The organism is Planococcus halocryophilus (assembly GCF_022489025.1).
GTDB lineage: Bacteria > Bacillota > Bacilli > Bacillales_A > Planococcaceae > Planococcus > Planococcus halocryophilus_A.
Genome location: NZ_JAKVTG010000015.1, coordinates 1 through 85913 on the forward strand (window position 1 = coordinate 1; position 85913 = coordinate 85913).

Annotated in this window: 88 protein-coding genes and 2 other annotated features; of the genes, 40 read left to right on the top strand and 48 right to left on the bottom strand. The window is 38.1% G+C overall.

Annotation, left to right across the window (positions count from 1 at the left end):
* The 4 genes from MLE13_RS14290 to MLE13_RS14305 all read right to left on the bottom strand — a co-directional run.
* A partial coding sequence (locus MLE13_RS14290) for a hypothetical protein (RefSeq protein ID WP_240750349.1) occupies positions 1 to 395 on the bottom strand: 395 nt, incomplete at its 3' end.
* A gap of 322 nt (positions 396 to 717) precedes the next feature.
* On the bottom strand, positions 718 to 1941 hold the full coding sequence (locus MLE13_RS14295; protein WP_240750350.1) for an MFS transporter: 1224 nt from the start codon (positions 1939 to 1941) through the stop codon (positions 718 to 720).
* 411 nt (positions 1942 to 2352) lie between these two features.
* A complete protein-coding gene (locus tag MLE13_RS14300; RefSeq protein WP_240750351.1) occupies positions 2353 to 4101 on the bottom strand; it encodes a M3 family metallopeptidase in 1749 nt (582 codons plus the stop codon).
* A 663-nt stretch (positions 4102 to 4764) separates the two neighbouring features.
* The gene (locus tag MLE13_RS14305) at positions 4765 to 5538 is read right to left on the bottom strand and encodes a YecA family protein (protein ID WP_240750352.1); all 774 of its coding nucleotides are present in this window, start codon (positions 5536 to 5538) and stop codon (positions 4765 to 4767) included.
* A gap of 430 nt (positions 5539 to 5968) precedes the next feature.
* On the opposite strand from MLE13_RS14305, the gene MLE13_RS14310 reads away from it, so the two are divergent.
* Positions 5969 to 6772 (top strand): sugar phosphate isomerase/epimerase family protein, encoded by an 804-nt coding sequence (locus MLE13_RS14310; RefSeq protein ID WP_240750353.1) that lies wholly within the window; start codon positions 5969 to 5971, stop codon positions 6770 to 6772.
* Positions 6773 to 7113: 341 nt separating this feature from the next.
* Here the strand turns inward: MLE13_RS14310 and MLE13_RS14315 are convergent, their stop codons facing one another.
* Positions 7114 to 7587: an SMI1/KNR4 family protein gene (locus MLE13_RS14315; protein ID WP_240750354.1), complete on the bottom strand. Its 474-nt coding sequence runs from the start codon at positions 7585 to 7587 to the stop codon at positions 7114 to 7116.
* Positions 7588 to 7638: 51 nt separating this feature from the next.
* Positions 7639 to 8055: an SMI1/KNR4 family protein gene (locus tag MLE13_RS14320; protein ID WP_240750355.1), complete on the bottom strand. Its 417-nt coding sequence runs from the start codon at positions 8053 to 8055 to the stop codon at positions 7639 to 7641.
* Positions 8056 to 8391: 336 nt separating this feature from the next.
* On the opposite strand from MLE13_RS14320, the gene MLE13_RS14325 reads away from it, so the two are divergent.
* Positions 8392 to 8790, top strand: a complete 399-nt coding sequence (locus tag MLE13_RS14325) for a plasmid-related protein (RefSeq protein ID WP_240750356.1) — start codon at positions 8392 to 8394, stop codon at positions 8788 to 8790.
* A 236-nt stretch (positions 8791 to 9026) separates the two neighbouring features.
* Here the strand turns inward: MLE13_RS14325 and MLE13_RS14330 are convergent, their stop codons facing one another.
* The gene (locus MLE13_RS14330; protein WP_240750357.1) at positions 9027 to 9596 is read right to left on the bottom strand and encodes a recombinase family protein; all 570 of its coding nucleotides are present in this window, start codon (positions 9594 to 9596) and stop codon (positions 9027 to 9029) included.
* Between the two features lie 339 nt (positions 9597 to 9935).
* Here MLE13_RS14330 and MLE13_RS14335 point away from each other — a divergent pair, with 339 nt between their 5' ends.
* The 8 genes from MLE13_RS14335 to MLE13_RS14370 all read left to right on the top strand — a co-directional run bounded on the left by MLE13_RS14335 (position 9936) and on the right by MLE13_RS14370 (position 16299).
* Entirely contained in the window at positions 9936 to 10682 is a 747-nt protein-coding gene (locus tag MLE13_RS14335; RefSeq protein ID WP_240750358.1) for a class I SAM-dependent methyltransferase, read from the top strand.
* A gap of 153 nt (positions 10683 to 10835) precedes the next feature.
* On the top strand, positions 10836 to 11372 hold the full coding sequence (locus tag MLE13_RS14340) for a hypothetical protein (RefSeq protein WP_430905220.1): 537 nt from the start codon (positions 10836 to 10838) through the stop codon (positions 11370 to 11372).
* Between the two features lie 329 nt (positions 11373 to 11701).
* A complete protein-coding gene (locus MLE13_RS14345) occupies positions 11702 to 12070 on the top strand; it encodes a hypothetical protein (protein WP_240750360.1) in 369 nt (122 codons plus the stop codon).
* Positions 12071 to 12178: 108 nt separating this feature from the next.
* Positions 12179 to 13132 (top strand): restriction endonuclease, encoded by a 954-nt coding sequence (locus MLE13_RS18035; RefSeq protein WP_240750361.1) that lies wholly within the window; start codon positions 12179 to 12181, stop codon positions 13130 to 13132.
* A 71-nt stretch (positions 13133 to 13203) separates the two neighbouring features.
* Complete coding sequence (locus MLE13_RS14355; RefSeq protein WP_240750362.1) at positions 13204 to 13902, top strand: hypothetical protein; 699 nt, start codon at positions 13204 to 13206, stop codon at positions 13900 to 13902.
* A gap of 303 nt (positions 13903 to 14205) precedes the next feature.
* Positions 14206 to 14547 carry a type II toxin-antitoxin system RelE/ParE family toxin gene (locus tag MLE13_RS14360; protein ID WP_240750363.1) on the top strand — a complete coding sequence of 114 codons (342 nt, stop codon included), beginning with the start codon at positions 14206 to 14208 and terminating at the stop codon, positions 14545 to 14547.
* 333 nt (positions 14548 to 14880) lie between these two features.
* Positions 14881 to 15426 carry a YjzC family protein gene (locus MLE13_RS14365; RefSeq protein WP_240750364.1) on the top strand — a complete coding sequence of 182 codons (546 nt, stop codon included), beginning with the start codon at positions 14881 to 14883 and terminating at the stop codon, positions 15424 to 15426.
* 318 nt (positions 15427 to 15744) lie between these two features.
* The gene (locus tag MLE13_RS14370) at positions 15745 to 16299 is read left to right on the top strand and encodes a GNAT family N-acetyltransferase (protein ID WP_240750365.1); all 555 of its coding nucleotides are present in this window, start codon (positions 15745 to 15747) and stop codon (positions 16297 to 16299) included.
* A gap of 432 nt (positions 16300 to 16731) precedes the next feature.
* Here MLE13_RS14370 and MLE13_RS14375 read toward each other — a convergent pair whose 3' ends face one another.
* From MLE13_RS14375 to MLE13_RS14435, 13 genes are all read right to left on the bottom strand, one after another.
* A complete protein-coding gene (locus tag MLE13_RS14375; RefSeq protein ID WP_240750366.1) occupies positions 16732 to 17325 on the bottom strand; it encodes a PBECR4 domain-containing protein in 594 nt (197 codons plus the stop codon).
* 869 nt (positions 17326 to 18194) lie between these two features.
* Positions 18195 to 18557 (bottom strand): YolD-like family protein, encoded by a 363-nt coding sequence (locus tag MLE13_RS14380; RefSeq protein WP_240750367.1) that lies wholly within the window; start codon positions 18555 to 18557, stop codon positions 18195 to 18197.
* Positions 18558 to 18742: 185 nt separating this feature from the next.
* Positions 18743 to 18994: an AbrB/MazE/SpoVT family DNA-binding domain-containing protein gene (locus MLE13_RS14385; RefSeq protein WP_240750368.1), complete on the bottom strand. Its 252-nt coding sequence runs from the start codon at positions 18992 to 18994 to the stop codon at positions 18743 to 18745.
* 11 nt (positions 18995 to 19005) lie between these two features.
* On the bottom strand, positions 19006 to 20517 hold the full coding sequence (locus MLE13_RS14390) for a hypothetical protein (protein WP_240750369.1): 1512 nt from the start codon (positions 20515 to 20517) through the stop codon (positions 19006 to 19008).
* A gap of 24 nt (positions 20518 to 20541) precedes the next feature.
* Entirely contained in the window at positions 20542 to 21294 is a 753-nt protein-coding gene (locus MLE13_RS14395) for a hypothetical protein (RefSeq protein WP_240750370.1), read from the bottom strand.
* Between the two features lie 12 nt (positions 21295 to 21306).
* Entirely contained in the window at positions 21307 to 22329 is a 1023-nt protein-coding gene (locus MLE13_RS14400) for a conjugal transfer protein TrbL family protein (protein ID WP_240750371.1), read from the bottom strand.
* Positions 22326 to 22589, bottom strand: coding sequence for a hypothetical protein (locus tag MLE13_RS14405; RefSeq protein ID WP_240750372.1), 264 nt, complete (start codon positions 22587 to 22589; stop codon positions 22326 to 22328). The genes MLE13_RS14400 and MLE13_RS14405 overlap by 4 nt, the downstream gene beginning before the upstream one ends.
* Positions 22590 to 22603: 14 nt before the next feature.
* Positions 22604 to 23155: a hypothetical protein gene (locus MLE13_RS14410; protein WP_240750373.1), complete on the bottom strand. Its 552-nt coding sequence runs from the start codon at positions 23153 to 23155 to the stop codon at positions 22604 to 22606.
* Entirely contained in the window at positions 23152 to 23937 is a 786-nt protein-coding gene (locus tag MLE13_RS14415; protein ID WP_240750374.1) for a peptidoglycan DD-metalloendopeptidase family protein, read from the bottom strand. Before MLE13_RS14415 ends, MLE13_RS14410 begins: the two co-directional genes overlap by 4 nt.
* Positions 23938 to 24248: 311 nt before the next feature.
* Positions 24249 to 26120 carry a VirB4 family type IV secretion system protein gene (locus tag MLE13_RS14420; protein WP_240750375.1) on the bottom strand — a complete coding sequence of 624 codons (1872 nt, stop codon included), beginning with the start codon at positions 26118 to 26120 and terminating at the stop codon, positions 24249 to 24251.
* Between the two features lie 14 nt (positions 26121 to 26134).
* Entirely contained in the window at positions 26135 to 27151 is a 1017-nt protein-coding gene (locus tag MLE13_RS14425; RefSeq protein ID WP_240750376.1) for a TrsD, read from the bottom strand.
* Between the two features lie 45 nt (positions 27152 to 27196).
* Positions 27197 to 27421, bottom strand: a complete 225-nt coding sequence (locus tag MLE13_RS14430) for a hypothetical protein (RefSeq protein ID WP_240750377.1) — start codon at positions 27419 to 27421, stop codon at positions 27197 to 27199.
* 215 nt (positions 27422 to 27636) lie between these two features.
* Positions 27637 to 28578, bottom strand: coding sequence for a replication initiator protein A (locus MLE13_RS14435; protein WP_240750378.1), 942 nt, complete (start codon positions 28576 to 28578; stop codon positions 27637 to 27639).
* A gap of 293 nt (positions 28579 to 28871) precedes the next feature.
* Between MLE13_RS14435 and MLE13_RS14440 the strand changes: the two genes are divergently transcribed.
* On the top strand, positions 28872 to 29180 hold the full coding sequence (locus MLE13_RS14440; RefSeq protein ID WP_071154437.1) for a helix-turn-helix domain-containing protein: 309 nt from the start codon (positions 28872 to 28874) through the stop codon (positions 29178 to 29180).
* Between the two features lie 118 nt (positions 29181 to 29298).
* Here the strand turns inward: MLE13_RS14440 and MLE13_RS18040 are convergent, their stop codons facing one another.
* Complete coding sequence (locus MLE13_RS18040) at positions 29299 to 30810, bottom strand: primase C-terminal domain-containing protein (protein WP_240750379.1); 1512 nt, start codon at positions 30808 to 30810, stop codon at positions 29299 to 29301.
* Between the two features lie 918 nt (positions 30811 to 31728).
* Between MLE13_RS18040 and MLE13_RS14450 the strand changes: the two genes are divergently transcribed.
* From MLE13_RS14450 to MLE13_RS14460, 3 genes are all read left to right on the top strand, one after another.
* Positions 31729 to 32538, top strand: a complete 810-nt coding sequence (locus MLE13_RS14450; protein ID WP_240750380.1) for an AAA family ATPase — start codon at positions 31729 to 31731, stop codon at positions 32536 to 32538.
* Positions 32531 to 32965, top strand: coding sequence for a hypothetical protein (locus MLE13_RS14455; protein ID WP_240750381.1), 435 nt, complete (start codon positions 32531 to 32533; stop codon positions 32963 to 32965). The genes MLE13_RS14450 and MLE13_RS14455 overlap by 8 nt, the downstream gene beginning before the upstream one ends.
* A gap of 95 nt (positions 32966 to 33060) precedes the next feature.
* Positions 33061 to 33228, top strand: coding sequence for a hypothetical protein (locus MLE13_RS14460; RefSeq protein WP_240750382.1), 168 nt, complete (start codon positions 33061 to 33063; stop codon positions 33226 to 33228).
* A gap of 16 nt (positions 33229 to 33244) precedes the next feature.
* On the opposite strand, the gene MLE13_RS14465 is transcribed toward MLE13_RS14460, so the two are convergent.
* Positions 33245 to 33508: a hypothetical protein gene (locus MLE13_RS14465; RefSeq protein WP_240750383.1), complete on the bottom strand. Its 264-nt coding sequence runs from the start codon at positions 33506 to 33508 to the stop codon at positions 33245 to 33247.
* Positions 33489 to 33725: a hypothetical protein gene (locus tag MLE13_RS14470; protein WP_240750384.1), complete on the bottom strand. Its 237-nt coding sequence runs from the start codon at positions 33723 to 33725 to the stop codon at positions 33489 to 33491. Before MLE13_RS14470 ends, MLE13_RS14465 begins: the two co-directional genes overlap by 20 nt.
* Before the next feature lie 218 nt (positions 33726 to 33943).
* Between MLE13_RS14470 and mobQ the strand changes: the two genes are divergently transcribed.
* From mobQ to MLE13_RS14500, 6 genes are all read left to right on the top strand, one after another.
* Positions 33944 to 36001: a MobQ family relaxase gene (gene mobQ, locus MLE13_RS14475; protein WP_240750385.1), complete on the top strand. Its 2058-nt coding sequence runs from the start codon at positions 33944 to 33946 to the stop codon at positions 35999 to 36001.
* A 32-nt stretch (positions 36002 to 36033) separates the two neighbouring features.
* Positions 36034 to 37995 (top strand): VirD4-like conjugal transfer protein, CD1115 family, encoded by a 1962-nt coding sequence (locus MLE13_RS14480; RefSeq protein ID WP_240750386.1) that lies wholly within the window; start codon positions 36034 to 36036, stop codon positions 37993 to 37995.
* A 34-nt stretch (positions 37996 to 38029) separates the two neighbouring features.
* Positions 38030 to 38254, top strand: coding sequence for a hypothetical protein (locus MLE13_RS14485; protein WP_240750387.1), 225 nt, complete (start codon positions 38030 to 38032; stop codon positions 38252 to 38254).
* Positions 38244 to 39863 (top strand): ArdC-like ssDNA-binding domain-containing protein, encoded by a 1620-nt coding sequence (locus tag MLE13_RS14490; RefSeq protein WP_240750388.1) that lies wholly within the window; start codon positions 38244 to 38246, stop codon positions 39861 to 39863. The genes MLE13_RS14485 and MLE13_RS14490 overlap by 11 nt, the downstream gene beginning before the upstream one ends.
* A 223-nt stretch (positions 39864 to 40086) precedes the next feature.
* Complete coding sequence (locus MLE13_RS14495; RefSeq protein ID WP_240750389.1) at positions 40087 to 40416, top strand: hypothetical protein; 330 nt, start codon at positions 40087 to 40089, stop codon at positions 40414 to 40416.
* A gap of 540 nt (positions 40417 to 40956) precedes the next feature.
* Positions 40957 to 41415 carry a JAB domain-containing protein gene (locus MLE13_RS14500; protein ID WP_240750390.1) on the top strand — a complete coding sequence of 153 codons (459 nt, stop codon included), beginning with the start codon at positions 40957 to 40959 and terminating at the stop codon, positions 41413 to 41415.
* Positions 41416 to 41725: 310 nt separating this feature from the next.
* Here the strand turns inward: MLE13_RS14500 and MLE13_RS14505 are convergent, their stop codons facing one another.
* Entirely contained in the window at positions 41726 to 42346 is a 621-nt protein-coding gene (locus MLE13_RS14505; protein ID WP_240750391.1) for a TetR/AcrR family transcriptional regulator, read from the bottom strand.
* A gap of 190 nt (positions 42347 to 42536) precedes the next feature.
* Between MLE13_RS14505 and MLE13_RS14510 the strand changes: the two genes are divergently transcribed.
* From MLE13_RS14510 to MLE13_RS14570, 13 genes are all read left to right on the top strand, one after another.
* Positions 42537 to 43787 carry a 3-isopropylmalate dehydratase large subunit gene (locus tag MLE13_RS14510; protein ID WP_240750392.1) on the top strand — a complete coding sequence of 417 codons (1251 nt, stop codon included), beginning with the start codon at positions 42537 to 42539 and terminating at the stop codon, positions 43785 to 43787.
* Positions 43788 to 43803: 16 nt separating this feature from the next.
* A complete protein-coding gene (locus MLE13_RS14515) occupies positions 43804 to 44313 on the top strand; it encodes a 3-isopropylmalate dehydratase (RefSeq protein WP_240750393.1) in 510 nt (169 codons plus the stop codon).
* A gap of 72 nt (positions 44314 to 44385) precedes the next feature.
* Positions 44386 to 45501, top strand: coding sequence for a TRAP transporter substrate-binding protein DctP (locus tag MLE13_RS14520; protein WP_240750394.1), 1116 nt, complete (start codon positions 44386 to 44388; stop codon positions 45499 to 45501).
* Positions 45502 to 45546: 45 nt separating this feature from the next.
* Complete coding sequence (locus tag MLE13_RS14525) at positions 45547 to 46851, top strand: TRAP transporter large permease (RefSeq protein ID WP_240750395.1); 1305 nt, start codon at positions 45547 to 45549, stop codon at positions 46849 to 46851.
* Positions 46852 to 46940: 89 nt separating this feature from the next.
* A complete protein-coding gene (locus MLE13_RS14530) occupies positions 46941 to 47507 on the top strand; it encodes a TRAP transporter small permease (protein ID WP_240750396.1) in 567 nt (188 codons plus the stop codon).
* A 17-nt stretch (positions 47508 to 47524) separates the two neighbouring features.
* Positions 47525 to 48418: an isocitrate lyase/PEP mutase family protein gene (locus tag MLE13_RS14535; protein WP_240750397.1), complete on the top strand. Its 894-nt coding sequence runs from the start codon at positions 47525 to 47527 to the stop codon at positions 48416 to 48418.
* 259 nt (positions 48419 to 48677) lie between these two features.
* Entirely contained in the window at positions 48678 to 49619 is a 942-nt protein-coding gene (locus tag MLE13_RS14540) for a phosphoglycerate dehydrogenase (protein WP_240750398.1), read from the top strand.
* Positions 49620 to 49660: 41 nt separating this feature from the next.
* Positions 49661 to 49834, top strand: coding sequence for a nitroreductase family protein (locus MLE13_RS14545; protein ID WP_240750399.1), 174 nt, complete (start codon positions 49661 to 49663; stop codon positions 49832 to 49834).
* 201 nt (positions 49835 to 50035) lie between these two features.
* Entirely contained in the window at positions 50036 to 51244 is a 1209-nt protein-coding gene (locus MLE13_RS14550) for an acyl-CoA dehydrogenase family protein (RefSeq protein ID WP_240750400.1), read from the top strand.
* A gap of 14 nt (positions 51245 to 51258) precedes the next feature.
* Entirely contained in the window at positions 51259 to 52029 is a 771-nt protein-coding gene (locus MLE13_RS14555) for an SDR family oxidoreductase (RefSeq protein ID WP_240750401.1), read from the top strand.
* A gap of 98 nt (positions 52030 to 52127) precedes the next feature.
* A complete protein-coding gene (locus MLE13_RS14560; protein ID WP_240750402.1) occupies positions 52128 to 53192 on the top strand; it encodes a phosphotransferase family protein in 1065 nt (354 codons plus the stop codon).
* Positions 53189 to 53911 (top strand): 2-phosphosulfolactate phosphatase, encoded by a 723-nt coding sequence (locus MLE13_RS14565; protein ID WP_240750403.1) that lies wholly within the window; start codon positions 53189 to 53191, stop codon positions 53909 to 53911. The genes MLE13_RS14560 and MLE13_RS14565 overlap by 4 nt, the downstream gene beginning before the upstream one ends.
* Positions 53912 to 53969: 58 nt before the next feature.
* On the top strand, positions 53970 to 55619 hold the full coding sequence (locus MLE13_RS14570) for a long-chain-fatty-acid--CoA ligase (RefSeq protein ID WP_240750404.1): 1650 nt from the start codon (positions 53970 to 53972) through the stop codon (positions 55617 to 55619).
* Between the two features lie 343 nt (positions 55620 to 55962).
* On the opposite strand, the gene xerS is transcribed toward MLE13_RS14570, so the two are convergent.
* From xerS to MLE13_RS14615, 9 genes are all read right to left on the bottom strand, one after another.
* Complete coding sequence (xerS, locus tag MLE13_RS14575) at positions 55963 to 57090, bottom strand: tyrosine recombinase XerS (protein ID WP_240750405.1); 1128 nt, start codon at positions 57088 to 57090, stop codon at positions 55963 to 55965.
* 115 nt (positions 57091 to 57205) lie between these two features.
* Positions 57206 to 57949, bottom strand: coding sequence for a Fic family protein (locus MLE13_RS14580; protein WP_240750406.1), 744 nt, complete (start codon positions 57947 to 57949; stop codon positions 57206 to 57208).
* Positions 57950 to 58126: 177 nt separating this feature from the next.
* A complete protein-coding gene (locus MLE13_RS14585; protein WP_240750407.1) occupies positions 58127 to 58699 on the bottom strand; it encodes a hypothetical protein in 573 nt (190 codons plus the stop codon).
* 327 nt (positions 58700 to 59026) lie between these two features.
* Positions 59027 to 59827 (bottom strand): hypothetical protein, encoded by an 801-nt coding sequence (locus tag MLE13_RS14590; RefSeq protein WP_240750408.1) that lies wholly within the window; start codon positions 59825 to 59827, stop codon positions 59027 to 59029.
* Between the two features lie 420 nt (positions 59828 to 60247).
* The gene (locus tag MLE13_RS14595; RefSeq protein ID WP_240750409.1) at positions 60248 to 61915 is read right to left on the bottom strand and encodes a diguanylate cyclase domain-containing protein; all 1668 of its coding nucleotides are present in this window, start codon (positions 61913 to 61915) and stop codon (positions 60248 to 60250) included.
* A 207-nt stretch (positions 61916 to 62122) separates the two neighbouring features.
* Complete coding sequence (locus MLE13_RS14600) at positions 62123 to 64501, bottom strand: bifunctional diguanylate cyclase/phosphodiesterase (protein ID WP_240750435.1); 2379 nt, start codon at positions 64499 to 64501, stop codon at positions 62123 to 62125.
* Between the two features lie 434 nt (positions 64502 to 64935).
* Positions 64936 to 65676, bottom strand: coding sequence for a class F sortase (locus tag MLE13_RS14605; RefSeq protein ID WP_240750410.1), 741 nt, complete (start codon positions 65674 to 65676; stop codon positions 64936 to 64938).
* Between the two features lie 61 nt (positions 65677 to 65737).
* Positions 65738 to 67141: a hypothetical protein gene (locus MLE13_RS14610; RefSeq protein WP_240750411.1), complete on the bottom strand. Its 1404-nt coding sequence runs from the start codon at positions 67139 to 67141 to the stop codon at positions 65738 to 65740.
* Between the two features lie 661 nt (positions 67142 to 67802).
* On the bottom strand, positions 67803 to 67997 hold the full coding sequence (locus MLE13_RS14615; protein ID WP_240750412.1) for a hypothetical protein: 195 nt from the start codon (positions 67995 to 67997) through the stop codon (positions 67803 to 67805).
* A gap of 700 nt (positions 67998 to 68697) precedes the next feature.
* On the opposite strand from MLE13_RS14615, the gene MLE13_RS14620 reads away from it, so the two are divergent.
* Genes MLE13_RS14620 through MLE13_RS14630 form a run of 3 tightly spaced genes read left to right on the top strand, consistent with a single transcriptional unit; the run spans position 68698 to position 69815 of the window.
* Positions 68698 to 68976 carry a hypothetical protein gene (locus tag MLE13_RS14620; protein ID WP_240750413.1) on the top strand — a complete coding sequence of 93 codons (279 nt, stop codon included), beginning with the start codon at positions 68698 to 68700 and terminating at the stop codon, positions 68974 to 68976.
* A gap of 39 nt (positions 68977 to 69015) precedes the next feature.
* Positions 69016 to 69375, top strand: coding sequence for a DUF7662 domain-containing protein (locus MLE13_RS14625; RefSeq protein WP_240750414.1), 360 nt, complete (start codon positions 69016 to 69018; stop codon positions 69373 to 69375).
* A gap of 20 nt (positions 69376 to 69395) precedes the next feature.
* On the top strand, positions 69396 to 69815 hold the full coding sequence (locus tag MLE13_RS14630) for a GNAT family N-acetyltransferase (RefSeq protein ID WP_240750415.1): 420 nt from the start codon (positions 69396 to 69398) through the stop codon (positions 69813 to 69815).
* A 218-nt stretch (positions 69816 to 70033) separates the two neighbouring features.
* On the opposite strand, the gene MLE13_RS14635 is transcribed toward MLE13_RS14630, so the two are convergent.
* A complete protein-coding gene (locus MLE13_RS14635) occupies positions 70034 to 70594 on the bottom strand; it encodes an isochorismatase family protein (protein ID WP_240750416.1) in 561 nt (186 codons plus the stop codon).
* 579 nt (positions 70595 to 71173) lie between these two features.
* Here MLE13_RS14635 and MLE13_RS14640 point away from each other — a divergent pair.
* Both MLE13_RS14640 and MLE13_RS14645 read left to right on the top strand, forming a co-directional pair.
* Positions 71174 to 71491, top strand: coding sequence for a TIGR04104 family putative zinc finger protein (locus MLE13_RS14640; RefSeq protein WP_240750417.1), 318 nt, complete (start codon positions 71174 to 71176; stop codon positions 71489 to 71491).
* Positions 71492 to 71748: 257 nt separating this feature from the next.
* Positions 71749 to 72177 carry a DUF4181 domain-containing protein gene (locus MLE13_RS14645; protein ID WP_240750418.1) on the top strand — a complete coding sequence of 143 codons (429 nt, stop codon included), beginning with the start codon at positions 71749 to 71751 and terminating at the stop codon, positions 72175 to 72177.
* 165 nt (positions 72178 to 72342) lie between these two features.
* Here MLE13_RS14645 and MLE13_RS14650 read toward each other — a convergent pair whose 3' ends face one another.
* From MLE13_RS14650 to MLE13_RS14665, 4 genes are all read right to left on the bottom strand, one after another.
* A complete protein-coding gene (locus MLE13_RS14650; RefSeq protein ID WP_346429176.1) occupies positions 72343 to 72498 on the bottom strand; it encodes a DUF3953 domain-containing protein in 156 nt (51 codons plus the stop codon).
* A 214-nt stretch (positions 72499 to 72712) separates the two neighbouring features.
* On the bottom strand, positions 72713 to 73015 hold the full coding sequence (locus MLE13_RS14655) for a hypothetical protein (RefSeq protein WP_240750419.1): 303 nt from the start codon (positions 73013 to 73015) through the stop codon (positions 72713 to 72715).
* 466 nt (positions 73016 to 73481) lie between these two features.
* Complete coding sequence (locus tag MLE13_RS14660) at positions 73482 to 73706, bottom strand: hypothetical protein (RefSeq protein ID WP_240750420.1); 225 nt, start codon at positions 73704 to 73706, stop codon at positions 73482 to 73484.
* Between the two features lie 273 nt (positions 73707 to 73979).
* On the bottom strand, positions 73980 to 74729 hold the full coding sequence (locus tag MLE13_RS14665) for a class I SAM-dependent methyltransferase (protein WP_240750421.1): 750 nt from the start codon (positions 74727 to 74729) through the stop codon (positions 73980 to 73982).
* Between the two features lie 306 nt (positions 74730 to 75035).
* Here MLE13_RS14665 and MLE13_RS14670 point away from each other — a divergent pair, with 306 nt between their 5' ends.
* A complete protein-coding gene (locus MLE13_RS14670; RefSeq protein WP_346429177.1) occupies positions 75036 to 75182 on the top strand; it encodes an IS3 family transposase in 147 nt (48 codons plus the stop codon).
* Between the two features lie 51 nt (positions 75183 to 75233).
* Here MLE13_RS14670 and MLE13_RS14675 read toward each other — a convergent pair whose 3' ends face one another.
* From MLE13_RS14675 to MLE13_RS14705, 7 genes are all read right to left on the bottom strand, one after another.
* Positions 75234 to 75710: a GNAT family N-acetyltransferase gene (locus MLE13_RS14675; RefSeq protein ID WP_240750422.1), complete on the bottom strand. Its 477-nt coding sequence runs from the start codon at positions 75708 to 75710 to the stop codon at positions 75234 to 75236.
* Positions 75711 to 75851: 141 nt separating this feature from the next.
* Positions 75852 to 76127, bottom strand: coding sequence for a CD3324 family protein (locus tag MLE13_RS14680; RefSeq protein ID WP_240750423.1), 276 nt, complete (start codon positions 76125 to 76127; stop codon positions 75852 to 75854).
* A gap of 301 nt (positions 76128 to 76428) precedes the next feature.
* Complete coding sequence (locus MLE13_RS14685) at positions 76429 to 77463, bottom strand: S66 family peptidase (protein WP_240750424.1); 1035 nt, start codon at positions 77461 to 77463, stop codon at positions 76429 to 76431.
* Positions 77464 to 77492: 29 nt separating this feature from the next.
* Complete coding sequence (locus MLE13_RS14690) at positions 77493 to 77894, bottom strand: group-specific protein (protein ID WP_240750425.1); 402 nt, start codon at positions 77892 to 77894, stop codon at positions 77493 to 77495.
* Between the two features lie 75 nt (positions 77895 to 77969).
* Positions 77970 to 78539 (bottom strand): GNAT family N-acetyltransferase, encoded by a 570-nt coding sequence (locus MLE13_RS14695; protein ID WP_240750426.1) that lies wholly within the window; start codon positions 78537 to 78539, stop codon positions 77970 to 77972.
* Between the two features lie 84 nt (positions 78540 to 78623).
* Positions 78624 to 78877: a binding site (T-box leader), on the bottom strand.
* Between the two features lie 203 nt (positions 78878 to 79080).
* Positions 79081 to 81567, bottom strand: coding sequence for an FtsX-like permease family protein (locus MLE13_RS14700; RefSeq protein WP_240750427.1), 2487 nt, complete (start codon positions 81565 to 81567; stop codon positions 79081 to 79083).
* Positions 81564 to 82322: an ABC transporter ATP-binding protein gene (locus tag MLE13_RS14705; protein ID WP_240750428.1), complete on the bottom strand. Its 759-nt coding sequence runs from the start codon at positions 82320 to 82322 to the stop codon at positions 81564 to 81566. The genes MLE13_RS14700 and MLE13_RS14705 overlap by 4 nt, the downstream gene beginning before the upstream one ends.
* A 610-nt stretch (positions 82323 to 82932) precedes the next feature.
* On the opposite strand from MLE13_RS14705, the gene MLE13_RS14710 reads away from it, so the two are divergent.
* Positions 82933 to 83148, top strand: a complete 216-nt coding sequence (locus tag MLE13_RS14710; protein WP_240750429.1) for a hypothetical protein — start codon at positions 82933 to 82935, stop codon at positions 83146 to 83148.
* A gap of 319 nt (positions 83149 to 83467) precedes the next feature.
* On the opposite strand, the gene MLE13_RS14715 is transcribed toward MLE13_RS14710, so the two are convergent.
* The 3 genes from MLE13_RS14715 to MLE13_RS14725 form a co-directional block, all read right to left on the bottom strand.
* Entirely contained in the window at positions 83468 to 84283 is an 816-nt protein-coding gene (locus MLE13_RS14715; protein ID WP_240750431.1) for a protein phosphatase 2C domain-containing protein, read from the bottom strand.
* Positions 84276 to 84734, bottom strand: a complete 459-nt coding sequence (locus tag MLE13_RS14720) for an HIT family protein (RefSeq protein WP_240750432.1) — start codon at positions 84732 to 84734, stop codon at positions 84276 to 84278. Before MLE13_RS14720 ends, MLE13_RS14715 begins: the two co-directional genes overlap by 8 nt.
* A gap of 53 nt (positions 84735 to 84787) precedes the next feature.
* Positions 84788 to 85006 (bottom strand) — a binding site (T-box leader).
* Positions 85007 to 85144: 138 nt separating this feature from the next.
* Positions 85145 to 85913 (bottom strand): hypothetical protein (locus tag MLE13_RS14725; RefSeq protein ID WP_240750433.1); only part of this gene is annotated, 769 nt, incomplete at its 5' end.

Sequence of the window (85913 nt, forward strand, 5' to 3'; positions counted from 1 at the left end):
TATTTAGGTTCTCTGCTTCTAATTCCCTCTGAAATTAGAAAGGGTTTTATTATTTTTTCCTTAATATCTTCCGGTGATATTAATTCTGCCATCTCTTTCGTAATTGTTAGATCTTTCTTTATGCTACAAGTAATATAGCTTTTGAGCGGCATAAATGTATAATTTTCTAGTTTCTGATTTTCAATATATTCATTAAGTTCACTAACCAATCCGTCTATATAAAACCCTTCACGGGGTTGCTTATCAAGATGCAAACGATACATTTGATCTGTCAAAGTTAGTATCAATTCGTATTCCTCACCATTAGAGCCATACTTAACCTTCACATGATAATCTCCAGAAGGAAGTTGTATCATAAAAGGCATTTCATTTGAAAATACAGTTTTTAATTTCATTGCTTTCCTCTCACTTATCTATAATATTTATGACTTCGTATTTTATAGCGAAGATGTGAAATTTGATAATTTGAATGTGATTACTGATTAAGCTGTTTACCTTTCTTTACAACTCATTCTTTGTAACAGCATTCCAGATTTCAGTATACTAATTTTACCATTATTTATAATAATACTTTTATAAAATTTAAAGTTATCCTATAAACAAAGCGTTCGTAAAAGTACAGTTATACAGACGAAAAGGGAGAGAAGATGCGCTTCGAACACGCTCTTCTCTCCCTTTTTGCCTAAGCAACTTCTGGTAGATACTTATAGTAAAAAATTATCTACTTTGGGATTGCACTTTTATTTTTGATTCACTTTGTATGGTCACTGGTTTTATCGGTAGTAAACTTCCCACCAACGCAACAGCTGCACATGCTAAAAACATTTTTTCAAATCCGAATGCGGCTATACCAGCTATGCTGCTGAAAATAATCAAGTCACATACGGAGTCGATAATAGATAGCAATGATATCGTTGTCGCTCTTACATGAGATGGAATGATGTCGTTAGCTAATTTTGCGTATATTGGGTAGCGAACAGTTCGCACAAATCGAAGAAATACCATGATGATTAGTAAAATCCAAAGCGTTTCTCGGAAATAAGCTACTAACAGCAAGCCAAGTACTCCTATTCCGCCCGTTACATACAGTACGGTAATACGGGAGAAGCGAGATGTAATCCATCCGATCGAACGAGAGACAAAAAAACTGAATATCGCTAGTCCGGCAAAGACAAACCCAATTAAATAAATAGGTAAATCTGCATCGCTGAGTAGTTTGTCACCAAAATTATCAAATATGGCTGCAGTCGGAATGAATACCAGCGTAATGTTTAAGAACATCCATAATACTTGGGGCGTTCTTTTTATCGCTAGCAAACCTTCTTTCACTTGATTGAAAGGCTTATCACGATAGTTGCCTTGGTTTGAAGGATTTCTAACGAAAAATAGTAAAACAATTTGAATGGACTGAAAAAAAATGCCCAATACAATCAGCAATACAAATTGATCGTTTGTTAAATCTTTTGCAAGTATGGCTCCTAAAATGAGGACAAACACCATGACGATAAATTGCGCAGATTGAATAATTCCCAGAGCTTTATCCATCATGTTTTCTTCATTTGATTCTTTCAAAGATTCATAGATCAACGCTTCATCTGCTCCGCTAAAGAAAGTGACAGCAAAGCCGCTTAAAAGACTGCTCGCAAAAAACATCCAGGGTTCGTACGCCCAGATGAGCATTCCATGACTGACTACACTTATACACGCACCAATCATAAAGGACAGTTTTGCCCCATAACGATCTGCAAACATGCCCGTTGGAATTTCCCCAAGCAAAACCCCACTGCTCCAGAAGAGCAATACCCAGAGGATATAGGTTTCATCCAATCCACGAGCAAAATAAAACAAAGCCAATACGGGTTGTATAAATCGAACGCTCCCGAATAGTTCGGCCCAAAATAAAACACGGATATTATGTGAAGCTAACGTACCTTTTAACAATTTATTTCCTCCTCTTGTTTATCAACCTTAAATAAACAAGTAGGAGCGAATCATAATGAATCTAGTTTAGCTATAATCAGAAATTTTCCACCCCTACTTGTTGGTTTAAAAGCAAAGTGAAGTTTTTTTGCATGTTAATTTCCTCCTTTTCTATCAATAGTCTCCATTATACAGAATTTCATGAAAAGTGTAATATTTATTTTATTTATGACTGGTTTGAGGGTTATTAATAATCCAGTTATCTTTTATGAAGGTTTTAAAGCGTTCGTAAAAGTACGCTTATACAGACAAAGAGGAAAAGCAACGCTATTAAGCGCTGCTTTTCCTCTTCGTATTTTGCTAGTGGAATTATGGCTACTTCTGATAATCCCTCATATGTAAACTGTTTATGGATTTTTTAAAGTCGAAGTTTCAGGAGAGCTGGTTATACTGCTTAATATCTCGGACTACATTTTGTACGGCCTGCTGCCAAAATTCTGGTTGTGAAAGATCGATTTGGAAATGGTTTTTGACTAGCTGTTCGAGTGGCATCCTTCCGGTTTCACTCAACAACCCTTGAAACTTTTGATTGAAGAGTTTATCTTCTTTCGCTTGCTCCAAAAGTCCGATGCTGAATAAAAACCCAAAAGAATAAGGGTAATTGTAAAAAGGAATCGTTGCCTGGTAGAACTGGACATATTTAGTCCATACATAAGGCTCGTACTCACGTAAACTGTTTCCATAGGCTTTTTCCTGACACCTTAACGAAAGTTCCTCTATCTGTTTAACATCCAATGGGCTCTCTTTTCGATAGTGATAAAACTCGTTTTCAAATAGGAATGCGCCCCTGATCGACATCAGGTAATTCAGGCTGCGCTCAATCTTCGGTCCCAAAATCGCTTTTTTAACTGAAGCCTTGTTGGCCTGTTGAAGCATATGGTCGATGAATACCGTCTCGAAAAAGATGGAAGATGTTTCCGCCATGGTCATTTCCAGTAGATCATCTGTAAACTGCAGTGAAGGTGTATCGTTCATCTGTTTAAAATGCCATGCATGACCCAGTTCATGGGCAAGCCTTCTGGCGCTATCAAGGGTATTGTCATAACTTAACGTAATCCGTGATTCTCCTTCTCCGATAAAAGGCGCACAGAATCCCCCAGACGATTTTGTCTTGCGCGGCTCTACATCTACCCACCCTTTGGTAAGGGCTACTTTGACAAATTCACTCATATTGCCATCAATAGGAGCGAGCGAATTGATGATTTCAGCTGCAGCTTGTGAGAACGTAATTGAAAAAGAATCATTTTGAGATGAAGTCATCAATTCATGCCAAGAGATTTTTCCAGCTCCCGCTTCTTCTTTCTTGTTAAAGTAACTTGAAAGCCCCTGCATATTGGCGTCTACTGCATTCCACATGGCATCAAGTGTTTGGTTGGTGATGCCATTAAATTTTAGGGATTCGTCAAGGTAATCTGTCTGCTTGATCTTGTTTTCATGAAGCCTGATCCCGACCATTTGGTTATAGATTGAAGCAAAGATATTCGATTGTGTTTCTAAGGTTTTATTCAGTTCAGTAAACACATGAAATCGTTCAGCTTGTTCTGGTAGGGCAAAAGCTTGTTCCATCGCTTCCGCAAAAGATACTTCCTTCTTTTCATGATCATAGCCTACTTCTACTTTCAGGTTGTTTCGGACTTGACTATAAAGGTCTGCAAGGCCGCTTAACGTTTCTCGGGAAAAGTTTGGAATCATCTTTTCCTGTTGACTGTCCTTTTCTTGATTGTTGGCTAATTCCGCAAGGAAATTGGACTGTTTCACATGATTTGTCCACTTGGTAAGTTGTGTTTCATTCATATCGTTAAGCTGTTCTTCCCAGTTTGAAACAATAGCATAAACTTGTGATTTTAAGGCTGAGATGGTTCCAATTATGGAGGTTAATTGGGATGACTCAATTTCTTCGGTGGTTAAACAATAATAAAAGGATTCAGCTGATTCAATCTGTCTGATCAGTTGCGAAAGCGTTAGGAGGTTGCTTTCATTTAAGCCAGCTAAATTTGACTCCTTCTCGATTTCAATTAATTTCCCCTTAATTATGCCTAGCTGGTCTTTGAATTTTTCTACATCACTGTCGTATGGCAGCGAATCTAAATTCCAGCGAGTCACTAAACTAGATGTTTCCATATCTCTTCCACCCCACGTATGTATGATAAGATACCTATTGTTCTATCAGATTACCATAAAATCCCGAATATATTTTCTTGAAGATTGGAAATTTCAGCAATTTATTTTCTTTTTATAAGTGATGTAGCTCTTTGACTTATATTTTTGTCTATATAAGAAAATCCCTTCAGATAAACTATCTAAAGGGAAGAGGTATAATTTCATTCGAATTAGGCATCTTTGTACAAGCTACTTCCGATAACGTCACGTTATGTTCGCAATCCAATTTTAATTTAGTGACTTGAATAAATTTATTTTATTTCTATCCCCGTAACGAAATCCTGTCAATTTAGCTGAATTACGCAGTATCATTCCATTCATTTTGTTATATAAAATAAAATCTTTCTCCGTCAAATTTGCATAGAAGGTGTACGCCATTTGTGTTTCTTCGTCCCAATTTTTCCATAGTCTTGGGCTTAATACCATGTTTTCAGAGTATAACGGCAATATAAGAGACATATAAAACTTCACTTTATCTACGGGTGAACTTTGTAATTGATTAAATAAGTCTAAGTAAATTTCTTTTTCACTGTCTAAGCAACTTAATAGGATGTAGGAATTCCCTTTCTCTGGAATTGCAGTAACAGCAAGGCGATGGATGAAACCTTTAACCTTGTTTTTTATTTACTTTCCATTCAAATCATAATCAGGTGCAATGTATGCATAGTTCGAGAAATTAATTTGCTCTGGTATTTTAATAATACAGGATGTTACACCAGTATGTTCTCCAGCAAGAATTTTCTTATCGAAATGTTCTTTTATAGAATCAAATTCTTTCATATTCAATTGTAAATTTCTGTATCTGGAAACCATATCAGATCTACTAAATACTGTTGGATACTTACCGAATTGAGTTCTGAAAATATCCATTGACATCCAAACCTTATAATATTCAAAGATAAAAGCCTTATAAGCATATATAAATTTCATTATCTCACTAGTTTCATCAAAATCAGGTGCTCCCTTTTCAATTGCTGCAAAAGCAATATTATCATGTAAATCACAAAAGCAAGTTTCAGTTGTTGCAGCATTTGCACTTGTTTTGCTCATTTCGATAATAAGTTCTTGTTCTCCGTTGTCAAGCTGAACTATTAAAGGACTTCTTTTAGTGTCCATCAAATATACATGCCTTTCATCACCTGCTAATAAAGAAATAATTTTATTATTTTGCAAAGCATGAGCTCCTTTAATGATCCCTTTACAATTTTGTTGATCTGGATGCATACAGAGCTTTTTCATTGATTTTCTCATCATTTCCCCAATCAATACTTCAGGTGGTTTCTTAGTTTCGATGGGTGGATTAAATTCTTTATTACGGCAACAGTTTGTAAAGACTTCACCACTTCCACAAGGACAACTTTCCTTTTTGCTAATCTTGATACGTTTTAATATATTCATTTTATAAGCTCCTTTTAATGAACAACAAAGTTTCTCAACTTTACCCGACTGTTCCCTTAATTATACAGTCTCTTATTTTATCATTAGAATATTATTGTCAAAGAAATACCGGCGTTCGGAAAAGTATACTTATACAGATAGAAGAGGAAGTCGGACGCTAATCAGCATCCAGCTTCCTCTTTGTGTTTTGCTATTACAGCTACCTACTGATAACTTCATGATATGTAAACTTATTATTTATTAAGCTTTAGCAAAAGCCTATACTGTAATAACAATCTTAATAAAGATGCAGTGTTTTAATTGGTTCAGACTCTACTGAACTAAAACAGAAACTAATAAAAAAGACTCGTCTTCAGGTTCTACAACTTAAGTTAATTAATCTAATACCATCCAGTATTATTAGTGTTACCAGTAAAATATGGAGGTACCTATGACGAAAATAAAAAAGGAATTTGGTTTGCTATTAAACACTAAGCATATTGACATCAAGAATGGAGTAGCACTAGCTAAAAATTTAAACATAGATACGATTCAATTATACGCCATTCATGAACAACAAAATCTAGCTACTCTTTCTAAAAACAAACAAGCTCAATTAAAGAAGTTTTTTTCAAATTCTGGTATTAAAGTTCCCTCATTAGCTATCAACTTTGGATCAAAAGGGTTGCTAAGTGCTTCAAAAGATATTTTGATAACTCAGTTCGAACAAATTTTGGAGTTAGGCTTAACTTTGGATTCAACCATTATATCAGCACATATAGGAGAAATCCCTTCTAAAGAGGATAGTGAAGTATATGAAAAAATGTTATCTATTTGTGATGAAATAGGCTCCATTTCTTATTCATCACAAAGAATTTTTGCAATTGAAACAGGCTCTGAAAAAGCAAATGTATTAGATACTTTTCTCAGAAAAATCAACTCGAAGGGCTTAGGAGTTAACTTTGATCCATCAAATATCATTAGTGGAACGAATGAAAATCCGTTGCAGAGCTTAACTGTTTTAAAAGAACATGTTGTCCAAACCCATATTAAAGACTGTAAAAAAATACATAGTGAGCAAAGTGTTTTCTATAAAGAAGTGGCTGCTGGGAAAGGAGAAGTGGATTTTAAATCTCTATTTTCATCACTGGATCAAAGTAATTATAAAGGTCTTCACATCATTGAAAATAGTAATTACTTCGATTCTGAGAATGGAATTAAGCAATCCTTCGACTTTATTAAAAATTTACTATAACAGCTATATAGACTATTTGGTGAAAAAGTTTCAGAAAGCATTTATTAGGAATAATGGTGAGATAAATATTAATGAGTAACCGTTCGTAAAAGTACACTTATACAGACAAAAGAGGAAAAGCAGTACTGATTGGGACTGCTCTTCCTCTTAGTATTTCGCTATTAGAATAACTCTTACTTTCTAATAGTTATTGGTATAGAGACCGCTAACTGCTAAAATCTGGTGTGATTCGCTGGATGCACAATTCCCAATAATGGGCTAAGGACAACCGCAATCTTTTCTTTCATAAGATTTCAGTATTGTTGCTGACTTACTGAAGCCGATTAAATGTTGAAAATTATTTACTCAAGTTCTTCCTCTACGAGTTCTAAGAGAAAATCCCCAAAATCATCCGCAATGACTTCAATTGTCTGATCATCTAGTGCATACCCCAAATCTAGAGCAACCACTTTCGGTTCGCCTGTTGCATCTGTACTTTGAAAGTCCAGACAGAAAATCTCTTCACTGCCCGTATCATAAATCGCCAGAAAGTTGGCAGGTAGATTAATGCTTTTGCGTAAATTGAGCGTGTACCAGATGGCATCCGGTACAGAAGAGTCCTCAAAGTCTTCGTCGATAATCCCGTAAACTTCTTCCGAGCCAAAATTTCCGGCGCCGAATGTCTGTAAATAATCCAGATAGGATCCACTAAACTTCAGGCCGACTGCTGCTTCTGCTTTTGTAATTAACTTTGCAGATTTTTTCCCTTCAAAATCCGCTAAGTCTTTATTCTTTAAAATGATTTTTTTGGCTTTTTGATAGGTTTTGGTGCTCATCCTGCTACTCCTCCATCTTGTATGAGTTATTTTCATTAAAACCGGACTTGGTTAGTCGGCATTTGGCTCCGTATATAGGATTTTAAGGAACTCATGAAAGGTAGATCCACATACTTCCACCTCATCGAGATCCATTCCGATGAACGGCATGGAGACAAAGGGCAGTTCCTTGCTTCGCGTATCCAAACAGTAAGCGGTATCCCCGCCATCCGATCCGATGATCCACAGTCCAGGTGCAAATTCTTCGACACTGTAGCCTTCGTTATCTTCGATTAGTTCTTCAACCTTCCATAACTGGAGAAAGTTATCTCCGATCGGACCCTCGCCTCCATTTGAATGCAACAGGAATTTGAAATACTCTTTGGGAAATTGAAAGCCCAATTGATTTTCTACGTTTCGGATGACGTTTGGATCAGCCGGATCATTTAGGTCAAGTGACTTTAGATATTGCTGAATACTAGTGTCCATCTTTTTTCTCCTTTTTACAATTAATTCTATTTATTTAAATATACTTAGACCATAGCCAAATATCCAGAGAATTCTCAGTAAATAACCGTTCGTAAAAGTACACCATTACGAACGCTCCAATCCTTTCAAAATAACAAGTAATAAACGTTCGGAAACCTATCCAAAGGCTTTACGAACGTTCGCCTATTGCTATCCACACTTTCGAACACTATATAATAGAAGGAACAGCATCAAAATATGATATAATCTTGTTAACAGAACCCACCACGCCTCTTCATAATGCGGACCACGGTGGGTCTTATGATGAGTTTGCTATTTTGCAGTGGAGGTTCCGTCATGGATATTAACCAGTTCAACGAAAATTCTTCTGGCCGATTAGTAGTCGGAAAAATAAATCGAGAAAAAATTACTAAACTAACAGGCGTTACCTTCATTGAAGAAGAGGTGTTTATCTATCCTGGTGCCATCAAGCATATTAATCGAAATCATCCACTCGTTTGGAATCAATATAAGGATGAACTTCCATCTATTCTGTTAAATCCCGATTACATCGGCCAAAACCCAAAAGTTCCAAATAGCGTTGAACTGTATAAATTCATTAGTAACTATCTTCTATTGGCCATTAAATTGGACCCGAGTGGATATGTATTCGTTTCCTCTTTTTATGTATTAGATAATGCCGAATATAAAATTAAGAAGAGACTGGCAAGCGGACGGGTTCAAGTATACGAATAAGCCAACAGCTTGAATAAAACACGTTTTGTGTTATGATTGAGGTAAGAAAAGATTATTTGTAAAGAATGTTAATCAGGTTATACGGGTTATTAAGGTGGGAAAGGTTCCCCACGCGCTCACAATGAGTTACCAGAGATCCTGGATACGCCGCCCAGGTAATAACCCCCTAAATATGTAAGCCTCTAACTTCGGTTAGAGGCTTTTTTTGTTCTTCTCCTATCTTATCTCCTTATGCCTCATATTCTTGAGGATTCCTTTTTTTCCAAGTAACGATAGATGGTCGTACGAGAAACGCCCCATCTTTCAGCCACATCTTTAATCGGTGTTCCCCCTTGAATCAGGGAACGCATCATTTCAATATCTTTCGGTCCAAATTTCTCTGGTCTGCCACCCAGTCGCCCTCTTGCTCTGGCAGCAGTTCGTCCTGCAGCTGAACGTTCTTCAATCAAGTTTCGTTCAAATTCAGCAAAGGCTGCAAACAAGTGGAACATCAATTGCCCTGTTGCATTGCGTTTATCCATCGTCAAGTTTTCCTGCAAACTATGGAAGGCGACCCCCCGTTCATTTAAGGCATTCACCAGTTGAATCAAGTCCTGCATATTTCGCCCCAAGCGATCCAATCGCCAAACCACAATCGTATCCCCTTCACGAGCATACGAGATGGCTTCTTCCAAACCAGGCCGTTGTTTTTTCGTTCCACTCATTTTGTCGTGAAATGTTTTATCACAACCATAAGCAGTTAACGCATCCATCTGTAAATCCAAATTTTGTAATCCTGTAGACACACGCGCATATCCAATGAGCACTCGATCCCTCTTCTCTTCTTTTTTCATGAATTCATTGTACCATAAGATAAAAAACGAGTGCTTAATGTACATAGAATACTGTACAGGGTTTTATAACACGAAACGCATGAAAAAAGATCCTTTTCAAACCGACGAGTGTCGTGTTCAGAAAAGGACGAGTTTCGGAACAGAGAACGCTAGCGTGAAATTCAAAGTTTATAAACTCTCTTGAATCGAAACTCCTCTACAAAATGATGACAACAAAATAAGAACCATCGGGTTCTTTAATGGAATTTATTGGTATGATGAAATTAGATATAAATAATGAACTTAAATTTAATATAGGAAGGAAGAATTTCAATGAATGAACAGAGTGGAATCAACAAAAGTGCTTGGGAATATCGTGCTTATGAATTTTGGAATAAGCGAGATGGTTCTCCAAAAAATAAGGCAAAGGAAATTTTGGGAAATCCGAAAGAGAGTTTGAAAAAACACCAAAAATATTTTGATGAAATTGATGGAATGACTGTGGCAAATATCTGCGGATCAAATGGAAGAAAAGCTGTTCCGTTGTCTTTATTGGGTGCCGAGGTAACGGTTTTCGATATATCAGAAGAAAATAAAAGATATGCTTTAGAATTAGCCGATTGTGCAAATACGGTTATCGACTACATCGTGGGAGATGTCTACGATATTGATGTGAATAAATACAGGAATCGCTTTGACATCATTTATTTAGAAGGCGGAGTTTTGCATTACTTCAATGACATCGATAAATTGATGGGAATCCTTTTTTCAATCCTAAAAAATGGGGGCAGAATGATTTTAAGTGATTATCATCCCGTAAAAAGATGTATAAGTGCGGATCTCAAATACATCCCTAACTATTTTGATAAAGAACTGCAAAAAGAAAACATATCTTATAAACAATTCTTTGATGAACAAGAACAACAAGATTTTCCAGATGTATCGCTTAGGTTCTATACATTAAGTGAAATCATCAATTCCGTTATTTCAACTGGCTTTAACTTTGATCGATTTGACGAACATCGCGGTTGGAATGGTGAAAATATCCCTTGGGAGTTCACCTTGTTGGCTTCTAAATAACAGTTATTCAGTTGCAGCTGCAATATTCCACTTAAAAGAGTCTAAGATGTCTGTATTTAAGTATCAGGAATTGTTGAAAGATACAGGTGAAATGAAGATGATGGATTATAAGCAAGTTGAAGATGTGAAAATAGTTTGGAGGGTAATAATATGATGGAAGAAGTTAGAAAACCTATGGTAATTGCAATCGCTAGTATTTCAGGGGGAGGAAAGACAACAGTAACTGAAAAGTTGAATGGGGTATTGCCCAATTCCAAAGCGCTTTTCTTCGATGATTACGATTTAGAAGGTCCTGAAGATGTCCTGGATTGGTTGAACCGAGGAAATAACTATAACGAATGGAATCTAAATCCTTTTGTGAAGGATTTAGAAGAATTGCTTAGCGAATCTCTTGATTACGTTGTGTTGGATTTTCCGTTCTCCTACAAGCATGACCAAACCAGCGCTTATATCAACTTTTCCATCTTTATCGATACGCCCTTGGATATTGCATTAGCTCGTCGAATCATCAGAGATTTTCAAGATGACTCGGCAGCAAATATCGTTGAAAATATGAAACACTATAATTCGCATGGAAGACGGGCTTATCTTGAAATGCTGCATACCATACAACCAAACTCCGATTTCATTGTAGATGGATCTTTACCAGTAGCTAAAATGGTAAATACCATTTTAGAAAAAGTGCGCTGAATTTTTCTAAAGCAAAGCTTGTTTACATATTATTGGATTCTCGATAGCTAGCATAGATTTTATAAATGATTAAAGAACCCAGAAATCCTAGTGTAAAAGGTTGCTGGGTTCTTTAAAATTATACGCAAAATAAAGCTCGAAATTGGCGCAAGGTACCTCTTAAAATGACAAGAAGGTTTTCACCTTCTTCTCATTACTCTCAAAAACCATCGTTTTTGATAGAGTTTAAATTATTTAATTAACTTTCAATTCTAAATACATAGTTGATTAAAAGAACCCTTAATGATATTCTTTTAAAAGAACCTCGAAAAAGATTTAGGAGTGAGTAAATGGATTTCAAAAAATATGTTGAAGAAGTAAGACTTACAAAAGAAATTGAAGAAGCGACATCAGATTTCGTTAAATTCAGTATAAATGTGGATGACAATATTAATCGCCGATTAAAGTATGTTGCTGGAGAACTTGAGATTACCCGCGCAGAATTAACAAGAGATTTAATAGAACAAAGTTTATATCATCTTGAAATAGCATTAGGGTTAGATCCGCTAGATTTTGATAAACCTTATGCAAACTCGCTCTATGCTCATTTGGATCATGTAACAGTGTCAGGTATTAAGTTAGCGAAAGAAGACTTTATTCAAGCTATTAAAAGCGCTCGTGAACGTGAAGAAAAAGAAAAGAATACAGAAGCAAACTGATATAGATCATGCTTAAATTGAGCCCAGGAGAAAGTAAAAAGTTTTTTGATAAGCTATCTATCAAACTGATTCTACTGGTGTTTTCATCAAATCTCTGGAGGTATTTATGTGACTCAAATTTACCATTATCCGCCCGATCTATTTAATCTCCTAGTACAAACTATACCTTTATTATGTAAATCCAAAAAAGACACACTTAATTTCTTAAAAGGTTCAGGTATTTCCTATAAATTCATGAGCGATGTGACTAACCAAGTCGACTTAGATCGTAATTCTATAGGCAAAGCAGAAATAGTCAGAACGGTTTTAGTAAGAATAAATGAAGATGGGGATACTTCTTTGAGACCACGAAGGGAATTATTAAAAAGAGTCACAGAATTTGAAAACTTTGAAGCGTGTTGGGAGAAAGATAGACTCCCTGCAAAAGCTTTGGTTGGCGAAATAAGAAGCTTAATCAATGTTAAGGATTCTTTTACAAGAATGAAGGAAGAACGCGAAAAACAAGTGAGGAAAAATCAGGAAGAATATTTGAAGAAAGCGCAAGAAAAAGAAAAGCAGTATAAAGAGATTCATTCTATAAAGTCGCAACTATACAACTTATTTTCCTTTACGGATGCTCATAAAAGAGGGAAAGAGTTGGAAAGTGTATTGAACCGTCTGTTTCAAGCTGCCGGATTTTTAGTACGAGAAGCTTTTGAACTTAAGGGCGATAATAGCGAAGGCGTGATAGAACAAATAGATGGTGCTGTTGAGATAGATGGAGAACTCTATTTAGTAGAAATGAAATGGTGGAGCAAGCCGATCGGTGCAGGGGAAATTTCTCAACACTTAGTACGTCTTTATGGCCGGGGGGAAGGAAAAGGAATTTTCATTTCAAATTCCAGCTTTACAAAACCAGCTATAACTCTATGTAAGGAATTTCTTTCAACGTCTGTTATTTGTCTTTGTGGACTTGAAGAAATTGTAATGGCCCTAGAAACTGACAAAGATTTAACACAACTGTTTAAAGAAAAAATACAAGCAGCGGTCTTAGATAAAAATCCTCATTACATCAGTTACTAATTTTAAGTCATGAAACACTCTTTATATAGAAGAAAACTAAAAAATCTTATTCTCGCTATAGAAAGGGAAAAATGAAGAAAAATAATGAAAAGCATCATTTAAATGCACTACTAGTAGTAATTGGATTATATTTTTTATTAGGTCTTACAATTTACTTCACCATAAGTTGGCAAAACCCTGATTTTGTTGAAAGCATCACTATAGTAGCTATGTTTTGTATCCTTATTCTATCATTTGAAGGATTTGAGCAAGCCCTACTTTCTACACTCAAATGGAAAAAAACTTTACAAATTTCCCTAGTAGTGAAAGAGTTAGTAATCTGTTTCTTTATTTCTTTAATGTCTTTATTAGCTGCTTCAAAAATAATGATACTTTTTGCGGGTGATATTCCTCTTACAAAGAATCTGTTCAACCTTTTAATAAGCGTAACTTTTATTCTCTCCCTTTTCCTTTATTGGTTTTACATATACATAAATGTTCCTAAGCATTTAGACAATTTGTATACAAAATTTAGCAAGACAAGCATAAGCTCAACTATGTCTATTAAAAATCAACTCGATAAAAAGGTAGTTCTCAATCTAATTGATTTGTTTGCTATTTTTACAACAGTTTTTTTACTATCAAATTCTACTGCTGCGGGAATTACAAATACTTCAACTCCTTCAGCAATCGACTTCTTCGAAAGCACCGAATTTAGTTTGCTATTTATCGTTATGGCTGTATATGTTTTAGCTGCGTATCATAAGCTACCTTTGAAAACTAATGACTAACTACTTTAATATAAATACAAAAGAAAGATATTAAACCAACTGAATCTTATATTTTCATAAGTAAACACCTACATTTTCTTTTATCAATAATTAATTGATGAATAGAAGATTGGGTGTTTTTTCAATATCTTAGAATATTTCATTTTAAAATTAATTGAAAGATATGTGCAACTAGAACCTAAGATACAATTTCTTGCCATTATATATTTTATAATATACAATAAAACAAATTGATATCTTTGGGGGTATCACTTTTGCACAATTGAATATCTTACAAAAAATCAATCAGAGAGGGAAATGATTATGAAAGTAGTAATCGATAATCATGGATCTCGCAGTTGTCAGGCCTGGATTGATAATCTTGAAAAAACAGATCGTATCGCTTACAAAAAGTTGAACAATGAGCTCGTTTACTTAGAGATGTTCGGTAAAGAGATGCTAAAAGGTGGAAATAAGCCACAGAGTATCAAACCTTTAACTGATACCGATGGAATTTGGCAAATCCGTATCGATGACTACAGGGTGCTGTTTTTCTATTATGAAAGCAATGCCATAGTGGTGACAAACGGCTTTACGAAAAAAAGAGCAACAACTCCAAAGGGAGAAATCAAGAAAGCCAAATCAGTTAAGAATTTGTATACTTAATTTTTTATCATGGCCTGACATGCGATGATACTAGACATTGATTGAAGTATTCCATGCCATAAAATAGTGGAATACTTCAATAATCGATGATTACTAATAATCAGATTGGAGCCTCAATACTATAATTTCATCGTCAGTATAATTGACGAGCAAACTCAATGATTCATTAATTAATTATGTTAGGAGGAATATTGAAATGATTAGTGAGACTTTACTGAAACTTATATACTTACAAAAGAATCTTTGAATTCACTTTTATAACTATACTAATTAATAAATTATAGTTTTTATGATTCTTAACTTTATGAAATATGAACCTTAGGAGAGAACATTATGTATACGTTAAAGCAAATGCATAGAAAGGAAGCTGCAGAGAATATTGATCGCTTTATAGTAGAGACTTTAGTTTCAAAAATAAGAGCATACCGTATCTTTTTCAACATATCTCAACGTGAACTTTCTAGAAAATCAGGAGTAACCCAAAATATTATTTCTCGCATGGAAAGTGGTATTGCAGTACCACAATTACAAACACTAATTAAGTTGTTAGAAGCATTAGAATTAGATATCGAGATTAATGTTAAACCTAGAGAAAAAGAGGAAGATTTTTTAGAGTCTATAAATCAAGATAAACTAAAAGAAATGCGGCAGAAAACACAAGAAGTAATTAATGATCACTTTCAAGATAACTTAATAGAGGAGGTGAATAACATGAGTGAATTAATTAAACCTGGCACTGACAATAAACCGCCAGGCAAATACAAAGAAGTTGGTCCGCGTGGAGGCGAAGTTTCCAATCCTCGAAAAGTGAAGATCGATCAAGGGGATCGTCTACCGCCGACTCAGGAACCAGGTCGAAAGTGGATAAAAACTAAATAAAATCGCTTCGGATTTAATTTTTCTAACGTAAAAAAAGACGCCTTTACAGTATTAATCTGTAAGGGCGTCTTCTAGTTGATTAGTAGAACTACACTGATTTAAGTTTTAATAATCCTCTATTTTCATAACCTAATGGTATATTTATGGAAAGTATTCACAAACAAGAATGTTAATGTCATGGATTACTGATATGTTGGTTTAACTAACGTTGTGATTAAGAATGTTTAAACTTCAAGTAAATGATCATTTCCGGACTATTCTTGCAACTTTCTTGAGCTGTGAAGGGAAACTAAAACGAATGAAAGGCGTGTGAATGGAATGGTCTATCTAGGTGATAAGCCACTACTTGTAGGAGAGACAGTTATTCTTAGACCGTTTAAGGATGAGGACTTTCCTTTTATAGAAGAATGTTTAAAAGACCCAGAAGTATTAAAACTGACAGGAAGCGATTCGGATTTTAATCAGAAAGCGACTCTCCATTGGTACAATACAAGAAATAAACAAACAGATCGCTTGGATCTTGCTATTGTTGACCCATCCACGGACTTCTTAGTAGGAGAGGTAGTGATCAATGCATACGATCAAAAAAATCATAGTATGAATTTCAGGATTCTTATCGGACCGAGGGGGAGAAATCAAGGATTGGGAACGGAAGCGACTCGACTTATCATTGATTATATATTCGAAAATACGACACTCAATCAACTAACTTTAAGCGTTTTTGACTTTAATCCAAGAGCCAAGCATGTTTATGAAAAGGTTGGCTTTGTACTATCTAGCATTGATAAAAACGACCTGGAGTTCGAAGGCGTCTGGATTGACTCTATTAATATGAATTTAACAAGAGAGAATTGGCTCAACAGAAAAAAATGATTTTTGAATTAAACGGACGTTGGTTTAACTAACCAAGGACAGCTGTACTAATTGCTGACTTGTTCTTCCAAAATCGGGCGCGATTGTTGATCACACGTTTTAGAAAAGAAGGAGAAGCATAGTAAATTACTGTTTTCGACATTTTTGTCTGAAAGGCTTTCTAATAAACTTGTTAAAAGACGTTCCCAATTTTGGTGAGGTATGCCGAATTTTCGGCTACCCTTTTAGATGTCTAATTTTCGAGAAAAACACACTTGGCCCATCTTATACATACTGTAAAATCATGTGTATTCCTAAGCGCCTTCCAGCCGTAAATAATGCGCTACATTGGACCAAAGAAAAAAGCTGCCTAAGTTATAATTAGGAAGCCTTCGATTTAATCTACTGCTATGTAGGTTTTGATTAATTCTCTGCGGCATTTCAAGATTGTAATCAGGTTACATTTACACTTGTTACTTTTATCAAATAATGGTTTTCTTTCATTGCACTAGACTCTTTCCTATGTGTCGTTATGCTGGTAGGGCGGAATAGATTTTCTTTTTCTGTTTCCCTCAGTTCCACAGCAAAAATGAGTTTGCCTTTTGGCTTTTGGAATATCAAGTCAACCTGCCTTCTAACAAAAACGCTGCCTCGAACATTGGGGTTAACCAGTTTTACTATACATTCACATTCATGAAGCAAATTGTACAAATAAGGAGTAAATTCTAATCTCGCTCTATTTTCATCCCACGCACCTTCATCAGCAGATTTAAGAAATTCTAAATCCCACTCGCCACTCAACATTTTTTCGAACTGGGCTGTGGCATTCCTAGTCGATAGGTTTTTCCAATTTTGTAGCCCCATTAAATGTGGTAACTGAGATCCCTCAGCTTCGATAATGAAGCTGGGGATTTTTTTATGATTAGTTGTGTACTCAAATTTTTTAGGTGCAACATGTTCCTCAAAAAACTGCATAAAGAAACGCAAATCTATTGGATTTTCTTTAGTGAATCCATCAAAATTTTTGGCCCATTCCTCTGTGTACATATAAGCCCCCCTAACGAAAAAGGACTCCGACATGGTTATGTCAGAGCCCTGTACTTTAAAGATAATGTAGGATGTCCCATCTAAGCCTCAGGGAAAGGCAGCCGTGATAGTCTTTGTCATTTTCCAACTTAGTAATCGATACTTTCGGGAGAAATGCCGTCACGTCAGAGCAGACTTCCTACTACTAGCCCGCTGTGGTGCAATAACTTAATTCTTTATCTAACCTCAATTTACTATATATACCTGGTAAAAGCAACGAAATGCTACGATATTTCGAGTATTTCCCCATTTTTTGTTGATATTAGTTACTAATACCATGTAAAAGAGGATATATCTTATATGCCTCTTTTTAATGGCTCTAATCTTAAAATTTTTAGCTAGCTATAATCGCCCGCAAGATTGATTGGCTATAAGTAAAGGAATCACGTTCTTTCAATATAGCGCAAAAAGTTAAAGCCTCCTCGATGGCAATCCACAATTATATTCCGGTTTCATAGATATACTAATCTTCATGCAACAAGATAACTTATTCGGATAAATCTCATGGTCGGATGACGCTTAAAGAAGCAAAAGCAACAGATTAAAGTACGTCAATCATGAGTGATCATTGGTCACACCCTCTATATGCAGGATAATGACATATGGTGAGTGAGTAAGCCCTTGTGCTTAATGAACCGCACCCCAAATGGAAGACACTTTAAAAAAAGTGACCCATTTGGGGTGCGGTTCAAGAGTAGCTTGGCTACTCTTTTTTGTTTCCTCATTAACTACAGAATTGAGGTGAAGATGGTTTTAATAGTGAAAATTCTTATAGCATGTTTACAAATGAATCAACCTGTTTAAATAGTTATTTCTAGGACGCCTCTTCTCTAATCGTTAGCTGAAATGGATACGACTTCACGAACTAAGACGCTTCTTCTTTTATTGAACTCCACGTAAATCAACACTTGATTTCGAAAATCGATGTCAATAATGACTCCTTCATGATAATGAAATTCCCCCTCTCTCCACGTTTGAATGCAAACCCAACACTTTCTTTTCATAGCAAGTTCCATCTCTTCTTGTATTAGCTGCAAATCCATTTCCGTTAAATCAGGTTGAGCCACTTTGTCTTCTTTTTCTCGCCATGCTTTGATCAGTTCAACGTGTTCCGTTAGAAACATCCCTTGCCATTTAATGATCCCACGGTCTTTGATTTCCCCAACATGCTTCATGTGTTTGTTCCGTTTCACCTAATCACCCCTAAAAAAATAAGAACACACATTCTTAATATACCACTTAAATTCTATTTCTAAGCGTAGATTTTTAAATAAAAAAAGACCCAAAGAATGAACTCACTCTTCGGATCTTACTAAATGGGTATTCAGTTCACTCTTTTTTCAAGACGATCTTCAACTACCATTACAGCATACGTTCACTATTCACTACTCATGTACTGAACAATTTGTTTCAGTCCTTCTTTACTAATCCACGCCTCACCAATTCGAATGGCCTCATCAGCTACTTTTCCTGTCACAGCGCAAACATATCGCTGACGATGAGGTTCAATGACGATTTGTCGTTCATTATGTGTGATGTCGACTTGATCGCCCTCATGCAACTGAAAAATATCTAGAATTTCTTTTGGAATAACCAGACGTCCTGCGTTGTTAATTCGTTTTGTATGCACGATTTCCCCCCTTACTCTGCCTTCATACTTTCTTCGATTGCTTGATTGAGTTCCTTTAAGCGTACTTCATATTTCTTTACTGCTTTTTTATCTTCTTCTTTGGCTAACGCTTCTTCTATTTGCTGTTTCTCTGTTCGCCATTCCTTTAACGTGAGTGCCTTCTTTTCGGCTTCGAGCACCTGGCTCATCCATGCTTCATCGGTTAGGCTATGTTTGTCTAGAAAGCCTTTAGCGCCTTGAAAATCCTTTTCTTCAACAAATGCTTCGATGACGGTTTCAATCCGCTGATCTGTTAATTCCACTTGATTCCGTAGTTCAATAATTCGCGACCACTCGGCTTCTACCGATGCCAGTTCAAACTCCACCACTTCGGCAGGTTCCTCTGTCATGTCTTGAAGCTCTTTCAGTCCTTCTACATCGTTATTTTGCCTAAGTTGCGCAGCAATTTCTCCAATCAACGTTGGCTGATGGGCAAGCGCTTTTTTGTAGTCACCTTGCTCAATATACAGCTGATTGAGTACAGCTTGATCTGCAACTGGCAATTCACTGTAGTCTACCGACTCTAAACGTTCTACTACTCCTTCAGTATCTCCTAAAAGTCCTTCTCGGTAAACGTCTGCTAGATTTAATTCAGCACTGTCCACTTCTCTTGCCTCTTTTGTCTCTGCATTTTCTGTTGCTTGTGTTAGAAGTACGTTTAAACCGAATGCAGCTAATAGAACAGCAACCACCCCAACGAACAACTTGTTGTTTCCGGTAGTTGTCGATTTCGTCTGTTTCTCTTTTGGCTTCTTTGGAAAAGAAATGAAGCGCTGTACATTTTCACGTAGTACCGTTGACGAACCTGCCCATTTCTTTTGGGTTTGTTTGGAGCGTTCGAGTTCTTGTTGTTGCAGTTGTTTCTTTTCTTCTACTTGATTCGACACATCCAACACATATGCTTCGATTTCTTCTAAGGATTGCAAGCGCAAGTAGATGGTTTCAGCAAACCGAATCACTTCGTCGCTTTGTTCTAAGAAGTCTGTTCTTCTTGGTCTGCCAAACACTTGATTGAGTCGTGTCAGTGAAATGATGATAAGGTCTTTAACAGCCATTACGCGTTCTTTGTCATTGTGTAAAGGCATCACTTCATTTTCTGTGACCAGTACATGAAGGCGCGATTCTTCTTTATTCAGTACAAAGTTTTCTTTTTGCCACAACACATTGACATCGTACTGCTGAGCTAAGCGAACAAGGGATAAATAATACGGCAACTTGTCTTCAAATTCCATCGCCTTCAGCGCTGTAAACGCATGTAGGTCCGTTAAGTCATACGCAAATCGGACCTGCCCCGATTGAAAGGAGATCTGTTGTGCTGATAAGAAGGTTGGGTCTCCCATTACTTGTTGCATTTGTTTTTCATATGCTCGTTCAATTTGTTCCATCTCTTCTGTCTTAAAAGCAGACAATGGCTGCAAGAAATAAAACGAGTTTTGATTGATTTCGATCGTTCCTATCTGATTGGCGATTGTTCGAATAACCATGCTGTGTTCACCACCTTTATAAGACTATTGAAGCTCCGGATAATAAGCTAAGGCTTCTTCAACTTCTTTGCGATAGGCTTCTTGTTCAGCTTCTACCTCGCTCTCTGGGACGCGAGATTGAATCCCTTCATATTCTTTATCAGCTTCTTTTAAATTGATTGATGGGATATCCAATGCAGGGTGTTGAACTAAAATTAATTTATTATCTTTACTCTTTACAAATCGAATCTCTGAAGATTGTTCTTCCTCTTTACTCTCATATTTATAGGTAGTTTTTGAAAATATTAATTCTGATTTTGAAAAATGAAGCGATTTGTATTCTTCACTTTCACTTGTATCTATTTCTAGTTGCATAGTTTCTATTCCGTCGTATTCACAATGACCTAAACTACATGGTTCACTATTTTTTTTGTTAAAATAGACTTTTTCATTTTCACCAGTTGCTCCTTGAAAAGCAATTCCACCGGCAAATTCTTCTTTTATCTTTTCGAAAACGATCTTGTCAGCTTTATCTTGAACTTGAGTATTAAAAGATGATTCATCTTTTAACATTATCTCTTCATCTTGAATGCTCTGATTTACTTCTTTCTCAAGCTCTTGCAACCTTTCGTTCAAAAAAACGATTATTTCTTCTGCTTGTTCAACATCTGTTTCGGTAAATACTTTTTCGTTATCTGAACCTTGCTCTGTTTCTTCCTGATTTTCAGCATCTGAATTACAAGCTCCAAGTACCGAAACAACTATTAGTAAGATTAGTAAATATAAATATTTCCTCATCATTACACTCCTTTATCTTCTTGCATATCGAGCAACATATTTAACTGATGACCCAACTGCTTTTGCAGAACCTGTAGAAGCTCCAAATTGATTCAATAATGTAGGAATCGTTAACCCTACGATAAAGAAAATCATTCCTAAAATCATGCTTCCTCCATCGGTTAGATCCACTAGTGTTTTTATTCCTAAAACAAAACATAATAATTGGATTGTAAGAGTTAGGATATTACTCACCACTGTTTTCAACCAAAGATTAAAAAAATTGTACTGATCATTAACTATTGTAGGAATCGCTAGGACACCTGTTATATAAAGAATTACAAATAATACTGTTCGATAAAGAATTGATAGGAAAAAAATGAACAGAATGGCTGACACAATAATCATTAAAATTAGCCCATAACCTACTGAGTTCACAGCCATTACTTGCATAATATCGTAATGAGTAACCGGTGACGTTAGCATCGTTTCTGTCAGTAGATGAGTTAACTCCAAAATCCAATCAAACAATTGAGCATAGACACCCAGCAAAATACCTCCAGTGACTACAGCAATTAACTTGTCATGAAGCGAATTCATTCCCTCTTCTCCATTTCCAGTGTACAGGATAACAATTTTCGTCGTTTGCCATACAATAAAAATGGCTGTAATTGTCCATGCTAACGATTTAAAATTTAGCATGTATCCTTCATAAACAGGATTTCCTGTAATAAAATCGGCATCAATCTGAAACTTACTGAAGCTATCTACCGCGCCAAATATAAACCCACTTACTGTCGTGAATAAGAAGCTATTGGTATGACAACCGATTTCATGCCATTTGCAGCTAAATTGATTTGTACTGTAATCATATTGTTCAAGATAAAGAACGTTTTTCATATAAGATTCAACACTGTCTACTTTTTCACTATTTGACTGGGTTGTCTTATATTCTTCAATTGTCTCTTCCATAAATTGGCCCTCTTCAGCAACTACTGAAATCGGAAGGAAGAAGAAAAAAAGCAAAAGAAATACTGCTATCAAAATTCTTCTCACATCATTACCTCCTTATTCAATAGTGTCAAAATAAGAAAAAGAAGAGGAACAATTACGACCATCGCCCACTTCATAATGATTTGTTTCTTTATATCAACCTTCTCTTTGTCACTCAGATGCTTATCGTACATCAATTCAAACTTGCGTTCTTCCTGTTCAATGGCTGTTCGAGAAAGTCGATCAATCAATCGATCCATCTTCTGTTGGATTTGTTGCTGGAAGACGAGTACCTGTTTGAGTTGTTCTTTCATCTCGATCATCCTTTCACTTCCATTTATCCGTTTTTCATCGCTTCCTCGAACGCTTCTCCGGACGTTAAGGGCTCCAAATCATGCGCATTCACTTTCCATTCACCTTGCTCTTCTATCCAGTGGATTTGCGACATGAGGTACATCACACGCTGCGTACCTGGTGTTTCCCGTTCTCCGTCTACACCCGTTAAAGTAATTCGGTAAATCGCGTAGACCTGATACCCTTCTTGTTCCGGACGAACGGAAATATTGAATACCTCTAGATCTTCCGTATCGCTTCGGCTATGACCGTGCATCGTTTCAGCTTCTTCGACTTCGCTTTCAACTTCTGAACGGTACGCTTCTGAAAAATAACGAATGGAGTCGCCTTCAAATGTGGCTTCGATAAAGGCTTCCGTCTGAGCATAGAGTGCTTCTTGTTGTGTTTCTTTTGTGGTTAGCTTCTCGACTTGCTTTGTGAGGTGCTCATTTTTCTTTTCGGCGTCTTGTTTGCTGAAGTACAGGTTGAAACTCACGATTGCGAGTAGCAACGCAAGCGCCCCAAGCACAATGGTTTGTAAGTTTACTGGTTTCACGCGCCCTCTTCCTTTCCAGCTTCGAGATACTTCATGGGATTGACTCGGTTGCCAAACATGCGATCCGTATGGATTTCAAAGTGCAAGTGATCACCAGTCGAACGTCCAGTAGTGCCACACTGACCTAGAGGTTCAAGTTGGCCAATTTCCTGTCCCACTTTTACGTCAATTTTGCTGAGATGGGCATATAAGCTAAAGTACTTGTTTGCATGTTCAACAACGACCACGTTTCCGTACGTTGCCAAAATACCGGATGGATAAGAGGCAAAAACCACAGTCCCTTCTTTCGCTGCGTGAATCGGATCCGGTTGGCTACACGCTAAATCGACGCCTTCATGCGCTGACACATCTCCGGTGATGGGATGGACACGAATGCCGAAGTTCGAATTAACGGTGACATTTGGAATCGGTTGAACAAACTCACCTGTATTGCTCGTGCAGTTCATTGTTAATCCACCTAACGAGCTCACCACTTGGGCGACGTTTGGAACCCAATGACTGTTTAAATTGGTCGGGTCATTACTAGCTCCTATCGGTGCATAAACAGAACCTAGGTCGGCAATCGTTACAAGTCCGTCTTGAATGATTCGGTTGTGCAGCGTCTTGCCCATCGAAGCAATGCCTTCTTCCAACGTATCAAAGACAAACAGTCCATTTGCTCCCATCAACCCTCCGGGATTGTTCTTTTCCACCACAGCCGAAGACGTCCCGTAGCCGGTTTCGTGCAACGCAATGGCAGCCATCAACACAGGATCAATGTCCTGTTCTTCGGCTACTGACAAGAACACGTCCTCCATTCCCTCAAAAACGCCCGCAGAGGCGAATTCTGCTTCCCAAAGGGCTTTGTCCAATTCACCTTTCGGGGCGCAGTATGCGCCTCCTGAAGAAGCTGAGAGCGCGTCTAAATTGCTATTGGGGTCGTCTAAGTTAAAACCTTCGCCCTTACTAGCCATCGACATGAAGACTGGCATGATGATTAGCAAAAGGGTGACCCCAACGGCAATCAATCCCAATGGACTGAACAATACCTTTGTCAGCAAGATGGACCCGATTGTTTTGGCTGTATCTTTTGGATTCATGCCCTCATCCCTTTTCAAATCGTCAGTTCGTTAATGCTCTTCTGTTCAAACCACAGCTTCTCGGTCACTTCGTTTAATTGGACTTCGAGCTTGATTTTTTTGGAACCGGTATAGAAAATGCCTTTGCCGGCTTGCTCTTTCTTTTTGCCGTCTTTCAGAATCAACGTCGATCGTTCTTCTTTGGAAAATTGATTGCCGAGTTCTTCTTCCAGGTACTTTAGCTCTTCCTCACTCATCGGCAAATACAGCCGTTGAACGGATTGCGTAATGATGGCTTTCCCGTAGTTCCGGTTCTCATCGCGTGCCGATAAGAAGTCTTCCACCGACTGAGAAGCTGTCGTGATGCCACAGTTGAACGACCGGAGGACTTTCATCATGAAATAGATGAATTCCATCGCTTTCGGCACTTTGGGATCGGCAATGACGTGCGCTTCATCAATGAAGATCTCGCTCGGCTGCCGGTCGCCACTCATGATTTCATAGGTCGTGTGCGAAAGAATATTGTAGAAGAGAATGCGCTGAATCTTTTCGTTGTTGCTCATTTCCTTCAAGTCGTAGCACACCAACTCATTATCAATATTGACGTTCGTCGATCCGTTGAACAGTTCCGAATAGATGCCGTAAACATACGTTTCCAAGGTCGTATGGAAATCCCGGATGCGCTCGTATAACGGTGGATCGTTCTGTTTGTCTCGTTCAATCAGCTGATACAAGTCTTCCAATACGGGGTAGTCGTCGGCCGTCAGTTGGTTCACATCGGTCGTCTCATCAATCCCTTTTTCTTCGTAGACTTTCTGGATGTACCGGCTCAAGATGTCTTCTTGCAAGTCGCTCATCGAGTTGTACATCAGTTGGAACATGACCAGTAAATTCGAAATCTTTGTCAGCAAGATGTTGCCCAGCTCGGTTTCTTCGAGTTGAATCTTCTCGCTGATTTTTGGAAGATCCATCGGATTGATCCGGTTTCCGCCTTTCAGCTGAAACTTCACCCACGCCCCACCAAGATCTGCGTAGTTCCGACCAAATTCCCCTTTCGGGTCTACCGTGATGATTTTCCGACCGAGCATGTGCTTATTGGTCATGTTCGCAAACAAGTACGTAGATTTGCCGATCCCGGAAATGCCAATGACGAACTCATGCCGGTTCAAAAGCGTCGTATCGTCGACAATCACGACATTTCCGGTCGTCATGTTTCGTCCTTTGATCAAGCCGGTTTCGGAGAACATTTCGTTCTCATGAAACGGGAAGAAATACGAGATTGCTTCCGAGTTGGTCATCTTGTACGTCAGTTCGTCGACTTTGTTGTCATTCAGGGGCAAAAACGAACGAAAGGCATCGACCGCACGGTCTGTCGGGTTGTGAATGATGCCGATCTTCGAGAATTTGCTTTTGACGGTCGTCGTCAGTTGATCCAATTCTTCCTGAGAAGTCGCCACCAAATGAATGAGCGTATGAAACAGGTAAATCTTGTCGTTACGGTACGACAAGTTCCGCAACATTTCCGAGGCACTTTCAATTTGCCCTTCCGATTCAATCATCGTCTGTTCATCGGCGAAGCGCGTATTCATTTTCATTCGGTTCTGCTTGATGCTTTTCACAAGTTGCGTGCGCACCTCGCCCATGTTGTATTCCTGCATGTAATGGACCAGCGACACGTTCTCGGGAATCTCGGTCACTTGCTGAATCTTGTTTTGATCTTGAATCGGGTCGTAGTCCACGATGAGAAGCGTCCGGGTGTAATTGGCTCCTACACGAACCGAGGAATCAAACTCCGTCAAGTTGTCCGGGGCAATGGCCGTGAGAAGCGTTTCGTTCATGCCACTGACCGTATCTTCAAAGGTTGTTTCATCTACTTGTTTGGGCTGTAGCCACTTCGGTTTCCACATCCGTTGTCCACCTCCTATTCAAATCGATCGTTGAGCAAGCTCTTGTATTGCTCAACCAAGGCTTTCGCGGTATTCTTCCCAACCACGACGTCCAGCTTGGCGTTCGTTTTGTGAACGATGTTCTGTCCTTGCGCTTGAGCATTCTCAAAATCGATGCACGCATAATAGAACTTCAACAAGTCGTCGTTCTCCAAAATCTTGACGTCTAATTTCTCGTATCCCGATAACATCTGTTCGAGCTTCGATTGAAGAATGTTCGCCGTGGTTTCCAGCTTCAAGTAATCTTTCGGAGAGTTGGTCATCGGCTTGGAAATCACTAAATACCGTTTCCGGGTCACCATGTTTTTCGACTTTTGAATGCGTTCAATTTGATCGGCGTACCCTTGTTTCAGCATGCGCTTCGCATACGAGGAATTTTGATCCACTTGTTCGTTGAACCACATCAGGTAATTCGTTAAGTTGATCGGTTGCGCCACTTGCATCAGTTGAATTTGTTTCTCGCCCGTATCGTTGATAAATGCTTGATAGGCCGACAATACATTTTCTTTCGCCAGTTCGTTCATGAGCGATAAGTTGACCGAAGAGACTTCCAACACCTTAATCAAACGCCGGTCCGAGGACTCCAAACAGCCGTTGGCAATATTCGCTAATCCTAATTCCGTTCGCGTGTCGCGTTCGTTTCGGCTCATGGGTAAGGCTCCTTTCGCGTAATGAAAATCTTTCTTCCGGTGTTTCGCCCGTAATTTCCACATCACTTTGTATTGCAAGAGCGACAAGTTTTTTCGAACGGGGTGTTTGTTCAACTGAAACACCGTCACGATCATCGCTGGCACAAACGCCACAAGCAAAAGTTGTTGATTCAACGTCCCGGCTTGATACAACATATACGAGATGAAGGCGCCCAAGAGTAAAAACGGGGAAACAATGAACACATCCTGGAATGATATATTCCCATACAAGTATTTCTTGGTATCAATGTTTAAGGGCAACTCCACTTTCCCTCGCTCACGCAGCCGTTCCTGACGTTCCATGTAGGAATCTGTCCGCATTGGTATCACATACTTTCTCACGTTTTCTTACAGGTTCATTTGGATGTACTCGATGACCGGTTTCGCTAACAGGAACAACACCACGCCCAAGACGCAGAGTTTTATGCCATTTTTAAATTTTGGTGCCGATTGTTCATCGCCTGCCCAAACGCCAATCGCTGAAATCACCAACCCAATCATAAAAATCGTAATGAACGTTGTTTGCATGTCACTGAACAACGTATTTAAGAACACACTAATTCGATCAAACACATTTGCCACCACCTTTCTTCCGTTGCCTCTACGTTAACAAATTGCCTAAAAATAGGCAATCGAAAATGGTAAATAATTGGTACTACTTAAATCCCCTTTTAAATCTCTTGTAAATAAAGGTTTTTCACATCTATCGTACTTTTTTCTTAGTCTTTAATTTGAAAGTCCCAAAAATACCCATGAATAGTTTTACATATACATTAAAAAAACGGAAGTCACTTGGACTTCCGTTTGGCTAGCTTGAGAAGCAATTTCTCTTTCTCAGCCGCTAATTCTTCTGGAGAAGACATACTTGGTTTGACATCTTCTTTTTCTGATTGGTTCAACCATGCCGGAGTTCGCTCGGTTCTGACCGGTTGTTGAGAAGAAGTTGTTTGAATCCCCAACCATCTCTTTTTATCTTCAACTGCTTTAGTTAAACGCGCTGTAATGCTCTTAATACGTCCCGGTGTCCGTTCAAGGGAATACTGCAAGGCATCCGCATACTGATGAACTGTCAGTACCTCTTGATGGGCCAAGTAGTGGTTCCCAATCTCCTCTACCTCAATGTGATCATCCATCAATCGCTTTTCGTATTTGAATAAGACCTGCACAATCGATTCAGGGAGTGCGATTTTCTCCAGCAACTGATAGATCTTTATTTCAGTCTCACTTAAATCAGTCTTGCTAAAGTCAGTATCATTCGTGTTAACATTTTTAACTTCTTGAAGTAAAGAAGTTTGATTTCTTGAAGTTAAAGATTTTAACTTCTCATGTCCCCCAGGCGATTCAGGCTCATTTGTCGATTGTTCGATCGGCTTAACGTCTGCCACTTCCGCAATCGGTTTTAACAAATATAACCGATTCGACTGGGATAAGCCCATTCGCTTTTCCTCGAGCAAGGCTACGTGATGCAGTTCTTTTTTAATTTTGATAACCGTAGGTTTGCTGCAATTCAAAATCTCCGCGAGTTGTTGATTCCCGTAAAGAAAATAAATATTCCCTTCGTCATCGAACCACTCGTTTTTAATCGATAGATCCAGCCGGTCCTGTAAGATCGCAAAGGCGATTTTTGCATCGTTGCTGATCTTTTTGTAGCGTTCATTTGTAAAAAAGACTTTTGGTAATCGGTAAAATCGTTGTGCTGCCTCTTCGCGTATGTTGTACTTTCCAGTCATGTAATCTGCCCCTTTCATTCTCTTTCGTTTCATCAGAGAAATTTCAAGGGAATTCACGCTCTTCTACAGCAAGGCGAAACAAATGCCCCTACTCGCCAGCACTGCAGTTGTGCTATAATTAAAGCATGAATTGTTCTCTTGAAACTTCTCTACGTGGTCACTCTTTTATTGACGGTCGCCAAACTACCAATAAAAGAGCCTGTAGAGATTTTTTTAATATATATATTAAAATATGGAGAACAGTATAACACGGAAAAAGAAAAACGGCATCGCCACCTGAAAGGATTTTTCATATGACTTCTCAACATGAACCCAATGTTTATGAAAAAATCGGCAGTGCACTCAAGTCTATTCGCCTCGAGAAAAAGCTGAAACTAAAAGACATTGAAGCCATTAGTGACATGAACGGCCCCACAATCTCAAACATTGAACGGGGCAAACAAAATGTGTCTATTGGTTGGTTGATTCATTACGCAAATGTACTCGAAATCGATCCGAATGAGATTTTTTTGCGCGCCTTTAAAGACGATTTCAAAGAAAAACAACTCGAAAAAATATACGAGCGATTCAATACCTATCCTGGTAACGAATCCGATACGTAAACATTCAGCTATCCTGCTGAGTGTTTTTTTATGCCCTAAAAGAGTGATGGATAGATAACCAATAAACAAGCCGGGATAAAAACGCTTGTATACAGATATGTATTGGCAGACTGGACCATTAAGAAGAATTGAATTTTTTTCCAGTTGAAGACGATGAGGATCGCTGTTCACGGAACCAAGCTACCTCTGTCATGACTTCACGAATCGCATCTTTGTTTTCACGCGCTGTACGCATGATGTCCAGTGCTTCTTGGTACAAGACCCGGTGGGTTTGTTGGTAGCTGAGGGCACACTGAAGAAGCACAGCAACCGACGTCAATCCTGTCTTGGCTGCACGGCCTTTCCCACTTTTCTTGATGAGGATTTTCTTGGAGTGTTTGATCACTTCGTTGAACGTACTGCGGGGCATTCCCACAGCTTCGCAAATTTCTTTTTGCGTAGACCAGTGAATCGGCTGTTCCAGTGAACTGACCGTTTGGATATAGCTCAAGAGGTCGATTTCCCATTCATCGTAATGGCTGCGCTTGCGATCTTTTCGTTCTTTCTTAAACTTGTACCAACCGCCCATCGGATTCTCGATGGCCACTTCTTTGTGACTTGCCCATTCCGTTAACAGTTCTTGAATGTACGTCTGATGTGCACCTTTGAATCGGCCTTTGTAAGCACTTCTCACGATTTTTTGGACTTCGCTATGCCGTAAGGGAGAAGCCAGACTTGAATTGTACTCATCAAGCAAATCAAGCGTCTCATCGTTTCCTTTGCCTGCACTGTAGCAAGCGAGCGCTAACGTAAACATTAAGTTGTCGCGTCCCAATTGCCCAGATTCGCCCTTCACGTGACGCGTCTTCAGCAGTTCTTGGAACCAAGCCGTTTGCGTGAGATCTTGAACCGTCGGTTCGTTGGCGACCACAAAGAGTCCCCTCCCCTGATCATCGTCTTGCCGTTTCGACCACGCAATGAGGGAACCAAAGTCGTACACCATTTCTTCGGAGAACCACCGAACGTTTTGTTCATTAGGCATACGGAAAAAACCAAAGTCATTACAAGAAATATCGACTCCTTGTAAAACTTTGGCCAAGCTGCGTTTGATGTTTTCAGAAATGCGCTTCGCTACCTTAAGCCCACGAAAATCGTTTTGATTGCTGATGAATAACGGTTTTGCCAACACAAAATAGACTTGAAACCCTTTCGGCGTTTCTAAGACCATCGTCGGCACGCCAATACTGTGATCCAATGCAGCCGTTAAAATTTCGGTGTATGGTTGTTTTTTCGTATCGATGTCCACGACGAAGGTATTGATTTGTTGGAGGTTCTTCTCTTCGTGTCCCTTGAGGAACCGTCTTTTTTCATCAGAATACCTTAAGTAGTTAAAGACATTAGGATTCCAATGGGAAACCAAAAGAGCGTCCTCCAAGAGAGTTTCTCGGGACGTGATGACATAACCCTTCACACCTGATGGTGTAGAAAGATCCTCTTTTGAGCGAACTACAGAAATCGCTCCTATTTTAGTTCTTTTTTCTTTGTTGGCAGCTTTAATCTGCAAAGGAAGGCTTGCGCTAGAACTTTTTGATTTAAAATTATGAATTCCATCTTTTAAGACAGTGTCGACAATTAAACGTAGTTTACTCACCCAAAACCTTCTCCTTCACTAACTTACCAGTCTTCTTCCCCTAAAGGTAAAGGAATATAAATCCTGTGTAAATAGCTCTATATCAAGGTTTGTACAGTCACAAAAGTAGAAATATCTACTTTTCTACTTTTGTTAGAATGAACCTCATTCTCACAGAAGTAGATATTTCTACTTTTCTACTTTTGTTAGATTGACTCTCATTTTCGCAGAGGTAGATATTTCTACTTTTCTACTTTTGTTAGATTGACTCTCATTTTCGCAGAGGTAGATATTTCTACTTTTCTACTTTCGTTAGATTGACTCTTATTCTCGCGGAGGTAGATATTTCTACTTTTCTACTTTTGTTAGATTGACTCTCATTCTCACATAAGTAGATATTTCTACTTTTCTACTTATGTGAGAATCAGATTAATTTCAATTTCTTTTTTACTATTATAAATACCAATTTAAAAGGGTTTTTTCTACATAATTAAGTTAACAATTCTAACAAAAGTAGATATTTCTACTTTTGTTAGAATTAACATCATTATCGCAAAGGTAGATATTTCTACTTTTCCACTTTTGTTAGAACAAACATTATTCTCGCAGAGGTAGATATTTCTACTTTTCTACTTTTGTTAGAACAAACATTATTCTCGCAGAAGTAGATATTTCTACTTTTCTACTTTTGTTAAATCCACTCTCATTCTCACAGAAGTAGATATTTCTACTTCTCTACTTTTGTTATAACTAAGCTTATTCTCACAAAGGTAGATATTTCTACTTTTCTACTTCTGTTGGAAGGAAGTACATAATATTACATTTACATTACATTTATTTAATCATTCACACAAACTTCTACTTATGTTATTATCAGAAATATACAGAAGTAGAAGTTTGTTAGGTAGAAGTTTGTTAGGTATGAGGAGGAATTGAGAAATGACTGCAAAAACAATAGTTGTTGGTAACTTTAAAGGTGGCGTAGGTAAAACTAAAGTATCTGTTATGACCAGTTGGGAATATGCAACCGTCCATAACAAAAAAGTTTTGTTAATTGATATGGACCCTCAAGGAAATGCCAGTACTTTGATAGCTCGTTCAGTTGGTATAGATAAAATTGAAAAAACTATATTCGATGGTTTTCAAGATGGTAACTTGGAGAACGTTGTCATGAAAATAAACGATAATCTGGATTTAATTCCTGCTGCAGTTTCATTTAAGAACTTCTCAAAGTTTTTATATAAAAATTTCGAAACTGACTTAGAGCAAATTACATTGTTAAAAACTTTAATAGAGCCTCTAAAAGAAAATTATGATTATATTTTTATTGATGTTCCTCCAACAATCAGTGACTACTCGGATAACGCTATGATGGCTTCTGATTATGTTCTTATTATTCTTCAAGCTCAAGAACTTTCTTTGGAAGGGGCAGAGACATATGTTTCATATTTACAATTCATGCATGATGAATATGAAGCTGATATTCAAGTTTTAGGAGTTCTTCCAGTTTTATTGCGAGCTGGTGGCAGGGTTGATCAAACCACTGTGATAAGGGCTACTGAGTTATTTGGAGAGGATAACGTCTTTTCTAATGTAGTTAAGCATCTTGAACGCTTAAAAGCATGGGATATTACCGGAATAAGAAATGATGATCACCATGATAGAAAAGCACATCAAACATTTTTAGCTGTTGTGGAAGAAATGGAAGATAAGCTTGCTCGATTTGAGGAGGAAGAAAACAATGTCTGAAGACTCGAAAAAGGGACCACTGATAAAGAAGAAAACCAAACCTATGGATCGAGCTAAACCAGTGATAGTAAGTAGTAAAAATGATTTTAAATTTTCGAGTAGCGATAAATCTATAGAATCTAAGTCCGAAGTACAAAAAGAACCGGAAGTGAATCAAAAAGTAAAATCAGAAAATATAACTACAGCAAATGAAGAGCCAACAAAACTAACAAAAAGAAAAGGTGTAGTTGGTAAGAACAATAACGTTAAATCGATAAAAGTGCCGCATGATCTCCATGTACAGATAGGCATTCTCGGAAAATTTATGGATGAAAATAAAACATATGCAATTATTTCTGAGCTTGTTGATTATTATAAAAAAAATGAATTAACTGAACGTCAAAAGAAACAAATTGAATATATGACAGAATTCTTAAACGAAAATTAATATCTATTCAACAAAAGTAGAAATATCTACCTAGCAAAGGTAGATATTTCTACTTTTTTGAGAACCATAAATTTTAGACTGAAAGGGTGTTTTTTTTGGTTTATATTATTCGTTCATCACATGGCGTTATTTTAACGCAAGACAACAAAGAGTTATTTTATGAAACATTAGAAGAAGCTGAAATAAAAAAAGAGGAACTGCTTTCTTTTACTACTGAGCAATGGACTATTATTAACGTTAATAGAGAGACAAGCGCCCTTTAATTTCATAGCGCTTGTCTTATTTTTTTTGGATTTTACTCTTTATAAATCCCGAAAATGTTTGAAATATCTTTTCTCGTTCTTCTGTTGTGAGCGTTTCTAATCCAAAGTATTTTTCAGCCAAGGCTCCGGTTTCAATTAAGCGTTTGGTTCGTGCTTTGCGTTGTTCCCAACTTGCTCTTCGTTGCGTTTCATTCTGTAACTGGCTTTTCTTCTTTTGCAAATCGGCAATTTGTTTTTTTAACTCCTGCGACTTTGCCAGGTTATCTGTTTTCAGCTTCATGGACATCCCACGCCTCTGGTTGTTCTTTTTTTTCGTTTACTTGAACAGCCAGCTTTTGAATCCACTTGATTGCTTCTTCTTCCGATTCGACATTCCACTCTTTCAATAACTCAGCCCCGATGTTTTGCTGCATTTGTTTCTCTAAATTCTTTCGCTTTTCCTTTAATTTCTCGATCTGTTCTTCAATGCTTGTGATCTTTTCAATGTTATTTGCCATTGATCTTCACTCCTTTTTAACTTATATATTAAAATATTAACATATAGGTTAAAATAAATCACGATAAATGGATAAAATATGGTATAATGAATCCGAGCTTTCAAGCGAGTGCCCAGTTATACACCACCCGAAATTCGGGGTGGTGACCTGGTCCAAAGCCCTTTCGGTCTTTGGGTGTCGCCTACGGATATCTAACAAGAGAAAAGAGGTGAGAAAACGTGAGTTACTTCCGACTGCAAGCCAACATCATCAGCAAGAAAACCCAATCCGCCGTTGCGAGTGCCAGCTACCGCAGTGGGGAAGAGTTGTATTCTGAACGCGATGACGAAATCAAAAGCTATCCGCAGCGAGAAGTAGCTCCGATTTCTTTCATCCTCAAGCCTGATCATGCGCCCGAGTGGACACTTGAACGTGAAAAACTGTGGAACGAAGTGGAGAAAATCGAGAAAGCCTGGAACGCTCAATTAGCACGAGAAGTGCTGATTGCTTTGCCGAAGGAGTTACCCGATGATGCTCAACAAGAACTTGTACAATCGTTTGTCCAACACGAATTTGTTGATGAAGGCATGGTCGCAGACGTTGCGATTCACCGAGACAAAGAACACAATCCGCATGCACACATCCTGCTGACAGTTCGCCCATTTAACGAAGATGGCACGTGGGGACAGAAAAAAACACGTCAGTATGAATTGGATCAAAATGGCGAGATTCTTCGCAATGCAAAAGGGGAGAAAGTCTTCCAAACCGTTCCTTCTACTCCTTGGAATGAACGCGAGACACTGGTAAAATGGCGCATGAACTATGCCGAAGCCATCAATGAAACTTTTAAGGAACGAGACATCCACAAAGAAGTCTCAGCACTTTCTTTTGAGGCACAGGGACTGGATCAAATCGCTGAGGTTCGCTTGGAACGAAATGAATACCAATACGTGAAACGCATGGAAGAAAAGGGACTGGAAGCACAAACGTTTTATCACCAGTTGAATCAAGACATTCGACAAAAGAATGCTGAAATTGCTCAGCTACGCGATAAAATTGTTTCTCTCTCTTCCAAACAAAAACAGGTTGATGTTCAGCACGTTTTACATCGCCACACGAGCGAAGTCACAGCAGAATTAAATGCAGACTACGCCAAGAGTTGGCACTTCATGAAAGGGCGCCTGAAAGAGAAATTTTCGTTCGATGCGGTACAAGATCAACTGCAAGGATTGTATCGTTGGGAAGAGCGTAAAGTAGAACCCAAACAAGTAGAAGCACAGGTGACACACGCGATTTTAAACGCTTCTCATAAAGCGTCTCAAGAACACAATGCGTCGGTATTGCACCAGCAAGGTTTTGATCAACAAGACTTCCGTTCACTCTTTACTACGCGACTTGAGGCATTTGAAAAGTTGACGGAATCGGTCGAAAAAGACCAACAAACCGTTGACCAAGTCATCGCGCATGCTGAACGCACCTACCGGGTACAAAGCTTAATCGTGCACAACTCCTTTAACGACTTGTTCCCTGAAATTGAGGAGCGATTTGAACACAATGATCGGACCGTGGCGTACAAAATGAATGTGCTGACGGCGCTTGAAACGAATGCGGTTGACGCCATTCCACTGACTGGTGAAGTGAATCATCACTTGCAGCTGCAGGAACTGAAAAAGGCGACCGAACAGGCGATGAAAGTCAGCGAACAACTCCGGATTCAAGCGTTGAGTCGCAACAAACTCGGTATGAAAAAAGAACAGTTGGTGAAGGATGGAACCGACCTTACAGCCATCTACCAGACCTCCATCCAACTCAATACGACGCAACAATTAATTGAACGATACGAGGCTAAGGTCACACACATCGACCAGCAACTCAATGCCTTGCTGCGAGAGACATTCCCTCATGCCAAAGACAACTTGTTGAAGAAACTCGACGCGCTTCCGTTGGAGATGAAAACAGATCTGTTGAAACATTTTATTGAGAACGCGAAGCCGGCGAAAAGCGTGAGCTTGAAAGCTTGCTTACAAGTCGCCAAGAAAGAACAAAGCAAACGGACGATGTCTTTTCATGAGTATCAAACTAAATCCGATGCTCGGTTCGCTGAACGTTTGGATGGAAGACAGAAAACGCTCACTCATTTCCCGACAGGGAAAGCGAGTACGGAACTGTTAGAGCGTCTGATTGAACAAGCTGAACAAGAACATCATCGTCCACAACATGAGACACCAACGAAGATGCACCGAAAAAGCAAAAACAAACAGCTTCGTCGGGAACTCGGACTTGAGTTTGAACTGTAAAAGGGAATCTGTTGAAAGGCGTGAACTTCATCATGAAAAAAAGAATACAAAAAGGTGCTGGCAAAAAAATCACCGTGACGTTCGTTCTGTCATTGCTCATCGGTTATGCCGTGACGGGTCTGTTACGCTTTCTACAACAAGGAGGAGGGCTCAACGCACTGTTATTGGACATCCGTGGAACACTCGACTTCCTCACAGAAACCGATCGCCAATCGCAACTCTTAGTGGCCATTCTTACGGTGGTATTTTTCGGTTGGTTCTTATCTAAAATGCGCTTGATGGAACATACGTATGAAGATGCCCATGACTTTGGGGTGCACGGTTCGGCCAGATTTACCGAACCTTCGGAGGTCCTAAAGGGCAAGTATTTCTCCAAGCACAATCGCTACCAGCCCAAAAGTCCGGAGAAAACCTTAACGAGTTTAGCCAACGGACTGATTGTCGGGCGCGTACCCGGAAAAAAGCAAGTCCTTGTCATTCCTCGGTCAACCGAAATTGATAACCGAAATGTCTACATTGTTGGATCGAGTGGGAGTGGGAAAGGGCAGTCTTATGTCATTCCCAATCTCGTCAACAATAAAGAAGAAACCATTATCGCGACCGATCCCAAAGGCGAGTTATTTGAACAGACGGCTGCGATCAAGCGCAAACAGGGCTATCAGGTTTATCAAATTGATTTCATCAACTTTAATCAAGACCGTTACAACTTGCTCGATTACGTCTTTGATGACCAAGATGCCCAAAGCGTGTCCGTGACCATCGCCAAGAACTCGACCAAAGACGGCAAAGAAGACTTCTTTATGGAACGCGCGCAAAAGATGCTCGCCGGGTTGATTGTCTACTGCAAAACGGAAATCTCGAATGCTAATATGCAAGACGTGTTAGATACGTTTAATGAACGCGTCGCACCCGATGAAGAAGCGTTCCGGCAATGGGTCGATGAAGACCTCGGTCCGCATCATCCGGCCTATCAGTTGCTGAAAGGGTTGACAACGCTCGGTGGAAACACGCGAACAAGTGTGACGTCATCGTTTGCTTCTCAAGTGAGTATTTTCACACTCAAGAAAATCCGAGAAATGACGCAAACAAGCGATTTCAATTTCCGAGCGTTTCAGGAACAAAAAAGCATTCTCTATGTGAAACTACCAATGGATGAAAATCCGTTCACCGCCTTAACCTCGGTCTTTTTTGATCAATTGATTTCGCAGTTTTATAAATTGGCGGATGAAAATCGTGGGCAATTGAAAATCCCGACCATCTTTTTATTGGATGAGTTTGCGAATATCGGAAAAATCGAGAAATACGCACGCGTTTTAGCCACTTGCCGAGGACTTGGCTTGTCGATGAACACCATCGTCCAAGACAATGGGCAAATCGAGTCGCTTTACGGCAAAGAAATGGCGCGATCGATTTTGTCCAATCACGATACGCTGCTGTTCCTTCGCAGCAAGGACATCGAAACCATCAAGTACTTCTCGCAATTGGCAGGAGAAACGACGGCGAAGATTCAAACCGGTTCGTCCAGTCAAAGTGGGGGCTTCATGAGTGGGAAATCGAATGCCAGCCAAAGTCAGTCGGAACAATACGTGAAGCGTTCGTTAATTCCAGAAGGGGACTTGGCAAGCATTGCGAAGAACGACTGTTATGTATTCGTCAGTGGCTTGCATCCGATGAAGCTACAAAAGGCTTGGCAATCGGAGGTATTCGGTTCGTATGTTCAGCAACATACTGCCATGCCTTCAGAAATTCCCATAAAGCCGGCAGCTGCATTTGCAATCGCACCGGATGAACCAATGGAAACCGATCATCCAGCATCTCGTACGACGTCTACCCGTGTCATTGAAGAAGAAATTGATCAGTCGGACGTGTTTGATTTGACGGATGATGGACTTGAAGAAGACTGGGTAGACTACCAAGAAAAGGCGAACGAGGAGCTTTCAATTGAAGAACGACTGAAGAAAAAAGAAACGACGAACATTAGAGACCTGTTATAAGGCCACAAGGACACCAACCAAAGGAGGAACGTCTATGCTTGTCACCATCAGCGAAATTCTCGCGAGTGATAAACGGATCTTGAGCTTTTACGATCCCGTGCCTTTTGAGGCACTTACATATGAAGGCTTACTTGATTTAGAAGAAGATGTGCGCGATTACACGATCACCTGTTACAGCCCGGTTCGGATTCCAGAGCGCGTCGAACCTCTCTACGAAGCTTGGTATATCAGAAAGGAGTTGGTGAACGATGTCGACTAAGGTAGATCTCACAGAAATCAACGACCGATTGGAACGAAACCTCGAAGAAATGTTCCAAAACAACCGGTTCCAAGATATGCTCAATGTGATGGCCAGTGGTCACCAGTACTCGTTCAATAACGTTCTGATGATTGCCTCTCAAAAACCCGATGCCACAATGGTCCGTGGTTTCAAGCAATGGCAAGCGCTTGGTCGTCACGTCAATAAGGGCGAAAAAAGCTTAAATATCTTGGTTCCTTCCTTTAAAAAAGTGGAAGTTCAAAAAATTAACGAGCAAACCGGCGAAGTATTACGCGATAAAAACGGCGACCCTCAATCTGAAGTTCGGCAAAGTGTGGCCGGGTTTAGGATGGGCAAAGTATTTGATGTCTCGCAAACCGATGGCAAAGAGATTCCCAACGTTCGCGATTTCATTCAGCAAGAATTAACATCCACGGAATCACTGACTGATCTTTACGACCGATTCATCCAACAAGTAAATGCCAGTTCGCAGCCGGTACACATTCGGGAAGAAGCCCATGAAAATCAAACGTACGGAGGCTATTACAACCGGGAAAATGATGAAATTGTGATTAATACCGCCGTGTCAAAGAGTTCGGAGCAAAAATTCCGTGTCTTGATTCATGAATACACACACAGCCAATTGCACCACAAAGAAAGTGACATCAAAGACTTGCCAAGAGGTCACAAAGAAGCACAGGCTGAGTGTGCTGCGTATATCGTGTCACAGTACTATGGATTTGATACCGACCTTTCTTCTACGGGCTACATTGCCACGTGGGCGCAAGATTTACCGTTGGCCAAACAAGCCATTAAAGAAGTCCAAGACGTCTCACGCGCTACTATCGAACACGTGAATTCGCTGCAAAATGAAAAGATACAGGAGTTTTATCAATCCATCCATCCTGAACAAGCGAAAGAATCGGTGGAAACGAAGCTGAACCTATCGCTTGCCGATCAGCCGACCTTGCAGCTACTAGATGCAAAAAATGGATTGGTGGTCTTTGCGACCGTCGAGCAAAATGAACGAGATGCGCATTTTGCGCTTCGTACCAATACAAACCGGATTGTCCCGTTAAATGACTTGAACGATCGCTACGCTGTGTTAAACGTGTTGGAAAACAAAGGCCAGCTCGTCCAGGAATATCAGAAAGCTGAAGACGTAATGGAAGTGACGAAACTAGATGATGGGAAATATGCCGTTACACTAGAAGGCGGTGACACTACGCAACGGACATTCCATAAGAAAGCTGAGGGACAACGCTTTATTGAGAAAGCTGGATTGGCACAATCACTCAATACCGACCGATTCTTGAGCCAGTCGGTACACAAGGATGCCACGAGACTGCAACAAATCAACGCACAACACTTAAATGAACGTTTAGGTCGCATATTGAAACAACCAAAACTGGAACTGGAAGCCAAAGACGGGATTGCAATTGGATGGCAGTTGGTTAAGAATCCACAACTTCAATCAAAAGAGGAGTTACACCAACACCTCAATCAGCTGAATCCAAATCACAGCCACACCACAGAACTAAAAGAGGCCGTCGCTTCATTCGACAAAAATCGACAAATACAAGAGAAAGAAAACGAGTTGGAACGCTAGCCATAAAAAGGGCACGAAGTAGAGACGTTTAGTCTCCTCTTCGCGCCCTTTCTTCTGGTTCAGTAGGTCGTTTCCACTCTATTTTCTTTGCCCAAAATCTCTACTGAAAAGCTCCATTTCTTCTATATGAAAACAGTCTTCAAGAGTCTGAAAAATCAATTTACTATTTTTAGGTGCTTGGATATAATGGAGAAAAATACAGCTTTTGGAATGGAGATTACCAATGAGACACTTACCGAAACTAGCCAAGGCGAAAGAAGAACTAACTTTTTTGCAAGAATTTATTGTGCTTACGGAGAGCTACGAAGAAACCACGCTTCAAAAGCAAATCATCAAGCGCTATGCGATCACCGGCAGCATGGTTCAAGTGGTTGCGCAATTAAATGCCGAACGCCAGTTAGAAGGGTTGCATCCAATCGAATCAGCTTACGTTTCAGAAGTCATTCGCTCCAAGCCAATTGATCCCTTGCATAAGATGGTGCGGTCTCAATATATGAAAAAGACAAAACATACACGAAATAAACCTTCTTATAGCGATACAGGCTATTATTAATAGTACCATTTGAAGAAAAATCCACTAGAAAGTAGTTAAAAAAGGATTGGACGATTGCACAAAAGCGCCTAACAAAAGCCTTTACAAGGCTCGCTTCTTCCTAAAAAATCCGATAAACAGAAGTTGTAATCCTTTGTAAAACAGCCTCTAGTTTACTGTCTTTTTCTAAACGGATGAACGAGTCGAAAATCACATAATCAATTCCATAGGAAAGGCAGCCAAATTTGGCTGCCTTTCTTCGGATTTTTTTCTTTTGGCCACCGGAGCGTACCTATTCCCAACCTCTCTACTCACGAAATACGGACAGATTCCTTGGCTACGCCCTATCCCTATTTCGTGAGAAGACAGGAGCCGACAAAGTTCATGTTCAGTCAAGGGGCCCGAAACTTTTTTAGACCGGCTTCGCTAAAAAACTTTCGTGCTGGGACCGTTGACTGATCGGTTATGTGATGGGGCCGTCCTCCTTACCAAAAGGGCAAAAAAACATCCCTTTTGGAACGATGACCGCCCGGCGGACCAACTAAAAAAGGAGCGATACTTATGAAGTTAGAAAAAATCATTGAAATTACACGCATCAAACAGAAGATCAAAGAAGTTGAAGAAATCTATAAGAGCATTCTTCCCGAACGCATTCACAGTTCAAAAGATGCCATCGAATTTGCGAAAGTGCTAATCGGAGATGAAGACCGTGAAGTCTTCTTGGTTCTCTGTCTGAACATCAAAAATGAAATTTCAGTTGTTCACCGCTGCCATACTGGAAGCTTAAATGCCAGCGTAGTTCATCCAAGAGAAGTATTTAAAGCCGCTATCTTAAACAACTCTGGCACAATTTTAGTCGCACATAATCACCCTTCCGGTGACTGCCAGTATTCCCATGAAGACGTCGTCGTCAGCAAACGCTTGATGGATGCCGGTGAATTGATTGGCATTGAATTATTGGATTCACTGATTGTCAGTCAAAAAGATGGGGTTTCTTTAAAAGAACTTGGATTCATCTAAAAAACCTTTACCTATAGGCTTCTCAGACGAATCGAGTCGCATAGTTCATCAGTTAAGAGAAAATAAAACCCTCAGAATACAAATCTCAAACACAGGATATGTACTCCGAGGGTAATTTAATAAACAAAATCATCTATTTAAATTTTTCTTTATACGAGTATATATTTATTGAACAAATATTTGTTAATTACTCATCACGAATTAGCTACATCAGATAAGTTAAAATAACAATTTTCTAATAAATCGAAGTAGAGATAATCCACTGCTGATACGTATTTTAATTGAATTTATGGCGTATTTACAAAAAATACTAATCTTTCTTGATTAATACCTCTTCAATAATTTTGTTCATCGATTTTTCGCCAAATTTGCTTAATAGAATTGTTGGATCCTTAAGCAAGCTATACTCTAAAAATAGCCCTTTATAAAATACCAAGACAACTCCTACATAAAACTCTTCATTTTCTTCATTTTTAAATTCCAGAGATCCCATACCTTCTTCTATAATGGATTTTACAATTTTATATAATTTTCGATTGGGATTATTTATAAATGTTTCATCATTAGGTGAAGATAGCTGGTTAATTAATACAGCTGACAGGAAGTCAAAGTCCATGTCATCACAAAAGTAAAAGCCAGACAGTAAAATAGTTTGTAACTTCTCAGTTAAAGATAGATTAGCCTCTTCTAATTCTTTGTACTTTTCCTCATATACCTCATCTATTAGTTGATAATGTTCGAGTACGACATCATGTTTTGATTTGAAGTGTGTATAGAAGGAGCCTTTTGATACACCAGCTAAATCTGTGATTTCTTCTATATGAACATTTTCAATTCCTTTTTCTTTAAACAATTTCAAGGCACTTTTAAATAATTTCTTTTTTGTAATTTTCGCCTTTGACTCACGGTTAGTCGATACATTACTACTCATATAAAATCCTCCTAATAAATTAAATCTTGCTAAGTATTCAGATTAATTGTATTATTCTATTTAAGAAGATGACTGAGGTCAGTGACTCAGTTAAGTAATCTGTCTATTTATATTATATAGTAGCATTTACATGGAGCAAAAGAAATTCTAAGTTAAAATTTATTAAAAATTTTTGAAAGGATGTGTAGTTTTGGGCCAAACAATAGCCGAGAAAATATTTTCTGAAAACTATAATAGAAAAGTGGAAGTCGGGGAAGAGAAACTATTTTCTCCAGATATTATTACCGCATACGATTATCCCGGCTATATTGATAAGTACGAGAAACAGATGGAAGAACTAAATATACACACAGTTAAAAATCCTGAAAAGTTTTTATTGTTTATTGATCACTTCTATCCTGCAGGAACATCAAAGGAACAAGAAATACATCAAATCACCAGAAGATTTTCTAAGAAGTATGGTTTTAAATTGTATGAAGGCGCAGGCATAGGTCATCAAGTGATTTCAGAAAAAGGTTATATCAAGCCAGGGCAATTTGTTGTTCACTTTGATGGACATATTAGTACAATTGGTGCTCTAGGAGCAATTGGTATGGGAATAAGAAATAGTATGATAGAAGCTTTTGCGACTGAACAAGTCTCACTTGTTGTGCCATCTACAGTCAGAATTAATTTAGAAGGGAAATTATTAAAGGGAGTTACTTCTAGAGACGTGTTTCATTCTATTATTAAACAGATTGGACCATCTGGTTGTCGCTCAAGCGTAATAGAATATGGCGGACCTGGCCTTAAATCATTAGAAATGGATGAACGCTTTACTTTATGCAATTTAGCCATGTTCTTGGGTGGACTATCAGCTGTTATGGAAACAGACGAAGTGACACATGAATACCTTAAAACACATAACGTGAAAGATTATGTAGATATGTATCCAGATAAAGATGCAGAGTATTTACATGAATATACTATTAAGTTAGATGAAGTAGAGCCTGTGATTGTCATACCTCCTACACCCGCAAATACAGTTCCGATTTCAGAAGTTCTTGGACTATCTATTGATCATGGATATATTGGTTCGTGCGCAAGTGGTCGAATCAAAGATTTTCAACAGGCTTTAGAAATTTTAGAAGGTCGTCATGTAGCAGAAAATTTCCGTCTAAATGCAGTTCCCACAACAACGCAAATTCAATTACAGATGAGCGAACTAGGACTCACTCAAAAACTAATAAAAGCTGGAGCTATGGTACAAGTTTCTTCCTGTGATTTTTGCATCGGACAAATGGGAGCGCTTTCAGATGGTGAAAGGTCCGTATCTACCGGTACTTTAAATGTGACCGGACGTATGGGAAGTTCTAAAGCTGAAATATACACAGCAAGCCCTTATACAATTGCAGCTACTGCAATAAATGGAAAAATAACAGATCCTAGAACCATGCTATAAGAGGGGAGGGAATTATATGATTAAGAACTTGAACGGCAGGATTGCTTGGATATTCGATGAACCAAACTTTGATATCGATTTAGTAGTGGGCGTAACTAATATGAAAATACAGGACATCGAAAAATTGAAAGATCTATGTATGATTAATTACGATTTGGATTTTAAAAATCAGGTTCGTGAAGGAGATATAATTATTGGCGGAGAAAACTTCGGATATGGACATCCCCATTACCCATCATGCCGGGCATTAAGGGCATTAGGCATTAAAGGAATTATTGCAGAATCTTTTTCTCCTGGATTTTATCGCGGTGAATCAACAAATGGGTTTCCACTTATAGAATGTAAAGGTGTTGTAGAGACCGCTGATTGTTGGGATCGCTTTATATACGACTGGGATACGGAAGAGCTAAATTTTATAGATAAGGGCATTATTTTAAAAAGTGAAAGGGTACCAGAGAAAACAAAAGAATTAATTGTACATGGAGATATTATTACCTATTTACAAAAAAGAAGATTGACACCCTGATTTAAAGAACACAACTATACCCTGAAATAAATTTAGATTATTTAAAATTAAATGAAAATTGGAGGAAAAAAAATGAAATCAAAAACTTTATTGTTAACTATAGGATTAGCATCGTTACTATTGACAGCTTGTGGAGGAGCTTCAGAGACAGTCGAAAGTTCAAGTAGTGATAAAACATATAAACTACGTGTTACTTCAGCACTTAGTACAAATCATGGATTATGGGTAGGTTTTTATGAACCTTGGATGAAAAAAGTAGAAGAGGATTCTGATGGTAGAGTGACATTTGAAACATTTACATCTGAAGAGCTTGTAAAGGCTACAAACGAAATGGAAGCACTTAAACAAGGAACAGTGGATATTGCTGCCCCACTTCTTCCTATTTACGATCCTTCAACTTTTCCACTTTCTGAAGTTTCCATGCTTCCTTTAACTAAATCTAATCCACTGATTGGAAGTTTAGCTTTTAAAGAACTGATTAACAGTGATGTGGAATTACAAGATGGAAAAACATTTTCAGAGCTAGAATATGGTTCGCAATCTTTGAAGGCACTTCCAGCTACAATTTCTGAAGAATATTCCATTTCCACAACCGGTTTGAAATTTGATAGTGTGAAGGATGTTAAAAAAGCACAACTACGTACTCCTTCTCGTATCCATGAGATTTACGCAAAAAATATTGATGCAAATTCCGTTACAATGCCTACATTTGATTTGTACGATGCAATGAGCAGAGGGGCTGTAGATGGTAGTTTCCTTTTCATTTCAGATTGGACAGGATATGGATTCGAAGAGTTATTTACGTATACGGTAAATGATGTAAATCTAGGTCACTTTAGTTCTCTACTAGCTATGACAGATGAACAATGGGATGAATTCCCTCAAGATATTCAAGAGATTATGATCGATGCGTCTGATGAACTTGTTGAAACTGGTGCAGAACTATGGGTGAATCGAAGCGAGGAAATTATTGCGAACTCTAAAGCCAATGGCGGTGAATTTGTTAGTGTAGAAGATTTGGATCCTGAAGTAAGAGACTTACTGATCGAAGGAATGGAAGATACATGGACTGATTTCATCGAATTGCTAAATGAACAAGGCGAACCAGGAACAGAAATTGCTAGACTTTGGAGAGACATCGTAATTGAACTAGGAGGAGATGTACCAGATGCGGTTAAAGATTTGTAAGAATGATTACAATACTCAAGCCCAACTAGTTAGGAGCGAATAGTTATGTATGATTTGGGATTATTGGCCGCTATAGTACTAGGTTTTATGCTACTGATGATTGCAGGATTCCATATTCATACGATATTGTTGACAATTGGCATTTTGGGCTTAATATATGTCGACGGATTTGATATCATTTCAGGTTTCCTTAGTCAAGATCCCTTTACTCAAATTTCAAGCTATACGCTAACAACCATTCCACTTTTTATCATTATGGCTCAATTCATATTGAAGGCTGGGGTGGTCGAGGATGCGTTTGCGATGGTATATAATATTTCGCGCGGTAAGCCAGCGGTATTAGGTTCTTTGACCATCTTAATCGGTGGTCTATTGGGAGCCGTATCAGGATCTGGTGCTGCTACGTCTGCTTCATTAGGACAGGTAGCAGTTCCTGAACTTACCAAGTATGGTTATAAACCTGCTTTGGCCGGGGCAATTTCTGCCGCAAGTGGGTCGTTATCGGGAATTATTCCTCCAAGTATTATATTAATTCTCTTTGGTGTAATAACTGAGACGCCGATAAGTAAATTGTTTATTGGAGCAATAATTCCTGGGATACTCATGATGCTCACTCTAATTGTATGTTTACTGTTTATGTTCAAGGATCAACGAAAAAAAGAAGATCGAATTTCTACTGGAACAAGAGAAATAGGTTGGAGAAGATCTCTTATTATAGTGATGGTCGGTTTGTTCATCTTTACAGTTGTATTTGGTGGTATCTACTCTGGTTTCGTCACACCTACTGAAGCTGGAGCCGTCGGAGCATTGGCGGGGTTATTAACTGCTCTACTACTAGGAAAACTAGACTTAAATTTCATTAGATCCTCTGTAAGTGAGACTGCAAAGATTACAGGTATGATTATTATGATATTAATAGGTGCGAATATTTTCAGCCGGTTTGTATCACTTTCCTTACTTCCAAGAAAGATCACTCTATTATTAGAACCATTGCTGGAACACCCGGTGTTAATACTTTGTATTTTAACAGTACTTTTCTTTCTTCTCTTCATGTTCATTGAAGGAGCAGCAGTCATCTTGATGACGTTGCCTGTAGTATTGCCTATTATCCAAGCGGCAGGAATTGATGTCCTGTGGTTCGGCGTATTTATTGCAGTTGTCAGTACGCTAGGTTTAATCACACCACCGGTAGGATTGAGTGTATACGCTGTTTCTTCTACCAGTGGTATTTCGTCAGAAGCGATATTCAAATATGGAATTATGATTGCAGTTGCACTGACTGTTGTCGTCTGTGGATTAATGATTGTCTTCCCTGAGGTAGTTACCTGGTTACCTTCAACAATTAGATAAAATAGACTACAAAAGGGATTTTACCTATATCGATCATCGGAATTTATGTAGAACATAAAACTTTAAAACTGACGTGAAGGATGATCCTAATGAACAAGTTAATGAATGCATATAGGGTTTTTGATTACTTCAAAAAAGCAGGAATTTTTCTATCGGGAGTGGCAATGTTTTCAATGATTTTCTTAATCACTGCGGATGTAATCTCAAGAAACGTTACATCTAAATCCATTCCAGGGAGTTATGAAATTGTTCAGAACTATTTAATGAGTCTGGCATCCTTTACTATTATTGTTTATGCGTATTCGTCAGGTGTAATGCCACGAATATCAATGGTAGTGGAGAGAATGCCTTATTTTCTTCAGAAGGTATTGTTGTTGTTAATGCTAGCAGTTGAGCTAATCATTGCGATACTTTTTGTATACTACACACTGAACTATTCTATTACTGGGGTGGCGGAAGGACATGCTTTTCCGGCAGGTGGCATTTTATTCCCCATCTATCCATTCCTTTTCTTAGTTCCAATGGGTTTTATGGGAATTGTTATTGAAATAATATTCATTATTATAAAAAATATCTTATCTAAAAAGCAGCTTTGGATTACTTTTACTAAAAGACAAAGTAGCGATGAAGTGATGGATCAAACATACGTTTCTTAATCTAAGGAGGCCCCCAAATGCTTAAAGAAAAAAAATTGTATACATTAAAAGAATTGATAGGTAAAAAAAATCTGATTATAACGGCTGGAATAGGAGATGCTCTCAGTGCCAGAATTGCAAATGATGTAAAGGGAATTGATGCATTACTATCGAGTGGGTTTGCAATTTCAGCGCAACTACTGGGATTACCAGACATTGAAATGTATACTCGAACAGAAAATGTAGAAACGGTAAGAAGAATGACCTATGTATCGAACAAGCCACTCATTGCAGATGTTGATACTGGCTACGGCAACGCAATAAATGTTATTAAAACAGTACATGAATTTGAACAAGCTGGTGCAGAAGCTATGATTTTCGAGGATCAGATTAGTCCTAAACGCTGCCCGATATGCGTAGATGAAACGAATAACATCCTACCGGTTGAAGAAGCAGCAGGTAAGATCAGAGCAGCAGCCGAAAACAAGTTGAACCCTGACACATTAATTATAGCTAGAACAGATGCTACTAATTTAGACGAATCTATTAGAAGAGCTAAAATCTATCGAGAAGCTGGCGCAGATCTTGTTCAGCCCATTTCAAAAGCTTTTCGCAACAAAGAAGAAGTAAAGCAATTTGTGGATGCAGTGGACTGTGACGTATCTCTCGTCATCGTCGGTTGGTTAGAAGAGTTATCCATGGAAGAAATTCAATGGATCGGACCAAAAATAGCTCACTTTGCTTTGGTATCAGTAACTGCATCACATAAGGCAGTTGAAGATGCATTTCATGAGATTGGATCTAAGGGAACTACTAAAGAAATGAAAACACCGCGGACACCTCATGGAAAACTAGTCAAAAAGCTAGGAATGGAAAGAGTCAATACATTGGAAGATAAATATTTACCGAATGAAGAAGTACTAATAAAATAACATCAGCTTTATTGATTATCTAATAAATGACAGACCCATCTTGCTGAGAGCAGAATACTATCATCAAGTCATTCGACCACACATTTACCATGATGAAGTTTTGAATCAAATTCGGGATTATGATAGTATTCTGTTCCATAATAGACACTTCTTCCTGTAGTTGTTGGTTCGCACTTACAGTCTATAAGAAAGTGTCTCTTTTTTTTTTCTGATTATTTAAAATAATAAACTTTTAAAAATAATTAGGAGGTCCCATTTCATGGCAAGTTATAAAGTCGTAAGCAGTTCTCCAACATTCGGAAAAATAAGTAAGGAATCAATAACACTTCTACAAGAAAATGATTGTGAAGTAACTATTTTAAAATCTGATGAGATAAATGATCGAGAGAAATTCGCTAGCAGCTTGAAAGATGCAGATGCTTTTATAGTAGGAATTGAAAAAGTTGATGACCAATTGCTCGCAAATGCAAAAAAACTGAAAATTATTGCTAAACATGGAATCGGTATGGATAACATTAATATGGAATTAACAGAAAGAAAAGGTATCATTGTAAAAAATGTTCCAAATGCGAGTACAAATGCAGTTGCAGACTATACTATCGGTCTATTGATTGCTTCAGCTAGACACATTCCTCAAACAGTAGCAGAGATTAAAAATAACGAGTGGCATAAGAGAGCAGGTTTAGGGTTTTCAGGGAAAACGTTAGGTGTTATTGGTACTGGACGAATTGGTCAAGCAGTCATTCAACGTGCTAACGGTTTTAACATGAATATTATCGCCTATGACAAATTTCAAAATCAAGAAAGTGCAGAAGCACTTGGTTTTACATACAAGGATTTAGAAGAGATATATCGGCAGTCCGATTACATCGCAGTTCATACTGACTTAAATCTTGAAACACGACATTTGCTTAATTTAACAGCATTTAAAAAGATGAAGTCAAATGTAATTATAGTAAATACTGCTAGGGGTGGAATTATAAATGAAGAAGATTTATTGATGGCCTTGGATGAAAATCTGATTGCGGGTGCTGCTTTAGATGTTTTCGAGCATGAACCAAAATTTAACAAAGAACTAATGAAGCATGAACGATTTATTGCTTCAAGTCACACAGCTGCCTACACAAACGATTCCTTAGAATTCATGGGAATCGAAACCGCGAAAAACGTTCTTCGTGTGCTATTACCTGAGGAACAATGAACCATTAATAATCTTATTAAATTAACAAGAGGAGAGACGCCATGGTGATCGAATTATTAAAATCGCATGCTTCAGTTAGAAGATATAAAGATATTCCTTTAAATGAGGAACAAATACGCGTGATTGTGAGTGCTGGTCAAGCCGCTCCAAGCTCTCATTTTGTACAAACGTACGCAGTCATACATTTAACAAACGATGAAAAGAGAAAAAACTAGCAGAAAGACACTGATTGGTCGGAGGCCATGACACAGTTCTTAGAAAATCCAAGAAGAGAGAATCTAGGTCCATTCATGGCTAAAAAGGGATATAAACATGAATGAGTCACTCTCATAATAATTTAGATTAAAACGTGCAGTTATAGATAAAAAACACTAAGTAGATACTTATCAATCAGTATGTTGGAAGGAGTAAATAAAATGAACTTTTCATATTCAGACCGTGTTATTCATTTACAAGAGCAAGTAACAAATTTTATGGAGGAATACATTTATCCAAATGAGGAAGTGTTTCAAACACAACTGGACGCCCAAGAAAATCGTTGGAACGAAGTTCCGTCTATTGTAGAGAAACTAAAGGAGAAAGCAAAAGAGAAAGGGTTATGGAACTTATTTCAACCTGACGAAAAATATGGGGCCGGATTAACAAACCTAGAATACGCTCCTCTCTGTGAAATAATGGGGCGATCATTCCTTGCTCCTGAAATATTTAATTGTAACGCGCCTGATACAGGGAATATGGAAGTTCTATCGCGTTATGGTTCTGAGAAACAAAAAAAAGAATGGTTAATTCCCTTATTAAATGGCGATATTCGTTCAGCATTTGCAATGACAGAAAGAGAAGTGGGTTCAAGTGATGCAACAAATATTCAGTCCCGTATTACTCGCGAAGGTAATGAGTATGTGGTCAATGGAAAGAAATGGTGGACGTCTGGTGCGGGAGATCCCCGCTGCAAAATTATGATTGTCATGGGTAAAAGTGATCCAAATGCTTCAAAGTACGATCAGCAATCCATGATTCTAGTACCAATGGACACAAAAGGAGTGACTGTTAAGCGCATGCTCTCAGTTTTTGGTTATGATGATGCTCCTCATGGTCATGCAGAAATCACTTTTGATAATGTAAGGGTGCCTATAGAGAACATGCTTTGGGAGGAAGGAAAAGGATTTGCGATTGCACAAGGTCGTTTGGGACCTGGAAGAATTCATCATTGTATGCGTCTAATTGGGGCTTCTGAGAGAGCACTCGAGCTAATGTGCAAACGGGCACAAGAACGTGAAACATTTGGAAAGAAAATCGCGGAACATGGTGTTGTTCAACAATGGATTGCGGAATCACGGATGGAGATTGAACAAGCGAGACTTTTAACTTTAAAGGCTGCTTATATGATGGACACGGTAGGTAACAAAGTAGCTAAAGCAGAGATTGCAATGATTAAAGTCGTTGCACCAAATATGGCAACTAAGATAATGGACCGTGCTATTCAAGCATTCGGTGCAGCAGGTGTAAGTGAAGATACTCCTTTAGCATATATGTATGCTAGCGCACGCACGCTTCGCATTGCAGATGGTCCCGATGAAGTGCATGCAAGACAAGTTGCTCGTTTAGAATTAAAAAAAATTAAGTAATGGAGGTACGTATTATGAGTGTAATGGAAAAATTCTCTTTAAAAGGTAAAACCGCTATAGTCACTGGGGGCGGTAGAGGTCTCGGTGCACAAATTGCAGAAGGTTTTGCTGAAGCAGGGGCAAATGTTGTAGTTTGTTCCAGGGATGGGGTGGCATGTGAAGAGATGAGTCAAAAGTTAAAAAAGCTTGGTGTTGATGCACTCGCAGTAAGCTGTGATGTAACAAATCCCGAAGATGTGAAAAAAGTAGTGGAGAAAACAAAACATAGGTTTGGAAGAATAGATATTCTTGTGAATAATAGTGGAGCTAGTTGGGCAGCGCCCTCTGAGGAAATGCCATTGGAAGCATGGGAAAAAGTTATGAATGTTAATGTAACAGGAACATTTTTAATGAGCCAAGAAGTAGGGAGAGTGATGATTGAACAAAAAGGGGGGAAAATTATTAATATCGCATCAATTGCAGGTTTTGGCGGTACGGATCCATTTATGCAGACAATCGGTTATAACACTAGCAAAGGTGCTGTGATAACGATGACAAAGGATTTAGCAGTAAAGTGGGGAAAACATCAAATCTATGTAAATGCAATAGCACCTGGTTTTTTTCCTACTAAAATGTCAAAAGTGCTTATTGATCATGATGGCCAAACAATCATGAATGGGACTCCTCTAGGAAGACTAGGGAGCAATTCAGATTTAAAAGGTCCTGCACTTTTCTTAGCTTCAAAAGCATCAGACTATGTCACAGGTGATATCTTGGTAGTAGATGGAGGTGCTACAGCATTTTAAACATAGAAAAAGATATCTAACGAATGATAAATATCTTCACTAGATTTATCGTTTACTTAAGCAATATATAGATTGAAATGAAAGGAGAGGGTTATCGAATGACTGACACGATTGAAGTAAGAAGTGGAGAAGAAGTAAATCCAGATGTATTACGCAAATTTATTGATGATCACTTGCATGATATACCTAAAGAAAAATTAGTTATTCGCCAATTTGGTTCTGGTCACTCCAACTTAACGTATTTGCTTCAAATAGGTGACTGGGAAGGTGTTTTACGAAGACCACCTATGGGACCAGTTGCACCAAAAGCACACGATATGAAAAGGGAATACACCATCTTGAACAGCTTGAATCGAGTATTCAAACCAGCTCCAAAACCATATGTTTTTTCAGAAGATGATCAAATTGTCGGGTGTCCATTTTTTATTATGGAAAGGCGTAATGGAATAGTTCTGGATTCGGAGTTTCCTAGTGATATAAAGTACAATACGGAGCTTGGAAGAAAAATTTCTCAATTGATGGTTGACCAACTTGTCACTTTGCATGAAATTAATTTTGAAAAGACTGAACTAATAAACTTAGTTAAACCTGAAGGTTTCATGGAGAGACAAGTATCGGGTTGGATTGATCGTTATGAAAAAGCAAAAACAAGTGAAATTAAGGGAATAGATGAACTAAAAGAGTATTTAATAAATCTTTTACCTTCTTCGCCCCAACCTACTATTATTCATTATGATTACAAATTAAATAATGCCATGTTTTCAGAAAACTTCTCTGAAATGACTGGTCTATTTGATTGGGAAATGACTACGGTGGGAGATCCATTATCTGATTTAGGAGTTGCTATGAGTTATTGGATCCAAGGAGATGATCCGGATTTCTTGAAAACCGGACTTGGAGAACCACCTGTTACTGTGATGGATGGTTTCTACACACGCAAAGAATTTATCCAGTCCTATGCTGAGAAAAGTGGACGAGACGTAAGTTCAATTAACTATTATATAACCTTTGCTTATTTTAAATTAGCAGCTATCTGCCAGCAAATATATTATCGATATGAAAAAGGACAGACAAACGATGCTCGATTTGCGAAATTTAATATTTTTGTTGAAAACTTAATCCAGCATGCAGTTGAAGTATCAAAAAAGAAAGACAGAGTATGAAAGTTCATGTAGTGATGACCAAAGAAGAAATGGATATTGAAAAAGTTACATCGGTGATGTCGGTTGTTATTTTCGATGTTTTATTGGCAACCTCTAGCATTGCAGCTTGCTTTGCAGGAGGTGCGCATTCGGTAAGGCCTGCTCTTAATAAAGAAGAGGCTCTAAAAATGATTAAAGATTGCGAAGAAGAAGTAATTTTAGCGGGAGAAATTAATGGAGTTACAATTGAAGGTTTTCTAAATCCTCTTCCTACCTCGCTCATAGAACAGGTCGAAGGGAAGCATGTAATTCTGTCTACTACAAATGGTACTGTAGCAATACGTAAAGCCGGTGGGGCCAAAAGAGTTTGGATCGCATCGTTGCTTAATACAGATGCAGTAGCACAGAAAGTACTTAACGGCCATGAAGATGAAACACTGTTGCTAGTATGTTCAGGATCAGCTGGCCAATTCTGTTTAGAGGATTTTTATGGAGCAGGTTACTTTATTTCTTGTTTGCAAATGCAATATGACAAGGAGCTTAACTTAACGGATAGCGCATTGGGAGCAAAGTGGTTTTATGAAGGTCATAAAGAAGAAAGTGAGCGCATCTTAAGTAACTCAAGAGTTGGAATAACACTTAAACAACAAGGTAATTATCGAGAGGTTCAATATGTTAGCCAAAAAAGTATCATTAAATTTGCGCCATACGTAAAAGACGGAATAGTAATATTTGCATAAGAAACTGTTAATCCTACTATATTTTAAGTAAGTATCACAAGCTAAAAGGAGAGGTATGATGAAAAATACAGCACATTTTGAATTTTGGCCACCACGACTCTCAAAGACATTGAGCCTACCTGAAACTACTATTTTTGATAACTTAAAAATGACAGTAAAGAAGTATCCATATAAAACTGCTATAGAATTTTACGGAAAATCTATAAGCTATCAAAACTTACTTGACGAAGCGGAGCACTTGGCAGGTTACCTCGAATCTAAAGCGGAAGTGAAAGCTGGGGATCGAGTATTATTGCTTATGCAAAATTCTCCACAGTTTTTAATTAGTATGTTCGCTATATTGCGTGTACGAGCAGTTGTAGTTCCAATTAATCCGATGAGCACAACTGAAGATCTTCGCTTCTTTTTAGAAGATGGCGAAATTTCTTGTGCGTTTATAGGGCAAGAGTTATACGATAAAATAGAACCGTTAATAGGGACAACCACTTTACAGCAAGTTATCACAGCTACGTACTGCGAATATATTGATGAATCAAAAGCACTCGCAACGGTGCCTAAAGAGGTACAAGAAGTAAAAAAAGATTCCCCCAAGACTATTGCTTGGAAAAAAGCATTAGAGGAAGATGTCACACTTTCATTATATAAAGGGGAAAGTAAAGATATAGCAATGATTCCTTATACATCAGGTACAACAGGATTACCTAAAGGTTGTATTCATTCCAATGCAACAATACAAGCAAATGTAACAGGATCTTATCACTGGATGTCAATGAATCCTGATATGGTCACACTAGTGAGTTTGCCTCTATTCCATGTTACTGGAATGATACATAGTGCATTAAGTCCAATTTTATCGGGTAGCCTAATGGTGGTACTTGGGAGATGGGATCGTGACTATGCAGCAAAAGCAGTTGAAAAATTCCGCGTATCTCATTGGATAAACATTAGTACTATGCTTATCGATTTTCTAGCAAATCCTATCCTTAAGAATTATGATACATCCTCTCTCGAAATAGTCGGTGGCGGAGGGGCTACATTGCCACAAGCTGTAGGGGAAAAATTAGAGCAATGGGTAGGTTTATCATATATTGAAGGTTATGGATTGACAGAAATGATGTCCCATACACACTTCAATCCTACACATCGTCCTAAAAAGCAATGTATGGGAATACCATCTTTCGGGGTGGATGCAAGAGTCATAGACCCTGTAACCGGTACTGAAGTGGAGGTATACGAGGAAGGTGAACTGATTGTAAGTGCTCCCCAAATGTTCCGTGGATATTATCGTCAAAATGAAGAAACAAAAGCGAGTCACATAGAAATAGATGGCAAATCATATTTCCGGACAGGCGATATTGTTAAAGTGGATGAGGAAGGGTATTTCTTCATCGTCGATCGTGTAAAAAGAATGATTAATGCAGCTGGCTATAAAGTCTGGCCAACGGAAATAGAATCTATTTTGTATAAACACGAAGCGATTCAACAAGCATGTGTCGTAAAGCATCCAGATGAATTACGTGGAGAAACTGTAAAAGCGCTGATTATCTTAAAAGATGAGTATAAAGGGAAAGTATCTGCTGAAGAGATTATTACATGGTCCAAAGACCAAATGGCTAGTTACAAATATCCGCGTATTATAGAGTTTAGAGATAATTTCCCAACTACAAGTAGTGGGAAAATTCTATGGAGAGAATTACAATCATCTTAAATAATACGAAATTCCCCCCTCGAATTTCATTCTTTATTTTAATATATTTAATCTATATAAACAATACCAGTATCGCATAAATATCATTAATATAATTATCTCCTGAATATTAAATTTACGCACTGTTTTGTAAATTTAATGCTCAGGAGTTTCTTATTTCAATTAACGAAAAACGTTAATGTTAATCTTGAAAATAGTCAGTAGTTAAGAATACTAGTCATCTTTTTTAACACAATAATATATGTTCGCAAAATCTTAATTTAAAGTAGATATTTAAACACGACCAATCGAAAGGACAGACAGCTTATGTATAGGCTGTCTGTCCTTTTACTTTGTGTCTATATTAACTTTCAATATCTGGACGCTTTAGCCGATTTGTTTCCATGCGGGTTAATACTTGTTCGTTATCTTTGTTAGAGAGGTTGGTATAAAGGGAAGTAGTTTCGATATTACTGTGACCCAACTGATCACGTAAAAGGACGATATTGCCGCCATTCCGAATAAAGTCCGCCGCAAAGCTATGTCGAAGTTTGTGAGGGCTCATGCCTTCTCCTTGCGCAAATGCCGCAGTATATTTGGTTACCAGGTTCTCGATGGCACGACGGGAGAGAGGACGGGGAGTACCACCATAAAGCGTGACAAAAAGAAAAGGCACTTCTTTCGATCCGATATACCTGGCTTCCCGGATTTCTATGTAGTCTCTTAAATGGTGAATCGCCTGATCCATGACCCGGACAGTATCTTCTTTTGAACCTTTTCGCTTGATATCGATCATTTGCTTCTTGAGGTTCACTTTCTTGACGAGCATACGAGCCATTTCACCGAGTCGGATACCGCTGCCAAGGAAAAGAGAGAGGATGGCCAGATCCCGTTCCTTGTCCCGGTTGAACCGTTGTCTGGCAAGTCCACTTACCAACGTAGCTTCATATGCATGTTCGACAAACTGCAAGAAATCATTGATTTCATGTTCATTCAGAATGACAGAACTGATTTTCTGCGCCCGTCGGTTGGCCGTCTCTTTTTTTGTATGTAGCATGATTTTGCTCATGACGTTTCGGTAGAAGTAGGATTCTCCGTCTTCAGTCTCGGTTTCTTTCGTCAAGTAATTGAAAAGTGATTTTAACGCATTAATCGAAAGAGTAACAACCGCAGGACCGCGCCTTTTCACGCTGTTGTTCTCGTGAGTGATTGATTCTTCTTTTAAGAACTCAATGTACAGCTCGATATTCTGTTTCTTCATTTCGGCCAGTACTGAATAGGGGATTGAAGAAATTTCTGTAGCTTCCGTCAAATTCTCCCGAAGCAGCCACTGAAAAAAGTGCTGATAACGGTAAAGGTACTGAAGCAAGGTATCCGCTGAAAGGCCAGCACGTTTTTTAGAGCGAATATACTCGACCACATAGAAAGGCATGCTGTTTAATTGATTTTCAATCCGTTGGAGGACTTGCAATTCTTCAGGTATCATCGCCATACGATGTTAACCTCCTTTAATTATGAACTTCTATATGTTCGCAAAATGTAATTTAAGCGAACATATAGGGGTGGAAAGTATTTTTTATAGAAAATGAGTAAGTTAAATCTTACTTTTATAAAACCGCTTTTAAATAGGTGGTTAAACTTTCTTCCACACATTGGGCAATCAACTCAACGAAAGGCTGCGTATTCCCTTGTATGCTCGCTGTTTCCAACGTTTCATAATACGTTAAGCGCTGAGCATTTTCCGCTTTGACGATAGCAGGAGGGAAGCCATGACCCATTAAGATCAAATTCATTAACAATCTCGCGGTCCGGCCGTTGCCATCTGCGAATGGGTGAATATAGACGAATTTAAAATGGAACAACGCGGCCAGCTCTACTGGATGCATTTGGTCCTTTTCTTGATCGTACCAGGCGAAAAGCTCTTGCATTTCATTCGCCACCTGCAGAAAATGCGGCGGTTCATGTTGGCTACCGGAGATTCTCACGTTGATCGATCGATACCTACCCGCATTTTCATCGTCGATGTTCTTCAAAATTAGATGATGAATCGTTTTTAACGTTCGCTCATCTAATGCCTCGGTTTGAGTGACCTGCTCCTCAATAAAGCTGATAGCCTCCGCATGGTTGATCACTTCGAAATGCTCCTGCAGCCGTTTGCCACCAATCGTTAAGCCATCTTCCATGACTACCTTGGTTTCAATCAGCGATAAGGTATTGCCTTCGATAGCATTCGAATTGTACGTCCATTCCACACGATAAACGTCGCGTAGGTTCTTCACAGCAGCTAGTGGAAGCGGTCTGTGTTGGTCCAATTCCTTTTTTAATTCGTTAATGCGATTAAAATCGTTCATTTACTAGCACCTGCTTTTCAAGGATTGAAAGAATTTATGCTTTAAATATTCAAGGAGAGCTGGTGACTATCGAAGAATAGATTCTTCTATTGATAGTCTTCAACTTCATATAAGGAATCCATGAAATAATTGTATAATTTAATGTAATTTCTTTAGCTTGAATCTGCAATTATTAACTTATTTCTTAAGTTCCATTGATCGAGAGTAACCAAAACATTCTCTAAATAGTTTTCTACCAATATATTGGTGAAAGTCGCCGTATTTATGTCTGTGATATTCATTCCAATAGCTAATCATTCTACTGTAGCTTTTACAAAATTCCTCTTTATTTTCACTACAGAAATTTTTAATCCGCACCGTATCCCGTTCTTTCAAAAACTCATAAGTCATTTCTACAATTTCTACGACATATTCATCGCATATTTTTACAATGTAAGGAATAGCCCAATCTTCGTAATCCATCTGAAGCAGCGAACGAATCTGCTTTTGGCGAATATATCCGTCACTACTTCTAGAAAGTATGCAATGCAGAATCATCTTTTGTCTTTCAGTTAAACTATCTATAAACTTGTTCGAGTTATCATGGCAGTAGATGCGATTAGGAAAAATAATTACACGATTGTTTTGATAATATTTAATAGTATCCGGAGAGATCTTAAGAGTGAAGGTTAAGAAATATTTAGTAGACAACAACTTAACAACTTTAGTAACGTCATCCTTTAGATGGTTGGGAAATCCTCTGGTAATCATGTAAACACACCTTTATTCCATGTAATTTCAAGAATATATACTTTATTAATGACTTTAATAATTCAAAAAGAAAACTAATCCTATCGTCTAACAGAACTAAGAATTCAGCCTAAGCCTCTAAAACTCGATTGAATTAAACTATTATACTAATTTTAACACATGCCTACTCTATATGTTCGTTAAATTGATATTTTGCGAACATATAAAGTGGTAGCAAGTAAATATAACCGGTAATTACAAATTACATTTACTTACTACAATACCCGCACCCTTTTAACTGATTGGCTTCCTGACTTATTAACGATCTTGTTTCGGATTGCGGTCTTTCTAGTATTCATCATGGTTCAAAAATTTCACAAATGAAGCTATACAACCACCTTCTAAATCAACTGAAATAGAAGGTGGTTCAAGAAAACCATCGTAATTGGTCGATATCACGTCAGCCACTTCTTCACTGAACGTTAACAGGGAACAGGTCATGTCCCGAAGAAAAGGAAGAAGAGGCAGGTATTCGATTGCTTCTCCCATCTGTATAGGTCTCTTCATGTCATAGCCTTCTGGACGCACTTGAAATTGTAAGTCCTTTTTATGTTGGCAAACAAAATGATAGTTACATTGAAAGGCATCGAACCGCGGTTGATTTAACTGAAGAACTTTTGTCAGACTATCTGGTAATCCTGGTCCCTCGCTTGTATTTTCGATCTTTTCCAATAGCATTCGACAAGAATCGATAGAAATATGCGACGGGAGTTGCGGAAGCAGAATCAATGAAATTGCTTGAGCTAAAAAGTCATATAATCGATTAATATTATTCATGTATTGCCTTACTATGGCTGAGATAAAATGCACATCATGTGATGTCGACATTGAATTTCTCTGTGCACCATGCTGCTGAAGCATGTCGATCAAAATGCTTAAGCCATGAACATCATAATGAATGCATTTACAAACATGTCTGATGTGCTCTCGGACTGCTTGGGAAAACACACCTTCATTTTGAAATGTTTCGCTTGTCCAAGAGTTGATAATTCTATCAAGTGTATCGAGAATTGACAGTTCTAACAGAGTTTCAGATGCATCCCCTTCGTTTTCAACCATCCTCACTGAATTATCATTGTTGCTACTCACTATCTGGTCACTCCTATTTGTCTATTATTCTAGTTTATCCATCTATTTATTGAATAGGTATTTAGCAAGTCTGTCCAGCGGATAGTAAAGCAAATAGCCATTCCTCCCCTTCCGTATATTACCATTAGTATTCACTAAAGACGATTCTCTTTTAGTTCCCGTCAAAATAATGTCCTTTGGATACGAATTTGATAATAAAAATGTGCCATTTCTTGAGATGAAACACTAATTTTACATTCTAATCAACCAAAAATTCTTCTAAAAACTGACTTTGTCGTACGCCTCCTTTCTCATCGGAAAACCCCTCAATCTCTATAGCAACTGAGATTGAGGGGTGGGCTTATTCTATTTATAAAAAATAAATTTTTAACGAATACTTTATGAAAAAGGAGATAATCTATGCTTTCACCTTTTATTCTGTTAAAAGCGAGTACTCATTGTGCTTCCTTGTTTTGCCCTTTTCTCTTCATACATCGCTTGGTCTGCTTCCTTGAGCAGCGAGGAACTCGTTGCTTGTGGATGGGGCATAGCTAATCCAATACTGGTCGATACAGGCAGCAGCATCCCTTCAATTGCCCATGTCTTCTTCATTTCATTTCTGATTTTCTCGATGATGGTCAGTGCACAATTTACGGAATCTACGTTCGCCAAGAGAATGATAAATTCATCTCCCCCTAAACGCGCCACGACATCGCCTTCAAACACAGTCGTCTTTAAACGTCTGCCAAATTCATAGATAATGGCATCGCCTGTTTCATGTCCCCATTGATCGTTAATCTGCTTAAATTCATCAACATCCAGAAGCATTACCGCAAAATGAACCCTGTTTTCATGAAACTCCCGTAATGCTTGTTCAAGTGATTCCTGAAAGTAGCGACGGTTTGGCAGGTTGGTCAATGGATCATGATAGGCGAGTGTTTTTAATTCGGCTTCATATTTTTTCTGTAAGGTGATGTCCCGAACGATAATTACCATATGGCTGTAAGACTGAGCCTCGTCAAAAACCGGTGTCGCGAGTAATTCCGACCAAATCCAGTGGCCATGTTTATGTTTAATGCGAATGCGTCTTTTACAAATCCGTTTCGTTTGGATGGCTTCATTTAGCGCATTTTTCAACGCTTCTCTGTCTTCCGTGTGAACATTGTAAAAAGGTTCATGAAGCATGTAGTGTTCGGGATTAATGCCGTAAAGCGCTTCCACAGAAGGAGAAATGAACAAATACTCTTTCTGTCGATTGATTAAGATAATAACGTCATGAGCATTCTCCGCAATAATTTGGAAGTTCTTTTCACTTTCCATATATAATTCAACCATATAATCCAGTTCACGCATATCTTTTAGAATGACATAGAAGCCCGTCGTTCGGTTCTGTATCATTATGGGGATACATTTTACTAAGACGCTCAGTTGCTTATTTTCTTGCTGAAGGACATTAACCCGGAAATCTGTGTATGTACCCTTTGTTGCTTCCCGAAAATTCATGATCGCTTTCCCTTGATCTTGAGGGGCTACAAAATTTAAGATCCGTTGTTTATACAGCTCGGCTTCAGGTAATTGGCCGACAACCAGACCCATCGGATTGGCCCCCGTAATTCGACCATTTAAATCTACAGTCAAAATAGCGTCCGCATGATGTTCAAACAACGACTGATAATAAGAGCGACTAGTCTCTAGATTCATTAATGCTTCTGCGCTGACTTGCTTGGCTTCGACTTCTCCTGTGATGTCCTGGACAATGCTCACAACATGGGTGCATTGTCCATCCGCATCAAACATGGGGGTAAGGCGCGTTTTGGAGTACCGAAGTTTCCTATCGGGATCGATGTAGCTGTCCTCATAGCAAATGGGCACACGACTTGTTAACACCTGCATGTATTGGGAATGAATCGTCTCGGCCAACTCGACTGTTTGGGTTTCAAAGAAGGTTTTGCCAATCGAATCATGCGTTATGTCCGTTTTATCCATGGCGGCTTGATTGAAAAATTCATAAAAAAGACCATCCTCATCAACCCGGACAATAAATACCATTTCTTGTATTCCGTTCATTACTGCCCGATCAATCGATAATGATGTCTTATCTTGAATCATAAATACGCCTCCCAGACCGCTTCTTGATAAATCTTCAACTTTTTTACCCTTACTTATTTTAACAGATTATTAATTCTAAATAAACATTTAATCTATAAAAAAAGCCCTTTAAAGAGGGCTTTTAACTCATTGTTAATAACGAAAAATAAATCTTATGAACTATTACTTCTGTTTTCCTCAATTAATATCTTCTAGTAGCAACTACATTTAACGGACCGTTTCATAAAGTTCTGTGATTTTTTCGGGAACCAACGGTTTTTGGAAATAATAGCCTTGCGCCTGATGACAGCCCTTAGCTTTTAAAAAGGCCAATTGCTCGATGGTTTCTACGCCTTCTGCAATTACATTCAAGTCTAAATTTCGCGCCATTTGAATAATCGTATCGACTAAAGCGGCATCTTTTGCATCCGTCTGGATGTTCCGCGTGAAGTATTGATCGATTTTCAATGTATCTACCGGGAAGAGTTTCAGGTAACTAAGAGATGAATACCCGGTGCCAAAATCATCAATGGACAAGTGGATGCCCATCGCCTTGAGTTGGTCCATTTTCGCAATTGCGAGTGCTGCTTCTTGGATAATGCTTTCTGTTAACTCTAACTCCAGGTACTTAGGAGCTAACTTGGATTCATGTAAAGCCGCCGTCACGATTTCCGCCATGTTCGGTTGAGAAAACTGTTTAGCTGAAATATTGACCGCCACACGAAACGGATCTAACCCGGCATCCTGCCAAGCTTTGTTCTGGTGACAGGCTGTTCGCAACACAAAATCCCCAATGTTCAAAATCATGCCACTTTCTTCCGCAATCGGAATAAATTCAGCTGGCGAAATCATCCCAAACGTTGGATGCTGCCAACGAACTAATGCCTCTACACCCACAATTCTTCCCGTTGCGATGTCAATCTGGGGTTGGTAGTGAACGGAAAATTCTTTTCGTTCCAAGCCTTCTCGAATGCTCAGCGCAATTTTGGATTTACGTGAGAGCGATTTGTTCATTTCATGGGTGTAAAATTGGACGTTGTTTTTTCCTTCTTCTTTCACACGATTCATGGAAATACTGGCGTTTTGCATCAGTTCTTCAGTTTCTTTTCCATTAATCGGAAAGACACTTGCACCAATGGATAGTGTAATGAAAACTGCCTCGTCTTTGAGAACAAATTGTTGGTTAAAAGCTTCAAGAATCTGATGAGCTAAAACCTGTGCCTCTTTGTAGTCAATATTTTGAAGCAAAATCGTAAACTCGTCTCCACTCAATCTGGCCAATGTATCTGTTTTAGGGATGCACGACTCAATGCGTTTGGCCGCTTCTATTAGTAACTCGTCCCCCACTCGGTGGCTGTAGGTGTCATTTACTAATTTGAATTGATCCAGGTCTAAATAAAGAATGGTAAAGACCGTTTCTTCCTCTTTTGCTTGATCAATGGTCGCTTGCACTCGGTCATGGAACAACCGGCGGTTGGGTAATCCAGTAAGGGAATCCAAGTACACTAGGTTGCTTATACGTGCTTCATTTGTGCGACGTTCTGTTATATCACGAATAATCATACTGCAATACTGATCACTTTCGGTTTCCCAGTGCCCACTTGTGAGTTCGAGAGGGAAGCGACTGCCGTTCTTTTTTACCCCCGTCAATTCAATCACTTTGTCATCTGTTGACATAAAGTCAGTTTGATATAGGTTCGTCTCTTCTTTGGGCAAGATGGTTCTGATATCTTGTTGTTCAATTTCTTCTTTTGTATACCCGAACAAGTTCTCTGCCCCACGATTCCATTGAACGACCGTTTGTTGACTATCAATCACGACAATCCCATCTGTTGCAGACTCAATTACTGACTGAAATTGACGCGTGTACTCATCTGTAATCGACTTGACTTTTTTATCACTTCGAAGGCTAAGAACCGCCGCTAACAGAATTAACACCATTCCGCCACCCACATTAAAAGCCATATAACTGCTGTCTAATGCACCGCCAGATACGTCTCCTAAATGATCCATTGACACGAAACGAGCTGCGGCCATTCCCGTATAATGCATGCCCGCAACACCAATCGTAATGAAAACTGCGCTGGCTATTTTTAACCAGAAAAAACCGGAACGGTCTCTGGAGTAAAACAGTAACAACATGGCGACGAGGGAAGCTACCAATGCAATGACCACTGACATCCCCCACAAGAACGGATTGTATTCAATCGTCGCTTGCATTTGCATGGCTGCCATTCCGGTATAATGCATGGAGACAATCCCAGCGGTAATGAAGATCGCCCCTACGATTACTTCCGTTTTTCTGACGTGCGGTTTGCTAATAATCGCAAAAGCTAACCCACTCGCTACTAATGCCGGAAGAATCGATAGGATCACCAAAGGCTTGTTGTAGGTGATTGGCATCGCCATTTGAGAGGCCAACATGCCAATAAAATGCATGGACCAAATGCCCAACCCCATTACAAGCGCCCCTAAAGACAGCCACTTCCATCGAGTTTTGCCTGTCGTCCGAAACAAAGTTCCACTGATATTCAGTGCAATAAATGAAGAAATAAAGATAACGATAATGGAAAGCAAGATTAATCCTGCGTCATAAGTCAATGGCATTTCTTTCAAGAGGTACACATCCTTTACACGTTCAAGAAAAAATTCCTTTTTTTCACTTTACGAGAAAAAATGTGGGAATAATTTGAATGATATTTTATTTATTTTAGCATAAATATTGCATGATTTGCTTTTTTTATCATGAAGTAAAAGAATATGGTTCCTTCTCACTTAACTATTTTGGAAACACAGATGTAGGTGCCCACTTTACAGACATATAGAAAGAGAAAAAGCTGTCTATCGCTTTTTCTCTTTCTATAATGTGTCATATGTTAACTAACAATTTTACTGCTTGCTATTTCAAATAAACCCAGCTCAATTTTGATAACCGCATCGGCTAAATTTCACTCAAATAAAAAGAGTCCATCATAATCGATAGACTCTTTAACCATTCATTATAACTTCCTATTTTAAAGGAACTCCATTTGACCTATCGACTAATTTTCCACCAATTCGGTATAAACTACCAGTCGCTCTTCATAATGACCAATTGCTGTATTAAAAATACCTGTACACGTAATCAAATTCAACTGTGGTGTTGAACTGTTCCCGAAAATTTCATTCAATGGAGCCTCTTCTGGTGGATACGATTGTTTATCAACGACAATAAACGTTAGTTCTGTGCCGTCGGTGCCCGTAATGTGAATCTTATCATCCGGTTCTAACTCTTTCAGGTTGTAAAAGGTTCCAGGACCCGTGAGACCATCTACATGACCGGCTAATACGGCATTGCCATTGTCTCCTGGCTTGGCTCCGAGATTGTACCAGCCAATCGTGTGAATATCTTCTGGTGCCGCCATGTTACCATCTGCCGTCTGGCCAACCTCAATGACTTCCGCCCGTGCATCAAGTGCAGGAATTTCAATCAATGCAGGAGTAATGCCCAATGGCGTTTCAATTACTTGTTGTTCTTTTAAAGAAGAGGACGACTGTATAGTAAGAACTTTTTGCTGTATTTTTTGCTCTGCTGTTAGTTTAATTGTACTATTTTGCTGTTTTTTTTGTTCTACTGGTTGTTCAACGCTGTTATTTTCTCGTATGATTTGTTCTTTCATTTGTTGAAAAGCAAGATCGCCTTCTAAAGGTGAAGACTCGGTAGCCTGAATAGGGTTGCCACTGAAGGTGACAAAAAGAAAGAGGAGATAGAAGAGGAAGGCTTTTTTGATGATTGAGGTCATTATAGTCACTCCTTTTATAGAAAATAAAGAGAGGAAATGATTCCTCTCTCTACTAATTTATTTATTCCTGTAACGACTTTCTTCTTGTGAAAATCAAAGCGCCTGCAAGTGCCAATAATGGGAACGTTACTAGCATCCAGTTCATCGTTCCTGAATCTGCCATTCCGCCCATTCCTGTTTCTGGCATTCCTGGGGCTTCAGCAAATTTTTCAGGATTCTGTTGCACGATTGCTCCTGACAATGCTTGACCAATTGTGAACATCAACGCGTGACCTTCTGTAAAGGTTTCATAAACTGCTTGATAGTCACCTTCTACGTAACTGTTTAAAATATCAATAGTAGTTTGTTCATGCTGTTGGAGTACAGCAATCGCTGTTTCTTTCGGAAGCTTTCCTTCTGTCGCACCACTCAATAGAGTGCCCAAATCAACTGCGAATGTATTCAACAAGTTATCCATAATTTCATTTACTTTTTCCGTGTTGCCTTCAGCTACTGCTTCGCCAAGTGCTTCACTGTCTTCGTACTGTGTTGAAAAGATTTCGTTGAATGCGTCAGCAGCTTCTTGACCGTAAAGTGATTTTACAGCAGCTGTCATTTGTTCCGCATTAGCTTCTTGCATTTCACTCACAGCTTCAAAAGCTTCTCCGCCTTCGCCTGCAGCAGCTTTATATGCTTCTACAGAAGTGGCTGTTTGGTAGTAGAAGTGTGCGCCCAACAACTGACTAAATGTCGCTCTTAGATCCGATGCTGGAGTAACAGCTTTCGAATTCTCAAATTTATCGGGCATTTGCGTTACAATCGCACTCGATAATGCCGTGCCAACTGTGAACATGCGCTCATAGCCTTCATTAAATTCTGCATATGCTTCTTCGAAGTTTCCTTCGATTGAATTAGTAAGGAATTGCATTACGTCTTTTTCATGTTCTTGAAGAACTGAAATTGCGGTATCTTTCGGAAGATTCCCACCAGTTGCTTGGCTCAAGAGAGTTCCAAGATCAGTTGGAAATGTCGTCAGCAAGTCTTTTTTGACTTGATCGATTTTTTCCTGATCGCCACTTGCTACAGCAGCACCATAACCCGCGCTGTCTTCATATTGCGTATCAAAAATTTTATCAAATGCATCGGCTGCTTCTTGGCCGTACACGGATTTTACAGCTTCTGTTAATTGTTCGCCATTTACTTCAAGCTCTTCTTGAGCTTCTGCAAGCCCTTCACCTGTGGGTCCGCCTTCTTTTGCTTCATGATAAGACAGAAGCGCTACTTCCGACTGATAAATGAAATGCGTTGATAGTAAATTGCTCAAATCAGATCGTAACTGCGCTGCAGGTGTTTCAACTGTCGGTGCCATCTCTGGGACTTGCGTGCTTCCTGTCGATGCACTTACGGTTCCGATTCCTGCTGATGCTAGTAATACTGCGCTTAATGGTACGGCTACTACGGTTTTCTTTGCTTGTTTCCAATTCATGTTCCATTTCCCCCTTGTTTTTTTGTTTCTTTGACGACTTTTTACAGCCCTACTACCACTAAACGTATAAAAGATAGATATAGATCACAATTTCATTCATTTTTTCTAATCAAATGAAATTAGTTAGTAAAACATGATGATAAGCTATACTAAATTCCATATATATGTAAATTATCAGTAATAAGGTTGCCTTTTTAACATTCCCCACCGATTTATACCTAAACCTTTTTAATTATATTTTTATCATTTATTAGTTTTTAATGATAAAAAATACTAATTGTTCCTACCAATTAGATTAATAGAAGAAACTAGGGACTATAAATTTGTACATTTTTACCGAAGAACTTTTGACTTACATGCTGACTTCAAGAAATCAAGGTTTCGACTCTCTAATGTCATGACAAGGTTTTTTCCCCAATAAGCTCAAAGGTCTGGTCACTGAATTGTGGTTTGGAGAAAGTTTTATATTTTCAGTAATACAAAATCTAGCATTTAATAGAATTGAATATGACATTTAGTTAAAAAATAACCCATTGTAAAAATACACTTTTCAATAAAAAAGAAGAAGCTCATGTTAAAGCTCCTTGTCTCTCGATAACTGATGATATGTAAATTCCTTTTCATTCCTTCGATGTCTTATTTCAAAGCAAATAAAAAACAGCTACTGGTTCAACATTTGGATCGATTGGCAATACGGACAATTCATGTACGAATTTTGTTCTTCAAGCTGTTCAATATATGATTTTTTATCTGTGAATTCCCTTTCTTTGGTCGGTGTGTCCATAAAACCACATCGATCTCCCACAAAATTTTTGTGATGAATGCGCTTTTTTTGATGGTCAACGAAATAATTCATGCTAATTTACCCCTTTACTTCTTTTAGACAAAATAGATTTTAACTGGTTTGACCGATTCTTTTCAGTTTCACTCTAAAATAAATTTTCTCATTCAGTTTTTCAATTGTCTATAATTTCTGTTTTAGAAGACACGTCTATAATTACGTAGTACTTTTTCAGAAAAAATGCCATGATTCCCCTCACTTTTTCTTCCTAATCCTACCATAAAAAAACTCAAACAAAAATTTCAGTGTAAAAAGATTCATTTTTTTCGCAAATGTAAATAAAAATAAAAATAACGGGTATATAAGTTCTGTATATCTTTCTTTTTAATAGATACTAAGACTCATTTATGATAAATAGAGATCTCTTTTGAATATCAAGTTCGTTGTTCTGGTTGTATCGAAGAATGTGATAAGCTATTTGACCATGAATTTCAGCAGTGCGTTTCTTTCGATAGCTTAATCATAATTCCATTTATATTCATCGTGTCTTCTAAAAATTTTTTAGAAGCACAGGGAGCATGGAACATCACTACAAACAGGTGAGATTTACTGGAAACTTCTTTCCTTACAGGTAAAACACTAAAGCTCTGCTTAAGTTATCTGCCATCCATAAGATTTTTTAAAAAATTATAGAATGATACGAAATAGAAGTGATTGAACTAGAGATCTACAAACTGTTGATTCTTTATTTCACTATTATTTAGGAGGTACTCTAATGAAATACAAGCATTTTAAAAGTGCGATTGAGAGTCAACACAAGACATCTTTAAAAAAGATCCTGTATGAAATTTGTGTGGTAGAAGAATTGAATGCGGTGGAAGGCTCAAAAAAATTGGGCATAGCCAAAGAAGTGTTTGTTTATTGGCGGCATTACTATCGCTTTGAAGAAAGACAACTATTGTTTGATCGAACGATAAGAAACTTAAAAAATAACTCAACTCTTTCTATTGATGAAGCAAAAGAAGTTACAGAATGTTGTAATTCAACTATCTAAAAAAATGATGTCAATTGAAAGGAATTAAAATCAATAACTATGACGCTAGAAAAGAAATACATTCCATTAGCAAACTATTTTTCTGCGGCAACAAAACCAATCCTTACGCTGCACCTTACTGAAATTGAAAAGATCATGGGGCAGAACCTGCCTCATAGTGCCTACTTAAATCAAAGTTGGTGGAAAAAGACAATAGCGCCCTCTAAGCATTTCCATGATTGGATCGATGGCGGCTACATAGACAAGGAGTTCGAGCCAAATCATTATGTCAGTTTTGAAAGAATGGATCTTTTGGCTAAAAATGGCGGTAATAATGATAATGCCAATGAGGATATCTTGCTAGTTCGCCCTGCTGGACATAGTGACGCCCGGTTTCTAGCAGATTTGCAGAAAATATAGAAGGAGAATCGGACTTTCTATTGTATGGAAAAGGGGAACGAGCACTGTCCACACAAAAAGTGAGGAAGCAGATTATTGAGTGGAATCAAAGCGGCCATTCGATCATCTTTCTAGCTATTTTAAATGGAAAGCACGTCGGTTATTTGATGATTATGGCGAATGAGGCCAAGCAAGCCACTCACCGTGCTGCCTTGCTCCTTGGTGTTCAAGCTGATGCACAAGGCAAAGGAATCGATTCCTCTCTTCTTCAAAAAGCAGAGGAATGGGCTATCACAAAAGCCAACAGTCGTCTTGAACTGACTGTTGTAGAGGAAAACAACCCAGCTCGGAAGCTCTACGAAAAAATTGGGTATGAACCGAAAGGCATTCGTAGAAAATCAATGATCATCAATAACAAATTGCACAATGAAATTTACATGGCCAAGATTTCGGATTACTAAAGAAGGGCAAACGCTTTGTACCAAGCGTTTGCTCTTTCTCTTGTTTTCACTTTTTTTTTTGCTAATTCTTCTTCCTTTATATGAAGCTTCCGATAACTTATGATATGTTAACTTACTTAATCATTGGAAATCGAGTCTCGTTAAACTTCTCTTTAAATCAAATACAAGAATAAGACGCCAATTCTCTATTTCAACTGGAGTCTTATTCTTATGAGTTATTATTCTCTGTACGAATCATGATTAGGAGCAAATATGTCTTCTTCAACGTCTCTAACAACCGAAAAATGATCCACATTGTAATGACCATGAAGCGTTTCATTATGATGTTTTATGATTTGCTCTGCATTCAAAGACTCACTGTCTTTAGTCGAATGTCCGTTACCCACCAACGTGACATCTAGACCACTAATAGTAGCTGTTCTAACTGCACTGTCTATGCAATGCTGGGTCGCACATCCCATGATAACCACATGTTCAGTTCCTTCAATTTTCAAGTGATCTAGAAGTCCGGTGCCATGAAAGGAATTTGTTGCAGCTTTATCAAAAATATTTACATCTGCAGGCACATAAATATCTTTGTGAACTTGAAAGCCGTCACCTTTTCCTCCAGCTACATCTAAATCTCTAACAAAAACAATTGGAATATTGGATGTTAATGCCTTTTCAACTGCTGAATTGATATTACTGACAAGCTGTTCTTTGTTAAAGACAGCTGCTTCCTCCTGATTTCCTTCAATTAGTTCTTGTTGTGCATCAATAACTAGTAATAGTTGCTTCAAATAAATTCCCCTCTCAATTTTTGGGGAAACTATAACTAACTAGACTTACTCCCCTTTATGGTTGTGTTTGTGTTTGTTAAACGAAAATTCAATTTGCTAATCATAATAACAACCTCCTTTGTATGAAAAAAGCTTTGGGTGTATGTCGAATTTTCCGACAACTTAATTATAACATATGCCAAAATGGTAGATTTTTTATTAGTTATTTACCTAATCAATAAAATCGCTCGGTAAAATTCACCTATACGAAGGAAAAAAGAATATGCTTAGGATCAGCATCTTCTAAAGTTTGCTTTTATAGACTTCCGATAAGCTGCGATATGTAACCCTACATCTATTGAGATTCAAGTTTTAAAAACTTACAAAACAACATTCTGAATGTATCCTTTTTTCTAATGAAATTAGTTCGGAATAATTTTCTGGTGAAGCCAGTAGAATAAAGGTTTTGAAAGTAATTTAATTAAGATTAAGTTACTTTCAAAAATTCCGTTATTTGGGAAATGATATTACGTATGTTATTGTGAATTTGAATCTACGTTGTAAAACTATTACAAATTTCCTCTCAAAGGAGTTTTGAAAATGCCAACTTGCGATAATTGTCATAACAAGTGGAACTGGAAGCAGACGATTAAAAGAACAACGACATTAGATCCAGCAATAATATGTCCTTATTGTGGGGAAAAACAATATCAAACGAAAAAGTCCAGAACTAAAACCGGTTTTTTAATTATTATTATCTTGTTTCCACTTCTTCTCCAAATTTTCTTTGATATATCAGAAGTTATCTTATTGAGCTTATTTCCTATTTTAGCCGTGATTGTGATGTGTTTATATCCGTTTTTCATTGAACTAAGTAGCAGAGAAGAACACATAAACTTTTTTGAAGATAAACGGTAAAAGAATGAATAAAGAAACGTCTGTGTTTTTCGATTTTACTCTGATTCCACCAATGGACCACTCAATAAATTTACGGGTCTTATTAAAAGCCTTTCCAGATGGAGGGCTTTCTTGAATGTAACTTAATTGCTATTAAGTTACATTCAAATTCAATAAAACACTTTCTTTGAATTCCTCTTTTTTGAAAAAATGAATCTTTATTGGAAGTTTATCAGTATAGTAACGATAGCTAATTTAACATCGAGGGAGAGGATTTTATGTATGGAGTTGAAGCATCGTTCTGGTTAAAGTTGCTTCTCTTAGCCTCCGTTTACTTTGTATTAATAACTTCATTTAACGCCATTATGCGCCGGTGGTTAGGAGTCGAGAAACGAAAAGCTTTCTCTCATAACCATATAAATGATAAGCACAGAAAAATCGATTGGACTATTCGAATTATTTTTATTGTTGTAATGGTAACAGGAGGCTTTGTTAACGCAGCCATGATTCCTCGAGAACCTTATCAATTTTTAAAACCCTGGTTTTTATTAGTTGTACTCGTATTTCTCAGTGAAATCATAAGGGCAGTCATGGAAAAAAGATATGCGAAGAATCCAAATGCCTATATTTTTACTATTTGTCAATCAGCTTTCATATTGGCACTGGTTATTTTATTATTTGCGACTGATTTTTGGGGTATTGTCTAGCCCAGCAATCAAACTCTTTAACAAAATTCCTTATTTTCAATTACATAACTACAGCGAAAAGCCTTTCTTACAGAAGGCTTTTCGTATGAGTTCTAACTAAACCTGTTACTAGAATGTGAATGTAACTTACTTGGTAATAAGTTACATTCACATCTAGGAAAATCTTTAAGCATTTACTATGAATCCTTGTGCTGAAACAAAGAAAATAAACAAGGATATAACGACAAGCATGTACCCCCAAAACTCTTTTCGATCCCTCTGGATTCTTTCAAAACCTGCTACCAACGTCAAAACACCTAGAATCAGCATGAGATATGGCATTAATGTAAAGTCCTGACTCCATAGAACATAGGCTGCAAATCCAACTCCGACTACTTGTAGAATGATCCGAATAATTTTAAGAATAGTACCTCTCCTCTAACTAATATTTTTCAACTAAATCAAAGTTTCGAATGTAACATAATTCACATTAAGTTACATTCATTCATAAAGAAAAAGACCAACTTTTAAGACGATCTTTGTAGAGTCTATTCAATTAAGTTACTGAGATAGCTTTTTTCCGCTTACCACATCTCTCGCATTTGTAAATAAACATTGCTGGAATCTCACTGTCTCGACCAATCCGTTCATACTTATGCAAGCCAACTCTACACAAGAGGCTCTGTTCTTTGTTAGTAGCCAACTGTGAGATAAGTGAGATAACCAAAAATATAAAACCGGCGATGATTAAAATAGAGGGTGCATTATACAAATAAAATGTTTCCTCAATTTTAAAAATAAGAAGAATAGCTCCAACCAGAATGGCTGTTAAGGCAATGGTTTTCAATTTGGCAAACAAAAAATTCCTCCCTGTCTATTATTTAACGAACGGTTTCTCGCTCATTAGATAATTCCATCAAAAAAAGGCTGAAGAGTATGAATACGAGCACAATCGGCAGAGCTATTAGTAAAGAAGTTTCCATGTCTCAATCGATGAGGGTAAATGGCATAGCTGGTAGTATTACCGTAACTATACCGATAATGCCAGTCTTGGTTTTTGAGCTTTTAAAAACGTATTGTTTTTTCGCAATGAGGGCGTTTTTATTCAGTACTTCCATCAAATTTAAAAGCTACTTTTAAGGTGTCTTTAAACCCCCATTGATGGCCACAGTTTTGGCAGACGAGTATTTTCTTCCATCCTAATTTTTTCAAGTTGTTTTTAAACTTATTCCCTAAAATCCCAATTTAAATCTATTATTTAAAACTGAAGTGAATGTAACTTAACTGCACTTAAGTTACATTCAGATTCGCTAATAATCAAAGGTTTATGATCCCCCTGTTTCAGAAGAATTCGAGGAGAATTTTTCATGCCTTTTTAAAATAATTCCACACGCTAATACTGTTACTAAAAACGAACCTACGTACAGATAAGAAGAAGGTGCATAACCGAAAGCAACTTCGCTTTGCAGATTTTCTACGTTTGTCCAAACAGCTTCCCAATCTGGTTTATAGTTCAGCGTTTTTACATACCCTACTGCAAAAGTAGTCACGAAATAAATGCCGTGGATAGCAGTTGCTCCTAATAAAGATTTCGAAAAGATTTTCGTCCTAATTACCTCCTCTTCTTCTAGATTTTAGTATATCAATAAATTCAAGATTCGTATCTGAAATATAGATTCTGTTTTAACTAAGCATAGTGAATCCACTGTCATTTATAATTCGTATATTCTTCTGGTTTAAACCGTTCGTAAAAGCACATTTTATTTAAAAAGAAACCATCTTAGAAAAGATGGTTTCGACTGCTTTAAATTTATAGTGTGACCTTACTTTTGAGCTGCAATCAAAAATCGTTTTGAATTGGTGCAAATTCCTTTGTCAGTCTGGCTGCTTTTGATAAAGGCATTCAAACGAGAAAAGTCCTCGGGCTCCCTCCCAAAATTGGGAATAATGGGCGTGTGCTGTAACAAGAAGATCAAATCCTCAGGTCTTTGATAGTACTCTTTGATATTGTATTCATAGACTTGTACATTTGAAAATCCTGCTTCCTTTAGTTCCTGTACATAGTTTTCTCTTAATGTGCCGTCAACTTCGCCAAAGGATTGTCCTCTTTCGAATGCATTTTTGATATTTAATTTATCAGCTTCACTCACTTGCTGGGTTAAAAATAGGCCACCCGTCTTCAGCGCATCAGCCACTTCACTTGCAACGAATGGCGCATGGCGACTCGAAACCATGTCAAAGAATCCTGAAGGGAATTGTAAACTCTCCGAAGACATCTGAAAAAAACGCACATTTGGGATATTAGACATCTCTATATTTTCTTTAGCCGTTTTAATCATCCCATGTGATAAATCAATTCCAACAATCAGCAGAAACGAGGAGGAAACAGTCAAGACATTTTCTCCCCCACCTGTCCCAATATCCAAGAGGACAGTCGTTTTTCTAGATCGTTTTTTTACTTCATCGTAAAAGTCCCATTTTGGTTCATCCACTACAACTTGTAATTGACTAAAATCCCATCCATTTAAATTTCCAACATTCTCATAAAATTTTCTGTATTCGATCTCATTCATTGTAGTTCCACCTTTCAAATGTTTAAATGCTTATCGATTTCGTTCCAAGTCTAGCTTCTCTGCTGAAAATAGGCACACTACCCCCTTTACAGCTGGTACGCGTTTTTTCCAGCCCGAGAACTAATTACTTCGAACAATCGGATAAGACATTCCATTCACCTCATTTGAAATAATAAAATAAGTATATTCTAAATATAGTAAATTGTATATTTTTTTCCTAGTTATGTTAGCGTCAAAAGCGTTCGTAAAAGTACACTTACATGAACGAAAAAAGAAGAGACATTCTATGAAGTCACTTCCCTAACAATAAACCCTCATATGTTAAACAATCACCGTTTAAAACAACAGATCGAACAATACATAACCTACTTCTACAACAAACGCATTAAACAAAAATTGACCGGCATGAGTCAGGTGCAATACCGGACATATCCCAGCCAATTAGCTGCATAAATAAAGCTCTAGCTTTAAGAGCTCACTATCCGTTACTTGAGGACAGAAACATCAATCCATTTGCTTCCCCATTATTAAGAATCTATACTTTTCCCCTCTTATTTCATTTTCAAATTCTTCTTTTATGAGAAAACCTAATTTTTCATAAACACGGATTGCCCGCATATTAAATTCAACAACCATCAGCTCTAAGTAGTTGTAATGAAAACGCTCTTTTCCTTGCTCTATAATTGCTTTAAAGAATTCCGTGCCATAACCTTCGCCTGTCAATGATGGCTTCATTTGAACACTTACCGCTAAAATTTCTTCTTCATCTTCTTCATTTACATAGAAAAATTCACAGTTGCCAACAATTTCATCAACTTCATTAATTACTGTAAATGCATAGTCAGAATTAGTCGCTTTTTCGATAGCTTCAATCTTTTCTTTTTGAATATCGTTATCATAAAATGAATATATACCTTCATACTTCCAGCCTAAAAATTCCTTTATGTCTACTTCTATTCTCGACCTTAAATAAAAATCCATTCTTGCTTCCCCCTATTGAAACTGATTTGTATACTTTAACTTTAATCTAATATTCTTTTTATACCTATCTAAAAATCAATTATGAATTTTACTTGAGCAAAAAAGAGAAGGATATTAAATGTGAATTTGATATCCTTCTTCTTAGTCCATATTTTTTTCCTTATTAACAATTCTTTGAATGCTTTTAACAGATAAGAAATATGCTGTTGATAAATCTGCATAAGTTTGCCCTTTTTGATACTCATTATAGATTTCTCTATCTCTATTTATTAGTCTACTTTTAGTTTCGTTTTTTTCTCCCCACGACTTTTCTTTACCTTCTATTCTTGGAATATAGAGGTATTCTCCATCCGCGTATTTCTGTATTAATTTTAGAACTTCCTTAGGTAATATACTTTTTGCATTAATATAATTCATGTCCTTGCCCCTTCAAAATTTTAATATAAGGTATAAGCAAAGACTCCTATTTATAATAATTCGGAAGCTAATACTTTTCAATCAAATAGCAGTCTCTGCTATTTGATTGAAAAAATTTTTAAAGACGGATACTTCCCCATTACATAACCTCCTCATCATTATATTTACAACCCATTGTAAACTAAAAAGTATTTAGCTCCATGATTGAACTGCGCCCCATTGAATGGACAGTTTACAAAAAAGGTACCCTGCAGCTGCCGATAATCCAGCAATATGTAAACACAATTATTTCAAGAAATAGCTATATATAAACCATCTGGATAGTTCCTTTTGAGTTGTTGTAAGTTACCTTCCCAAAAGCTCCATTCACTATAATGTTTTGCGGCGGTGCATGGCCAATATCCACATCATATAGGACAGGGATATGTTGATCCGCAAATATGTCATTCAGCGCATCAATTAGTTGAAAATCTTGATTGGCCGAGTAACGAGAAGATCTTCCGATTAAGATGCCATTTGTATGCTTGAACCAACCGGCTTGTTTCATTTGCCATAAACTCCGGTAGATATTAATCGCATCCAAGCCCACGCTTTCTAAATACCACACAACCCCTTCTTCAGAAGCATACTTCGAAACATAGTCGTCCACTTGATCAAAAGGAGTACCGATAAGTGTACGCAGCGTACTGACACAGCCTCCAAATAACCTTCCTGAAAACTCTACTTGCGAATCTCCACTCAAAGTTTTCCATTCTGTTTTCGAATCAAAATAAAAGCCAGTCGCCGGATTTTTATACACCTTTTCCCAACTGGACTGATAGTGATCAGAAGAGTATTGCGTTACTTCTCCATTTTCCGGACAACTTAGCACATCTGTCCATCTTGAGGTTAGTGAATCCCATTGGGGTGCCGATAATTCTACAAAGTTCGTTCCGTGAGCAGAAGCGTTGCCGGTTATCGTTGAATAGGCAAAAAGGAAAGTACTTATATCTGAGTAGCCTAGTATCCACTTCGGTGGAACAGCTTTCAGCTTCTCCCAGTCCATTAACGGGAGGATCTCCATGGCGAAACTGCCTCCCCAAGGCGGAATAATGGCTCTGATATTTTCATCTAACAAAAAAGACATTAATTCTTCTGCTCGTTTTTCTTTTGGTGCACTTCTTCCTTTTTGTTGCGTCCAAGCCGTTTCACCCATTACTACTTTGTATCCCTGTGCTTCTACATTTTCTTTTGCTTTAGACAACAGAATATGCAGAGACTCTTCTGCACCACTGGAAGGAGCTGTTACACCGATTGCATCTCCTCTTGTTAATGGTTTAGGATAAGTCACTTTCATACCAAACACCCCTTTAAAAATGGCTATTTTTAAGTCAATGTAGCACTAAATTGCGAACAAATTAAACCAATTAAGTCGTCTAACGATCCGATGACCTTTTCAACTTCTGGAAGATGGTAAAATGTACTCGTTAACGATACATCATTGATTTCATCATTTGGAGAATAGAGAAACACTTTTTTATCGCCAGCTAAGGCTAGGCCCAGCTCAATGTGACTTCCTTTTCCACCCGGCAACAGAATGACTACAAAATCTGAATCCATAACAGCATTCTTCTCTTTCACGCCTATCTTTTCTAACTCACTTAACGTGGACGCGCGATTGTTCTTCGTCCAATCATAAGTATGGAAAAATCCGACATCGATTAATTTTTGATTCACATATCTAACCTGTTCCTTATTGATAAAACTTGAAGCAACGTAAAATTTCATGTGAAATCTCCTTTTTCCGTTAACTTAATGGTGTGTAAATCAATTCAATAAAAATGAGCTATAAAAATTGCATTATTAATTCTTTTGCGTAACCGCGTATATACAGGTATCCGTCAGAGTTTTTCCGTCTGCTGATAAATCTTCATTTACAAGAATTCCCTCTAAGTTGAACCCCAGTTTTTCGGGTATTGCTCGACTTGGGAGATTGGTGGATTCACATCTAATTTCAAGTCGATGAAACTCGAGTTCATGAGTACCATATTCCATTAATGCTTTTACTGCTTCGGTTATATATCCATTGCCACTAAACTTCGTATTGATCCAGTAGCCAATCTCACATTTTTGAACTTCCCAGTCCACGCTCTGCAAGCTTGCTGTTCCAATGAACTCTTTAGAATCCTTATGAAAAATCAAGAATCGGAAATTCTCTCTTTCGAGAAATTTTATATGCGCTTCACGAAGACTGATCTCGGTCTCTTCTGAGGTAGGAACTTCTTGTGCGAAAGGCAACCACTGCCTTAGTTCTGTAATAGAATCTTTGACTGCTCTATTTACTGCGTCTCCATCTCCCGAATAATAAGGAGCTCTCAGTAGCAATCGTTCTGTTTGTAATTCAGATGGCACGTTTAATAATATAGAATTCATATTTATTCTCCTCATTTCTGATTTTAATTGTTAACGAACCTTTACTAGAACAAAATAAAAAACCTCCACCCCAAAGAACTTAATCTTAAGGACGAAAGTTATCATTTCGTGGTACCACCTTAGTTTATTGGTGCATCGCTGCTGCCAATCTCATCGGGTACAATCATACCCTATCCGTATAACGGTGGAATCCGTCTTGCTATCCCTAATCCAAAAGATTAGCTTGGCAAGAAGCTCAGAGACTTTATTTCCCTAAGTTGATCATTACTCCTTTTCAGCAAACCGGAGCTCTCTTTAAATCATCGATCCTTAGGTACTTCTCTCTTCAACGCTTTTTATAATTCCCATAATATTATCACAACTGTAACAAATTAGTAAATACCCATCTTAATAAGCTTTCATAGTAATTAACCCTATATTAAAATTCTTCTTTGAAGTGCACTTTCCCAGGTATAAAGAAAAAGAAGAAACCCATGTTTGAGCTGGTTCTCTTCCGATAAGGTGTCATATGTAAACCTATTTATCAGCACTTGAATTCCCTTTACTTATTGTCACTTAGGATTTCCATACTTATTTTTTTATTTCCCATAACCCATCCTACGGGTATAAAGATAAGCAAGCTAACAACCCACATACTCACTGCTACTCCCAATATCAATGGAAAGTCGAAGGCGACTCTACCCGAATCAATCAGTGACACGATAAGAGAAAACACCAATCCGCATAACGCGCCGAAAACAAGGCCAATCAACAGATAAAAAGAGATCTGTGTGACAATAATTTTCACGATTCCCATTGGCCTGACTCCGATTGTTCGGAGTACCGCAAACTCTTTTCGTTTAGCCAGTATGTTGTTCAGAAGGGTATTCAGGACACCTGCCATGACAGAAACAACCAGTATAATCAGAACCAAAATGAAGATGGCCCAGCGCTGCAAAAACATGTCTGAAGCTTCTTTCAGTGCAACAGCATGCGTATTGACTATGAGTTCTGGATACATACTGGTTAGGGTTTCAAGAGAACTCATCGCCAGGGATTCATCAACTGCATTTACATATGCTTTATTAAAGTTAGTAGAAGAAGTATTTAACGCCTTCGCCTGCCAATCAAAAAGAACTTCTCCATTGCCAACTGCGTCAGAAACTGCACTTACAACCATTGTCGTCACATATTCTGCACGTTGCTTTTCATCTGAGTAGATCCCAATTTCTAAGGAATCACCGACTTTTACATCATGTTGTTTAGCAAAGACAGGAGATACAATCGCTGCGGTTGCTAAATCCTCTTTTCCGACTTCCGATATGACTTTCATACTCTCAAGCGCTTTTAAGTCTCCCAGCGTATAGTCGAAAGACCTCGTCCCATCTTCAACAAACAACTCTCCCCCACCAAAAGTGCTAACAGAAGCGACTTGCGCGCTTTGGACTTGGTTACGTACTTCTTCGCTCAATTGTATCGGATCGATTTCAGATTGCTGAATTCGACTTGTAATGACTACAGGAGTAGGAAACTGTTCATTGATATAATCTGTGTTATTCTGCTTAATCGTACTCAGCATAACTGAACCAAAAACAGCGATAATCATGACAACGCTAATCGAGAGGATCACGAAGCTATTCTTTTTGACTTGCGGCTTTAAATTCTGAAGCGCAATTGACACATTGCGGGAGAAGAATTTCCAAGACGCTGGTATTAGTACATTTAATAGACTGGTAAGCAACATCGGCAATGCTAAGAAAAGACCCGTTAACAACAAAAAACCACTCAATAAAATCAGTATAGCGCTCGCGCTTTCATCTACGGCGAGTATAACGCCAAACAGCAGCGATACAAGGGATGAAATCCCTAGGATTTTGATTACTGCCTTTTGCATTCCACTGTTTTTAAAATCGAGCTCTTCATTTTCCTGAAGAATCGTTAAGGGCAAGATTTTTGATGATTTGAGTACTGGGAGATAGAGGAACAGTTGAATCACTAGACTCGCTACAACGAGCACGGGAATTGCTACTTCCCATGCAAATGACATTCGAGTTAAGGAAACCGAAAACCATCGCCCAAAACTTGGCTGCAGGAATTGGTCCGCTGTATAAGCAATCGCCAACCCGAGCAAAGCGCCTGCAATGGTAATCATCGTGCTTTGGATTCGGGTGATCTTAGCTAGTTGCGCTGTTTTCGCTCCAAGTGCCCGCATAATTGCAAACTGATTTTTATTCTTATAGATGAATAAGTCGAAATTGGAAATGACCATGATGGCCGTGACAATCAAAATAAGGAAGGAAAGAACAACAGTAAATAACGTCAGGGAGTTCACGTTATTTTTTGCTGCTTGATCCTCTTCAATAATGTCCACTCGCAAATCCGGCTGAATCTTTTTGAATTCATTCGCCATGGCGATCAAGTCGGTTTCTTCTGCAGTTTTCACCATTAAAGCAGTTGTTTCATTGTTAAGATGAGACAGTTCCTTATTGTGAAACAACTTCGCTCTCTCTAATGCGAAAATCACCATGTCAGGAGCAATTCCTGTTCCTTGAGCGTTCTTTAAAATTTCAGCAATTTCAAATGAATCGTCTTCAATTTCGATTTGATCGCCGATTGAAAGCTTGAGCGACGCAGCTAAATTTTCTGTAATGACGACTGTGTCTTCCGTTAAATCTACACTTGTTTTATACCTACTTTTTGCAATAGGATCGTTTTCGATTCCCAGTGTGTAAACTTCTCCACCTAGCGGCGCTACATACGTTTGGGTAACCAGTGCTTGCGACACATTAATTGTCGAAGGATGGTCCGATATCAATTCCAATAACTTCTGTTCATCTTCCACCGGATTGTCATCGCTATAGACAAGAGCTAGGTCCATATCGCCATACATCTTTCGCAGATCCTCTTGAAGGGTTTGTTTGGCATTGACGGCAAATAGAGTCATCGTTATTACAAGAGACACAGCGATGGCAATACTCATAACCGAGGTAAAGATCAAAAATTTGTTTTCTCTAAATAAACGGAATGCTAACTGATTGAGTGACTTCATACGGCAGAACCTTTTAAAATATCCTGAGAGATTTTCATAATGTGTTCAAGATCCTGTTTGCCGGAACATTCGTATTCGTTGATGATGGCACCGTCATGGAAAAATAGGACTCGATCTGCATAAGTTGCGACTTTCGGGTCATGCGTCACCACAAGTATGGTTTGGTTCAGTTCTTCCTTCATAGAAGTCAATACCTCTAATATTTCTTCAGATGTATTGGCATCTAAATTCCCCGTCAATTCGTCTGCCAACAATATCGGTGGTTCACCAATGAGTGCCCGACCAATGGCGATTCGTTGTTGCTGCCCACCCGATAATTGGACCGGACGATGTGCTTTCCACTGAGTTAACCCCATCCGTTCAATCATACGAGTTGTTTTTCGATCAATGGTTTCTTTTGATTCGTCTTTCAAGAGCAACGGCAGCGAAATATTTTCTTCCACCGTTAAGTCTTTCAGCAAGTTATAGGCTTGGAAGATAAATCCGATGTTCTCACGGCGATAATCCGTCGCTTTCGGTTCTGTAAAGAATCCTTCCGAATCTACTCCATTCAATCGTATTGTGCCGCTGGTCGGTTCATCTAATGCGCCGATTACATTAAGCAACGTGCTTTTTCCGGAGCCACTCGTCCCCATAATTGCGACAAATTCCCCTGCATATAACTTGAACGATATACCTTTTAATGCCTCAACTTCGAACCCTTTACCTATGTATTTCTTTGCTAGATTATTAACTTCCAAAGTTACTTCTCTCATTAATGTCAGTAGCCTCACTTGCTATAGGTAATTTTTTCATTCTTCTCGACTTTAGGTATGTATAAATCAAACACGAAATTAGTTCAGATGTTAAAGGTAAGACTGTTACTATATTTAGAACAAGTTCCATATAAATACAATAACACAATCGAATAAAATTTCTGTTTTTATCCTGATTTTTTAAATAGAGGTTATTGTGACCTTCAATTTGTTACTTATTTAAATCTTTACTAAAACAGGACAGGATAACAGAAAAAAGGAAAGGAACTTTATATTCAGCTCCTTTCCTCCCGATAACTGATGATATGTAAACCAAATCTCACTTATATCACAAGTAGAAACTTCAATTGAAACTTACTTATCTTTTGTAATGTTAAATTTAGGACTGGATCAAAATTCTTTACAATTATATATATCCTACAATCAATTTCCAAAAATATCCTTTTAAAGATTGAAAAAAATTATTGATTTGTTATAATAAGATTAAATAATTTTCTGAATAGTTTTAAAATTATTGAATCTTTTTGTTTTAAAACTAGTTCAACTTAAGAATTCATAACTAGTAAATCTTGAGATAACTGCCATTTGTATGATAAGGAGGGGTATTGGTATGGAGAGAATAGAAAATTCACAATGGAAACTTAGTTTGGCTGGCTTTACTGCGTTTTTTTTAGCTACTATTTTCTACTTAATAACTGGTCTTAATACAGTTGGAATACTTAGCTTTTTAACATCCGCAATAGTGTTATTCATTATTAATGCTGTTTATGTTCTTTACACAAAAAAGAAATCGGAGAACACCAAAAATCAGCAGATTAACCACTAGATGTCTGCTATTTCTATCATTTGAAATCATCCGTAGTCCCATGCAACATTGTTACTACTTGTAATGGAATTGGTTTTTTCATTCTCTTCATTTCTCTTTTAAATTAACTTTATGAATTAATAAATCAGGAGCTTAACGCTTCTGGTTTTATTATTAATTAAATTAGTTTTTTTCACTTTTAGTCGCAGTAGTTGGTTTGTTCATTCATATAAGATATGGTGTGATACCTTAAATTTAGAGTTCCAGTGATGCAGCTTCCGATAAGCTGCGATATGTAAACTAATAACAAACATGAATTAAGTAAGTTTACTTTGCTATATCACGCATTGCTTGGGCGAGTTGAATCAACGTCTATGTCTATGAACCAAGATAAGATTGTCGTACTATCACGGACATTCTTTTCTTTGATTTCTTCTAGCAAGGCTTGTACTCCTTGTTCATTCGAAAGGATTTCAAATGGTTTGCCGACCTCAATCGGATTCGAGAAGTTGGTATTTGGACATTCAACAAGCCCATCAGTAGTCAACAATATGTGATTCTTCCCTTTCCTTAATTCTTTGGTTCCGACGCTGTAACAGGGAACCGCTAGGTCAAATGTATTCACTTGTCCAATCCATTCATAAAAGCTGCGGTGATTTTGTTGGGTTTCATTCAACGCTTTTAGTTCTGGATGGAACAGATAAAGAAGACAATCTCCGATAGATAACCACCAGAGAAACTTCCCTTTCCGGACCACACATAAAACCGCTGTTTCCCCGTGTATTTTCCCACACGCTTTTTTGAAATGGGGACTGTCAAATGTAGTTAACAGCGTCTCTGCTGTTTGTTCAAATGCTTGTTTGATCGGCAACGTCAAATTGTTCTGGATAGCATCTTTTAATGAGTTTATCTCTGATATTACGAGTTCTGCACTTTCAGCAGTTTGATGGGCATCTAAAAGAACAACAAATTCCCAGTCTTCTTTTTCATTGGTCCAAACCAGACATCCATCTTCGTTCTTATATTGACCCGCAGTTGAATTACCTCCGAACCGCCCTACTGTTACATTCTGTATTTGGCCGACATCAATCTCATCAACATAATTAGATTGGCTTCCCACCCAGCTGAATTCGTTCTTATGAAGGACATTACTCATATGAATTAACCTCCATGAAAGCTTTGATTCTGTTGCAAAGTTCAATCACTTCTCCACTGTCTCCCATCCGGGCATTCGGTGAGTCGTATACATCTAATGGTCCCCAAAATTCTTCGGGTGTACCTGGATAACGTGCAACCAAATGCATATGAAGGTGTGGGACCGAATTGCCGGATACCAGCGCATAGACATGCTCGGCTTGTTCCAATTCCATCAACGCCTTGCTAATTCTGGCCATCATCACCCCAAATGCCTTCGCTTCCGCTGGGTTCATTTCTGCAAGCGTAGCCACATGCCGTTTCAAATCGATCATGATATGCCCCAAGTAATTGTCCTTTTTTGCTTTATCGATATGCCCAACGTATAAATAATCATCTTCGAAAATTTTTACTCCGACAGTTTGGATCTCCTCATTGTGCTTTTGACAAATAAAACAATCTTTTTCTGTCATCCCATTTCTCCCCTTTATCATAGTTTTAGAAAACAAAAAAACCCATCACCTCATAAAGAGGCGATAGGTTTTCCTAGCGCGGTACCACTCTTCTCAGCCTGCCGTATTTTCGCAGACCTTCTTAAAAACTTATCACGGGAGTCAGCCGTTCAGACTTACTTATCAGCCTGACCACTCACAGGCGAGTTGGGAAATTTTATTGGCTGCATTTCAGCGACTAGCAGCTCTCTTAGCAATAAAAGTTTCTTAGTACTCCTGTTCCATGTGTTTATCGTATTGGAATTATTTTACTTATCATACTAAACTCAAAATAGACTGTCAATAGCCTCTTTAGAGAAGTCTTTTATCGAAGAACTGCTGATCCATTATGATTTATAAAATTAATATTCCCTTAGTAAAGGCCTTACATATTATAGAGACTCAATCCATTGTATTGCGCTCTCATAATCATTAATTATTCCTTCCACTTCATTAGACGGTGGGGTTAAAGCGGTATGAGCAATTTTGTGCCTAAATGTTTTTCTGTGCGTGTTAATAACATTCCATAGAGTCGAATTATCCATCACAAAAGAAGAAAAAGTCTTTTCCTTTAGTTGATAATCACATCTTCGATAAAAGTTTGTTTCTGTTCCTGACAAATAGGCATCAATTATTGCTTCGCTGTCGCCATTCGCTTTCATTTTATCTGTTATTTTTTCCGCAACTGCTATTTCTAAAGCAGCATTTGCTTCAATGACAGCTGATCGATACTCTCCTCTTTCTAATAAGTTTCTAGCCGTAATAATTAATTCCTTTGAAGGGTTAACCGTGTAATAAGAGATCAATCGATTTTTCAGTTCTTGTAACTCAGCTAGTAAAATTTCAGGCATCCATTGACTATGGGTAATGATAGAAGAAACTTTACCAGCATGTTTAATTTGTTCGTATAAATTGTCATCTACAAAAGTTTCCACAAATGTTCCTTTTAGAGTGTGAATCGTTAAAGGTTCGACAAAGAAATCGTTTCTAATATGTCTATATTGATTAATAAAAACATTTAAAGCTTGATGATAAAGAGGAATAATGCTTGTTAATTCAAAGAGCGCCCTTTTAGTAATAACTTCTTCTCTCATCATATTTATCTCTTCTTCAGTGTATTTTTTATACATTTCTTGTGTCTCATCGTCCAACTCTTCACCA

Coding starts and splice junctions, on each gene's coding strand:
- xerS (WP_240750405.1), bottom strand. CDS start 57,090: ATGGCGATGATACCTGAAGAATTGCAAGTCCTCCAACGGATTGAAAAT.
- MLE13_RS14355 (WP_240750362.1), top strand. CDS start 13,204: ATGAAGAAAAATAATGAAAAGCATCATTTAAATGCACTACTAGTAGTA.
- MLE13_RS14530 (WP_240750396.1), top strand. CDS start 46,941: ATGAACAAGTTAATGAATGCATATAGGGTTTTTGATTACTTCAAAAAA.
- MLE13_RS14315 (WP_240750354.1), bottom strand. CDS start 7,587: ATGAGCACCAAAACCTATCAAAAAGCCAAAAAAATCATTTTAAAGAAT.
- MLE13_RS14620 (WP_240750413.1), top strand. CDS start 68,698: ATGAAATACAAGCATTTTAAAAGTGCGATTGAGAGTCAACACAAGACA.
- MLE13_RS14675 (WP_240750422.1), bottom strand. CDS start 75,710: ATGGATTTTTATTTAAGGTCGAGAATAGAAGTAGACATAAAGGAATTT.
- MLE13_RS14625 (WP_240750414.1), top strand. CDS start 69,016: ATGACGCTAGAAAAGAAATACATTCCATTAGCAAACTATTTTTCTGCG.
- MLE13_RS14645 (WP_240750418.1), top strand. CDS start 71,749: ATGTATGGAGTTGAAGCATCGTTCTGGTTAAAGTTGCTTCTCTTAGCC.
- MLE13_RS14610 (WP_240750411.1), bottom strand. CDS start 67,141: ATGAATTGGAAACAAGCAAAGAAAACCGTAGTAGCCGTACCATTAAGC.
- MLE13_RS14320 (WP_240750355.1), bottom strand. CDS start 8,055: ATGGACACTAGTATTCAGCAATATCTAAAGTCACTTGACCTAAATGAT.
- MLE13_RS14440 (WP_071154437.1), top strand. CDS start 28,872: ATGACTTCTCAACATGAACCCAATGTTTATGAAAAAATCGGCAGTGCA.
- MLE13_RS14340 (WP_430905220.1), top strand. CDS start 10,836: ATGGAAGAAGTTAGAAAACCTATGGTAATTGCAATCGCTAGTATTTCA.
- MLE13_RS14595 (WP_240750409.1), bottom strand. CDS start 61,915: ATGATTCAAGATAAGACATCATTATCGATTGATCGGGCAGTAATGAAC.
- MLE13_RS14505 (WP_240750391.1), bottom strand. CDS start 42,346: ATGAGTAGTAATGTATCGACTAACCGTGAGTCAAAGGCGAAAATTACA.
- MLE13_RS14375 (WP_240750366.1), bottom strand. CDS start 17,325: ATGTACACAGAGGAATGGGCCAAAAATTTTGATGGATTCACTAAAGAA.
- MLE13_RS14310 (WP_240750353.1), top strand. CDS start 5,969: ATGACGAAAATAAAAAAGGAATTTGGTTTGCTATTAAACACTAAGCAT.
- MLE13_RS14555 (WP_240750401.1), top strand. CDS start 51,259: ATGAGTGTAATGGAAAAATTCTCTTTAAAAGGTAAAACCGCTATAGTC.
- MLE13_RS14695 (WP_240750426.1), bottom strand. CDS start 78,539: ATGAATTCTATATTATTAAACGTGCCATCTGAATTACAAACAGAACGA.
- MLE13_RS14540 (WP_240750398.1), top strand. CDS start 48,678: ATGGCAAGTTATAAAGTCGTAAGCAGTTCTCCAACATTCGGAAAAATA.
- MLE13_RS14345 (WP_240750360.1), top strand. CDS start 11,702: ATGGATTTCAAAAAATATGTTGAAGAAGTAAGACTTACAAAAGAAATT.
- MLE13_RS14300 (WP_240750351.1), bottom strand. CDS start 4,101: ATGGAAACATCTAGTTTAGTGACTCGCTGGAATTTAGATTCGCTGCCA.
- MLE13_RS14720 (WP_240750432.1), bottom strand. CDS start 84,734: ATGACAGAAAAAGATTGTTTTATTTGTCAAAAGCACAATGAGGAGATC.
- MLE13_RS14580 (WP_240750406.1), bottom strand. CDS start 57,949: ATGAACGATTTTAATCGCATTAACGAATTAAAAAAGGAATTGGACCAA.
- MLE13_RS14565 (WP_240750403.1), top strand. CDS start 53,189: ATGAAAGTTCATGTAGTGATGACCAAAGAAGAAATGGATATTGAAAAA.
- MLE13_RS14605 (WP_240750410.1), bottom strand. CDS start 65,676: ATGACCTCAATCATCAAAAAAGCCTTCCTCTTCTATCTCCTCTTTCTT.
- MLE13_RS14450 (WP_240750380.1), top strand. CDS start 31,729: ATGACTGCAAAAACAATAGTTGTTGGTAACTTTAAAGGTGGCGTAGGT.
- MLE13_RS14490 (WP_240750388.1), top strand. CDS start 38,244: ATGTCGACTAAGGTAGATCTCACAGAAATCAACGACCGATTGGAACGA.
- MLE13_RS14325 (WP_240750356.1), top strand. CDS start 8,392: ATGGATATTAACCAGTTCAACGAAAATTCTTCTGGCCGATTAGTAGTC.
- MLE13_RS14515 (WP_240750393.1), top strand. CDS start 43,804: ATGATTAAGAACTTGAACGGCAGGATTGCTTGGATATTCGATGAACCA.
- MLE13_RS14600 (WP_240750435.1), bottom strand. CDS start 64,501: ATGCCATTGACTTATGACGCAGGATTAATCTTGCTTTCCATTATCGTT.
- MLE13_RS14545 (WP_240750399.1), top strand. CDS start 49,661: ATGGTGATCGAATTATTAAAATCGCATGCTTCAGTTAGAAGATATAAA.
- MLE13_RS14680 (WP_240750423.1), bottom strand. CDS start 76,127: ATGAATTATATTAATGCAAAAAGTATATTACCTAAGGAAGTTCTAAAA.
- MLE13_RS14360 (WP_240750363.1), top strand. CDS start 14,206: ATGAAAGTAGTAATCGATAATCATGGATCTCGCAGTTGTCAGGCCTGG.
- MLE13_RS14465 (WP_240750383.1), bottom strand. CDS start 33,508: ATGAAGCTGAAAACAGATAACCTGGCAAAGTCGCAGGAGTTAAAAAAA.
- MLE13_RS14395 (WP_240750370.1), bottom strand. CDS start 21,294: ATGAGGAAATATTTATATTTACTAATCTTACTAATAGTTGTTTCGGTA.
- MLE13_RS14365 (WP_240750364.1), top strand. CDS start 14,881: ATGTATACGTTAAAGCAAATGCATAGAAAGGAAGCTGCAGAGAATATT.
- MLE13_RS14435 (WP_240750378.1), bottom strand. CDS start 28,578: ATGACTGGAAAGTACAACATACGCGAAGAGGCAGCACAACGATTTTAC.
- MLE13_RS14470 (WP_240750384.1), bottom strand. CDS start 33,725: ATGGCAAATAACATTGAAAAGATCACAAGCATTGAAGAACAGATCGAG.
- MLE13_RS14405 (WP_240750372.1), bottom strand. CDS start 22,589: ATGATCGAGATGAAAGAACAACTCAAACAGGTACTCGTCTTCCAGCAA.
- MLE13_RS14335 (WP_240750358.1), top strand. CDS start 9,936: ATGAATGAACAGAGTGGAATCAACAAAAGTGCTTGGGAATATCGTGCT.
- MLE13_RS14550 (WP_240750400.1), top strand. CDS start 50,036: ATGAACTTTTCATATTCAGACCGTGTTATTCATTTACAAGAGCAAGTA.
- MLE13_RS14525 (WP_240750395.1), top strand. CDS start 45,547: ATGTATGATTTGGGATTATTGGCCGCTATAGTACTAGGTTTTATGCTA.
- MLE13_RS14480 (WP_240750386.1), top strand. CDS start 36,034: ATGAAAAAAAGAATACAAAAAGGTGCTGGCAAAAAAATCACCGTGACG.
- MLE13_RS14650 (WP_346429176.1), bottom strand. CDS start 72,498: ATGCCATATCTCATGCTGATTCTAGGTGTTTTGACGTTGGTAGCAGGT.
- MLE13_RS14705 (WP_240750428.1), bottom strand. CDS start 82,322: ATGAGAGAAGTAACTTTGGAAGTTAATAATCTAGCAAAGAAATACATA.
- MLE13_RS14685 (WP_240750424.1), bottom strand. CDS start 77,463: ATGAAAGTGACTTATCCTAAACCATTAACAAGAGGAGATGCAATCGGT.
- MLE13_RS14455 (WP_240750381.1), top strand. CDS start 32,531: ATGTCTGAAGACTCGAAAAAGGGACCACTGATAAAGAAGAAAACCAAA.
- MLE13_RS14390 (WP_240750369.1), bottom strand. CDS start 20,517: ATGGTTATTCGAACAATCGCCAATCAGATAGGAACGATCGAAATCAAT.
- MLE13_RS14485 (WP_240750387.1), top strand. CDS start 38,030: ATGCTTGTCACCATCAGCGAAATTCTCGCGAGTGATAAACGGATCTTG.
- MLE13_RS14495 (WP_240750389.1), top strand. CDS start 40,087: ATGAGACACTTACCGAAACTAGCCAAGGCGAAAGAAGAACTAACTTTT.
- MLE13_RS14500 (WP_240750390.1), top strand. CDS start 40,957: ATGAAGTTAGAAAAAATCATTGAAATTACACGCATCAAACAGAAGATC.
- MLE13_RS14665 (WP_240750421.1), bottom strand. CDS start 74,729: ATGAATGAGATCGAATACAGAAAATTTTATGAGAATGTTGGAAATTTA.
- MLE13_RS14690 (WP_240750425.1), bottom strand. CDS start 77,894: ATGAAATTTTACGTTGCTTCAAGTTTTATCAATAAGGAACAGGTTAGA.
- MLE13_RS14640 (WP_240750417.1), top strand. CDS start 71,174: ATGCCAACTTGCGATAATTGTCATAACAAGTGGAACTGGAAGCAGACG.
- MLE13_RS14715 (WP_240750431.1), bottom strand. CDS start 84,283: ATGAGTAATGTCCTTCATAAGAACGAATTCAGCTGGGTGGGAAGCCAA.
- MLE13_RS14570 (WP_240750404.1), top strand. CDS start 53,970: ATGAAAAATACAGCACATTTTGAATTTTGGCCACCACGACTCTCAAAG.
- MLE13_RS14700 (WP_240750427.1), bottom strand. CDS start 81,567: ATGAAGTCACTCAATCAGTTAGCATTCCGTTTATTTAGAGAAAACAAA.
- MLE13_RS14585 (WP_240750407.1), bottom strand. CDS start 58,699: ATGATTACCAGAGGATTTCCCAACCATCTAAAGGATGACGTTACTAAA.
- MLE13_RS14535 (WP_240750397.1), top strand. CDS start 47,525: ATGCTTAAAGAAAAAAAATTGTATACATTAAAAGAATTGATAGGTAAA.
- MLE13_RS14420 (WP_240750375.1), bottom strand. CDS start 26,120: ATGTGGAAACCGAAGTGGCTACAGCCCAAACAAGTAGATGAAACAACC.
- MLE13_RS14710 (WP_240750429.1), top strand. CDS start 82,933: ATGGAGAGAATAGAAAATTCACAATGGAAACTTAGTTTGGCTGGCTTT.
- MLE13_RS14305 (WP_240750352.1), bottom strand. CDS start 5,538: ATGAATATATTAAAACGTATCAAGATTAGCAAAAAGGAAAGTTGTCCT.
- MLE13_RS14425 (WP_240750376.1), bottom strand. CDS start 27,151: ATGGAACGTCAGGAACGGCTGCGTGAGCGAGGGAAAGTGGAGTTGCCC.
- MLE13_RS14370 (WP_240750365.1), top strand. CDS start 15,745: ATGGTCTATCTAGGTGATAAGCCACTACTTGTAGGAGAGACAGTTATT.
- MLE13_RS14520 (WP_240750394.1), top strand. CDS start 44,386: ATGAAATCAAAAACTTTATTGTTAACTATAGGATTAGCATCGTTACTA.
- MLE13_RS14560 (WP_240750402.1), top strand. CDS start 52,128: ATGACTGACACGATTGAAGTAAGAAGTGGAGAAGAAGTAAATCCAGAT.
- MLE13_RS14615 (WP_240750412.1), bottom strand. CDS start 67,997: ATGAATTATTTCGTTGACCATCAAAAAAAGCGCATTCATCACAAAAAT.